Annotated in this window: 100 protein-coding genes (2 of these 100 only partly in view); 70 read left to right on the forward strand and 30 right to left on the reverse strand. The window is 59.3% G+C overall.

Features of this window, described 5'->3' with window-relative positions; translation table 11 throughout:
* Window positions 1–21: the beginning of a DUF3309 family protein gene (locus tag F8N66_RS10265; protein ID WP_170948722.1), read on the reverse strand. The gene continues 138 nt to the left of window position 1, outside the view; 21 of the gene's 159 nt are visible here — the first part of the coding sequence; the start codon lies at window positions 19–21; the stop codon falls past the left edge of the window.
* 280 nt (window positions 22–301) lie between these two features.
* Between F8N66_RS10265 and F8N66_RS10270 the strand changes: the two genes are divergently transcribed.
* From F8N66_RS10270 to csrA, 3 genes are all read left to right on the forward strand, one after another.
* On the forward strand, window positions 302–1,117 hold the full coding sequence (locus F8N66_RS10270) for an SDR family oxidoreductase (protein WP_150770044.1): 816 nt from the start codon (window positions 302–304) through the stop codon (window positions 1,115–1,117).
* Between the two features lie 64 nt (window positions 1,118–1,181).
* Complete coding sequence (locus F8N66_RS10275) at window positions 1,182–1,514, forward strand: YnfA family protein (protein WP_150770045.1); 333 nt, start codon at window positions 1,182–1,184, stop codon at window positions 1,512–1,514.
* A gap of 154 nt (window positions 1,515–1,668) precedes the next feature.
* Entirely contained in the window at window positions 1,669–1,860 is a 192-nt protein-coding gene (csrA, locus tag F8N66_RS10280) for a carbon storage regulator CsrA (protein WP_150770046.1), read from the forward strand.
* Here the strand turns inward: csrA and F8N66_RS10285 are convergent.
* The 4 genes from F8N66_RS10285 to F8N66_RS10300 all read right to left on the reverse strand — a co-directional run bounded on the left by F8N66_RS10285 (window position 1,849) and on the right by F8N66_RS10300 (window position 7,158).
* Entirely contained in the window at window positions 1,849–2,076 is a 228-nt protein-coding gene (locus F8N66_RS10285; protein ID WP_053161819.1) for a YheU family protein, read from the reverse strand. The genes csrA and F8N66_RS10285 overlap by 12 nt on opposite strands.
* 208 nt (window positions 2,077–2,284) lie before the next feature.
* Complete coding sequence (locus F8N66_RS10290) at window positions 2,285–3,475, reverse strand: osmoprotectant NAGGN system M42 family peptidase (RefSeq protein ID WP_150770047.1); 1,191 nt, start codon at window positions 3,473–3,475, stop codon at window positions 2,285–2,287.
* A gap of 155 nt (window positions 3,476–3,630) precedes the next feature.
* Entirely contained in the window at window positions 3,631–5,382 is a 1,752-nt protein-coding gene (ngg, locus tag F8N66_RS10295; protein ID WP_150770048.1) for an N-acetylglutaminylglutamine synthetase, read from the reverse strand.
* A gap of 3 nt (window positions 5,383–5,385) precedes the next feature.
* The gene (locus tag F8N66_RS10300) at window positions 5,386–7,158 is read right to left on the reverse strand and encodes an N-acetylglutaminylglutamine amidotransferase (protein WP_150770049.1); all 1,773 of its coding nucleotides are present in this window, start codon (window positions 7,156–7,158) and stop codon (window positions 5,386–5,388) included.
* Between the two features lie 297 nt (window positions 7,159–7,455).
* Between F8N66_RS10300 and F8N66_RS10305 the strand changes: the two genes are divergently transcribed.
* Complete coding sequence (locus F8N66_RS10305) at window positions 7,456–12,276, forward strand: NEL-type E3 ubiquitin ligase domain-containing protein (RefSeq protein ID WP_150770050.1); 4,821 nt, start codon at window positions 7,456–7,458, stop codon at window positions 12,274–12,276.
* A 6-nt stretch (window positions 12,277–12,282) separates the two neighbouring features.
* Here F8N66_RS10305 and mnmC read toward each other — a convergent pair whose 3' ends face one another.
* Complete coding sequence (gene mnmC, locus F8N66_RS10310) at window positions 12,283–14,265, reverse strand: bifunctional tRNA (5-methylaminomethyl-2-thiouridine)(34)-methyltransferase MnmD/FAD-dependent 5-carboxymethylaminomethyl-2-thiouridine(34) oxidoreductase MnmC (RefSeq protein WP_150770051.1); 1,983 nt, start codon at window positions 14,263–14,265, stop codon at window positions 12,283–12,285.
* 139 nt (window positions 14,266–14,404) lie between these two features.
* Between mnmC and pap the strand changes: the two genes are divergently transcribed.
* Both pap and F8N66_RS10320 read left to right on the forward strand, forming a co-directional pair.
* Window positions 14,405–15,919 (forward strand): polyphosphate:AMP phosphotransferase, encoded by a 1,515-nt coding sequence (gene pap, locus F8N66_RS10315; protein ID WP_150770052.1) that lies wholly within the window; start codon window positions 14,405–14,407, stop codon window positions 15,917–15,919.
* A gap of 102 nt (window positions 15,920–16,021) precedes the next feature.
* Window positions 16,022–17,206: a thiolase family protein gene (locus tag F8N66_RS10320; protein WP_150770053.1), complete on the forward strand. Its 1,185-nt coding sequence runs from the start codon at window positions 16,022–16,024 to the stop codon at window positions 17,204–17,206.
* A 129-nt stretch (window positions 17,207–17,335) separates the two neighbouring features.
* Here the strand turns inward: F8N66_RS10320 and F8N66_RS10325 are convergent, their stop codons facing one another.
* The gene (locus tag F8N66_RS10325; RefSeq protein WP_150770054.1) at window positions 17,336–17,530 is read right to left on the reverse strand and encodes a DUF6316 family protein; all 195 of its coding nucleotides are present in this window, start codon (window positions 17,528–17,530) and stop codon (window positions 17,336–17,338) included.
* A 210-nt stretch (window positions 17,531–17,740) separates the two neighbouring features.
* Here F8N66_RS10325 and F8N66_RS10330 point away from each other — a divergent pair, with 210 nt between their 5' ends.
* On the forward strand, window positions 17,741–18,700 hold the full coding sequence (locus F8N66_RS10330; protein ID WP_150770055.1) for a DMT family transporter: 960 nt from the start codon (window positions 17,741–17,743) through the stop codon (window positions 18,698–18,700).
* Window positions 18,701–18,796: 96 nt separating this feature from the next.
* Here F8N66_RS10330 and F8N66_RS10335 read toward each other — a convergent pair whose 3' ends face one another.
* Window positions 18,797–20,191, reverse strand: a complete 1,395-nt coding sequence (locus F8N66_RS10335; protein WP_150770056.1) for a class II fumarate hydratase — start codon at window positions 20,189–20,191, stop codon at window positions 18,797–18,799.
* A 192-nt stretch (window positions 20,192–20,383) separates the two neighbouring features.
* Here F8N66_RS10335 and F8N66_RS10340 point away from each other — a divergent pair, with 192 nt between their 5' ends.
* From F8N66_RS10340 to F8N66_RS10370, 7 genes are all read left to right on the forward strand, one after another.
* Complete coding sequence (locus tag F8N66_RS10340) at window positions 20,384–20,905, forward strand: DUF2059 domain-containing protein (RefSeq protein ID WP_150770057.1); 522 nt, start codon at window positions 20,384–20,386, stop codon at window positions 20,903–20,905.
* Between the two features lie 12 nt (window positions 20,906–20,917).
* On the forward strand, window positions 20,918–21,214 hold the full coding sequence (locus F8N66_RS10345) for a BolA family protein (RefSeq protein WP_150770058.1): 297 nt from the start codon (window positions 20,918–20,920) through the stop codon (window positions 21,212–21,214).
* 164 nt (window positions 21,215–21,378) lie between these two features.
* Window positions 21,379–22,320 (forward strand): rhodanese-related sulfurtransferase, encoded by a 942-nt coding sequence (locus F8N66_RS10350; RefSeq protein ID WP_150770059.1) that lies wholly within the window; start codon window positions 21,379–21,381, stop codon window positions 22,318–22,320.
* Between the two features lie 3 nt (window positions 22,321–22,323).
* On the forward strand, window positions 22,324–22,962 hold the full coding sequence (locus tag F8N66_RS10355; RefSeq protein ID WP_150770060.1) for a DsbA family protein: 639 nt from the start codon (window positions 22,324–22,326) through the stop codon (window positions 22,960–22,962).
* Window positions 22,955–24,772 carry an ABC transporter ATP-binding protein gene (locus tag F8N66_RS10360; protein ID WP_150770061.1) on the forward strand — a complete coding sequence of 606 codons (1,818 nt, stop codon included), beginning with the start codon at window positions 22,955–22,957 and terminating at the stop codon, window positions 24,770–24,772. Before F8N66_RS10355 ends, F8N66_RS10360 begins: the two co-directional genes overlap by 8 nt.
* A gap of 150 nt (window positions 24,773–24,922) precedes the next feature.
* Window positions 24,923–27,382: an EAL domain-containing protein gene (locus F8N66_RS10365; protein ID WP_150770062.1), complete on the forward strand. Its 2,460-nt coding sequence runs from the start codon at window positions 24,923–24,925 to the stop codon at window positions 27,380–27,382.
* A 78-nt stretch (window positions 27,383–27,460) separates the two neighbouring features.
* Window positions 27,461–28,222: a TenA family transcriptional regulator gene (locus tag F8N66_RS10370; RefSeq protein ID WP_412070726.1), complete on the forward strand. Its 762-nt coding sequence runs from the start codon at window positions 27,461–27,463 to the stop codon at window positions 28,220–28,222.
* A 138-nt stretch (window positions 28,223–28,360) separates the two neighbouring features.
* On the opposite strand, the gene F8N66_RS10380 is transcribed toward F8N66_RS10370, so the two are convergent.
* The 5 genes from F8N66_RS10380 to F8N66_RS10400 all read right to left on the reverse strand — a co-directional run bounded on the left by F8N66_RS10380 (window position 28,361) and on the right by F8N66_RS10400 (window position 33,156).
* Window positions 28,361–29,287, reverse strand: a complete 927-nt coding sequence (locus F8N66_RS10380; protein ID WP_150770064.1) for a GGDEF domain-containing protein — start codon at window positions 29,285–29,287, stop codon at window positions 28,361–28,363.
* Window positions 29,288–29,472: 185 nt separating this feature from the next.
* Window positions 29,473–30,213 (reverse strand): YciK family oxidoreductase, encoded by a 741-nt coding sequence (locus F8N66_RS10385; protein ID WP_015093975.1) that lies wholly within the window; start codon window positions 30,211–30,213, stop codon window positions 29,473–29,475.
* Window positions 30,214–30,387: 174 nt separating this feature from the next.
* Complete coding sequence (gene mupP, locus F8N66_RS10390; RefSeq protein ID WP_150770065.1) at window positions 30,388–31,059, reverse strand: N-acetylmuramic acid 6-phosphate phosphatase MupP; 672 nt, start codon at window positions 31,057–31,059, stop codon at window positions 30,388–30,390.
* A gap of 4 nt (window positions 31,060–31,063) precedes the next feature.
* A complete protein-coding gene (ubiG, locus tag F8N66_RS10395; protein ID WP_007973655.1) occupies window positions 31,064–31,762 on the reverse strand; it encodes a bifunctional 2-polyprenyl-6-hydroxyphenol methylase/3-demethylubiquinol 3-O-methyltransferase UbiG in 699 nt (232 codons plus the stop codon).
* A 62-nt stretch (window positions 31,763–31,824) separates the two neighbouring features.
* Window positions 31,825–33,156, reverse strand: a complete 1,332-nt coding sequence (locus F8N66_RS10400; RefSeq protein ID WP_150770066.1) for a TRZ/ATZ family hydrolase — start codon at window positions 33,154–33,156, stop codon at window positions 31,825–31,827.
* Window positions 33,157–33,264: 108 nt separating this feature from the next.
* Between F8N66_RS10400 and mtnA the strand changes: the two genes are divergently transcribed.
* The 27 genes from mtnA to fabF all read left to right on the forward strand — a co-directional run bounded on the left by mtnA (window position 33,265) and on the right by fabF (window position 64,875).
* Complete coding sequence (mtnA, locus tag F8N66_RS10405) at window positions 33,265–34,341, forward strand: S-methyl-5-thioribose-1-phosphate isomerase (protein ID WP_150770067.1); 1,077 nt, start codon at window positions 33,265–33,267, stop codon at window positions 34,339–34,341.
* Window positions 34,342–34,765: 424 nt separating this feature from the next.
* On the forward strand, window positions 34,766–37,420 hold the full coding sequence (gene gyrA, locus F8N66_RS10410; protein WP_150770068.1) for a DNA gyrase subunit A: 2,655 nt from the start codon (window positions 34,766–34,768) through the stop codon (window positions 37,418–37,420).
* A 215-nt stretch (window positions 37,421–37,635) separates the two neighbouring features.
* Window positions 37,636–38,721, forward strand: coding sequence for a 3-phosphoserine/phosphohydroxythreonine transaminase (serC, locus tag F8N66_RS10415; protein ID WP_150770069.1), 1,086 nt, complete (start codon window positions 37,636–37,638; stop codon window positions 38,719–38,721).
* Window positions 38,721–39,815: a prephenate dehydratase gene (gene pheA, locus F8N66_RS10420; protein ID WP_027620100.1), complete on the forward strand. Its 1,095-nt coding sequence runs from the start codon at window positions 38,721–38,723 to the stop codon at window positions 39,813–39,815. Before serC ends, pheA begins: the two co-directional genes overlap by 1 nt.
* Window positions 39,816–39,827: 12 nt before the next feature.
* Window positions 39,828–40,940: a histidinol-phosphate transaminase gene (gene hisC / locus F8N66_RS10425; protein WP_150770070.1), complete on the forward strand. Its 1,113-nt coding sequence runs from the start codon at window positions 39,828–39,830 to the stop codon at window positions 40,938–40,940.
* 28 nt (window positions 40,941–40,968) lie between these two features.
* The gene (locus F8N66_RS10430) at window positions 40,969–43,176 is read left to right on the forward strand and encodes a bifunctional prephenate dehydrogenase/3-phosphoshikimate 1-carboxyvinyltransferase (protein ID WP_263597735.1); all 2,208 of its coding nucleotides are present in this window, start codon (window positions 40,969–40,971) and stop codon (window positions 43,174–43,176) included.
* The gene (gene cmk, locus F8N66_RS10435; RefSeq protein WP_077047283.1) at window positions 43,173–43,862 is read left to right on the forward strand and encodes a (d)CMP kinase; all 690 of its coding nucleotides are present in this window, start codon (window positions 43,173–43,175) and stop codon (window positions 43,860–43,862) included. Before F8N66_RS10430 ends, cmk begins: the two co-directional genes overlap by 4 nt.
* Before the next feature lie 119 nt (window positions 43,863–43,981).
* Window positions 43,982–45,676 (forward strand): 30S ribosomal protein S1, encoded by a 1,695-nt coding sequence (gene rpsA, locus F8N66_RS10440; RefSeq protein ID WP_047527094.1) that lies wholly within the window; start codon window positions 43,982–43,984, stop codon window positions 45,674–45,676.
* 204 nt (window positions 45,677–45,880) lie between these two features.
* Window positions 45,881–46,159, forward strand: a complete 279-nt coding sequence (locus F8N66_RS10445) for a hypothetical protein (protein WP_150770072.1) — start codon at window positions 45,881–45,883, stop codon at window positions 46,157–46,159.
* A 153-nt stretch (window positions 46,160–46,312) separates the two neighbouring features.
* Window positions 46,313–46,609: an integration host factor subunit beta gene (gene ihfB / locus F8N66_RS10450; protein ID WP_003369729.1), complete on the forward strand. Its 297-nt coding sequence runs from the start codon at window positions 46,313–46,315 to the stop codon at window positions 46,607–46,609.
* A 27-nt stretch (window positions 46,610–46,636) separates the two neighbouring features.
* The gene (locus F8N66_RS10455) at window positions 46,637–46,876 is read left to right on the forward strand and encodes a LapA family protein (RefSeq protein WP_150770073.1); all 240 of its coding nucleotides are present in this window, start codon (window positions 46,637–46,639) and stop codon (window positions 46,874–46,876) included.
* Between the two features lie 224 nt (window positions 46,877–47,100).
* The gene (rfbB, locus tag F8N66_RS10460) at window positions 47,101–48,177 is read left to right on the forward strand and encodes a dTDP-glucose 4,6-dehydratase (RefSeq protein WP_150770074.1); all 1,077 of its coding nucleotides are present in this window, start codon (window positions 47,101–47,103) and stop codon (window positions 48,175–48,177) included.
* A gap of 314 nt (window positions 48,178–48,491) precedes the next feature.
* Window positions 48,492–49,538, forward strand: a complete 1,047-nt coding sequence (locus F8N66_RS10465) for an LPS O-antigen chain length determinant protein WzzB (RefSeq protein ID WP_150770075.1) — start codon at window positions 48,492–48,494, stop codon at window positions 49,536–49,538.
* Between the two features lie 282 nt (window positions 49,539–49,820).
* Window positions 49,821–50,699 carry a glucose-1-phosphate thymidylyltransferase RfbA gene (gene rfbA, locus F8N66_RS10470; RefSeq protein WP_150770076.1) on the forward strand — a complete coding sequence of 293 codons (879 nt, stop codon included), beginning with the start codon at window positions 49,821–49,823 and terminating at the stop codon, window positions 50,697–50,699.
* Window positions 50,700–50,737: 38 nt separating this feature from the next.
* Window positions 50,738–51,298, forward strand: a complete 561-nt coding sequence (locus F8N66_RS10475; protein ID WP_150770077.1) for an acyltransferase — start codon at window positions 50,738–50,740, stop codon at window positions 51,296–51,298.
* Window positions 51,295–52,440, forward strand: coding sequence for a dTDP-4-amino-4,6-dideoxygalactose transaminase (gene rffA, locus F8N66_RS10480; protein WP_150770078.1), 1,146 nt, complete (start codon window positions 51,295–51,297; stop codon window positions 52,438–52,440). The genes F8N66_RS10475 and rffA overlap by 4 nt, the downstream gene beginning before the upstream one ends.
* Complete coding sequence (locus F8N66_RS10485; protein ID WP_150770079.1) at window positions 52,424–53,719, forward strand: O-antigen translocase; 1,296 nt, start codon at window positions 52,424–52,426, stop codon at window positions 53,717–53,719. The genes rffA and F8N66_RS10485 overlap by 17 nt, the downstream gene beginning before the upstream one ends.
* Window positions 53,719–54,627 (forward strand): glycosyltransferase family 2 protein, encoded by a 909-nt coding sequence (locus tag F8N66_RS10490; protein ID WP_150770080.1) that lies wholly within the window; start codon window positions 53,719–53,721, stop codon window positions 54,625–54,627. The genes F8N66_RS10485 and F8N66_RS10490 overlap by 1 nt, the downstream gene beginning before the upstream one ends.
* 39 nt (window positions 54,628–54,666) lie before the next feature.
* Window positions 54,667–55,737 (forward strand): EpsG family protein, encoded by a 1,071-nt coding sequence (locus F8N66_RS10495; RefSeq protein ID WP_150770081.1) that lies wholly within the window; start codon window positions 54,667–54,669, stop codon window positions 55,735–55,737.
* A gap of 11 nt (window positions 55,738–55,748) precedes the next feature.
* Complete coding sequence (locus tag F8N66_RS10500) at window positions 55,749–56,711, forward strand: NAD-dependent epimerase/dehydratase family protein (protein WP_150770082.1); 963 nt, start codon at window positions 55,749–55,751, stop codon at window positions 56,709–56,711.
* A 145-nt stretch (window positions 56,712–56,856) separates the two neighbouring features.
* Entirely contained in the window at window positions 56,857–58,017 is a 1,161-nt protein-coding gene (locus F8N66_RS10505; protein ID WP_150770083.1) for a glycosyltransferase family 4 protein, read from the forward strand.
* Entirely contained in the window at window positions 58,014–58,991 is a 978-nt protein-coding gene (locus tag F8N66_RS10510; protein WP_150770084.1) for a UDP-glucose 4-epimerase family protein, read from the forward strand. The genes F8N66_RS10505 and F8N66_RS10510 overlap by 4 nt, the downstream gene beginning before the upstream one ends.
* Entirely contained in the window at window positions 58,991–60,007 is a 1,017-nt protein-coding gene (locus F8N66_RS10515) for an MraY family glycosyltransferase (protein ID WP_150770085.1), read from the forward strand. The genes F8N66_RS10510 and F8N66_RS10515 overlap by 1 nt, the downstream gene beginning before the upstream one ends.
* A gap of 125 nt (window positions 60,008–60,132) precedes the next feature.
* Window positions 60,133–62,121, forward strand: a complete 1,989-nt coding sequence (locus F8N66_RS10520) for a polysaccharide biosynthesis protein (RefSeq protein ID WP_191622950.1) — start codon at window positions 60,133–60,135, stop codon at window positions 62,119–62,121.
* A gap of 112 nt (window positions 62,122–62,233) precedes the next feature.
* Window positions 62,234–62,569, forward strand: a complete 336-nt coding sequence (locus tag F8N66_RS10525) for a ComEA family DNA-binding protein (protein WP_150770086.1) — start codon at window positions 62,234–62,236, stop codon at window positions 62,567–62,569.
* Between the two features lie 205 nt (window positions 62,570–62,774).
* Entirely contained in the window at window positions 62,775–63,569 is a 795-nt protein-coding gene (locus F8N66_RS10530; protein ID WP_150770087.1) for an SDR family NAD(P)-dependent oxidoreductase, read from the forward strand.
* Between the two features lie 31 nt (window positions 63,570–63,600).
* The gene (gene fabF, locus F8N66_RS10535; RefSeq protein ID WP_150770088.1) at window positions 63,601–64,875 is read left to right on the forward strand and encodes a beta-ketoacyl-ACP synthase II; all 1,275 of its coding nucleotides are present in this window, start codon (window positions 63,601–63,603) and stop codon (window positions 64,873–64,875) included.
* Here the strand turns inward: fabF and F8N66_RS10540 are convergent.
* The 4 genes from F8N66_RS10540 to rfbD form a co-directional block, all read right to left on the reverse strand.
* Window positions 64,872–65,429, reverse strand: a complete 558-nt coding sequence (locus tag F8N66_RS10540; RefSeq protein WP_150770089.1) for a TetR/AcrR family transcriptional regulator — start codon at window positions 65,427–65,429, stop codon at window positions 64,872–64,874. The genes fabF and F8N66_RS10540 overlap by 4 nt on opposite strands.
* 259 nt (window positions 65,430–65,688) lie before the next feature.
* A complete protein-coding gene (locus tag F8N66_RS10545) occupies window positions 65,689–65,856 on the reverse strand; it encodes a DUF2897 family protein (RefSeq protein WP_150770090.1) in 168 nt (55 codons plus the stop codon).
* 227 nt (window positions 65,857–66,083) lie between these two features.
* Window positions 66,084–67,448, reverse strand: a complete 1,365-nt coding sequence (eat, locus tag F8N66_RS10550) for an ethanolamine permease (protein ID WP_150770091.1) — start codon at window positions 67,446–67,448, stop codon at window positions 66,084–66,086.
* Between the two features lie 190 nt (window positions 67,449–67,638).
* Window positions 67,639–68,508: a dTDP-4-dehydrorhamnose reductase gene (rfbD, locus tag F8N66_RS10555; protein WP_150770092.1), complete on the reverse strand. Its 870-nt coding sequence runs from the start codon at window positions 68,506–68,508 to the stop codon at window positions 67,639–67,641.
* Window positions 68,509–68,776: 268 nt separating this feature from the next.
* Between rfbD and kdpF the strand changes: the two genes are divergently transcribed.
* The 6 genes from kdpF to F8N66_RS10585 all read left to right on the forward strand — a co-directional run bounded on the left by kdpF (window position 68,777) and on the right by F8N66_RS10585 (window position 76,867).
* Entirely contained in the window at window positions 68,777–68,866 is a 90-nt protein-coding gene (gene kdpF / locus F8N66_RS10560) for a K(+)-transporting ATPase subunit F (protein WP_007899818.1), read from the forward strand.
* 8 nt (window positions 68,867–68,874) lie between these two features.
* On the forward strand, window positions 68,875–70,569 hold the full coding sequence (kdpA, locus tag F8N66_RS10565) for a potassium-transporting ATPase subunit KdpA (protein WP_150770093.1): 1,695 nt from the start codon (window positions 68,875–68,877) through the stop codon (window positions 70,567–70,569).
* 10 nt (window positions 70,570–70,579) lie between these two features.
* Window positions 70,580–72,646 carry a potassium-transporting ATPase subunit KdpB gene (kdpB, locus tag F8N66_RS10570; RefSeq protein WP_150770094.1) on the forward strand — a complete coding sequence of 689 codons (2,067 nt, stop codon included), beginning with the start codon at window positions 70,580–70,582 and terminating at the stop codon, window positions 72,644–72,646.
* 145 nt (window positions 72,647–72,791) lie between these two features.
* A complete protein-coding gene (gene kdpC, locus F8N66_RS10575) occupies window positions 72,792–73,337 on the forward strand; it encodes a potassium-transporting ATPase subunit KdpC (RefSeq protein ID WP_150770095.1) in 546 nt (181 codons plus the stop codon).
* A 131-nt stretch (window positions 73,338–73,468) separates the two neighbouring features.
* Window positions 73,469–76,120 (forward strand): sensor histidine kinase, encoded by a 2,652-nt coding sequence (locus F8N66_RS10580; protein WP_150770096.1) that lies wholly within the window; start codon window positions 73,469–73,471, stop codon window positions 76,118–76,120.
* Window positions 76,121–76,168: 48 nt separating this feature from the next.
* A complete protein-coding gene (locus F8N66_RS10585) occupies window positions 76,169–76,867 on the forward strand; it encodes a response regulator (protein ID WP_150770097.1) in 699 nt (232 codons plus the stop codon).
* Window positions 76,868–76,981: 114 nt separating this feature from the next.
* Here F8N66_RS10585 and F8N66_RS10590 read toward each other — a convergent pair whose 3' ends face one another.
* The gene (locus tag F8N66_RS10590; RefSeq protein WP_150770098.1) at window positions 76,982–78,022 is read right to left on the reverse strand and encodes a patatin-like phospholipase family protein; all 1,041 of its coding nucleotides are present in this window, start codon (window positions 78,020–78,022) and stop codon (window positions 76,982–76,984) included.
* A gap of 220 nt (window positions 78,023–78,242) precedes the next feature.
* Between F8N66_RS10590 and F8N66_RS10595 the strand changes: the two genes are divergently transcribed.
* The 3 genes from F8N66_RS10595 (at window position 78,243) to F8N66_RS10605 (ending at window position 80,367) form a co-directional block, all read left to right on the forward strand.
* Entirely contained in the window at window positions 78,243–78,521 is a 279-nt protein-coding gene (locus F8N66_RS10595; protein WP_010461623.1) for a hypothetical protein, read from the forward strand.
* Window positions 78,522–78,567: 46 nt separating this feature from the next.
* Window positions 78,568–79,335: a CHAD domain-containing protein gene (locus F8N66_RS10600; protein ID WP_150770099.1), complete on the forward strand. Its 768-nt coding sequence runs from the start codon at window positions 78,568–78,570 to the stop codon at window positions 79,333–79,335.
* Window positions 79,336–79,569: 234 nt separating this feature from the next.
* Window positions 79,570–80,367 carry an acyl-CoA thioesterase gene (locus F8N66_RS10605; RefSeq protein ID WP_150770100.1) on the forward strand — a complete coding sequence of 266 codons (798 nt, stop codon included), beginning with the start codon at window positions 79,570–79,572 and terminating at the stop codon, window positions 80,365–80,367.
* Here F8N66_RS10605 and F8N66_RS10610 read toward each other — a convergent pair whose 3' ends face one another.
* The 3 genes from F8N66_RS10610 to F8N66_RS10625 all read right to left on the reverse strand — a co-directional run bounded on the left by F8N66_RS10610 (window position 80,368) and on the right by F8N66_RS10625 (window position 83,437).
* A complete protein-coding gene (locus F8N66_RS10610) occupies window positions 80,368–80,733 on the reverse strand; it encodes an Mpo1-like protein (protein ID WP_150770101.1) in 366 nt (121 codons plus the stop codon).
* 204 nt (window positions 80,734–80,937) lie between these two features.
* Window positions 80,938–82,419: a methyl-accepting chemotaxis protein gene (locus tag F8N66_RS10615; protein WP_150770102.1), complete on the reverse strand. Its 1,482-nt coding sequence runs from the start codon at window positions 82,417–82,419 to the stop codon at window positions 80,938–80,940.
* A gap of 208 nt (window positions 82,420–82,627) precedes the next feature.
* Window positions 82,628–83,437: a TatD family hydrolase gene (locus tag F8N66_RS10625; protein ID WP_150770104.1), complete on the reverse strand. Its 810-nt coding sequence runs from the start codon at window positions 83,435–83,437 to the stop codon at window positions 82,628–82,630.
* A gap of 247 nt (window positions 83,438–83,684) precedes the next feature.
* On the opposite strand from F8N66_RS10625, the gene F8N66_RS10630 reads away from it, so the two are divergent.
* The 6 genes from F8N66_RS10630 to F8N66_RS10655 all read left to right on the forward strand — a co-directional run bounded on the left by F8N66_RS10630 (window position 83,685) and on the right by F8N66_RS10655 (window position 87,607).
* Window positions 83,685–85,106, forward strand: a complete 1,422-nt coding sequence (locus tag F8N66_RS10630; RefSeq protein ID WP_150770105.1) for a transglycosylase SLT domain-containing protein — start codon at window positions 83,685–83,687, stop codon at window positions 85,104–85,106.
* Between the two features lie 103 nt (window positions 85,107–85,209).
* Entirely contained in the window at window positions 85,210–85,644 is a 435-nt protein-coding gene (locus tag F8N66_RS10635; RefSeq protein WP_150770106.1) for a DoxX family protein, read from the forward strand.
* Between the two features lie 74 nt (window positions 85,645–85,718).
* A complete protein-coding gene (locus F8N66_RS10640; RefSeq protein WP_412070727.1) occupies window positions 85,719–86,186 on the forward strand; it encodes a glycine zipper domain-containing protein in 468 nt (155 codons plus the stop codon).
* Window positions 86,187–86,314: 128 nt separating this feature from the next.
* Complete coding sequence (locus F8N66_RS10645) at window positions 86,315–86,503, forward strand: hypothetical protein (RefSeq protein WP_150770107.1); 189 nt, start codon at window positions 86,315–86,317, stop codon at window positions 86,501–86,503.
* 85 nt (window positions 86,504–86,588) lie between these two features.
* Entirely contained in the window at window positions 86,589–86,768 is a 180-nt protein-coding gene (locus tag F8N66_RS10650; protein WP_150770108.1) for a hypothetical protein, read from the forward strand.
* 143 nt (window positions 86,769–86,911) lie between these two features.
* Window positions 86,912–87,607: an HAD-IA family hydrolase gene (locus F8N66_RS10655; RefSeq protein ID WP_150770109.1), complete on the forward strand. Its 696-nt coding sequence runs from the start codon at window positions 86,912–86,914 to the stop codon at window positions 87,605–87,607.
* Between the two features lie 126 nt (window positions 87,608–87,733).
* On the opposite strand, the gene F8N66_RS10660 is transcribed toward F8N66_RS10655, so the two are convergent.
* A complete protein-coding gene (locus tag F8N66_RS10660; protein ID WP_150770110.1) occupies window positions 87,734–88,480 on the reverse strand; it encodes a 3-oxoacyl-ACP reductase family protein in 747 nt (248 codons plus the stop codon).
* A 125-nt stretch (window positions 88,481–88,605) separates the two neighbouring features.
* Between F8N66_RS10660 and F8N66_RS10665 the strand changes: the two genes are divergently transcribed.
* Window positions 88,606–89,529, forward strand: a complete 924-nt coding sequence (locus F8N66_RS10665) for a LysR family transcriptional regulator (RefSeq protein ID WP_150770111.1) — start codon at window positions 88,606–88,608, stop codon at window positions 89,527–89,529.
* A 107-nt stretch (window positions 89,530–89,636) separates the two neighbouring features.
* Here the strand turns inward: F8N66_RS10665 and F8N66_RS10670 are convergent, their stop codons facing one another.
* The 3 genes from F8N66_RS10670 to F8N66_RS10680 all read right to left on the reverse strand — a co-directional run bounded on the left by F8N66_RS10670 (window position 89,637) and on the right by F8N66_RS10680 (window position 93,267).
* Window positions 89,637–90,365, reverse strand: a complete 729-nt coding sequence (locus F8N66_RS10670) for an aspartate/glutamate racemase family protein (RefSeq protein ID WP_150770112.1) — start codon at window positions 90,363–90,365, stop codon at window positions 89,637–89,639.
* 57 nt (window positions 90,366–90,422) lie between these two features.
* Complete coding sequence (locus tag F8N66_RS10675; protein ID WP_150770113.1) at window positions 90,423–91,961, reverse strand: NCS1 family nucleobase:cation symporter-1; 1,539 nt, start codon at window positions 91,959–91,961, stop codon at window positions 90,423–90,425.
* A 571-nt stretch (window positions 91,962–92,532) separates the two neighbouring features.
* Window positions 92,533–93,267, reverse strand: a complete 735-nt coding sequence (locus F8N66_RS10680) for a phosphoadenylyl-sulfate reductase (RefSeq protein WP_075949106.1) — start codon at window positions 93,265–93,267, stop codon at window positions 92,533–92,535.
* Between the two features lie 163 nt (window positions 93,268–93,430).
* On the opposite strand from F8N66_RS10680, the gene thrH reads away from it, so the two are divergent.
* Window positions 93,431–94,048 carry a bifunctional phosphoserine phosphatase/homoserine phosphotransferase ThrH gene (thrH, locus tag F8N66_RS10685; RefSeq protein ID WP_150770114.1) on the forward strand — a complete coding sequence of 206 codons (618 nt, stop codon included), beginning with the start codon at window positions 93,431–93,433 and terminating at the stop codon, window positions 94,046–94,048.
* 108 nt (window positions 94,049–94,156) lie between these two features.
* On the opposite strand, the gene pabB is transcribed toward thrH, so the two are convergent.
* The 4 genes from pabB to F8N66_RS10705 form a co-directional block, all read right to left on the reverse strand.
* Window positions 94,157–95,500 carry an aminodeoxychorismate synthase component I gene (pabB, locus tag F8N66_RS10690; protein ID WP_150770115.1) on the reverse strand — a complete coding sequence of 448 codons (1,344 nt, stop codon included), beginning with the start codon at window positions 95,498–95,500 and terminating at the stop codon, window positions 94,157–94,159.
* Between the two features lie 191 nt (window positions 95,501–95,691).
* Window positions 95,692–96,678: an alpha-L-glutamate ligase-like protein gene (locus tag F8N66_RS10695; protein WP_150770116.1), complete on the reverse strand. Its 987-nt coding sequence runs from the start codon at window positions 96,676–96,678 to the stop codon at window positions 95,692–95,694.
* A complete protein-coding gene (locus F8N66_RS10700) occupies window positions 96,678–98,213 on the reverse strand; it encodes an inactive transglutaminase family protein (protein ID WP_150770117.1) in 1,536 nt (511 codons plus the stop codon). The genes F8N66_RS10695 and F8N66_RS10700 overlap by 1 nt, the downstream gene beginning before the upstream one ends.
* 5 nt (window positions 98,214–98,218) lie before the next feature.
* A complete protein-coding gene (locus F8N66_RS10705) occupies window positions 98,219–98,755 on the reverse strand; it encodes an ATP-dependent zinc protease (protein ID WP_150770118.1) in 537 nt (178 codons plus the stop codon).
* A 301-nt stretch (window positions 98,756–99,056) separates the two neighbouring features.
* Between F8N66_RS10705 and F8N66_RS10710 the strand changes: the two genes are divergently transcribed.
* The 6 genes from F8N66_RS10710 to prpD all read left to right on the forward strand — a co-directional run bounded on the left by F8N66_RS10710 (window position 99,057) and on the right by prpD (window position 107,661).
* The gene (locus tag F8N66_RS10710) at window positions 99,057–99,773 is read left to right on the forward strand and encodes a GntR family transcriptional regulator (RefSeq protein WP_191622973.1); all 717 of its coding nucleotides are present in this window, start codon (window positions 99,057–99,059) and stop codon (window positions 99,771–99,773) included.
* The gene (gene prpB, locus F8N66_RS10715) at window positions 99,770–100,660 is read left to right on the forward strand and encodes a methylisocitrate lyase (RefSeq protein ID WP_095197279.1); all 891 of its coding nucleotides are present in this window, start codon (window positions 99,770–99,772) and stop codon (window positions 100,658–100,660) included. Before F8N66_RS10710 ends, prpB begins: the two co-directional genes overlap by 4 nt.
* A gap of 160 nt (window positions 100,661–100,820) precedes the next feature.
* Entirely contained in the window at window positions 100,821–101,948 is a 1,128-nt protein-coding gene (gene prpC / locus F8N66_RS10720) for a 2-methylcitrate synthase (RefSeq protein ID WP_150770120.1), read from the forward strand.
* A gap of 206 nt (window positions 101,949–102,154) precedes the next feature.
* Entirely contained in the window at window positions 102,155–104,749 is a 2,595-nt protein-coding gene (gene acnD / locus F8N66_RS10730) for a Fe/S-dependent 2-methylisocitrate dehydratase AcnD (protein WP_150770121.1), read from the forward strand.
* A 57-nt stretch (window positions 104,750–104,806) separates the two neighbouring features.
* Window positions 104,807–105,997, forward strand: coding sequence for a 2-methylaconitate cis-trans isomerase PrpF (gene prpF, locus F8N66_RS10735; RefSeq protein WP_150770122.1), 1,191 nt, complete (start codon window positions 104,807–104,809; stop codon window positions 105,995–105,997).
* Between the two features lie 179 nt (window positions 105,998–106,176).
* Entirely contained in the window at window positions 106,177–107,661 is a 1,485-nt protein-coding gene (prpD, locus tag F8N66_RS10740) for a 2-methylcitrate dehydratase (RefSeq protein ID WP_150770123.1), read from the forward strand.
* A gap of 106 nt (window positions 107,662–107,767) precedes the next feature.
* Here the strand turns inward: prpD and F8N66_RS10745 are convergent, their stop codons facing one another.
* A complete protein-coding gene (locus F8N66_RS10745) occupies window positions 107,768–108,586 on the reverse strand; it encodes a pyruvate, water dikinase regulatory protein (protein ID WP_150770124.1) in 819 nt (272 codons plus the stop codon).
* A 174-nt stretch (window positions 108,587–108,760) separates the two neighbouring features.
* Here F8N66_RS10745 and ppsA point away from each other — a divergent pair, with 174 nt between their 5' ends.
* From ppsA to F8N66_RS10775, 6 genes are all read left to right on the forward strand, one after another.
* Window positions 108,761–111,136 (forward strand): phosphoenolpyruvate synthase, encoded by a 2,376-nt coding sequence (gene ppsA, locus F8N66_RS10750; RefSeq protein WP_150770125.1) that lies wholly within the window; start codon window positions 108,761–108,763, stop codon window positions 111,134–111,136.
* A 194-nt stretch (window positions 111,137–111,330) separates the two neighbouring features.
* On the forward strand, window positions 111,331–112,320 hold the full coding sequence (locus tag F8N66_RS10755) for an alpha/beta fold hydrolase (RefSeq protein ID WP_150770126.1): 990 nt from the start codon (window positions 111,331–111,333) through the stop codon (window positions 112,318–112,320).
* A gap of 137 nt (window positions 112,321–112,457) precedes the next feature.
* Window positions 112,458–112,949 carry a ribonuclease E activity regulator RraA gene (gene rraA / locus F8N66_RS10760; RefSeq protein WP_053157411.1) on the forward strand — a complete coding sequence of 164 codons (492 nt, stop codon included), beginning with the start codon at window positions 112,458–112,460 and terminating at the stop codon, window positions 112,947–112,949.
* Between the two features lie 22 nt (window positions 112,950–112,971).
* Window positions 112,972–113,967, forward strand: coding sequence for a zinc transporter ZntB (locus F8N66_RS10765; RefSeq protein WP_150770127.1), 996 nt, complete (start codon window positions 112,972–112,974; stop codon window positions 113,965–113,967).
* Between the two features lie 63 nt (window positions 113,968–114,030).
* A complete protein-coding gene (locus F8N66_RS10770; protein ID WP_150770128.1) occupies window positions 114,031–114,279 on the forward strand; it encodes a CrfX protein in 249 nt (82 codons plus the stop codon).
* Between the two features lie 2 nt (window positions 114,280–114,281).
* A protein-coding gene (locus F8N66_RS10775) for a mechanosensitive ion channel family protein (protein WP_008048604.1) crosses the window boundary here: on the forward strand, window positions 114,282–115,104 show its 5' portion. The gene runs 2 nt beyond the window's last position; the window shows 823 of its 825 coding nt (coding positions 1–823); the start codon lies at window positions 114,282–114,284; only part of the stop codon is in view: it crosses the right edge, with 1 base visible at window position 115,104.

The raw sequence follows: 115,104 nt of genomic DNA on the forward strand, positions 1-115,104 counted from the left end.
TAGAATTGTGCCCATGTCTATTTCCTTGCTGTAAGAATTCAGGAATGACCTAGTGGTTAATGGTCAGCGGGAATGCAATTAATTCGAGCTGCTTAAAAAATCCGACTGCTGTACAGCGAAGAAAATTCCAAGTTTTTTTAATGTTTTTCGAACACAGGATTATTTCGTTTTCATCGGCGTTAGTTGTGGGCGACGCGCCCTGGGTTTGTTCGGGCCATTCAGCAATCTGATGGAGCGTGGGTCGCGCGGCGTGGTTCGCTACACTCGACGCATCTTCCCCGGAACAACAAGGCTGTTTGCTATGCAAAATCGCATGATGATCACTGGCGCGGGCTCTGGCCTGGGTCGCGAAATCGCGCTGCGCTGGGCGCGTGAAGGCTGGCAACTGGCGTTGTCCGATGTCAGCGAGCCCGGCCTGCAGGAAACCCTTAAGCAGGTGCGCGAAGCCGGTGGCGATGGCTTTATCCAGCGCTGCGACGTGCGCGACTACAGTCAGTTGACCGCTTTTGCCCAAGCGTGCGAAGTGAAGTTCGGCGGCATCGACGTGATCGTCAACAATGCCGGCGTGGCGTCGGGCGGGTTCTTCAGCGAGCTGTCCCTGGAAGACTGGGACTGGCAGATCGCGATCAACCTGATGGGCGTCGTCAAAGGCTGCAAGGCCTTCCTGCCCCTGTTGGAAAAGAGCCAGGGCAAGATCATCAACATCGCGTCCATGGCGGCGCTGATGCAAGGCCCGGCCATGAGCAACTACAACGTGGCGAAGGCGGGCGTGGTCGCGCTGTCCGAAAGCCTGCTGGTCGAACTGGCGCACCAGGAAGTGGGCGTGCATGTGGTGTGCCCGTCGTTCTTCCAGACTAACCTGCTCGATTCATTCCGTGGCCCGACCCCGGCCATGAAAGCCCAGGTCGGCAAGTTGCTGGAAAGCTCGCCGATCAGCGCGGCCGACATTGCCGACTACATCTACCAACAGGTCGCCGCCGGCGAGTTCATGATCCTGCCCCACGAACAGGGCCGCATGGCCTGGGCCCTCAAGCAGAAGAACCCGCAGCTGCTCTACGACGAAATGACCGTCATGGCCGACAAGATGCGCGCCAAGGCCAAACAGACCGCAGGCTGAACTTGCCGGCCAGCGACAGCCTCGCTAGGGTGGCCGCCATCGGTCATCCTCGCGAGACGTTCGCATGCTCAATTATTTATGGTTCTTCCTGGCGGCGCTGTTTGAAATCGCCGGCTGCTTCGCCTTCTGGATGTGGCTGCGCCAGGGCAAAAGCGTCTGGTGGGTGCTGCCGGCGCTACTGAGCCTGACCCTGTTCGCGCTGTTGCTCACGCGCATCGAAGCGACCTACGCCGGTCGCGCCTATGCCGCTTACGGCGGAATCTACATCATCGCCTCGATTGGCTGGCTGGCCGTGGTCGAGCGGATTCGTCCGCTGGGCTCGGACTGGATCGGCGTGGCACTGTGCGTGATCGGCGCGAGCGTCATCCTGTTCGGTCCGCGTTTTTCGGCCTCCTGACGGATCGCTCCTTCCTTCATGCAACCTGTCAGACGTTTCCGTCAGGGGAGTGGGCAAGTGGCTGTCAGTTCGGTCTGGATTACCGCCGTTGCCTTGTAGGCCTGACGTGCGCCGGGCATCTTCAGGGCCTTGGTAACCCTGAAGGACGAAGGCCATGCTTGTACTCAGTCGCGTTGTCGGCGAATTGATTTCCATCGGTGACAACATTTCCATCCGCGTGGTTGCTGTCAACGGAAACACCGTGCGCTTCGGTGTCGAGGCGCCGCACAGCGTCAATGTGCACCGGTCCGAGTTTTATGAACGGATCCGGCACAAACTGCCCAAAAAGAAAAAATCAGTCGAATAGATGCTTGGGGACATCGTGCTTGAGCATCAACTGGCATTGCTCGCTTTCAGGGTCGAAGACGATCAGTGCCTGCCCCTTGGTCAACGCCTGGCGTACCCGCAACACACGGGTTTGCAGCGGCGTGTCATCGCCGTTGTCGGTGCCGTCGCGGGTCACGAAATCCTCGATCAGGCGGGTCAGGGTGTCGACTTCAAGTTGGTCGTGGGGAATGAGCATAGGTACCTCGGCTAAACAGTGGCGCGATGCTACGGCGAATGATCGATGGCGGCTAGCATCTGGAGAAATGTGTTGCCTGATCCGATGCCTTCGCGAGCAAGCCCGCTCCCACAAGATTAGCGTCGATCACGCTATCCCGGATCGCCACCTACCCTGTGGGAGCGGGCTTGCTCGCGAAGGCGTCGGATCAGCCAATGGAATTCCCCGGTCAATTATCGGACCGCTGCCCCACCAGACTGTCCACCGACGGCACCCGGGTATCGCTTTCCATCTGGGTTTCATGCTCGATCTGGTGACTGAACCGGTCCAGCGAACCCTTGGCCGGTTGCGCATCGCTGGCAAACACCGGCGGGCTGAGGATATAGGCCCCGAGCAAGCGGCTGAGGGCCGCGAGGCTGTCGATGTGGGTGCGTTCGTAGCCGTGGGTCGCGTCGCAGCCGAAGGCGAGCAGGGCGGTACGGATGTCATGGCCGGCGGTCACCGCCGAATGGGCATCGCTGAAGTAGTAACGGAACAGGTCGCGACGTACCGGTAATTCGTTGTCGCTGGCGAGCCGCAGCAGATGCCGCGACAGGTGATAGTCATAAGGCCCTCCGGAGTCTTGCATGGCGATGCTCACCGCGTGCTCGCTGGAATGCTGACCGGGGGCGACCGGTGCGATGTCGATGCCGACGAATTCGCTGACGTCCCATGGCAGTGCCGCCGCCGCGCCGCTGCCGGTTTCCTCGGTGATGGTGAATAACGGGTGGCAGTCGATCAGCAGCTCTTCACCGCTGTCGACGATGGCTTTCAACGCCGCCAGCAGCGCCGCGACACCGGCCTTGTCGTCGAGGTGACGGGCGCTGATGTGGCCACTTTCGGTGAATTCCGGCAAGGGGTCGAAGGCAACGAAATCACCGACGCTGATGCCCAGGGAATCGCAATCGGCCCGGGTTGCGCAGTAGGCGTCCAGGCGCAATTCAATGTGATCCCAGCTGATCGGCATTTCATCCACGGCGGTGTTGAAGGCATGCCCGGAGGCCATCAACGGCAAGACGCTGCCGCGGATCACGCCGCTGTCGGTGAACAGGCTCACCCGGCTGCCTTCGGCAAAGCGGCTGGACCAACACCCGACGGGGGCGAGGGTCAGGCGGCCATTGTCCTTGACCGCACGCACCGCTGCGCCAATGGTGTCCAGGTGCGCGGATACGGCGCGATCCGGGCTGTTTTTCTTGCCCTTGAGGGTGGCGCGAATGGTCCCGCGGCGAGTCATCTCGAACGGAATGCCCAGCTCCTCCAGGCGTTCGGCGACGTAGCGCACGATGGTGTCGGTGAAGCCGGTGGGGCTGGGAATGGCGAGCATTTCCAGCAGGACTTTTTGCAGGTAGGTCAGGTCGGGTTCGGGATACTTGATGGTCATGGAAACTCCTGATGGGTTGAGCACATCGATGGTTTCGATGAGGGAAATCGGTGTTGTCTGTCAGGCCGCTTTCGCGAGCAAGCCCGCTCCCACATTCGAACGCAATCCCCTGTGGGAGCGGGCTTTCCCGCGTCGGCGTCAGTCCAGGCGATAGATCATTTGCAGGTCACCGGCTGACTGTGCGGAAACAACAAATCCACAAACCGCTCAGCCGTCGGCTGCGGTTCGTGATTGGCCAGCCCGGCCCGTTCGTTAGCTTCGATAAACACATAGTCGGGTCGGTCAGCGGCGCTCACCATCAGGTCGAGGCCGACCATGGGAATGTCCAGCGCCCGCGCCGCCCGTACTGCCGCATCGACCAGGGTCGGGTGCAGGATCGCGGTGACGTCCTCGAGAATCCCGCCGGTGTGCAGGTTGGCCGTACGCCGCACGAGCAGGCGCTCGCCAGCCGGCAGAATGCTGCGGTAATCGTAACCGGCGGCGTGCAAGGTGCGCTCGGTCTCCGCGTCCAGCGGGATTTTGCTTTCACCGTCGGTGGCCGCCTGTCGCCGGCGGCTCTGGGCTTCGATCAGCGCACTGATCGAGTGCTGGCCATCGCCCACCACCTCGGCCGGTCGGCGAATGGCGGCGGCGACCACTTCAAAACCGATCACCAGAATCCGCAGGTCGAGCCCTTCGTGGAAGCTTTCCAGCAGCACGCGGCTATCGAATGGGCGGGCGGCGTCGATGGCTTGCTGCACCTCTTCGATGCTCTGCAAATCCACGGCCACGCCTTGCCCCTGTTCACCGTCCAGCGGCTTGACCACCACCCGTCGGTGCTCGTCGAGAAAGGCCAGGTTGTCATCGGCGTTGCCCGCCAATTGCTGCGCGGGCAGGTTCAGGCCGGCCGCCTTGAGGGTTTTGTGGGTGAGGCTTTTGTCCTGGCACAAGGTCATGCTGACCGCGCTGGTCAGGTCGCTGAGCGACTCGCGACAGCGCACCCGGCGTCCGCCATGGCTGAGGGTGAACATGCCGGCGTCGGCGTCGTCGACGTGCACATCAATGCCACGGCGCAGCGCCTCTTCAACGATGATCCGCGCATAGGGATTGAACTCGGCTTCGGGCCCGGGGCCGAGGAACAGCGGTTGATTGATGCCGTTCTTGCGTTTGATGGCGAACGTCGAGAGGTTGCGAAAGCCGAGCTTGGCGTAGAGGTTTTTCGCCTGGCGATTATCGTGCAGCACCGACAGGTCGAGGTAACTCAGGCCGCGGCTCATGAAGTGCTCGATCAGATGCCGCACCAGCACTTCGCCGACACCCGGCCGCGAACATTGCGGATCGACCGCCAGGCACCACAGGCTGCTGCCGTTCTCCGGATCGTTGAAGGCCTTGCAGTGATTGAGACCCATCACACTGCCGATGACCGCGCCGCTGTCTTCGTCCTCGGCCAGCCAGTACACCGGCCCACCCAGGTGACGCGGGGTCAGCAAGGTGGCATCGATGGGCAGCATGCCGCGTGCCTGGTACAGCTGGTTGATCGCCAGCCAGTCCGTCTCGCTTTGCGCGCGGCGTATGCGAAAGCCGCGAAACACCCGGGTGGCCTGACGGTAATCGCTGAACCACAGGCGCAGGGTATCGGACGGGTCGAGGAACAACTGGGTCGGCTCCAGCCCCAGCACTTGCTGGGGCGCGGCCACGTACAGCGCAATGTCGCGTTCACCGGGCTGCTCGTTGAGCAGCTCACGGGCCAGGCAGGCAGCGTCGGCGAAGGTGTGACCAATCAGCAATCGGCCCCAGCCGCAATGCACCGCGATGGGGGCCGCGCCCAGTTCACTGCCGTCTTCGGCCAGGCGCGCCTGCAAGCGTTCGTAAGAGGGCGTCTGACCGCGCAGCAAGCGTTGGCTGATGGCCGTAGCGTGAGGTTTCATCAATCAGATTCCTTGTTCACTGAGCCACAGGTTCAGGGCCGCCAGTTGCCACAACTTGGAACCGCGCAACGGGGTCAACTGGCCTTGTGGATCGGTCAGCAAGCGGTCAAGCATGGCCGGGTTGAACAGGCCGCGATCCTGGCTCGGGTCGAGCAGCAATTCGCGCACCCAGTTCAGCGTCTCGCCTTGCAGATGCTTGAGGCCCGGCACCGGGAAGTAGCCTTTCTTGCGGTCGATCACTTCGCTGGGGATCACCAGGCGCGCAGCCTCCTTGAGCACCTGTTTGCCACCGTCCGGCAGCTTGAACTTGCCGGGCACCCGGGCTGACAACTCCACCAGCCGGTAATCGAGAAACGGCGTGCGTGCTTCCAGGCCCCAGGCCATGGTCATGTTGTCGACGCGTTTGACCGGGTCGTCCACCAGCATCACCGTGCTGTCCAGGCGCAACGCTTTGTCCACCGCCGCATCGGCCCCTGGCTGTGCGAAATGCGCTTTGACGAAGTCGCCGGCGGCGTCATTCGCGGTCAGCCATTTCGGCTGCACGGTCGCGGCGTATTCGTCGTAGCTGCGGTCGAAAAACGCCTCGCGGTAGGCCGCGTATGGATCGCTGGCACCGTCCACCTGCGGGTACCAGTGGTAACCGGCGAACAGTTCGTCGGCGCCCTGGCCGCTCTGTACCACTTTGCAGTGCCTGGCCACTTCCCGGGACAACAGGTAGAAGGCGATGCAGTCATGGCTGACCATCGGCTCGCTCATGGCTCGGAATGCGGCGGGCAGCTGTTCGATGATCTCTTTTTCATCGATCCGCAATTGATGGTGCTCGGTGCCGTAATGTCGGGCGATCAAGTCCGAGTATTGGAATTCATCGCCACGCTCGCCGCCGGCATCCTGGAAACCGATGGAGAAGGTCGACAGGTTGTCCACGCCGACTTCGCGCAACAGGCCGACGAGCAGGCTCGAATCGACGCCGCCGGACAGCAGCACACCAACGTCGACCGCCGCGCGCTGACGAATCGCCACCGCGTCACGGGTGCTGTCCAGCACCCGGTCGCGCCAGTCTTCCAGTGTCAGGTTCAACTCGTCGGCATGGGGGCCGTAGGGCAGGGTCCACCAGGTTTGCTGCTCGGTGCTGCCGTCTGCCTCGACGCGCATCCAGGTCGCGGGTGGCAGTTTCTCGATGCCCGCCAGCAAGGTGCGCGGCGCCGGGACCACGGCGTGAAAGTTCAGATAATGGTTGAGCGCTACCGGATCGAGGATCGGGTTGATGTCACCGCCCTTGAGCAGCGCTGGCAGCGAAGAGGCGAAGCGCAGGCGCTGACCGGTGCGCGACAGGTACAGCGGCTTCACGCCGAGACGGTCGCGGGCGATGAACAGGCGCTTGGCATCGCGCTCCCAGATGGCGAACGCGAACATGCCGTTGAGCTTGGGCAGCAGCGCTTCGCCCCAGGCATGAAAGCCCTTGAGCAGCACCTCGGTGTCGCCACCGGAATAGAAGGCGTAACCCAGGTTTTCCAGCTCGGTGCGCAGTTCCGGGTAGTTGTAGATCGCGCCGTTGAAGGCCAGGGACAGACCCAGTTGGTGGTCGATCATAGGCTGTGCCGACTGATTCGACAGGTCCATGATTTTCAGGCGCCGATGGCCCAGGGCAATCGGCCCCTGGCTGTGGAAACCCCAGGCGTCTGGGCCGCGTGGCGCCAAGTGGTGGGTGATTCGTTCAATGGCTGCAAGGTCTGCAGGTTGATCGTCAAAACGTAACTCGCCAGCTAATCCGCACATAAATTCCTTACCGGTTTTTCCGTTGGGGAGGGTCAATCCTTACCGCGCCAAAAACGGCGGGTACTCAGAAACTGACCTGTCACGGTAGTGGGAGTTTTAGATCGATGAGTTATAAGCGGCCGTCGCGGTGCACGCGGCAGACGAGGCACAGGTGTGCATTGCACGGGCGTTAACTATTGATTTGATGCATGGGAATAGTTGTTGGGAGGCGTGCGCATACGACCGGGTATTCGAGTTATTCATTGCCCGAAGCGCTTCATAAACTGAGCGACTCTCAACGCAATAAGGATATTGCTCATGCCCTCTGAAACTTCAAAGACCACCCCCGTGGCGGCGCCATTGACCCCCCAACAGCGACTCGAGGCGGTGTTGGAGCACACCGGCGATCTGGACAAGGCCCAAGTGCTGTTGGCGTCTATTCCAGAATGGTTGGCCACTGACGATCTGACAGTGGTCCAGGCGCTCAAAACTGCTTTCGAGCAGTCTTTTCTTGCCCAGGGCAAGGTCGCCACGGCACTCGAAGCACTCAAGCCGCTGGACGAGTTCTGCAATGAACAGATGACCGCCTTCTTCAACAGCAAATGGACGATCGAGTTTGATGTCGAGCGGGACATGCTGGACATCACCACTAAAAAGTACGCGTCCACAGGGCTTGGCCCGTTGGGCTCCCTGGCACAGGAAACCACCACCTCACGCAGCCTGCTGCACGCTGCCATGGAAAATTTCACCGCAGAAGAAGCGAAGGGTGGCGTACCGCTGGTGGAGGCGGTGATACGCATCGACGGGGAGGTTCAAACCGGGGCGGAAACAACTTTCGCACAGTTCGCGACGCTTTGCCGTGAGCTCGACCTGGGAGCTCGCTATCAACGCCATATCAGCACGGCGCTGGCGTTGCCGGCAAAGCCGATAACAGGAGCGCCTGTCGATAATCGAGCGTCCACCGCTGACATCCGGCGCTTGAAAGTGCTGGATATGCAGGTTGCCCTCCACATCGCCCGCCTCAAGAAAGACATCACCCAACCTGCCTATACGACGTTGCTGAGTGCGCTCGAACAGGATCTTCCTGCGGCGCAAACCAAGGACGCCCTGTTTGATGGCGGCCCGGTGCGTTGGCAAGGCCTGATGATTCATGACGTTTGCATCTGTGGGGTGTTGGTATTCACCAAGGCCTCCATCGATACCGCGCCGAAGGCCAGATGCGTGGTTTACATGCCCAATGAACCGCGGCGCCCGCTGTACGAATATGCCTCGCTGGACGACTTCAAGACCTACCTCACCCTGCATTTGCAAAGCACCAGCTACAGGAAGTCTTTTGTCGAGCAGTACCTGCATGGCCACGACAAATCCGACTTTTTTACCGCGTTTGATAAAGGCAGGACTTTGGGCACACTCACGGCCGCTCCCGCCGACACCTGCATGGCTGACTTTTTCTTCAGTACGTTTGTCAGCAAGACTCAACAAGACGCGCGATTCCTCGCTGTCCCGACCGAACAGGTCGATCAGCAACAACGGGAAAAAGCCGTTCAGCTATTGGAGAGCGGGGGGCTTCTCCTATTGAACGCGGCGGCTTTATTCGTGCCCGTGGTTGGCCAGCTGATGTTGGTGGCGGCCGCGGTCGACATCGTCAGCGAGATTTATGAAGGTGTGGCTGACTGGACACGGGGCGAGCGCACCGAGGCGTTGTCCCATTTGCTGAATGTGGTTGAAAGCCTCGCGCAATTGGCAGCATTCGCAGCGGGTGGAAAAATCATTACAGCCGTCAACAAAAGCATAAAAGAGCAGACGGCGTTCTTCGACGGATTCGAGGCTGTCACTCGTACGGATGGCAAAGCCGGATTATGGAAGCCTGACCTTGAGACATACAAACAGACCACGCCGCTGCCAGCCGATGTTCAAGCCGATTCGCAAGGGATCTACCGCCATGCCGGGCTGGCATCGGTCGTCATGGATGGGGCCGCTTATCGAGTCAGCCGCTCAGCCGAGGGCGCGCCATGGACCCTCAATCATCCCGTGCGAACGGAGGCGTTCCAGCCGGCCGTCGAACGAAACGTGGAGGGAGGCTGGCGGCATGTGTATGAGCACGCGCACGAGTGGCACGACACGGCGTATGCCTTGGGACGCACGAGCCCGCGCCTGAGCGATCTGGGCACGGACCTGGATGGATTGGCCGACATCACGGAGCTGTCGACCGACCAGCTGCACTATCTGCATGAGCGCAACCTCAAGCTGCCGCAGCGGCTGGACGACTGTGTCGAACGGGTGAAAATCGACCGCACCCTCGACGCGATGATCGAGGTCATGGAGTCCGGCGAGTCGGCGAATACGGACTTCATTCAGGAGCAACTGTATACACTGCCCAGGCTCCCCGGCTGGCCGGCGGAACGCTTCATTGAAGTGCGTGACGCGAATGATCGGGTGGTGTCGCGCTTTCCCGAGACAGCTGCGCATAACGATGACATCAACAGCGTGCACGTCAGTCAGACGCAACTGGATTCCGGACAACTGCTCGATACGGTCATCAGCGGCCTCTATCCGACGGAAGTGGAGGCCATGATTGGCCGCACGACCACTGAATCGAAATCGCAGCTGTTGGCAAACAAGATCGGGGCCAGCCTCAAGAGTAATCGCCAGCCACTGCGCGAGTGGCTCTATAAAACCTATGACGGCACCGCCACCGGTGACGTCTCGACGCTGCGTGAACTTGCCCCTGGCCTGCCCACCCGCGTGTGCCAGGAACTGCTGGAGCATGCCTCTGGCAGGGATCGCCTGTTTCTGCGTGACCGCAAGCTCCTTGGCATTGATCTGTCCCGGCAGGTTCGGCAGGCGCAGGCCGCGATCAGGCAGGACCGCGCCCTGACGGGATTGCGCTTCCCTTCATTGGCCAATGCCGACAGCGACAAACTGGCGCTCGGGCTGATGGACCGGGTGCAAGGCTGGGATGAAGGCTATCGACTCGAACTGCGGCAGGGATCGACGACCGGCGCCTTGCTTGACAGTGTGGGGGAAGCCGAAGCGCCGTCACATGGGGTCATCGTCAAGACGAGTTCTGGCTATCAGGTCACCCAAAGGAAGGGCAATGTGTCTTCCACGCTGACGAGCAACTCGCTGCTTCAATCGATCATTGATGCATTGCCGGCCACCCAGCGTACCGGCCTGGGAATCACGGGCGACGACACGCTGGATGTGCCGATGCTACGAGCACGGCTGTCAAGGGCCGCCGCTGGCGATCCGGCGCGTATGGCAAGGGTGTTGCGAGGTGAGCGCAGTGAAACGGCCAAGCATCTGATTTCCTGTGTCCAGGGGGATTCTCCGGCGGCGAGCACGCATTCCAGGGGCTTGATTCGTAAAGTCAGAAAACTCTATCCGCTGTTCACGGATGCCCAGGTCTCGTCTTTTCTCGACGCAGCCGGCAGCACCCGGATGATGCAGGAAAATCGCCTCAAGGAACTGGGGCAACAGTTTAAAAAACTGCGAGCGGTACTGCTGGCCTGGCGTGAGGATGAAGTGCAAATGAAGACCCTGCCGGGCTCACTTAACGATATTCGCGCCAACCGGCGTCAGGTGGCGAATGCCATCGAAAACTGCTGGCGACGGGTACCACCCCCGCACTGGCCACGGGATCAGCCTTTTACAACGTTGAAGTTTGAGCGCAACCCCTCGGGACCCTTGCCGGTGCTGACCGAGCAGGATGTCGCCCACGTGCGCCACCTCTCCATCAAGGACATGGACGCCGGCGACGCGCTGGCGTATTTTCTCAAACCGTTCAAAGGGCTGGTCCGGCTGGAGCTGGACCGTAACCAACTCACGCGCCTGCCCGAGATGTTGTCGCACATGCCTGACCTTGAGCACGTGAGCCTCGATGGTAATCAGATAGCACTGACCGAACACACGTTGCGCAAGCTGGCTGAAATGCGCAATTTGCGCACGCTGGGGCTCAGTGGCAATCGCTTGGGCGCCACGATTGATGTCAGCAAAATGTTTGATCTGCGCTCGCTGTTCCTGAGCGGAACCCACGCAACGGAGCTACCCGTCGGGCTTTCTCGTTTGCCTTATCTGGACATGGTGGACCTGCGAGGTAACGAGATTCGGGAGTTGCCGGACTGGTTGTTCCAGATCCCTCGAAACCTGGCCGAAACCATTAACCTGCGGTACAACCCGGTATCCGCGGCTAGCCGATTGAAGCTGGAAGCGTACCGTGACCTGACGGGCATCGGCATGGGGCTGCTGGACGATAAATCCTATGTGCTCAATGAGCAGAGAGCCCGCGACCTGTGGATGCCCCAACCCGCTGAAGAAACCTATGCCAGTCGTCATCGTGCATGGGTGGCGTTGAAGAACGAACCCGGTTCGGATGGATTCTTTGAGTTGCTGGCGGACCTCGGCAACTCGGCGGATAACCGATTTGTGCGCGAAGACATGACCCGGCGGGTCTGGAGTGTCATTGAGGCGACCGAGACGGATTCGGCGTTGCGCGATCAATTGCTGTCGATGGCCGTGAAAGCCAACTGCGCCGATTCGGCGGCGACGATCTTCAGTAATCTTGAGGTGGCAGTGGACATCGACACCGTGGTTCGTCAGTCCGTCAACGCTCACGATCAGGCCGCTCGACTGTTAAGCCTGGGGCGGCGCCTGTTCCGCCAGGACTCTCTCGCCAGGATTGCCCGTGAACAGGTCGCGGGTGATCCCACGCTGGATCCGGTGGAGGTGGAGCTGGCCTATCGCTCCGGCCTGGCCGACAGGCTCGAACTGGTCGGCCAGCCCCGGCACATGCGTTATGCCTCGCTCGGCGGTGTCACACCCGAACGCCTGAATGCGGCCTACAGCCAGGTCCTCGCCGCAGAGCTCTCCCCCGAACTGTCGACGTACATCAGCAGTCGCTCGTTCTGGATCGATTTTTTGCGCCAGCATCACGGCAAACAGTTCAGCGACCTTGCCGAGCCTTTTCACACGCGGATGGAGACGGCGTTTGAAAACCAGGCGACGCTGGGCGCGACCTATCGCACCCGGGTCGACGATATTGCTGAGGAAATGAAGCAGGCCGAGGCTGCGTTGTTGAAACGTCTGACCGAAGCGGCCATGCGGGCTGACGAATCAAAGACCTGCTTTGCGCTGGATTGAAATGTCTTACCCCTTGCCGCGAATCAATCGACGCAGGGCAAATCGATTCGGATGACAGGCCTCGGCCACGGCTCTGGGCAATGGCAGCGGTTCGTCATCCAGCCAGGCAGCCAGCAACTCACCTGACAGCGGTGCGGTGATCAACCCTCGCGAACCGTGGCCGCTGTTGACATACAAGCCGTCCAGCCAAGGGCAAGGGGTGTCCGGAACCTGCCGGGCATCCTTGCTCAACACGCCGTAGGCGTCGGTGAAAGCCGGAGCGTCAGCCAGCGGTCCGACAATCGGCAGGTAATCCGGGCTGGTACAGCGAAAGGCCGCGCGCCCCTGGAGTGTTTCAGGTTGCAGTTCATCCGCGCCCAGCCGCACGACCAGGTCCGGCGAAATCTCCTCGAGCATGTGCAGATTGCCTGCGTGCTCGGCCGCTGTCGGTGTCAGGTCGTCATTGTTGAAATCAAAGCTGGCGCCCAGGGTGTGTTCACCCATTCGAGCTGGCGCGACATAGCCTTCGGCGCACACCACGGTGCTCAGCGCCTGGCTTTCAGCGGTTTGTGGCAGGCGTGTGATTTGCCCGCGAATGCGTTTGAGGGGCAACTCGCTGCTGTACGTAAAGCGCTTGATCTCGGCGGCTCCGGCCAGCACCACCACGGGCGCATCGGCCAGTAGCCTGTCGCCATCCCACGCTTGCCACCGTCCGTCCTCGCGACGCAGTTCCAGTACATCGTGATGGGTCAGCAGTTGAATGTCCGATTGCGCAGCCTGCCAATGGCACAGGGCCGGCGGGTGTACCCATCCACCTTCGGGGTAAAACAGTCCGCCCGATGGCAGCGCGATGCCGGCGCGAGCCTCGGCGTGCGTTTGATCGAGCGTGTGCAGCAAATGGGCGGGAAACGCTGCCGCCAGTTGCGCCTGGCGTTCGGCTTCCTTGGCATTGAACGCCAGTTGCAAGACGCCGCAATCATCCCAGTCCACACCGCGCTGCAAATGTTCGAGCAGGCGCCGGGTGTAACCGAACCCACTGACGATCAACTGCGATAACGCTGTGCCATGGGCCGACAGCTTCAGATACAGCACACCCTGCGGATTGCCCGAGGCTTCCTGCGCCAGCCCGTCGTGACGCTCCAGCAGGCTGACCTGCCAACCCCGCGCCGCGAGGCTGGCGGCGGTCGCGCAACCGGCCAGGCCGGCACCGATCACCAGGGCGCGGCGTTCACCTGTCAGGGGCGTCGGTCGCGCAAACCAGGGTTTGGCCAGGGCAGGCGGCGCAGTTTCCGCGGGCCAGCCAAGGAACGCGCCCCGCAGGATTTCCCATTTGTGTCCGATACCGGGTGTGCGTTTCATCTTGAAGCCGGCGGCATTCAGCAGGCGCCGGACCCAGCCGGTGCTGGTGAACGTACTGATGGTCGAACCGGGGGCCGCCAGCCGGGCGAGTTCGGCGAACAGCTCGGCGGTCCACATGTCGGGGTTTTTCGCCGGGGCGAATCCGTCGAGGAACCAGGCATCGATCTGCGCGTCCAGTTGCGGCAGCTGCTCCAGGGCATCGCCGATCAACAAGGTCAGGGTCACCCGGCCGTTATCCAGCACCAGGCGCTGGAAGCCTGGGTGAATGGCCACGTATTGCGCCAGCAGTTGATCGGCAAACACCTTGAGTTCCGGCCACAGTGCCAGGGCGCGTTGCAGGTCGGCGGGGCTCAGCGGGTACTTTTCGACGCTGACAAAATGCAGTCGCGCACCGGTAACCGCGTGCTGTTCGAACAACTGCCAGGCACACAGGAAATTCAACCCCGTGCCGAAACCGGTCTCGCCAATCACCAGCCGTCCGCCCGCTGGCAACGCGGCGAAGCGCTCACGCAAGGCGTTCTGTTCAAGGAAGACGTAACGGGTTTCATCCAGGCCGGACAGGTCGGAAAAATACACATCATCGAACACCCGCGAACGCGGGAGGCCTTGGGCGTCCCAGTCGAGCTGGGCGTGGGGCATTACAGGTTTCATGGCGGGCTCGGCAACGGCAAGGCGGCCATTCTAGCCGATCGCTGGCACCGGGACGGCATGCGCGACATCCGCCGGGAATTTCCCCGCCGTTCACCTGCCCAATCCGCTAGTCTTGCTCACATCTGGAAGGGAGCCCTCCATGTTCGAATCCGCCGAAATCGACCACGCCATCGACAAAGACACCTACGACGCCGAAGTGCCGGCCCTGCGCGAAGCCTTGCTCGAAGCGCAGTTCGAACTGCAGCAGCAGAAGCGCTTCCCGGTGATCATCCTGATCAACGGCATCGAAGGCGCGGGCAAGGGCGAGACAGTCAAGCTGCTCAACGAATGGATGGACCCGCGCCTGATCGAGGTCCGTACCTTCGATCAGCAAACCGATGAAGAACTGGCGCGCCCACCGGCGTGGCGCTATTGGCGGATGCTGCCGGCCAAGGGCCGCATGGGGATTTTTTTCGGTAACTGGTACAGCCAGATGCTGCAAGCCAGGGTCCACGGCGAGTTCAAGGACCCAAGGCTGGATCAGGCGATCAACGCCGCCGAACGCCTGGAAAAGATGTTGTGCGACGAAGGTGCGCTGATCTTCAAGTTCTGGTTCCACCTTTCCAAGAAACAAATGAAGGCGCGCCTCAAGGCATTGGCCGACGACCCCCTGCACAGCTGGCGCATCAGCCCGCTGGACTGGCAGCAATCGCAAACCTACGACAAGTTCGTGAAGTACGGCGAACGCGTTCTGCGCCGCACCAGTCGCGACTATGCGCCGTGGCACGTGATCGCCGGGATGGATGCGCATTATCGCAGCCTGGTGGTGGGCAAGATCCTGCTCGAGGGCCTGCAAAACGCGTTGAAGCGACCGAAAATTCACCCGGAAAAAGTCAGCGCCGCCCCCGTATTCCCCAGTGTCGACCAGGTGAACCTGCTCGACAGCCTCGACCTGAGCCTGCGCCTGGACAAGGATGATTACGAAGAGCAATTGATCACCGAGCAGGCACGGTTTTCCGGGCTGATGCGCGACAAGCGCATGCGCCGCCACGCACTGGTGGCGGTGTTCGAAGGCAATGATGCCGCGGGCAAGGGCGGGGCGATCCGTCGGGTGGCGGCGGCACTGGATCCGCGCCAGTACAACATCGTGCCGATTGCCGCACCGTCGGAGGAGGAACGGGCGCAGCCTTATCTGTGGCGTTTCTGGCGACACCTCCCGGCAAGGGGCAAGTTCACCGTGTTCGACCGTTCCTGGTATGGACGGGTGCTGGTTGAACGCATCGAGGGCTTTTGCAGTCCGGCGGACTGGTTGCGCGCCTACAGCGAGATCAACGATTTCGAGGAGCAGGTCAGCGATGCCGGCGTGATCGTGGTCAAGTTCTGGCTGTCCATCGACAAACAGACCCAACTGGAGCGTTTCCAGGCGCGCGAAGAAATCCCCTTCAAACGCTTCAAGATCACCGAAGATGATTGGCGCAACCGCGATAAATGGGATGACTATCGCGCCGCCGTCGGCGACATGGTCGACCGCACCAGCACCGAGATTTCGCCGTGGACCCTGGTGGAGGCCAATGACAAGCGCTGGGCACGGGTCAAAGTCTTGCGCACGATCAACCGTGCGCTGGAAGAGGCGTTTGAAAAGTCCGACAAGCATCAGCGCAAGGGCAAGAATTGAGCCGATGGTTGCGCATACGCGGGGTGAATGATTGTCGCAGTCGGTAAATGGGTGGGCTTATGCTCGGACTCCTCTCAACCGACTACAACAATGAGGTATGCCATGCGTGAAGTGGTGATCGTCGACAGCGTACGGACCGGCCTGGCCAAGTCCTTTCGCGGCAAGTTCAACCAGACCCGTCCGGACGACATGGCCGCGCACTGCGTCAACGCGCTGCTGGCGCGCACCGGCATCGACCCGGCCAGCGTCGAGGACTGCATCGTCGGCGCCGGCTCCAACGAGGGGGCACAGGGCTTCAACATCGGGCGCAACGTCGCCGTGCTGTCGCGCCTGGGCATCGGCACCGCCGGCATGACCCTCAATCGTTTCTGCTCGTCGGGCTTGCAGGCGATCGCCATCGCCGCGAACCAGATCGCCTCGGGGTGCAGCGACATCATCGTCGCCGGTGGCGTCGAGTCGATCAGCCTGACCATGAAAAGCGTCAATACCGATCACCTGATCAACCCGCTGCTCAAGGAGCAGGTGCCGGGTATCTATTTCCCGATGGGGCAGACCGCCGAAATCGTCGCGCGTCGCTACAGCGTGACTCGCGAAGAACAGGACTTGTACGCCCTGCAAAGCCAGCAGCGCACCGCCCAGACCCAGGCTGCCGGGCTGTTCGACGATGAAATCGTACCGATGGCCGTGAAGTACCGCGTCGAAGACAAGGCCACGGGCCAGGTGCAGATCCTCGACGGCCTCGTCGATCGCGATGACTGCAACCGCCCCGATACCACGCTGGAAAGCCTGGCCGGGTTGAAACCGGTGTTCGCCGAAGACGGTTCGGTGACGGCGGGCAACTCTTCGCAGTTGTCCGATGGCGCCTCGATGACCCTGGTGATGAGCCTGGAAAAAGCGCTGGAGCTGGGGCTCAAGCCAAAGGCGTTCTTCCGTGGGTTCACGGTGGCCGGTTGTGAACCGGATGAAATGGGCATCGGCCCGGTGTTCTCGGTGCCCAAACTGCTCAAGGCCAAGGGCTTGCAGATGGCCGACATCGATTTGTGGGAGCTCAACGAAGCGTTCGCCTCGCAGTGCCTGTACGCGCGCAATCGGCTGGAAATCGACAACGACAAATACAACGTCAATGGCGGCTCGATCTCCATCGGTCACCCCTTCGGCATGACCGGTTCGCGTCAGGTAGGGCACATTGTTCGCGAGTTGCAGCGGCGCAACCTGCGCTACGGCATCGTGACCATGTGTGTGGGCGGCGGGATGGGGGCTACAGGGTTGTTTGAAGCGGTGCGCTGACAGTCAAAGTAGTGAGCAGTGTCTGAGATAGTTTTCGCGAGCAAGCCCGCTCCCACATTTTTCCGCATTCCGATGTGAGGGCGGGGTCAAAAGTGGGAGCGGGCTTGCTCGCGAACGCAGCGACCCGGTTTACCTGTTCATGCTCGAACGCTGCATCCGCCCGATATAGGCCTCAATCTCCCGCGCTGCCACCTCGGCACTGACAAACGGCCCCTCCAGGGTGTTTTCCCGCGTGCTGAAATACAGCTCCCCATTCACCCGACACAACCGGTCACTGCGAAAGTGCGTGGCGGGGGCGTTGTCCTGGGCGCGCATGCCGTACATGGCGATCTCCTGCGGGATGTTTCGATAAGTGGATCCAATCAGCTTATGCATGAACCACTTGCGGTGCCTGACTATCGGATCGACGGCATACCGCCAATTTCATGATGCGACCTGCACAGTTTCATTCGCGGCCAGAGGCCAACTGTCCCTGTGTGCCACACGACAGTGCGCCTAGAATGTCGGTTCTTGACACTTGGCTTTGGGGTTCGCATGCACATTTCATCCGGTCGCTGGGTTTACGGTCTGTTCCTGGCCTTGCTGACCGCGCTGCTGTGGGGGATTTTGCCGATCAAGCTCAAACAGGTGTTGCTGGTGATGGACCCCGTCACGGTGACCTGGTTTCGCTTGATGGTGTCCGGTGGCTGCCTGTTCATTTACCTGGCGGCGACCAGACGCCTGCCCAGTCGCAAGGTGCTGGGGCCGCGTGGCGGCTGGCTGGTGTTGATGGCGGTGCTCGGCCTGGTGGGCAACTACGTGCTGTACCTGATGGGCCTGAACCTGCTCAGCCCTGGCACGGCGCAGCTGGTGGTACAGATGGGGCCCATCATGTTGCTGATCGCCAGCGTCTTTGTGTTCAAGGAGCATTTCAGTGTGGGGCAGGGGATTGGCCTGCTGGTGCTGTTGATCGGTTTCGCCCTGTTTTTCAATCAGCGCCTGAGTGAGCTGCTGACCTCGTTGACCGATTACACCGCCGGGGTGCTGCTGGTGCTGTTGGCGTCAACGGTCTGGACCTTTTATGCCCTTGGGCAAAAGCAGTTGCTGACGGTATGGAATTCGTTGCAGGTGATGATGGTGATCTACCTGTTCTGCGGGTTACTGCTCACGCCCTGGGTGCACCCGCTGGAAGCGCTGCAACTGAATCCGTTGCAAGGCTGGCTGCTGCTGGCGTGCTGCATGAACACCCTGATTGCCTATGGTGCCTTTGCCGAGGCCCTGGCCCACTGGGAAGCTTCGCGGGTCAGCGCGACGCTGGCGATCACGCCGTTGGTGACCTTAGGTGCCGTGGCGTTGGCGGCCTGGTGGTGGCCGGAATATGTGCATGCCGAGACCATCAATGGTCTGGGGTATGGCGGGGCGGTGCTGGTGGTGCTGGGGTCGGCGCTGGTGGCGTTGGGGCCGTCGTTGATTGCCGGGTTGAAGGCCCGGAAAGTGCGGATGGCGGCCAGTTAGACCGCGTCATCGTTCTTCGCGAGCAAGCCCGCTCCCACATAGTTCAATGTGGGAGCGGGCTTGCTCGCGAAGACGGATTGTCGGGCGCTACAAATCTCAGCCCTTGGCCCCAGCCTCCAGCATATTCTCCGGCCGCACCCAGGCATCAAACTGCTCATCCGTCAGATACCCCAGCTGCAACGCCGCCGCGCGCAGCGTCAGCCCTTCGCTGTAAGCCTTCTTGGCAATTTCCGCCGACTTGTCATAGCCAATGTGCGGGTTCAACGCCGTCACCAGCATCAACCCCTGTTCCAGGTGTTCAGCCATTTTCCCGGCGTCCGGCTCCAGGCCGGCGATGCAATGCTGCTGGAAGTTGCTGCAGCCATCGCCCAGCAGGCGGATCGATTGCAGCAGGTTGTGGATGATCACCGGTTTGAACACGTTCAGTTGCAGGTGACCCTGGCTGGCGGCGAAACCGATGGCCACGTCGTTGCCCAAGACCTGGCACGCCAGCATCGACAGCGCTTCGCACTGCGTCGGGTTGACCTTGCCGGGCATGATCGAACTGCCCGGTTCGTTGGCCGGCAACTTCACTTCGGCGAAACCGGCACGTGGCCCGGAACCCAGCAGGCGCAGGTCGTTGGCGATTTTCATCAGGGTCACGGCGAGTGTTTTCAGCGCGCCGGACAGCGTGGTCAGCGGCTCATGCCCGGCCAGCGCGGCAAACTTGTTCGGCGCGGTGATGAACGGCAGGCCGGAAAGGGCGGCCAGCTCGGCGGCGATGGCCTCGCCGAAACCGTGGGGCGAATTCAGCCCGGTGCCGACCGCCGTACCGCCCTGGGCCAGTTCGCACACCGCCGGCAGGGCACTGCGGATCGCCCGTTCGGCGTAATCCAGTTGCGCGATGAACGCCGAGATTTCCTGGCCAAAGGTAATCGGTGTCGCGTCCATCATGTGCGTGCGCCCGGTCTTGACCAGCTTCATGTGGCGGGCCGACAGCTCGGCCAGTCCGCCCGACAATTCGCTGATCGCCGGCAGCAGATGCTGCTGCACCGCCTGGGCGGCGGCGATGTGCATGGCGGTGGGGAAGCAGTCGTTGGAACTCTGCGAGCGATTGACGTGATCGTTGGGGTGCACCGGGGACTTGCCGCCGCGCGGGTTGCCGGCCAGTTCATTGGCGCGTCCGGCGATGACTTCGTTGACGTTCATGTTGCTCTGGGTGCCGCTGCCGGTCTGCCAGACCACCAATGGGAACTGGTCGTCATGGTTGCCGTCGAGCACTTCGTCGGCCGCTTGTTCTATCAGCCGGGCGATGTCGGCGGGCAGATCGCCATTGCGGTCGTTGACCCGTGCCGCGGCTTTCTTGATCAGCGCCAGGCCGTGCAGCACTGCCAGCGGCATGCGTTCGGTGCCGATGGCAAAGTTGACCAGCGAGCGTTGCGTCTGAGCGCCCCAGTAGGCTTCTTCCGGGACTTCAACCTGGCCAAGGCTGTCGGTTTCGATACGGCTCATCGGTCACACTCCTGTAGGTCTGATTGCGCAGTTTAGGCCGTGATCGACGGCCGCGGTTCCATCGGTATGGATTCTGACCATTGAACCCCTCTAAATCAGGCGCGACAAGGCTTGGGGTTGAGTGACACACTTTTTTAGGCGCAGAATGGTCGTCCTTGGGGTTTTACCTCGCCTGCTAGAAAAGGAAACTCGATGACTCGTCTTCGTGCCATCTGTACCGCGGTTGCATTGGTTTGTGCCAGCGGCCAGGTCTTTGCCGACACCGCCAGCCACAACGCCAGTGCCGAGGCCTTCCTGACCCTGGCGCATGCTGACAAATTGGGCACGCCGGTGTACATGCAAGTGCAGCAGATGTTCGCCCAGCGCTTCCAGCAAACCAAAGCCCCGGAATCGAAAAAAGCCGTTCTGGAAACCTACCAGGCCAAGGCCAACGCCGCGCTGGACCAGGCCATTGGCTGGAACAAGCTGAAACCGGACATGGTCAAGCTCTACACCACCAACTTCACTGAATCCGAGCTCAAGGACCTGGTTGCGTTCTACCAGTCGCCACTGGGCAAGAAAGTCCTGGAAAAAATGCCGCAGCTGACCCAGCAATCGGCCCAGATGACCCAGGCCAAGCTCGAAAGCGCGGTGCCTGTTGTCAACAAATTGCTGGCTGACATGACCGCCGAGCTGGAGCCGAAAGGCGCCGCACCGGCCAAGAAAAAGCCTTAAGCGGAGTTCGGCATGACCATGCAACAACGCATCGAATCGACGCTGGGCCTGCTGCAGCCCGAGCACCTGCAAGTGCTGGATGAAAGCCACATGCACAGCCGCGGGTTGCAGACCCATTTCAAGGCCGTGGTGGTCAGTCAGCAGTTCGAAGGGCTCAATCGCGTCAAGCGCCACCAGAAAGTCTACGGCACGCTCGGCGAGCTGATGGGCGAATTCCATGCGTTGGCGCTGCATACCTACACGCCGCAGGAATGGGCGCAGATCGACGCGGCTCCGGCTTCGCCGACTTGTGCCGGTGGCGGTCATTAAAAGATCGCAGCCTTCGGCAGCTCCTACAGGAATACGCATTCCCATGTAGGAGCTGCCGCAGGCTGCGATCTTTTTGGTAGAATGCGTAACGCGCCGCTCACCCGGCGCGTTTTTTTTCGCATCCGGTTCACCCTTTGCGAGGGTAGCCACCTGGAGATTTACCCATGACACAACAGATTGTCGTGGCGGCACTGTATAAGTTCGTCACCCTGGAAGATTACGTCGCCCTGCGCGAGCCCCTGCTGCAAGCAATGGTCGACAACGGCATCAAAGGCACGCTGCTGATTGCCGAAGAAGGCATCAACGGCACCGTGTCCGGCAGCCGCGAAGGCATCGACGGGCTGTTGGCCTGGCTCAAGAACGACCCGCGCATGGACGATATCGACCACAAGGAATCGTTCTGCGACGAGCAGCCGTTCTACCGCACCAAGGTCAAGCTCAAGAAAGAAATCGTGACCCTGGGCGTCGAAGGCGTGGACCCGAACAAAAAGGTCGGCACCTACGTTGATCCGCAGGACTGGAACGCGTTGATCAACGATCCCGAAGTGTTGTTGATCGATACCCGCAACGACTACGAAGTGTCGATCGGCACCTTCGAAGGCGCGATCGATCCGAAAACCACCAGTTTTCGCGAATTTCCTGACTATATCAAAGCCAACTTCGATCCGGCCGTGCACAAGAAGGTCGCGATGTTCTGCACCGGCGGCATTCGTTGCGAAAAGGCTTCGAGCTACATGCTCAGCGAAGGCTTCGACGAGGTCTACCACCTCAAGGGCGGCATCCTGAAGTACCTCGAAGAGGTGCCTCAGGAAGAAACCAAGTGGCAGGGCGACTGCTTCGTGTTCGATAACCGTGTGACGGTTCGCCACGACCTGAGCGAAGGCGACTACGATCAATGTCATGCCTGCCGCACACCGGTCAGCGTCGAAGATCGCGCTTCCGAGCATTACGTGGCTGGCGTCAGCTGCCCGCATTGCTGGAACAGCCTGAGCGAGAAAACCCGTCGCAGTGCCATCGACCGGCAAAAGCAGATCGAACTGGCCAAGGCGCGCAACATGCCTCACCCGATCGGCTACAACTATAAGCAAGCATCCTCCGAGGCCTGAACCATGTCCGCATCCCGCCTGCTCTATGTGATGGACCCCATGTGTTCCTGGTGCTGGGGCTTTGCTCCGGTGGCCAATGCATTGGTCGAGCAGGCGGCGGCAGCCGGTGTGGACGTGCACCTGGTGGTGGGCGGTTTGCGCACCGGCAGTGGTTCGGCGCTGGAGCCGTCCACCCGCCGCTACATCCTGGAGCACTGGCAGGCCGTCACCGAGGCCACCGGCCAGCCATTCAAACTGGACGGTGCCTTGCCCGAAGGGTTCGTCTACGACACCGAACCGGCCTGCCGGGCGCTGGTGACGGCACGTGGCCTGGCGCCAGATTGCGCGTGGAAACTGCTCGGGTTGATTCAACATGCGTTTTACGCGCAAGGCCGCGATGTCACCCACGCCAGCGTTCTGGTGGAGTTGGCTGAACAGGCTGGCGTGCCGCGCATTGAATTCGCCGCCGCGTTCGATCGTGCCGATACGCACGCCGCTACCTCGGCCGATTTCACCTGGGTCCAAGACCTGGGTATAGCCGGCTTCCCTACCTTGCTGGCTGAGCGAAATGGGCAATTGGCGCTGCTGACCAATGGCTATCAACCGCTCAGTGTGTTGTCCCCGCTGCTCGGCCGCTGGCTGGAGCGCGCTGCCTGTGCATGACCTGCCTGACGATGCACCCACTGTAAAACGTGTCGACCGCTTGAGCTGGGCGGAAATCCGCCGCCTGGCCCTCCATCACAAGAAATCCCTGTGGATCGCCAATGGCGTGGCCGTGCTGGCCACCCTGTGCAGCGTCCCGATCCCGTTGCTCCTGCCGTTGCTGGTGGACGAAGTGCTGCTGGGGCATGGCGACGCCGCGTTGAAAATCATGAACCTGGCACTGCCCGAGGTCTGGCAAAAAGCCGCCGGGTACATCGGCCTGATGCTGCTGGTGACGCTGGCCCTGCGTTGCGCGGCACTGCTGTTCAACGTGGTGCAGGCGCGGTTGTTCGCCGCGTTGGCCAAGGACATCGTCTACCGCATTCGCATCCGCCTGATCGAGCGACTTAAACGCATCTCCCTCGGTGAATACGAAAGCCTGGGCAGTGGCACCGTGACTACGCACCTGGTCACCGACCTGGATACCCTGGACAAATTCGTCGGCGAAACCCTCAGTCGTTTCCTCGTGGCGATGCTGACACTGGTCGGTACCGCCGGGATCCTGATGTGGATGCACTGGAAGCTGGCGCTGCTGATTCTGTTGTTCAACCCGCTGGTGATCTACGCCACGGTGCAATTGGGCAAGCGGGTCAAGCACCTGAAGAAGCTCGAGAATGACAGCACCTCGCGCTTCACCCAGGCATTGACCGAAACCCTGGACGCGATCCAGGAAGTCCGCGCCGGTAACCGCCAGGGCTTTTTCCTTGGCCGATTGGGCCTGCGCGCCAGGGAAGTGCGCGACTACGCGGTCAGTTCGCAGTGGAAAACCGACGCGTCTAACCGCGCCAGCGGTTTGCTGTTTCAGTTCGGCATCGATATTTTTCGCGCCGCCGCCATGCTCACCGTGCTGTTTTCCGACTTGTCCATTGGCCAGATGCTCGCGGTGTTCAGCTACCTGTGGTTCATGATCGGTCCGGTGGAGCAGCTGCTGAACCTGCAATATGCCTACTACGCCGCGGGCGGTGCGCTGTCGCGAATCAACGAATTGCTGGCCCGCGCCGATGAGCCGGAGTACCCCAACGGCGTCGACCCGTTCAACGGTCGAGAGACGGTGGGTATCGAGGTCCAGGGCTTGAGTTTCGGTTACGGAGACGAGCTGGTGCTCAACCAGATGAACCTGTCCATCGCCCCAGGTGAGAAAGTCGCCATCGTCGGTGCCAGCGGTGGCGGCAAGAGCACGCTGGTGCAACTGCTGCTGGGCTTGTACACACCGCTCGCCGGGACTATCCGCTTCGGTGGCTCGACCCAGCAGGAGATCGGCCTGGAGACCGTGCGGGAAAATGTTGCCGTGGTCCTGCAACACCCGGCGCTGTTCAACGACACGGTGCGCGCCAACCTGACCATGGGCCGCGAACGCAGTGACGAAGCCTGCTGGCAGGCACTGGAAATCGCCCAGTTGCACGCCACGATCCGCGAATTGCCCAATGGCCTGGACAGCATCGTCGGGCGTTCCGGGGTGCGCCTGTCCGGTGGTCAGCGCCAGCGCCTGGCGATTGCGCGGATGGTGCTGGCCGACCCCAAGGTGGTGATCCTCGACGAAGCCACCTCTGCGCTGGACGCGGCGACTGAATATAACCTGCACCAGGCCCTGGCGCGGTTTCTGAGCCACCGCACCACGCTGATCATTGCGCACCGGTTGTCGGCGGTGAAGCAGGCCGACCGCGTGCTGGTGTTCGATGGCGGGCAAATTGCCGAAGACGGCGACCATCAGCAGTTGATCGCCGATGGCGGGTTGTACGCCAAGCTTTACGGGCATTTGCAGCAGCACTGATGGCGGTTAATGTTTGCCTCGGGTTCAGGTCCGGTGCATTGGGCGCTCAGGCTGCAGGTTTCGTACTTGCCGGGATCACGAACGCCCCCTAGTCTAGCTGTAGCGATTTCGTCCGGAAGACGATCAAGCAGTGCTAATGCAAGGGACCACATGAATCAAACGCGGACTCTCGGAACGCCACGGTTGTTGGGCATCGTCTGGCCATTTATTGCCGTCGTGCTGTTCCAGGCCTTGCTCGGTGGCGTCAGCCTTTATGTACTTTCCGCCGTTCGTGGCTACGTTGCCGGCGAAAGCCTGTGGTCCAAGGGCCAGAAAGACGCCATCTATTACCTCAATCTCTACGCCGACAGTGGCGATGAAGGGATTTTCCAGAAATACCAGACCGCCATTGCCGTGCCCCAGGGCGGGCACGAATTGCGTGTGGCGCTGGATCACCAGCCACCCGATATCGAAGCGGCACGCGCGGCGATCCTCAAGGGTGGCAACCATCCCGATGACGTCTCCAGCCTGATCTGGCTGTACCTCAATTTCCGTCATTTCAGCTACCTCGAAAAAGCCATCGACCTCTGGACCGTAGGGGACGCGTACCTGGTCAAGCTTGATGACGTTGCGCAGGACATGTACCAGCACATCACCACCAGCCCGGCATCCGATGTCGATATCCAGCGCTGGAAGGAGCAGATCTTCGCGATCAACGACGAGGTGACACCGGCGGCGAAAGCCTTCAGCGATGCCTTGGGCGAGGGGTCGCGGGTGATTCTTCGTCTGCTGCTGGTGACTAACCTCGCCACCGCCCTGGGTTTGATTGCGCTGGCCCTGATGCGCACCCATAAACTGCTCAAGCAGCGCCATGCCTTTGCCGACGCCCTGCAGCTGGAAAAGGACCGGGCACAGATCACCCTGCAATCGATCGGCGACGGGGTCATCACCACCGATGTGGCGGGCGCCATCGCCTACATGAACCCGGCGGCCGAGGCGATGACCCACTGGAAGGCGGAACAGGCGACCGGCTTGCCCCTGGCGGCGCTGTTCAATCTGTTGGACGAGAATGCGCAGACCGATGGTTTTACCCTGATCGAACGCATTTTGAGTGGCCAGCTCAGCGGTGGCAGCGAGCATTCCAAATTGATCCAGCGCCTGGACGGCAGCACGGTGTCGGTCACACTGGTGGGCGCGCCAATCCGCAATGCCGGCAAGGTCAGCGGCACCGTACTGGTCCTGCACGACATGACCCAGGAACGGCAATACATCGCCAATCTGTCCTGGCAGGCGACCCACGACGCCCTGACCGGCCTGGCCAATCGCCGGGAGTTCGAGTATCGCCTGGAACAGGCGCTGCACAACCTGACGCGGCAGCCGGGGCGCCATGCCTTGATGTTCCTCGATCTGGATCAATTCAAGTTGGTGAACGACACCTGCGGCCATGCGGCGGGTGACGAGTTGCTGCGGCATATCTGCGCATTGCTGCAATCCGGTCTGCGCGAGGGCGATACGCTGGCCCGTCTCGGCGGCGACGAGTTCGGCATTCTGTTGGAGAACTGTGGGCTGGACGCGGCGGAAAAAATTGCCGAAGGACTGCGCCAGACTGTGCAGAACCTGCACTTTGTCTGGAAGGGTCGGCCATTCGTGACAACCGTGAGTATCGGCCTGGTCCATGTGGCGCAGAACCCGACCACCCTCGAAGCCTCATTGCGTGCGGCCGACATGGCCTGCTACATGGCCAAGGAAAAGGGACGCAACCGGGTCCAGGTTTATCATCCGGACGATTCGGAGTTGTCCCTGCGCTTTGGTGAAATGGCCTGGGTGCAGCGCTTGCACATGGCGCTGGAAGAGGACCGCTTCTGCCTGTACGCCCAGGAAATCGCGCCGCTGGGCAGCACTGAGAAGGACGGTGGGCATATCGAAATCCTGTTGCGCCTGCATGATGAAGCCGGCCGCATGATCCTCCCCGACAGTTTTATCCCGGCCGCCGAACGTTATGGATTGATGACCTCCATTGACCGCTGGGTGGTGGAGCACGTTTTCCGGATCATTGCCCAGGGCATGGCCGAAAAGCGCAAAGGCCCCTTGGCGATGTGTGCGATCAATCTGTCAGGCACAACCATTGGAGACGAGGCGTTCCTCGACTTTTTGCGGGAACAGTTTGTTACGTATTCGATTCCACCTGAAATGATTTGTTTTGAAATCACTGAAACCAGCGCAATTTCCAATTTGGGTAGTGCAATTAGATTTATCAATGAGCTCAAAGGCTTAGGTTGTTACTTCTCTTTGGATGACTTTTGCGCCGGTATGTCCTCATTCGCTTATCTGAAACATTTGCCTGTAGACTTCTTGAAGATCGATGGGAGTTTCGTAAAGGATATGCTGGACGACCCGATTAACCGCGCCATGGTCGAAGTGATCAATCACATCGGTCATGTCATGGGTAAACGCACGATTGCCGAGTTTGTCGAGACACCCCAGATCGAGCAGGCATTGCTGGAGATCGGGGTGGATTACGCTCAGGGGTATGTCATAGAACGCCCGCAATTGTTTACCTGCGACAGTTTGCAAAGTCGTCCTGCCAGGCCCCAGCCTTTGTTGTTCAGGGCCCCTGGCACGTTCCGTTGAAGCCTCTTGCCGGTCATTACAATCACAATCAAAAGGAGCTCGACAGTGATCGACACATTCAACCGAACCGGACCCCTCATGGAAGCTGCAAGTTATCCTGCCTGGGCTCAGCGCCTGATCCAGGATTGCAGCGAGAGCAAGCGCCGGGTTGTCGAACACGAACTGTATCAGCGCATGCGTGACAACAAGCTCAGTGCAAAGACCATGCGTCAGTACCTGATCGGTGGCTGGCCGGTGGTCGAACAGTTCGCGTTATACATGGCACAAAACCTCACCAAGACCCGCTTTGCCCGTCATCCGGGTGAAGACATGGCGCGTCGCTGGCTGATGCGCAACATTCGCGTCGAATTGAACCATGCCGATTACTGGGTGCACTGGAGCCGGGCTCACGGTGTCAGCCTGGAGGATCTGCAGGCGCAACAGGTGGCACCGGAGCTTCACGCCTTGAGCCACTGGTGCTGGCACACAAGTTCGGCGGATTCGCTGATCGTGGGCATTGCCGCCACCAACTACGCCATTGAGGGCGCGACCGGAGAATGGTCGGCGCTGGTCTGTTCCAGCGGCGTGTACGCCGCGTCCTTCCCTGAAGAAGATCGCAAGCGCGCAATGAAGTGGCTGAAGATGCATGCGCAGTACGATGATGCGCACCCGTGGGAAGCCCTGGAAATCATCTGCACGCTGGCGGGCCTGAACCCGAGCAAAGCCTTGCAGGGGGAGCTGCGCCAGGCCGTGTGCAAAAGCTACGACTACATGTATCTGTTCCTGGAGCGATGCATGCAAATGGAGCTCGCGGAAAGAGCGCCTGTAGCCCGTGAGCGGTTGGCGCTGGCAGAGAGCTGATTCTGGGTAACACGCAATAAAAAACGGTGGGAGCGGGCTTGCTCGCGAAATCGGTCTTTCAATCAACATCATTGTTGAGTGTCAAACCCCTTTCGCGAGCAAGCCCGCTCCCACATTTGGTTTGCGGTGTTGCTGCATTCAACCCGCCATCGTCAACCGGTTGCGCCCCTCGCGCTTTGCGATGTACAGCGCATTGTCGGCGCGTCGTACCAGGCTCTCGGCCGACTCGCCGGGCAGCAGGGTCGAACAGCCAAGGCTGATGGTCAGTTCGATCGAGCGGTCGTCGGCGATGTATTGCTGCGCTTGCACCGCAAACCGCAACCGCTCACCGACCATCGCGGCGGCTTCACGGGGTGTGCTGGACAGCACGATCAGAAACTCTTCCCCGCCGAAGCGAAACACCATGTCCACGTTGCGCAACTGGTTTTTTATCGAGGCGGCGACCGCTTTGAGCACCTCATCGCCGACGCCGTGCCCGTGCGTGTCGTTGATCGACTTGAAGTGATCGATGTCCAGCATCAACAACGACAGGGGTTGCTGGTGACGACGGGAGACCTCGATCTCCCGCTCCAGCGTCTGGTCCATGGCGATGCGATTGCCGGTGTCCGTGAGCGGATCACGCAGGGCGCTTTGGGTCGCGGCACGATAGAGCAGGGTGTTGCGCATCGGGTAGAGCAGCGCGGCCAGCAGTGACTCGAGATTGCCTTGTTCCTGCTCGCTGAAACGCTGGTTGCGGCGAAACACCAGCTCACCCAGATGCTCGCCTTCATGACTGAGGATGTAGGTGATTGAGTGGTGGCCGCGCTGGCCGAACTCCAGGTGCAGGTCGCTGCTCTTGTGTTCGTAGCTCAAGGCATCGAGCGGTACGAGGCGCTGGATTTCGCGGAAGAACAAACCGAGGATACGTTGTGGCTCAAGACTGGTTTGCAGCTGCATGCTCAGTTGCTGGCGCAATTGCGCAAGGCTGACTGGCCTTTCCAGAACGGGTTGCTGCTGACCAAAGCCCAGGCGTTGCAATTTGGCGCTGTCAAAATCAATTGCGTTGGTCTGGGAAGGTGATTTCATATGGCGTGCGCCCTTGAGCAGTAAGGCTGTCTTACAAGCTGGGTGAGAGCGGCTTTGGGCTGCGCGTCATACTGGTCCGTCAGTCCCGTAGGACATTTCGTACAAGTTTAATCTGCTTTGTATAAGAAAAGGTGGCTCAAGTGCCGCGACGGCAAGTCGGCGCGGCACAAAAGCGACGTACGGCATTATTGGGCGTTGAATGCCTGGCCGTTGATACCGGTGCTGTCCGGACCCATCAGGTACAGGTAGACCGGCATGATCTCCTCGGGCGTGGGATTGTTCAGCGGGTTTTCCCCTGGGTAAGCCTGCGCACGCATGCTGGTACGTGTGGCGCCCGGGTTGATGCTGTTGGAGCGCACGGGCGCGACGGTGTCGACTTCGTCGGCCAGGGTTTGCATCAAGCCCTCGGTGGCAAACTTGGAGACGCCGTAAGCGCCCCAGTACGCGCGCCCCTTGCGCCCGACGCTGCTGGAGGTGAATACCACCGAGGCATCCTGGGACAGCTTGAGCAATGGCAGCAGGGTGCTGGTGAGCATGAACATGGCGTTGACGTTGACTTGCATCACGCGCATGAAGTTCTCGCCGGAGAGCTGCTCGATCGGCGTGCGCGGGCCAATGATCGAGGCATTGTGCAGCAAGCCGTCGAGGTGGCCGAATTCGTTCTCGATCATTGCTGCCAGCTCATCGTATTGATGGGGCAGGGCGGTTTCCAGGTTGAACGGGATCACGGCCGGTTGCGGATGACCGGCCGCTTCGATTTCGTCGTAGACCTGGGTCAGGTTGGCTTCGGTCTTGCCCAGCAGCAACACGGTCGCGCCGTGGGCGGCGTAGGTTTTGGCGGCAGCTGCGCCGATGCCACGGCCGGCGCCTGTGACGAGAATGACCCGGTCCTTGAGCAGTTCGGGGCGGGCGGAGTAATCAAACATAAAAACCTCACAAAACAGAAGACAGATCGCGGCGCGGCCAATCGCGGGCAGGCCCGCTCCCACAGGTTTTGTGGTGGATACAAAAATGTATCAACACCTCGCTCCCTGTGGGAGCGGGCTTGCGCGCGAAGGCGTCAGCATTTACGCCGCATTCCCGGAATCCGAGACCGGATCTCAGCAGCTACAGAGGGCGCTATCCAATACCTTGCGCAACTCCAGCGGATGATCGACCACCACATCCGCGCCCCAATGCCGCGGATTATCATCCGGGTGGATATAGCCGAAGGTCACGGCTGCGGTCCGGGTGCCGGCATCGCGGCCCGATTCGATGTCGCGCAGGTCATCGCCCACGAACAACACGCTGGCGGGGTCCAGGTCGAGCATCTTGCAGGCCAGGATCAATGGCTCCGGGTCCGGCTTGCTGTTCTTCACGTGATCCGGGCAGATCAGCAGTGCCGAGCGCTCGGCCAGGCCCAGTTGCTGCATGATCGGCTCGGCGAAGCGCAATGGCTTGTTGGTGACCACGCCCCAGATCAGGTTGGCCTTCTCGATGTCCGCCAGCAGTTCGCCCATGCCGTCGAACAGTTTGCTGTGGACTGCGCAACCCGCCAGGTAGCGCTCCAGGAATTCCAGGCGCAGTGCCTCGAAACCCGGCGACTCCGGGTCCATGGCGAAGGTCACCGCGACCATCGCCTTGGCGCCGCCGGAGATTTCATCGCGGATGTGTTTGTCATTCATGGGCGGCAAGCCACGGTCGGCACGCATCGCCTGACAGATCGCGATGAAGTCCGGCGCGGTGTCGAGCAGGGTGCCGTCCATGTCGAAAAGAACTGCTCTGATACGCATCGCCTTACTCCTCGCGCAGGGTCTGGATCATGTAGTTGACGTCGACGTCGGCCGCCAGTTTGTAGTGCTTGGTCAGCGGGTTGTAGGTCAGGCCGATGATGTCCTTGACGGTCAGGCCCGCCATGCGACTCCAGGCGCCGAGTTCGGAAGGGCGGATGAATTTCTTGAAATCATGGGTGCCGCGGGGCAACAGTTTCATGATGTATTCGGCGCCCACGATGGCGAACAGGTACGCCTTCGGGTTGCGGTTGATGGTGGAGAAGAATACCTGGCCGCCGGGCTTGACCATGCGGAAGCAGGCGCGGATCACCGAGGAGGGGTCCGGTACGTGCTCGAGCATTTCCAGGCAGGTGACCACGTCGAACTGCTCCGGCATTTCTTCGGCCAGGGCTTCGGCGGTGATCTGCCGGTATTCAACGTTCACCCCGGACTCCAGCTGATGCAGTTGGGCGACCGCCAGCGGTGCCTCCCCCATGTCGATGCCCGTCACGGTGGCGCCGCGCTGGGCCATGGCTTCGCTGAGGATGCCGCCGCCGCAACCGACGTCGAGGACCTTCTTGCCGGCCAGGTTGACGCGCTCGTCAATCCAGTTGACCCGCAGCGGGTTGATATCGTGTAGCGGTTTGAATTCGCTTTCGCGGTCCCACCAGCGATGGGCCAGGGCCTCGAATTTGGCGATTTCGGCGTAGTCAACGTTGCTCATGGTTTAAGTCCTCGAAAAACTTGAAAAATCCTGTTGCCCCGGAGATGAGTCCGAGGGGCTTACTATTCGGTGCGGCCGCTGATGCGCAGGCCCCAGGCCCTGGCGCTGGAGACCAGCTGCTCTTCATCCAGGCGAGTCAGTCGGCGGTCGTCAAGCAGGTGCTTGCCGGCGACCCACAGGTGTTTCACACAGTCCCGGCCGGTGGCATATATAAGCTGGGAAACCGGGTCGTAGACCGGTTGCTGGGCCAGGCCGGAGAGGTCGAAGGCCACGATGTCGGCGGCCTTGCCGATTTCCAGCGAGCCCACCTCGGCCTCGATCCCCAGGGCGCGAGCGCCGTTGAGGGTGGCCATGCGCAGCGCGCGATGGGCATCCAGCGCGGTGGCGGAGCCAGCGACGGCCTTGGCCAGCAGCGCGGCGGTGCGGGTTTCTCCCAGCAGGTCCAGGTCGTTGTTGCTGGCGGCGCCATCGGTACCCACGGCCACATTGACCCCGGCTTGCCACAAACGCTCCACCGGGCAGAAACCGCTGGCGAGCTTCAGGTTCGATTCCGGGCAATGAATGACACTGGTATTGCTTTCTACCAGCAGCGCCAGGTCTTCCTCGCTGATCTGGGTCATGTGCACGGCCTGGAAGCGCGGTCCCAGCAGGCCCAGACGAGCGAGGCGGGCCAGTGGGCGTTCGCCGCGCTGTTCAACCGATTGCTGCACTTCGAAGGCGGTTTCGTGCACGTGCATGTGGATCGAAGCGTCCAGTTCTTCGGCGATCACCCGGATTTTTTCCAGGTTTTCATCGCCCACGGTGTAGGGTGCATGGGGGCCGAAGGTGATTTTGATGCGCTCGTGGTGCTTGAGATCGCCAAACAGCTCTACGCCCTGACGAATGGCTTCGTCCGCCGTGCTGGCGCCGGGGATCGGGAAGTCGAGGATCGGAATGGCGATTTGCGCACGAATGCCGCTGTTGTGTACGCGTTCGCTGGCAACCTTCGGGAAGAAGTACATGTCAGAGAAACAGGTGATGCCGCCTTTGAGCTGCTCGGCGATAGCCAGGTCGGTGCCGTCACGCACAAAATCCTCGTCGACCCATTTGGCTTCGGCGGGCCAGATATGGTTTTCCAGCCAGGTCATCAAGGGCAGGTCATCGGCCAGGCCGCGAAACAGCGTCATCGCCGCATGCCCATGGGCATTGATCAGGCCGGGGCTGAGCAACATGTCCGGCAGTTCGCGGGTTTCGGTTGCGTTAAGCTTCAGGGCGGCGGACCGTGGGCCGATGAAAACGATGCGCCCGTCGCGGATGCCCAGGCCATGATCCTTGAGGACTACACCAGCGGGTTCGACGGGTACCAGCCAGGTCGGCAGCAATAACAGGTCGAGCGCAGCGGCAGTGTTCGGCATCGAGGGTCGGTTCCAGTGCTTTTATAAAGGATGGCGAAGTATACCCGAGCGTCTTCGCGGGGGGATCGCTATAATCGGCGGCTTTTGTTCATGAGTGCGGGGTGTGGGATGCGCGATCGACTGTTGGCTGCGGAGAAGGTGAAGGCCATCGATTGGCGTGATGGTGCCCTGTATCTGCTGGATCAGCGCATTTTGCCGTTCGAGGAAACCTGGATTGCCTACACCAGTGCCGCTGGCGTGGCCGAGGCCATTCGCTCGATGGTAGTGCGTGGCGCGCCGGCGATTGGCATCAGTGCGGCCTATGGCATCGTGCTGGCAGCCCGCGCCAGGATTGCTGAGGGGGGCGATTGGTATGCGGCGCTGGAAGAAGATTTCGCGCTGCTGGCCGACTCCCGTCCCACGGCGGTCAATCTGTTCTGGGCCCTGGGGCGGATGCACGATCGGCTCGATCGCCTGAAAAGTCAGGCGGACCCGCTGGCGGCGCTCGAAGCCGAAGCCATTGCCATTCATGAAAGTGATCGCGAAGCCAACCTGACCATGGCCCAACTGGGGGTCGACCTGATCCGCAAGCATCAGGGCAATGCCCAGGCGATCCTCACTCACTGCAATACCGGCGCACTGGCCACTGGTGGCTTCGGCACGGCGCTGGGGGTGATTCGCGGTGCCTTCATCGAGGGCATGGTCGAGCGTGTCTATGCCGACGAAACCCGTCCATGGTTGCAGGGTTCGCGGCTTACCGCCTGGGAGCTGGCCAACGAAGGCATCCCGGTGACCCTCAATGCCGACTCCGCCGCCGCTCACATTATGAAAACCAAGGGCATCACCTGGGTGATCGTGGGCGCGGACCGGATTACCGCCAATGGCGATGTGGCGAACAAGATCGGCACCTATCAACTGGCCGTCAACGCGATGCACCACGGCGTGCGTTTCATGGTGGTGGCGCCGAGTTCGACCATCGACATGCACCTGGCCAGTGGCGATGACATCCCGATTGAAGAGCGCGACGGTCGCGAGCTGCTGGAAGTCGGTGGCAAGCGGGTCGGGGCTGAGGTCGATGCGTTCAACCCGGTGTTTGACGTGACGCCTGCGGATTTGATCGATGCCATCGTTACCGAAAAAGGCATCGTCGAGCGCCCGGATACGGCGAAGATGGCGCAGTTGATGTGCCGTAAGCGTCTGCATTGACGCTTTGTTGCGTCTGAAAAATCGCCTTCGCGAGCAAGCTCGCTCCCACATTGGACCGAGTGCACCCATCCAATGTGGGAGCGGGCTTGCTCGCGAAGGGGGCCTAAAGTCAACAAACAGCCGTCATCCGACCCCAAAAACTGCATTCAACACGGCTCTAAGCCTCTCTGGTCCCCTTCAAGCCTGCCACCAGTCAACTAACTACACTCCATGCGCATCAGGGGGATAGGTGCGTGGCGGCTCTTGTGATAACATCCGGCGGTTTCCAGGGTTGTCCGATGGGGCGACCTTTACTGCGCAGATCCATGGCATAACTCGTTGATTTGTCGTAAGTCGGTGCATGGCACTCAGCCTGCAGCGGCGAGCTTCGTTCGTCCCATATGGATGTGACGGAGTTTCACCAGAAAAAGGAATCAGGCTTCTCATGGGCGAACTGGCCAAAGAAATCCTCCCGGTCAATATCGAAGACGAGCTGAAGCAGTCCTACCTCGACTACGCGATGAGCGTAATTGTCGGTCGGGCACTGCCGGATGCGCGCGATGGCTTGAAGCCCGTGCACCGGCGTGTGCTGTTCGCGATGAGCGAGCTGGGTAACGACTTCAACAAGCCGTACAAGAAATCTGCCCGTGTTGTCGGTGACGTGATCGGTAAGTATCACCCGCACGGTGATACCGCGGTGTACGACACCATCGTTCGGATGGCGCAGCCATTCTCGCTGCGCTACCTGCTGGTCGACGGTCAGGGCAACTTCGGTTCGGTGGACGGCGACAACGCCGCGGCCATGCGATACACCGAAGTGCGCATGACCAAGCTGGCGCACGAGCTGCTGGCTGACCTGCACAAGGAAACCGTGGACTGGGTGCCGAACTACGACGGCACCGAAATGATCCCGGCGGTCATGCCGACCCGTATTCCCAACCTGTTGGTCAACGGCTCCAGCGGTATCGCCGTGGGCATGGCGACCAACATCCCGCCGCACAACCTCGGTGAAGTCATCGACGGTTGCCTGGCGCTCATCGACAACCCCGAGCTGACCGTCGACGAGCTGATGCAATACATCCCCGGTCCGGACTTCCCGACCGCCGCGATCATCAACGGTCGCGCCGGCATCATCGAAGCCTACCGCACCGGTCGCGGCCGCATTTACATGCGCGCCCGCTCGACGATCGAAGACATCGACAAGGTCGGTGGCCGCCAGCAGATCGTCATCACCGAACTCCCTTACCAGCTGAACAAGGCCCGTCTGATCGAGAAGATCGCCGAGCTGGTCAAGGAGAAGAAACTCGAAGGCATCACCGAGCTGCGCGACGAGTCCGACAAGGACGGTATGCGCGTCGTGATCGAGCTGCGTCGCGGCGAAGTGCCTGAGGTCATCCTCAACAACCTCTACGCCCAGACCCAGCTGCAAGCGGTGTTCGGTATCAACATCGTCGCGCTGATCGACGGCCGTCCGCGGATCCTGAACCTCAAGGACCTGCTGGAAGCCTTCGTTCGTCACCGCCGCGAAGTCGTGACCCGTCGTACCGTGTTCGAACTGCGCAAGGCGCGCGAGCGCGGTCACATCCTGGAAGGCCAGGCCGTCGCCCTGTCGAACATCGACCCGGTCATCGCCCTGATCAAGGCCTCGCCAACCCCGTCGGAAGCCAAGGAAGCGCTGGTCAGCACTCCGTGGGAATCCTCTGCGGTGGTTGCGATGGTCGAGCGCGCCGGTGCTGACTCTTGCCGTCCAGAGACCCTGGACCCGCAATACGGCCTGCGTGAAGGCAAGTACTTCCTGTCGCCAGAGCAGGCGCAAGCCATTCTGGAACTGCGTCTGCACCGCCTGACCGGCCTGGAACACGAAAAGCTGCTGGCCGAGTATCAAGAGATCCTCAACCAGATCGGCGAGCTGATCCGCATCCTCAACAGCGCCACGCGCCTGATGGAAGTGATCCGCGAAGAGCTGGAAGTGATCCGTGCCGAATACGGCGACGTGCGCCGCACCGAGATCCTCGATGCCCGTCTCGACCTGACCCTGGGTGACATGATCCCGGAAGAAGAGCGCGTCGTGACCATTTCCCACGGTGGCTATGCCAAGACCCAGCCGCTGGCTGCGTACCAGGCCCAGCGTCGTGGCGGTAAAGGCAAGTCAGCGACCGGCGTCAAGGATGAGGACTACATCGCTCACCTGCTGGTTGCCAACAGCCACACCACGCTGCTGCTGTTCTCCAGCAAGGGCAAGGTGTACTGGCTGAAAACCTACGAAATCCCTGAAGCATCGCGCGCGGCCCGTGGTCGTCCGCTGGTCAACCTGCTGCCGCTGGATGACGGTGAATACATCACCACCATGCTGCCGGTCGAGGAATACACCGAAGGTCACTACATCTTCATGGCCACCGCCAACGGCACCGTGAAGAAGACCCCGCTGGAATCCTTCAGCCGTCAACGCAGCGTTGGTCTGATCGCGCTGGAGCTGGACGAAGGCGACGTGCTGATTTCGGCTGCCATCACCGATGGCGAGCGTGAAGTCATGCTGTTCTCCGATGGCGGCAAGGTCACGCGCTTCAAGGAATCCGACGTTCGCGCCATGGGCCGTACCGCCCGCGGTGTTCGCGGCATGCGTCTGCCGGAAGGCCAGAAGCTGATTTCCATGCTGATCCCGGAAGAAGGCAGCCAGATCCTCACCGCGTCCGAGCGTGGCTATGGCAAGCGTACGGCGATCACCGAGTTCCCTGAGTACAAGCGTGGCGGTCAGGGCGTAATCGCCATGGTCAGCAACGAGCGTAACGGCCGTCTGGTCGGCGCGGTCCAGGTGCTCGACGGTGAGGAAATCATGCTGATTTCCGACCAGGGCACCCTGGTTCGTACCCGCGTCGACGAAGTCTCCAGCCTGGGTCGTAACACCCAGGGCGTGACCCTGATCAAACTGGCCAAGGATGAAACCCTGGTCGGCCTTGAGCGGGTCCAGGAGCCGTCGGAAGTCGAGGGTGAGGACTTTGAAGGTGAAGAGGGTGCGGTGTTCGAGGGCGAAGTCGTGATCGACGACGCCGCAGAAGACCAGCAACTCGACGCCGCCGCTGACGAAGAACCACAAGAGTAAGTGGACACGAGGGGGCGGATGAAAATTCGCCCCCTTGTTGTTTGTCCTCCGGAAACTGTGGAATTGTTTTTTTGGTAGGAGCTGTCGAGTGAAGCGAGGCTGCGATCTCTTGATCTGGCCTTTGCTTCTTCTTCAGCACTAAAAGATCGCAGCCTCGCTTCGCTCGACAGCTCCTACAGATTGATAGCGTGATACCACCAAGAGCGAGATTGGATGTGAGCAAGAGAGCCTATAACTTCTGCGCCGGTCCTGCGGCGCTTCCCGAAGCTGTCCTGCAGCGCGCCCAGGGTGAACTCCTTGACTGGCACGGCAAGGGCCTGTCGGTCATGGAAATGAGCCATCGCAGTGATGAGTTCGTGTCCATTGCGACCAAGGCCGAGCAGGATCTGCGTGATCTGCTGAATATCCCCTCGAACTACAAAGTACTGTTCCTGCAAGGTGGCGCCAGCCAGCAGTTTGCCCAGATTCCGCTGAACCTGTTGCCGGAAAACGGCACCGCCGACTATATCGACACCGGTATCTGGTCGCAGAAAGCCATCGAGGAGGCCTCGCGTTACGGCCACGTCAATGTCGCCGCGACTGCGAAGCCTTATGACTATTTCGCCATCCCTGGCCAGAACGAATGGAAGCTGTCCAAGGACGCTGCCTACGTTCACTACGCGCCGAACGAAACCATCGGCGGCCTGGAGTTCCAGTGGATTCCGCAAACCGGTGACGTACCGCTGGTGGCCGACATGTCCTCGGACATTCTCTCGCGTCCGGTGGATGTCTCGCGCTTCGGCATGATCTACGCCGGCGCCCAGAAAAACATCGGCCCGAGCGGCATCGTGGTGAACATCGTTCGTGAAGACCTGCTGGGTCGCGCCCGTTCCCTGTGCCCGACCATGCTCGACTACAAGGTCGCGGCCGATAACGGCTCGATGTACAACACCCCGCCAACCCTGGCCTGGTACCTGTCCGGCCTGGTGTTCGAGTGGCTCAAGGAGCAGGGCGGCGTCGAAGCCATCGGCAAGCTCAATGAAGTGAAGCAGCGCACTTTGTATGAGTTCATCGACGCCAGCGGCCTCTACAGCAACCCGATCAACAAGTCGGACCGCTCGTGGATGAACGTGCCGTTCCGCCTCGCGGACGACCGCCTGGACAAGCCGTTCCTGGCCGGCGCCGAAGAGCGCAGCCTGCTGAACCTCAAGGGCCACCGTTCCGTGGGTGGCATGCGCGCCTCCATTTATAACGCCGTCGACATCAACGCGATCAACGCGCTGGTGGCCTACATGGCAGAGTTCGAGAAGGAACACGGCTAATGTCTGAGCAAGAACTCAAGGCACTGCGCGTTCGCATTGACGCTCTGGACACCAAGGTCCTGGAGCTGATCAGTGAGCGTGCGCGCTGCGCCCAGGAAGTCGCGCGGGTAAAGATGGCCTCGCTGGCCGAAGGCGAAGTGCCGGTGTTCTATCGTCCCGAGCGTGAAGCTCAGGTGCTCAAGCGTGTCATGGAGCGCAACCAGGGGCCGCTGGGCAACGAAGAGATGGCGCGGCTGTTCCGCGAAATCATGTCGTCGTGCCTGGCACTGGAGCAGCCGCTGAAAGTGGCTTATCTCGGTCCTGAGGGTACGTTTACCCAGGCTGCGGCCATGAAACACTTCGGTCACGCCGTGATCAGCAAGCCGATGGCAGCGATTGACGAAGTGTTCCGCGAAGTGGCGGCCGGTGCGGTGAACTTTGGCGTGGTCCCGGTGGAAAACTCCACTGAAGGCGCGGTCAACCACACTCTCGACAGCTTCCTCGAACACGACATGGTGATCTGTGGCGAAGTCGAGTTGCGCATCCACCATCACCTGTTGGTCGGTGAAAACACCAAGACCGACAGCATCAGTCGCATCTACTCCCACGCCCAGTCCCTGGCCCAGTGCCGCAAGTGGCTGGATGCGCATTACCCGAATGTCGAGCGCGTGGCGGTGTCCAGCAACGCCGAAGCCGCCAAGCGGGTCAAGGGCGAGTGGAACTCGGCGGCGATTGCCGGCGACATGGCGGCCGGCCTGTACGGCTTGACCCGTCTGGCCGAGAAAATCGAGGACCGTCCGGACAACTCCACGCGGTTCCTCATGATCGGCAACCAGGAAGTGCCGCCGACCGGCGACGACAAGACCTCGATCATCGTTTCGATGAGCAACAAGCCGGGCGCGCTTCACGAGTTGCTGGTGCCGTTCCACGACAATGGCATCGACCTCACGCGTATCGAGACTCGTCCGTCGCGCAGCGGTAAATGGACCTACGTGTTCTTCATCGATTTTGTCGGCCACCACCGCGATCCGCTGGTAAAAGGTGTGCTGGAAAAGATCAGTCAGGAAGCAGTAGCACTCAAAGTGCTGGGTTCCTACCCGAAAGCAGTTCTCTAAGGGCGGTAGCAAATGAGTGGCAATTTCCTCGCTCTGGCACAGCCGGGCGTGCAACAACTTTCGCCTTACGTTCCGGGCAAACCCGTGGACGAACTGGCGCGCGAGCTGAATATCGATCCGGCCAGTATCGTCAAACTGGCAAGTAACGAAAATCCGCTCGGCGCCAGTCCCAAGGCGCTGGCGGCCATCCGTGAAGAGCTGGCAGAGCTGACCCGCTATCCGGACGGCAACGGTTTTGCGCTCAAGACCCTGTTGGCCGAACAGTGCCGTGTCGAGCTGAATCAGGTGACGTTGGGCAATGGCTCCAATGACATTCTGGAACTGGTAGCGCGCGCCTATCTGGCGCCGGGCCTCAATGCGGTGTTCAGCGAGCACGCGTTTGCGGTCTACCCGATCGTGACTCAGGCGGTAGGTGCCCAGGCCAAGGTGATTCCGGCCAAGGCGTGGGGCCACGATCTGCCGGCCATGCTGGCGGCCATCGACGCCAATACCCGCGTGGTATTCATCGCCAACCCGAACAACCCGACCGGTACCTGGTTCGATACCGAGGCGCTGGACGAATTCCTGCAGGATGTTCCCGAGCATGTGCTGGTGGTGCTGGACGAGGCGTACATCGAGTACGCCGAAGGCAGCGACTTGCCGGACGGCCTGGACTTCCTCGCGGCTTACCCGAACCTGCTGGTTTCGCGCACCTTTTCCAAGGCCTATGGCCTGGCGGCGTTGCGGGTCGGTTACGGCTTGTCCACCGCAGTGGTCGCCGATGTGCTAAACCGCGTGCGTCAGCCCTTTAACGTCAACAGCCTGGCCCTTGCCGCCGCCTGCGCCGCGTTGCAGGACGCCGAGTACCTGGCTGAAAGCCGTCGCCTGAACGAAGCCGGCATGCAGCAGCTGGAAGCGGGTTTCCGTGAGCTGGGGCTGAGCTGGATTCCTTCCAAAGGCAACTTCATCTGCGTTGATGTCGGACGTGAAGCGGCGCCGGTCTTCCAGGGGTTGTTGCGCGAAGGCGTGATCGTGCGTCCGGTGGCCAACTATGGCTTGCCGAACCACTTGCGCATCACCATCGGTCTGCCGGCTGAAAACAGTCGCTTCCTTGAGGCGCTGACCAAGGTCCTGGCTCGTGGTTGATGTCACTGCACTGCAATCTGCTGAACCTATGATCGGGCGCCTGGTGGTGGTCGGTCTGGGATTGATCGGTGGTTCGTTTGCCAAGGGATTGCGTGAAAGTGGCCTTTGCCGCGAAGTGGTGGGGGTCGACCTGGACCCGCAGTCACGCAAACTGGCGGTCGAGCTGGGCGTGGTTGATCGCTGTGAAGATGACCTGGATGCCGCATGCCAGGGCGCGGACGTGATTCAACTGGCCGTGCCGATCCTCGCCATGGAAAAACTGCTCGCCCGACTGGCGGGCATGGATCTGGGTGAGGCGATTCTGACCGACGTCGGCAGTGCCAAGGGCAACGTCGTGCGCGCCGCTACCGAAGCGTTCGGCGGTATGCCGGCTCGCTTCGTACCGGGCCACCCGATTGCCGGGTCCGAGCAGAGCGGGGTTGAAGCCTCCAATGCCGAGTTGTTCCGTCGCCATAAAGTGATTCTGACGCCGCTGGATCAGACCGATTCGGCAGCACTTGCAGTGGTCGACCGCTTGTGGCGCGAATTGGGTGCAGATGTCGAGCACATGCAGGTCGAGCGTCATGACGAAGTATTGGCTGCAACCAGCCATTTGCCGCACCTGCTGGCGTTCGGTTTGGTCGATTCACTGGCCAAGCGCAATGAAAACCTTGAGATCTTCCGCTACGCTGCGGGCGGTTTCCGCGATTTCACAAGAATCGCCGGAAGCGACCCGGTGATGTGGCATGACATCTTCCTCGCCAACCGCGAAGCTGTCCTGCGCACACTCGATACATTTCGCAGCGACCTCGACGCCTTGCGCGACGCGGTCGATGCAGGGGATGGGCACCAATTGTTGGGCGTTTTCACTCGCGCCCGGGTTGCCCGCGAGCATTTCAGTAAAATCCTGGCCCGCAGGGCCTATGTGGACGCTATGAATTCCAACGATCTGATTTTCCTGGCTCAACCTGGTGGCCGCCTGTCCGGTCGGATTCGCGTACCGGGTGACAAATCGATTTCCCACCGTTCGATCATGCTTGGCTCCCTCGCCGAGGGCGTCACTGAAGTGGAAGGTTTCCTTGAGGGCGAAGACGCCCTGGCAACGCTTCAGGCTTTCCGTGACATGGGCGTCGTCATCGAAGGGCCACACCACGGCCGCGTCACCATTCACGGCGTCGGCCTGCATGGCTTGAAGCCTGCGCCGGGTCCGATCTACCTGGGTAACTCGGGCACTTCGATGCGTCTGCTGTCCGGCCTGCTGGCCGCGCAGAGCTTCGACAGCACCTTGACCGGCGACGCTTCGCTGTCCAAGCGTCCGATGAATCGCGTAGCCAACCCGCTGCGTGAAATGGGTGCCGTGATCGAGACGGCCGCCGAGGGCCGTCCACCGATGATCATTCGTGGCGGGAACAAGCTCAAGGGTCTGACCTACACCATGCCGATGGCCAGTGCCCAGGTGAAGTCCTGCCTGCTGCTGGCGGGTCTGTACGCGGAAGGCAAGACCACCGTGACCGAGCCGGCCCCAACCCGTGACCACACCGAGCGCATGCTGCGCGGTTTCGGTTACCCGGTCAGCGTCAATGGCGCGACGGCGTCGGTCGAATCCGGCAGCAAGCTGACCGCAACCCATATCGAAGTGCCGGGCGATATCTCGTCCTCGGCGTTCTTCCTGGTAGCCGCCTCGATCGCCGAAGGCTCGGAGCTGGTGCTCGAGCACGTCGGTATCAACCCGACCCGTACCGGGGTAATCGACATCCTGCGCCTGATGGGCGCTGACATCACCCTGGAAAACCAGCGTGAAGTCGGTGGCGAGCCCGTGGCTGACCTGCGCGTGCGTGCAGCTAAACTCAAAGGTATCGAGATTCCCGAAGAGCTGGTTCCGTTGGCCATCGACGAATTTCCGGTGCTGTTCGTCGCCGCTGCCTGTGCTGAAGGGCGAACCGTGCTGCGTGGCGCTGAGGAGTTGCGCGTCAAGGAGTCGGACCGTATCCAGGTCATGGCTGATGGCTTGCTGGCCTTGGGCGTCAAATGTGAACCGACGCCGGACGGCATCATTATCGATGGTGGCCTGATCGGTGGTGGCGAAGTGCACGGTCACGGCGATCACCGCATTTCCATGGCGTTCAGCGTTGCTTCGCTGCGTGCCACTGCGCCGATCCGCATCCATGATTGCGCCAACGTTGCGACGTCGTTCCCCAACTTCCTCGCGCTGTGCGCGCAGGTTGGCATCCGCGTTGCCCAAGAGGCTCAGTCGTGAAAAACATTGCACCGGTCATCACCATTGATGGGCCAAGCGGCTCCGGAAAAGGCACTGTTGCCGGGATTCTGGCCAAACGCCTGGGCTGGAACCTGCTGGATTCCGGTGCGCTTTACCGTTTGCTGGCTTTTGCCGCGCACAACCATGGTGTCGACCTCACCAATGAAGAGCTGCTGAAAAAACTGGCCGCTCATCTGGATGTGCAATTCATAGCGGCGACCGACGGTCAGCTGCAGCGCATCATTCTCGAAGGTGACGAAGTCAGCGACGTCATCCGCACGGAAAGTGTCGGCTCCGGAGCCTCCCAGGTGGCTGCGCTGCCCGCTGTACGCGAGGCGCTGTTGCAACGGCAACGTGCTTTTCAGGAAGCGCCAGGCCTGGTGGCCGATGGTCGCGACATGGGCACGGTGGTTTTTCCGGATGCGCCGCTGAAGATTTTCCTCACGGCGAGTGCCGAGGAGCGGGCACGCCGTCGATACTTGCAGTTGAAGGGCAAAGTCGATGGTGTTAGTCTGTCGAGTCTGCTAGATGAGATACGTGCACGCGATGAGCGTGACACCCAGCGAGCGGTAGCCCCGCTCAAGCCGGCGGCTGACGCCATACAGCTGGATTCCACGGAATTGTCCATCGATCAGGTGCTGGAACGCATCATGAGCGAGATCGCCATTCGCGATATCGCCGGGTGACCAAGAGGGCCGCAGGGGACCAGTCATAGTCCTGTGGCGCTTCTTTTAAATGAAACTAACCCACATCGTCTGGGATGTGGAGATGGGCGTATTCTTCGCCCTCATCAACAGGAATTAAAATGAGCGAAAGCTTTGCGGAACTCTTTGAAGAAAGCCTAAAGACCCTGAACCTTCAGGCAGGCTCCATCATCACCGGTGTTATCGTTGATATCGATTACCAAGCTCGCTGGGTAACCGTTCACGCTGGCCTGAAGTCCGAAGCACTGATCCCGCTGGAGCAGTTCTACAACGACGCTGGCGAACTGAACATCAACGTCGGTGACGAAGTTCACGTTGCTCTGGACTCGGTTGAAGACGGTTTCGGTGAAACCAAGCTGTCCCGTGAAAAAGCCAAGCGCGCTGAATGCTGGATCGTTCTGGAAGCAGCCTTCGCAGCCGAAGAAGTGGTCAAGGGCGTTATCAACGGTAAGGTTAAAGGCGGCTTCACTGTCGACGTTAACGGCATCCGTGCGTTCCTGCCAGGTTCTCTGGTTGACGTCCGTCCAGTGCGCGACACCACGCACCTGGAAGGCAAAGAGCTGGAATTCAAGGTCATCAAGCTCGACCAGAAACGCAACAACGTTGTCGTTTCCCGTCGCAGCGTCCTCGAAGCCGAGAACTCCGCCGAGCGTGAAGCTCTGCTGGAATCCCTGCAGGAAGGCCAGCAAGTCAAAGGTATCGTCAAAAACCTCACCGATTACGGCGCATTCGTCGATCTGGGTGGCGTCGATGGCCTGCTGCACATTACCGACATGGCTTGGAAGCGTATCAAGCATCCTTCCGAAATCGTCAACGTTGGCGACGAGATCGATGTCAAGGTTCTGAAGTACGATCGCGAGCGCAATCGTGTTTCCCTGGGCCTGAAGCAACTGGGCGAAGATCCATGGGTTGCTATCAAAGCCCGTTACCCAGAAAGCACTCGCGTTACCGCTCGTGTAACCAACCTGACCGACTACGGCTGCTTCGCTGAGCTGGAAGAAGGCGTTGAAGGTCTGGTACACGTTTCCGAAATGGACTGGACCAACAAGAACATCCACCCTTCGAAAGTCGTACAAGTCGGCGACGAAGTGGAAGTTATGGTTCTGGACATCGACGAAGAGCGTCGTCGTATCTCCCTGGGCATCAAGCAGTGCAAATCTAACCCTTGGGAAGATTTCTCTGGCCAGTTCAACAAGGGCGATAAAATCTCCGGCACCATCAAGTCGATCACCGATTTCGGTATCTTCATTGGTCTGGACGGCGGTATCGACGGTCTCGTTCACCTGTCCGACATCTCCTGGAACGAAGTGGGCGAAGAAGCCGTTCGCCGCTTCAAGAAGGGCGACGAGCTGGACACCGTTATCCTGTCGGTTGACCCAGAGCGCGAGCGCATCTCCCTGGGTATCAAGCAACTGGAAAGCGATCCGTTCTCCGAGTACGTTCAAGAGAACGACAAAGGCGCCATCGTTAAAGGCATCGTGAAGGAAGTTGACGCTAAAGGCGCCATCATCACTCTGGCCGACGATATCGAAGCGACTCTGAAAGCCTCCGAAATCAGCCGTGACCGCGTTGAAGACGCGCGTAACGTTCTGAAAGAAGGCGAAGAAGTAGAAGCCAAGATCATCAGCGTTGACCGCAAGAGCCGTGTAATCCAGCTCTCGATCAAGTCGAAAGACGTTGAAGACGAGAAAGAAGCCATCCAGAGCCTGCGCGACAAGCCAGTAGCTACGGATGCTCCAGTAGCCACCACCCTGGGTGACCTGCTGCGTGCTGCACAAGCGGAAAAACAGAACTAAGTTCTGACTTTCTGTAAAAAAGGGCGACTTCGGTCGCCCTTTTTTGTGCCCGGATTTTGGAGGATTGCAAAGGATTGTTTAATGGGTGAAACAAATTCCGGTCGACTGAGGTCTCTTTCTTTAACAGGATCAATTGTTTAAATGCAGCTAGTCTTAGCCTGAAGCGAACAGTGTCCCGGCACATTGCCTGGCATAAGGAAGTGAATGAACAAGCTCATTGTTGCAATAGCAGTCGTTGCGCTGTCGGGCTGTACAACCAATGCCAGGACACATGCCGTGCGCGGGGTCAGCGGTATTGAAATCGATTGTTCAGGCTTGGGTTCTGGCTGGGAAAAATGCCGCAAACGGGCAGACAGGGAGTGCAAGGCTTCGGGCTACAAGGTTGTCGCAAGGTCTGATGACGCCAGGGAAGAGGATGAATTCCCCTTTGGATTCAATCCGGCGGGCTACCTGACGCGCACGATGCTGGTTATCTGCAGGTGACCAGAGGAGCGGGCTGGCTGCGATTGAATGTGGTGGGATTGACTGCTTCGTTGTTTGGCAGAGCATGTCGTAACTCGGACTGTTCAAATCCTTCCGGGCATGCTAAAACCTTTGAAGCGATTTTCCTAGCTGCTTGAAAAAGAAGGGAAAAATATGACGAAGTCGGAGTTGATCGAACGAATTGTCACCCATCAAGGGCTGCTCTCATCAAAGGATGTGGAGCTGGCCATCAAGACCATGCTTGAGCAAATGTCACAATGCCTGGCCACCGGTGATCGCATCGAGATCCGTGGCTTCGGCAGCTTCTCCCTGCACTACCGCGCACCGCGGGTTGGTCGTAATCCGAAAACCGGTCAGTCTGTCAGCCTTGACGGCAAGTTCGTCCCGCATTTCAAGCCGGGCAAGGAATTGCGTGATCGTGTGAACGAGGATGAGGAGGAAGGTCTTTGACTGCCGCCACTCTTCAAGGAGCCACTGATGCGTAACCTGAAGCGTGTTTTACTCGCGGTATTCGTTCTGTTGCTAGTTCTGGCGATCCTGGCCTTCGTTCTTGAAAACCAGCAATCGGTCAGTTTGCTGTTTCTTGGTTGGGCGGGGCCGCAGCTGCCAATATCACTGATCATGGTCCTCGCGCTGTTGATTGGAATGGTGATAGGGCCAGTCTTGTCCTGGTTGTTGGGGCGTTCCTATAGGGTTTCGCGTAAGCGCATGATTTGATGCGACTAGCTGCAAGTCTCTGTGCGATCAGCAGCTGATTTATATCCATTAGTAAATCCGTCATTAAGCTGTAAAATGTCGTATTCGACTCGTGACGGGATGTTCCTGTTTCGGTTCAAATTGCTCCTGTCTGAGGTCTCGGCAGACTTGATGCCTTATCGCACTCATGGATTGGACAGTGCTCGTTTGGCGGCTCTGTCAGCAGCTAAAGGGTATGTTTTCGCGTGAAAATTCTAGTTACCGGGGGCGCCGGGTTCATCGGGTCGGCCGTCATCCGCCATATCATTTCCAACACTTCCGACTCCGTCGTCAATGTCGACAAGCTGACCTATGCTGGCAACCTTGAGTCATTGGCCAGTGTTAGTCAAAATTCGCGTTATGTATTTGAGCGCGTGGACATTTGTGACCGTGAGCAGATCGATCGTGTGCTGCTCGAACATCAACCGGATGCCATCATGCACCTGGCGGCAGAGTCCCACGTTGACCGCTCGATCTCTGGTCCATCCGAGTTCATACAAACCAACATCATAGGCACCTACACGTTGTTGGAAGCCGCGCGTCAATATTGGCTTGCGCTGGATGACGTGCGCAAAGCTGATTTCCGCTTTCACCACATATCGACTGATGAAGTTTATGGTGACCTCGATGGGCCGGATGAGCTCTTCACGGAAACCACTCCGTATCAGCCAAGTTCTCCATACTCTGCCAGCAAGGCCAGTTCCGATCATTTGGTTCGCGCATGGACCCGGACTTACGGCTTGCCCACACTTATCACCAACTGCTCGAACAACTACGGCCCTTGTCACTTCCCTGAGAAGCTTATTCCATTAGTCATTCTCAATGCACTGGAAGGAAAACCGCTGCCTGTTTACGGTAAAGGCAATCAGGTCCGTGACTGGCTGTATGTCGAAGATCATGCCCGCGCGCTGTATAAAGTCGTAACTAAGGGAGTTGTCGGCGAGACGTACAACATTGGTGGTCATAACGAAAAGCAAAACATCGAAGTGGTTCATGCTCTATGCGCGCTACTTGATGAGCTGCGACCAGACTCCGCCCATCGTCCGCATTCAAGCCTGATTACCTACGTACAGGACCGCCCGGGTCATGACCAGCGTTATGCCATTGATGCGAGCAAGATCCAGCGGGAATTGGGGTGGGCGCCCGAAGAAACGTTCGAGAGCGGAATCCGGAAGACAGTCGAATGGTATCTCAGTAATAGCGACTGGGTTGCACATGTGAAAAACGGCACATACCTGCAGTGGATCGACGACAACTACGCGAATCGTTCGGACCAGGCATGACAATCCTTCATTGCGGAAAAAACGGCCAGGTGGGTCGGAGGTTACAGCGTCTCCTCGCGTCACTCAGTGTGTTGATCGCGCCGGGTCGTCATGCCCCTGTAATAGGTCTGGCGGTTTGTCCGCCCAGGGTGTGCTGCGCGCGAAAATCCTCCAGATCAACTCGTATGCCATCGTCTATGCTGCAGCTAATACCGCCGTCGATAAGATCGCATCAGAGAGTAATCGTCGGGTATTGATGGCGCCAAGCTTCCCAAGAAGTTAAAAAATTCTTTGATGGCGAGAGTCATTATTTATCATTTGAAGGGTTTCAGAATATGCAGGTTGATTCGAATAAAGCTGAGGTCATTGATGGCCTCGATTTGCATGCGCTGATAATCGCGCTTTGGCGACAAAAGATTATTATTTTATGTGCTGCGTTGTTTGGAGCGGTTGTTGCTACGGCCTACGCGTTTCTCTCTGAACCTATCTATGAAGCTAAAGCATTTATTTCGCCGCCTACTCAAAATGATGTCGAGAGCCTGAACTACGGTAGAACCATCAAGAACAAATTACCTCACTTGACGGTTAAAGATGTTTATACGGTTTTTCTTAAGAATTTGCAGGGTGAATCACTCCGCCGTGAATTTTTTGATCATACCTACCTGCCGGCATTGGGTTTGAGTGAGGATCCAAAAGGTTTGATTTATGAAAAGCTGTCGAAGGACTTAACAATTTCCATCGTCGGGAAAGAGGCCGGAGACCGCTACGCCGTTGTCGCGCAAAATGGTAACTCCGAATTGGCGGCAAAATGGGTGACTCAATACCTTGATCGGGCGAACGAGCTTGCCGTCCAGGAGATTAATAAGAATATCTCCAGCGAGTTTGAGGTTTATGCGCAAAACCTGCATCAGGAAATTGTTTCGCTGCGTGAAGTGGGAGACAAGACTCGTGAGGACAAGTTGGCGAAGCTTCAAGAAGCGTTGATAGTTGCTCAAGCCATTGGCCTGGAAAAGCCAATGATCATCGGTGGCAATGCGACATCCTCGCTCAGTATCACCGGTAGTATGGATGGTGATCTTATGTATATGCGCGGAGCAAAAGCGCTCGAAGCCGAAATCGAGAACCTGAAAAGCAGAAAATCTGACGATCCGTTTATCAATAAACTACGTAACGTTGAAACTGAGTACGGGTTTTATAGAAAACTTTCCGAGAACTTCAGGCAGGTCAAGGCATTCAGGATGGATGGTGCTGTAGAAGAGTCTGGCTCGCCAGTCAAGCCCAAAAAAGCGCTGGTCATTCTAGGTGGGTTGGTGCTTGGGTTGATGCTGGGTATCGTTGCTGCATTCATTCGGAACTCATTTTTTGTAAGTGGGCGTAAGTAGCAGCGTTCAACGCATTGATGGGTCTTGAAAAATCTTCAAAGGTGGTATTAAACGAGCAGGAAAACCGATAGGTAGTGACTATCGGTTTTTTTGTTTTGTGTGCGTGATCTCTATATTTGCCATTCAACGGCAGCATGCTAAAGTTTTGGCAATAAATTGTGTGGTGCTTTAATTCGTGTTTTCGGGTGTAAAAAAACAAACAGATGTACAATTGTGCTGGTTAGTCACTTGTTGTGTATCAATGTTGGTGAAGAGCCTAGGATCAGGCGTTGAGGAAAAAGTATGAAAGGCATCATTCTGGCGGGTGGTTCGGGAACTCGTTTGTATCCGCTGACGAAAGGCGTATCCAAGCAATTGCTTCCGATTTACGACAAACCGATGGTTTTCTATCCCCTTTCCGTACTCATGCTCGCTGGCATACGGGATATTCTCATTATTACGACGCCTGAAGACCTGGCCGGATTCCAGCGTCTGCTTGCGGATGGTAGCCAGTTTGGCGTGAAGTTGAGCTACGCAGTTCAGGAAAGCCCTGACGGTCTGGCGCAGGCTTTCCTTATTGGCGAAGAATTCATTGGCAAGGACTCTGTCTGTTTAGTACTTGGCGATAATATTTTTTACGGCCAAGGTTTTTCGCTAATGCTCCAGGAGGCATCAAATCGAAAGCAGGGTGCTACGGTATTTGGCTATCAGGTTAAGGATCCTGAACGATTTGGCGTGGTTCAATTCAATGATGAGCGCAAAGCGATATCAATTGAAGAGAAACCAATCAAGCCAAAATCGAACTTTGCGGTCACCGGGCTGTATTTTTATGATAATGATGTGGTTGAGATCGCTAAGCAGGTAAAACCATCTGCTCGTGGCGAATTAGAGATAACATCTATTAATCAGGCATATCTGGACCGTGGAGATTTGCATGTTGAACTTCTCGGGCGTGGGTTTGCCTGGTTGGATACTGGAACACACGAAAGTCTCTTGGAAGCGTCCCATTTCGTCGAAACTATAGAGAAGCGCCAAGGTTATAAAATTGCCTGTCTGGAAGAAATTGCCTACAACAAAGGCTGGTTGAGCGCTGAAGCGCTTACCAAGACGGGTAACGAACTTAAAAAAAATAGCTATGGCCAATACCTGCTCAGTCTGGTTGAAGAGCTGGATGGTAAGTAATAATTCAAGTTTGGAGCTTATTGCTAAGTAGGTGGTCTATGGCGTATTTGAGCGCAAAACAGTTGAACGAGCTTGGCTTCAAGAAGCTTGGTAAAGATGTGAAGATCAGCGATAAGGCAAGTATTTATAATCCGGAATTGATTGAGCTCGGTGATTGCACCCGCATAGATGATTTTTGCGTGGTATCAGGGCGTATCACATTTGGTAATTATAATCATATTACCCCCATGTGCTTGATCGCAGGTGGTGAGCCTGGTATTGAATTTGCGGATTTTTGCACGCTGGCCTATGGCGTTAAAGTATTTGCACAGTCGGATGATTACAGCGGCGCGACGCTCACTAATTCCCTTATTCCCAAAAAATATAAAGATGAAAAGTTTGAAAAGGTCACGCTTGAACGGCATGTAATAGTCGGGGCGGGATCTACGATAATGCCAGGCATCACGATTAAAGAGGGATGCTCGGTGGGCGCCATGGCGCTAGTGACTAAAAGTACTGAACCCTGGGGAGTTTATGTGGGCGTTCCTGCGGTGCGTGTCAAGGACCGCAAGCAAGATCTCCTGGCTCTGGAAAAACAGTTTTTGGATGAACTAAAATGACGATTCCATTCAATAAGCCACCTTATACTGGAAATGAAGACCAGTATGTGATCTCTGCCATGCGAGGCGGTAAAATGTCAGGTGATGGAGAATATACTCTTCGTTGCCAGCGCTGGTTCGAACAAAAACTGCAGTGCAGGAAGGCGCTGTTGACACCTTCATGTACTCAAGCGCTTGAAATGGCAGCGTTATTGATTGACATCCAGCCGGGCGATGAAGTGATTATGCCTAGCTATACTTTTGTCAGTACAGCTAATGCATTTGTGTTGCGTGGCGCGAAAATAGTATTTGTCGATATCCGTCCGGATACCATGAATATTGATGAGTCACTGATCGAAGCAGCGATAACGGATAAAACGAAAGCTATTGTACCTGTGCATTACGCTGGCATCGCATGTGAAATGGATGAAATTATGGCCGTCGCAAATAAGCATGGTCTTTTTGTCGTTGAGGATGCAGCCCAAGGAATGATGTCAACCTATAAAGGTAAGGCATTGGGTACTATTGGTCATCTGGCTGCGTACAGTTTTCATGAGACAAAGAACTATACAAGTGGTGGCGAGGGCGGATTATTACTTATCAATGACGAACAATTTGTTGTTCGCGCAGAAATTATCAGGGAAAAAGGAACTAATCGTAGTTTGTTTTTTCGTGGGATGATTGACAAATATACCTGGGTCGATGTCGGAAGTAGTTATTTGCCAGGTGAGCTTCAAGCGGCTTACCTTTTTGGCCAGCTCGAAAAAGCAGATGAGATTAACCAGGCGCGAAGAGATATTTGGAATTGCTACCGACTGGGATTGCAAGAGTTATCTGATACAGGACGTATTCAGCTTCCCGACATTCCTGAGGGATGTGTGGGCAATGCACACATGTTTTATATCAAGGTAAGGAATATTGAAGTTCGCACGAAAATTATAAGCAACCTGAAGGAACAGGGTATCGGTGCGGTTTTTCATTACGTTCCGCTGCACTCGGCGCCTGCGGGGTTACGACTGGGGCGTTTCAATGGTGAGGATGTCTATACGACTGTTGAGAGCGAACGTCTTATTCGGTTACCTGTTTGGTATGGGATGCAAGAATCAGAGGTAAAGTCAGTGGTTGCTGCAGTCATCGGTGCGGTTAATGCAACTTGCCAATAAGATTGTTGCCGGAAGTGTAGATAACAGGCGTGCGCTGATCAGCGCCGCTTTAACCACTGTCGCCCAGCTCTCAAAAATAGCGGTTGGGTTCGCGTTCATCAAATTAATAGCGGTGTACCTCGGGGCAGGAGGTATGGGGCAGCTTGGTCATTTCATGAGTGCAGTGACCATTCTATCCCTGCTCGCGGGCGGTGGTATAGTCAATGGGTTGATCAAGTATGTCGCTCAATTCAAAAGACAACCGAAAAAGCTATTGGCCACGATTGCTGTATCGAAATCTTATTCTTTGATATTTTGCACGGTTGTTGGTGTTTTGGGCTGCGCTTTTTCCACATTACTTTCTGATTATATTTTCAAGACGCCGGACTATAATTGGGTTGTCATATTTCTTTCCGTGGCGCAGTTCGGGTTTGCTTTTACCAACCTGGTCACTGGTGTAGCAAATGGCTTGAGGGATACCAAAACCTACGCAGTTATTCAGATTGCAGGTAATGTGCTTGTGCTTCCCGTCAGTTGGATACTCATTCAGAGTTTTCATCTGGTCGGCGCAGCCATATCGATGATTCTGTTTTTTCTCCTTTATTCCGTACCTGCAATGTACTTCTACCGTAAATCTCTATTTTTCAGGTTGCCAATAGGGTTTAAATACGAGAGAGCCGGGTTCGAACGATTCATGGCTTATACATTGATGGCTACAGTCGGTGCGATTAGCGTGCCACTGGTTGAAATCATCATTCGTGAGCAAATAATAGAGCACGTGGGATTTGTAGCAGCTGGTATATGGCAGGCCTCAATTAAATTATCAAGCGCATACATGGGTTTTTTCACCATTTTCCTCGCTGTGTATTTCATGCCCATGGTCGCGGAAAAGGTTAAAGTTGCAGAAATTACTCCTTTGGTTTCGAAGTTTATCAAGCTTGTGATGGCGATTTTTCTTTTGGGGGCATCTGTTTTTTATCTTCTCAGGCAATATCTTATTCCACTACTGCTGTCTGCTGAGTTCGTCGACCTTGATGGATTGATTAAATATCAGTTGCTGGCGGATTTTTTCCGTGTCACTACATATGTAATAAGTTTTATAGTTGTTGCCAAGGCGGCGCTCAAAATCTATTTGTTCAGTGAAATCACCCAAGGCTTGGTTTTTTGTATATTGAGTCTATGTTTTTTGAATTCTGGGTTAGGTGTCGAGGGCGTTTTTGTTGCTAACTTGATGATGAATATTGTCTATTTTGTTGCTTCAATTTTTGGTTTTATGATCTACAGAAGGAGAAATGTGTGATGTTGTCCGGTAGTGTGGTTGTGTCCTGTTATAATCAGGAAGATTACATAGTTGAATGTTTGGATAGCATCCTCGATCAGCAAGTTAATTTTGAGTGTGAGATCATTGTTTCCGACGATTGTTCCACCGACCGTACGCAAGAGCTGATTCGCACGTATTCCGCTAAGCATCCAGGTAGACTAAAGCCTCTATTGAGAGATAAAAATGTTGGAGCAGCTCTAAACTATCATGGCGTTCATAAGATGGCGTCCGGGGATATTGTTTTCCATTTTGATGGTGATGACGTAATGCTTCCCGGGAAGCTTCAGCAACAGTATGACATTTTTATAAGCAACCCGGATGTGAATGTTGTTTTTCATAAAGCTGTCTACTTTTCGGATGATGGATCGTACGCTTCAGAAACTCAGTATCCCGGAGGGCCAAGGGGGGGGGTATCCTTTATTTCTCTACAAGAAATGGCACGTTGGGGAGCCATCGCTGTTCACAGTTCCTATGCTTATCGGCGCAACTCCAGGAAAGCAGTAATTGAACGGGAATTTATGGAGTGGTTTTTCGTCATTGACTCCTTACTCCCGGGAAGCAAAGCAGCTTATATAAATACGGCATTAGTAAAATACAGATGTAATCCGGCGGCAGGCTCATATCTTTCCACAACGAAAGGAAAAATCAAGAGTTATACAATTTTCTTTGACGACTTATACGGATATTTCCATTCGTTACCAGCGCTCAGAACAGATCTATACTCTAATTTTCTTGTGACATTTTTGGCGATGGCGAAGTCTACTCATAAATGCACGGCCAAAAGCCTAATGTTTTTAATGCGAAATATATATTATTTTCGTCTCAAAAAATTCATCGATGCTGTGAGTGTTCGAAAGCGTGTAGGACCAGAAAGTAAGGTACGTTGAAATCATGCGTTGTAACCTGGAGTGGAACGAGGCGATAGAATGACCGGTTTGGATCTTTATGGCACAGCATTATATGCGGTCAGTGCTTTTTTGTTTCTATTCGCAGGCGTAAAGGTTCTGGTGCCAGATCGTCGGGCTGTGCTTGCCTATAGAGCGCTTGAAATTTTCGTTGTTTTTGTCACTATTGTAATAGTTTCGGACTATGTGGCTAATAGGCCATTTGATATGGAAGGTGATACCGCAGTTTATGTCAATTTTTTCAATGACTTGAACTCGGGGTTAGAAAATCCTTTTGAAACGTTTGAACCAGGTTTTATCGCACTGGTCAGGTTATTCGGCTACTTAGGTCTTGATTGTCGAAATTTTTTCTACTTGATTACGTTCATGTTTTTATGGTCGTACTATCTATTGAGTAAAGCGGTTTTTGGTCGCCAGTCCGTTTGGTCGTTGTTTGTCTTCGGATTGCTTCTGTTTTACCCGTTCTTCTTTTCGTTGACCGCTAATATTATTCGACAAGGTTTTTCGTTGTGTTTTATTAATTTCGCCTTGCTTTTTGTCGCTAAGGGATACCGTTATCGCGGGGGTGTTTTCAGTATTCTCGCAACGTTGTTTCATAAGTCGTCTATTGTCTATTTTCCATTCTTTCTCTTCAGAAAGAGAATTTCTCATGTCAGCGTGTATGTCGTGCTGGGTTTATGGGGCGTTGTTTCTGTTGCTTCTTATCTGAAATTGTTCGAACTGCTGGTTGTCATATTGTTTGAATTTTTGTCTGGTTATGGCTTGGTTGTGAATTACAGCGATGTGGAAAAAATTGATTATGTGACCGGGTTTCGATGGGATTTCTGGGCGTTTTCATCATTTGCTGTTTTTTTATTGGTGGCGATCAAGCTGTTAGGACAAGGCCATAAAAAAGAAGTCTATGTGTTTTATGTCAGTGCGTTCCTGGCCTGCCTGCATATTGCAATGTTTGATGTGGCCTACAATGACCGGTTTGGAATTTACTCCTGGATTTTCTATCCGTTGGAACTGGGGTATCTCATTCGAGCTGTCGGCGCCAATATTGCGGCTGGTAAACAACTCAAAGATATGCAAACCCAAGTTATCGTATAAAAGGGCTCAGTATGCGGGTATTACTAACAGGCGCCAAAGGTTTTATTGGGAGCAAACTGCTCCTGTGTCTTTGTGCAGCGGGCCATGAAGTCAGGGTGGTAACACGAAGCTCCTTCGAACATGACTCCAGTGGCGTCGAGGTGGTGCATGCTGATTTAACGAGTGCTGAAACGGATTTCGATAGTTTGGTTTCGGGCTGCCACGTTATTTTCAATTGTGCAGGGGAGATCCGTAACGAGACGGCCATGCACGATCTTCATGTGCAGGCGACAGAACGCTTGGTTGAAGCTGCGAACCGCGCGGCAAGCAAAGATATCCCGATCCACTTTGTTCAACTTAGCAGTGTTGGTGCGTACGGGCCTGCCCGAGGTATCGTCCGGGTCGTTAACGAAGCTACTGTGGAAAACCCGCAAGGCACCTATGAGGAAACAAAAACGCTTGGTGACTCGTTGGTTATGAAGAACAGGAGCAATCTGTTCTATAGCTACTCAGTTTTGAGACCCTCCAATGTGTTTGGGCAAAGCATGACGAACAATTCGCTTCGTCAATTGGGCCGGATCGTTAACAAGGGGTTGTTTTTTTACATAGGCTCTGCGAAGAAAGATGCGATAGCTACTTATATTCACGTTGACGATGTGGTCTCCGCATTGATGCTTTGCGGCTTCGATCAACGAGCCAAAGGGGGAATTTTCAATCTTTCCAACGACTGTGCGCTTGCGGATTTGATTGATGGAATAGCGGATGCGTTGAGCGTTCGGCGTCCGCGATCGAGTGTTCCAGAAGCTCCAATGCGCGCTTTGGTCAGCATCGCTAACCGTTTTTTGCGCTTGCCTGTAACGCAGGCGCGTATCGATGCACTCGTATCCAGGACTAGCTATCCTTCGGCCAAAATGCAAGAAACCTTTGGTTTTGTCCCTGAGAAAGATGTGCCGGGGACGATTGCGGAGCTGTTTGTGGATAAGCGGATGCCGTGATGAAGCCAGTAGCATTTGTGTTCTGCCGGTAGGTGTTAGACAATGTCAGCGATTTCTTTTGTGTATGTTGCAGGTTGTGGACTCTGGAGTTAAGCGCTCTAAATAGAGCGTTCGTCGCCGCCAAGGCATAAGAGGGATAATTTCATTGCAGGTCAATAATTTAAAAGTTGCTCGAGTGTCAACAGTTCCATTCTTTGTACTGACTCAGTTGAGAGCTCAGATTGAAGCTCTGGGTGCTTCGGGAATGTCCGTTACTGTGATTGCCAGTAACGACGAGATGAGTGACGAACTCGCAGAGAACAAAAAATTGACTTATCTGCCAGTGAATATCGAGCGAGAAATTAACCCGGTCAAGGATTTTCTCAGTCTTATTACATTGGCTCGTGTATTCAAAAAAAACAAATTTGACATTGTTCACTCCACTACACCCAAGGCCGGATTGCTATGTGCGGTGGCCGGTTTGTTTTCAGGCACCAGGATCCGGTTGCATACGTTTACCGGGCAGCCCTGGGTCACTATGAAGGGAATCAAGCGTTCGATTTTAAAGTCGTGCGATAAGGTTATCGGCTCACTTAATACTCATTGTTATGCAGATAGTCATAGTCAAAGGGACTTTCTCGTCTCAAATGGTATCATCAAGGCTGATAAAATATCAGTTTTGGGCGCGGGTTCGCTGGCTGGTATTAATCTTGATCGATTTGATCCCGCTCGTTATAGTCCGGAAGTTTTGAGTTCTTTGCGGGATAATCTAAATATTCCCGAGTCTGGCAAAATTGTATTATTTGTCGGAAGAATTACACCTGATAAGGGTATTAAAGAGCTTGTTACGGCATTCAGTGCGGCTGTTGACAAGAGCGGTGATGTCTATCTCGTCTTTGTTGGGCCATTTGAGTCGGCTGGAGAAGATATTCTCAATGATGTTACCGATGCCAAGGTACGCAACAATATAAAGGTTGTCGGTTATTCCGAAGAGCCAGAGAAGTACATGGCGGTCGCTGATGTGTTGTGTTTGCCTAGTTATCGTGAAGGGTTCGGTACCGTAGTGATTGAAGCGGCCGCTATGGGCACGCCAACTATTGGGACTGATATATATGGACTTTCTGACGCGATACTGGACGGCGAAACCGGGATATTGGTACCCGTCAAGGATTCTGTCGCACTTGAAAAAGCCATAGTCTCTACTTTAGCAAATGCGCCACTGTTGTCATCGCTGGGTGCCGCAGCCCGCAAAAGGGCTATCACTGATTTTAGCTCCAGTGCATGCTCTGAGTTGTTGATCAACGAGTACAGGAGGTTTTTTAATTGACTACCGACCAAGCTCCAGTCCTTAAGCGCGTCGTGGTCACGGGTGCCAGTGGATTTGTCGGCGGCGCATTGATCAATACTTTGGCTGAGCATCGCCATTATTTGCCCGTACCTGTTGCTCGTTCAAATAGCAATCTCGATATGGCGAATGCGTTCCGGATTTCGGAATTATCATCTTCTACCAATTGGGGTCATATTCTGAAGGATGCCTCAGTAGTCATCCACGCCGCAGCACGTGTACATGTGATGAAGGAGGTTGCTTCCGATGCATTAGCCGAATTCAGAAAGGTAAATGTCGAGGGTACTATCAATCTCGCACGTCAGGCAGCGGATGCTGGGGTGAAACGCTTCGTCTTTATCAGTTCGATCAAGGTGAACGGTGAGAGCACCGCGCTCGGTCATCCCTTTACCGCTGAAGATGCACCGGCTCCGTCGGATCCCTACGGTATTTCCAAGCATGAAGCTGAAGAAGCATTGAGACTATTGTCTGTAGAGACTGGAATGGAAGTGGTCATCATTCGTCCTACACTGATTTATGGTCCGGGCGTCAAAGCCAATTTCCGAAACATGATGGCTTGGCTATACAAGGGTATTCCTTTACCTTTTGGCTCCGTTGGTAACAAACGAAGCCTGGTTTCACTCGATAATCTTGTCAGTTTGATTATGGTTTGTCTTGAGCATCCAAGCGCCGCCGGTCAGACCTTTCTGGTCAGTGATGGGGCTGATTTGTCTACCACCGAGTTGTTGGAGCTTACTGCAAAGGCCCTTGGGGTAAAGAGCCGACTACTTCCTGTACCTGGACAATGGATGGCGTTTTGCGCGAATGCACTAGGTCGTCGTTCCATATCGCAACGGTTGTTCGGATCACTACAGGTCGATATAAAAAAAACTCAGACTCTTCTTGGCTGGCACCCAACAGTAACAGTAGAAGAAGCCTTGAATAGAACCGCACAAGACTTTCTGGCGCATCATTGATGAAAAATTTATATTGGGTATTACCCTTGGTGTTCATCGGCGCGCTCATAGGCACCGCTGTGTTGCGCCGATATGCACTTACCAATAGTTTAATAGACGTGCCTAATGCTCGAAGTTCCCACGTAATACCAACCCCTCGCGGAGGGGGTGTGGCGATTGTGCTTTCCTACATTGTCGGGGCGCTATTTCTTGCCCTGACTGACCAGCTTCAATGGTCCCTGACCTGGGCTGTCGTTGTGCCTGGCGGTCTGGTAGCGCTAATCGGTTTTCTCGACGATCATGGGCACATCGCCGCACGTTGGCGCTTGTTAGGTCACTTTATCGCCGCAATCGCCGGGATGATCCTGTTTGGCGGGTTACCCGCGATTCACATGTTCGGGATGTCGATCGATTTTGGATGGGCGGCTTACTTGTTGGGTAGCTTTTACCTGGTCTGGTTATTGAATCTTTACAACTTTATGGACGGAATCGACGGCTTGGCGAGTATGGAGGCGATATTTGTTTGCCTCGGCGGTGCGCTTTTGTATGTCATTTCCGGAAACATCAGTTTCATGTGGGGGCCGATAGCGCTGGCTCTTGCCGTAGCAGGTTTTCTGTACTGGAATTTCCCCCCGGCGCGTATTTTTATGGGAGACGCTGGTAGTGGATTTCTTGGACTCACGCTGGGCTTCCTGTCGCTTCAGGCAGCATGGGTCAGCCCTCACTTGCTGTGGGGATGGTTGATTCTCCTTGGCGTGTTCATCGTCGACGCGACCTGTACGCTTTTTGTCCGCCTGATGAGAGGCGACAAGGTCTACGAGGCTCATCGCAGTCACGCTTATCAGCACGCCTCGCGGCGCTTTGGCGGACATTTGCCTATTACCTTGTCCGTGACCGGGATAAATGTAGTTTGGCTATTGCCAATTGGCATTTTGGTAGCGCTGGGCAAAGTCGATGGTTTTATCGGTTTATTGATAGCTTACTCATTGTTGATTGTGTTGGCCCTGCGCTTTAAAGCGGGTCAGCGCGAGAGGTGAGCGAGATGTCTGCTTTTGCTCGATGTTCAACTCGTGCAGGAGCGGAGCCGTCCTTTGAAGTTGTTTGAGATAAATGCGATTGAGCTTTAAGCTTGTCGCCTGCTTTTTTAGAAAGGGATATTGAAATGCTTCGCCAATGGCTACTGCAGCTTCCTCGGCGGCAAAAAAGGCTGATGCAAGTTGCGACCGATGTTTTGCTGGTCTGGGCCGCGCTTTGGTTGGCATTCGTGGTTCGTTTAGGGATTGATGAGGTCATAAACCCACTCACCGCTCACACTTGGCTATTCCTGTGTGCCCCCATTGTTGCGATTCCACTGTTTATCCGGTTTGGCTTGTATCGCGCGGTTCTACGCTACTTCGGTAACGATGCACTGATCGAAATCGTCAAAGCGGTAAGCCTCTCGTCCCTCATCCTCGGCCTCGTAGTCTATTTGTACAGCAATCATCAGACGGTCGTTCCCCGTTCAATCATTTTCAACTACTGGTGGCTCAGTCTGCTGATGATTGGTGGGTTGCGGCTGGCGATGCGTCAGTATTTCCTCGGCGATTGGTTCACCGCTGCCCAGCACGTTCCGTTCACAAACAGGGATAACGGACTGCCTAAGGTTGCCGTGTATGGTGCCGGGGCGGCCGGTAACCAGCTTGTTGCGGCACTTCGAATCGGGCGTGTTATGCGTCCCGTCGCCTTCATCGACGACGATGGCAGTATTGCCGACAGGGTCATTTCAGGCTTGCAGGTTTACAAACCCAAGCATATCCAGCAAATGATTGATGCGACGGGGGCCCAGGAAATTCTGCTGGCCATCCCCTCGGCCGATCGGGGAAGACGCCGGGAGATTCTCGGGTTTCTTGAAGGTTTTCCGCTACATGTTCGTAGTGTCCCCGGGTTTATGGACTTGGCCAGTGGCCGTGTGAAAGTCGACGATATCCAGGAAGTGGATATTGCGGATCTGCTGGGCCGCGACGCCGTGCCAGCACAGGGTGACCTGCTTGATCACTGCATCAAGGGGCAGGTTGTCCTGGTGACGGGAGCCGGCGGTTCGATCGGTTCTGAGCTGTGCCGGCAGATCCTTGCGCTTCGACCCACAACTCTGCTGCTGTTCGAGCATGGTGAGTTCAACCTCTACAGCATTTTGTCCGAGCTCGAACAACGAATTGCCCGCGAATCCTTGCCGGTGAAATTGCTGCCGATCCTCGGCTCCGTGCGCAATCAGGACAAGCTGCTGGATGTGATGAAGACGTGGCATGTCGACACGGTTTATCACGCAGCGGCTTACAAGCACGTGCCGATGGTTGAGCACAACATTGCCGAAGGTGTGCTCAACAATGTCATTGGTACCTTGAATACTGCTCAAGCCGCATTACAGGCCAATGTTGCCAATTTCGTGCTGATTTCCACGGACAAGGCCGTAAGGCCAACCAATGTGATGGGCAGTACCAAACGCCTGGCCGAGATGACGCTCCAGGCACTGAGTCGGGAATTGGCCCCCGTTATGTTCGGCGATACATCGAATGTTTCTCGAGTCAATAAAACCCGGTTCACCATGGTGCGTTTCGGTAACGTGCTGGGTTCTTCGGGATCGGTCATACCCTTGTTCCACAAACAGATCCAGCTAGGTGGTCCGCTCACGGTCACTCATCCGAAGATCACGCGCTATTTCATGACCATTCCTGAAGCGGCGCAACTCGTGATTCAGGCTGGCTCAATGGGTCAGGGCGGGGATGTTTTTGTCCTCGACATGGGCGAACCGGTGAAGATCGTGGAACTGGCGGAGAAGATGATTCATCTCTCAGGCCTTAGTGTGCGTTCGGAGAAGAATCCCCATGGGGATATCGCCATTCAATTCACTGGCCTTCGGCCGGGGGAAAAACTATACGAAGAGCTGTTGATCGGCGATAACGTCGCGGCCACGCCGCACCCCATGATCATGACGGCTACCGAAGACTACCTTTCCTGGGATGTTCTCAAGGCCAAATTGACCGAGTTGCTCGCGGCCGTGGACCAGGACGACTACACCCGCGTCCGTCAACTCCTGCGCGACACCGTCAGCGGCTATACCCCCGACGGCGAGATCGTCGACTGGATCTACCAGCAACGTCGCCTCGAACCCTGATTGTTTCATATTCGGTAACGGACACATTTTTGACAGGCTCCGGACATCGCCTAAGTTTGGGAGGCAGCTTTGGAAAAGCTGCTTCCTCAATCGATGTCATGGAGCTTCAACTATGCGTACTGGCTTTTTTTACTCTTTGGTTTTTGCCTTTCTCACGACTGTCTCAATGGCCGCTCACGCGGCTCCTGTGGTCAAGCCAGAGGCTGGCAACGCACCCTTGATGCAAGAAGTTTCTCCCAAGTCCCAAAACGGCAAGATCGATCTCAACGTGGCTGATGTACCCACTTTGCTGCGTGAGCTGTCCGGTGTAGGCGAGGCGAAGGCCAATGCGATTGTTGCGTATCGTGATATGAACGGACCGTTTGCATCGGTGGACGAACTGCTGGAAGTGAAGGGGATCGGCAAAGCGATTCTGGATCGCAACCGTGAGAAGCTGGAAGTGAACTAAGCTGATTATTCAACGCCAAGGGGCCGGTCATTGACCGGCCTTTTTTCATTCCGGCGCACGTATCGGTGATCGCCATCTGTCGCCGGGCTGAAAATTATGCCTATCATATGCAGATTAGATTATGCCTATAATAAATCAGGTTTCCTTACGGCGCCTTGAATCCAGGCGCTTGGCATTTCCTTGAGCATCCCACAGGAGCACTGTCATGAATTTTGCCCAGTCCCAAGGTACGGCCCTCGTCACCGGTGCTTCTTCCGGTATTGGGGCGATTTATGCGCAACGCCTGGCGTCGCGTGGTTTTGATCTGTTGTTGGTTGCTCGTGATCAGCAGCGGCTGGATGAGGCCGCAGGCAAGTTGCGCGCTGAGTTTGGCGTTCAGGTCGAGGTGCTGAAGGCGGACCTGACGCAAAAGGATGATGTGCTCAAGCTTGAGCAACGGTTGCGCAGTGATTCGAGTATCAGCTTGCTGCTGAACAACGCCGGCGTTGCGGCGGATGGCTTGTTGGCCAATGCCGATACCGATCAGCTCGAAAAAATGATTCAGTTGAACGTCACGGCGGTCACACGTTTGGCATCGGCGGCAGCGGCGAGTTTTGCCAAGGCGGGACGCGGAACGATCATCAACATTGCATCGGTGGTGGCGTTGTTCCCCGAGCGCTTCAACGCCACCTATAGCGCCAGCAAGGCTTATGTGTTGAGCCTGACCCAATCATTGAATGCCGAACTCGATGGCACCGGAGTGAAGGTCCAGGCTGTCTTGCCAGGCGTGACACGTACCGAAATCTGGGAGCGCTCGGGTATAGACGCCTCACAGATTCCGGCCGAGATGGTCATGGAGGCGGGTGAGATGGTCGACGCGGCGCTATCGGGTCTGGACCAGGGCGAGTTGGTCACCATTCCGTCGCTGCCGGAGGCGGCCGACTGGGATGCCTTCGTCGCGGCACGTCACGTACTGGCCCCCAACCTGTCCAAAAGCAAAGCCGCCGCGCGTTACAAATAATGCGTGAAGGATCTGCACGAGGTATTGCGGTATGAGTGATCGTCGAGTGGTTGTAACGGGCATGGGCCTGGTTTCTCCTTTGGGAAGCGGTGTGGAAGTGGTGTGGAAGCGTCTGTTGGCCGGACGTTCCGGGTTGCGCAATTTGCCGGAAGAAGTGGTTGCCGATTTGCCGGCCAAAGTCGGTGGTGCGGTACCGACCCTGGTGGATGATGCCGAGGCGGGGTTCGACCCGGACCGTGCAACGCCACCTAAAGAACAGAAGAAGATGGACCGCTTCATTCTGTTCGCCATGGAAGCGGCGCGTCAGGCGCTGGAGCAGGCCGGTTGGCAAGCACAGACCGCCGATAGCCAGGAGCGCACGGCCACTATTATCGGTTCCGGCGTGGGTGGTTTCGGTGCGATTGCCGATGCGGTGCGCACCACGGACAGCCGCGGGCCACGGCGCTTGTCGTCTTTCACCATCCCTTCGTTTCTGGTCAATCTGGCAGCCGGGCATGTGTCGATCCAGCACGGATTCAAAGGTCCGCTGGGCGCACCCGTGACGGCGTGTGCCGCCGGGGTTCAGGCGATTGGCGACGCGGCGCGGCTGATTCGTTCCGGCGAAGCGGATATCGCGGTCTGTGGCGGCGCGGAGGCGGCGATCGATCGGGTCAGCCTCGCCGGGTTTGCTGCCGCTCGTGCATTGTCCAGTGCGTACAACGACAGCCCGGGGCTTGCTTCACGTCCGTTCGACAGGGGGCGTGATGGTTTTGTCATGGGCGAAGGTGCCGGTCTGTTGGTGATCGAATCCCTGGAACATGCCTTGGCCCGTGGCGCCACGCCACTGGCGGAACTGGTCGGTTACGGCACCAGCGCTGATGCCTATCACCTGACCGCAGGACCCGAGGACGGCAGCGGTGCACGCCGGGCGATGTCGCTGGCGTTGGCTCAGGCGGGAGTAGCCCCGGAGCAGGTCCAGCACCTGAATGCCCACGCCACCTCGACACCCGTTGGCGATCTTGGAGAACTGGCGGCGATCAAGGCCTTGTTCGGTGCGAAAAACGGCATCGCGGTGACGTCCACCAAGTCAGCGACCGGTCATTTGCTCGGTGCGGCAGGCGGGCTCGAAGCGATCTTTACGCTGTTGGCGATCCGCGATCAGGTCGTACCGGCGACGCTCAACTTCGAGAATCCCGATCCTGCGGCCGAAGGCGTGGACATCGTCCATGGTCAGGCCAGGCCGATGGTCATCGAGTACGCGTTGTCCAATGGCTTCGGGTTCGGCGGGGTCAATGCCAGCGTGCTGTTCAAGCGCTGGCAGGGTTAGTCCCGGGAGTGCTTGAGATGTTTGCGCGCGACGTCGAGGATCCGTTGGGCGAACTCGACGTCGGCGACGCTGCGCGATAACAGCAGGGCCCCGACCAGTGCTGCCATGATGACAATGCTGCGCTCATCAGTGTTTTCACCTTCAAGGGTGCTCTCGATCTGGTCGAGTCGGGCCTTGAGCACAACGTCGCTGGTCGGGCTCGGTTGTCCACGCAAACCCAGCTCCGAAGAAATGGTCAGCAATGGGCAACCCTCGTGGGGCGAAGTCTTGTGCCATTCAGACAGGTAGGTATCGATGAAGGCTTCGAGGGGGTGATCCTCGGCGAAGATTTGCGCACACAATCCGTCCACCTGGTCGCCGGCGGCCTGTAGCGCTTTTTCCACCAATTCGTCCTTGGACTTGAAGTGCGAATAAAAGCCACCGTGAGTCAAGCCCAGCGCTTTCATCAGGGGTTGCAAACCGGTCGCGCCGATACCGTCACGGCGAAAGCGCTCTGAAGCTTCCTTGATGATGCGTTGGTGAGTCTGGGCTTTATGGTCCTGCGAATAACGCATCTGATATCTCCACATCAATGCGCCATATTAACCAATGAAAATTAAATGGTGACTGTACTTCTACTTCTAAAAAGCATGCAGATGCGTCGATCTGGTCTGAAAGCCTGCAAGTACTGGCACGAATAGTGACTACGAAGTTGCTGACAATTGCTGAACTGACCTGGCGCAAGTAAGAGCAAAGAGATCGCAGCCTTCGGCAGCTCCTACAAGGATTATGCGTTTCCCTGAGGGCGCTGCTGAAGATCTGCGATCTTTTGAACTAGCGGTCCTGCGCATCCTTGGCGTCCGCTTCCGCATTGCGCTCCGCCACGCGTCGGCGTTGTTCATCGGTCAGATCGACCTTGGTGGCGGTGTCACGCAACATCATCAAGCCGCCAACGATCGAGCCGATGGCGACGATTAGAATCAACCAGGCATACCAGGGCATAGGGTTCTCCTTGAAGGCAGGCCGATTGGCGGGTTTCGCCAATCGATCGTGCTTACCACTATTGAGTGATGTGTTTTCGCAGTGGTTCCATTCTATGCCTGTTCCGCTCAATACCCCATGAAGTGCGCACCCTCTTATAGGAGCTGCCGCAGGCTGCAATCGTTTGATCTTCAAAAATCAAGACCAAGAGATCGCAGCCTGCGGCAGTTCCTACGGGAGATAGCGTTTTAAAGCCCGGTCAACATCGCATCCGCCGGTGCGTCGGCACGCAGTTGTGCGGTGAGTACGAAGTACACGAAACCCACGACCATGAAGCCGAGGAAGATCAGCCCGATCAGCGTGTTGAACCAGGCCATGGCGACCAGGCACACCACCGCCAGCACCAATGCAATGAAGGGCACCAGCGGATAGCAGGGCGCGCGGAAGGTGCGTTCAAGGTTCGGTTCGGTTTTACGCAGTTTGAACAGGCTGAGCATGCTCATGATGTACATCACGATTGCACCGAACACGGCCATGGTGATCATCGCGGCGGTCAGCGTCATGCCGCCGAGATTGATCAGGCCGTCGCTGTAGATCGCGGCGATGCCGATCACGCCGCCGGCGATGATCGCCCGGTGCGGCGTCTGGAAACGCGACAGTTTGGCCAGGGACGCCGGCAGGTAGCCGGCACGGGCGAGGGCGAAGAACTGCCGCGAGTAGCCGAGAATGATTCCGTGGAAACTCGCCACCAAACCGAACAGACCGATCCACACCAGCATGTGCAACCAGCCCGAGCTTTCGCCGACCACGGTTTTCATCGCCTGCGGCAGCGGGTCGTTGATGTTCGCCAGGGCGCGCCAGTCGCCGACGCCACCGGCAAAGAACATCACCCCCATTGCCAGCAGCACCAGCGTCAGGATGCCGCTGATGTAGGCCTTGGGAATCGTGCGTTTCGGGTCCTTGGCTTCTTCGGCGGCCATGGCCGCGCCCTCGATGGCGAGGAAGAACCAGATCGCAAAGGGAATCGCCGCAAACATCCCGGCAATTGCCGGTGCGCCGAACACATCCGAGCCGGCCCAGCCATTGAGGGCGAAATTGCTGAAGCTGAAGGCCGGTGCAACCACCCCCATGAACACCAGCAGCTCTGCCACCGCCAGCACGCAGACCACCAGTTCGAAGGTCGCCGCCAGCTTCACACCGAGGATGTTCAGGCCCATGAACAGGATATAGGCGCCCACCGCGGCGTGTTTCGGGTCGAGGGCGGGAAACTGTACGTTGAGGTAGGCGCCGATCGCCAGGGCAATGGCCGGTGGCGCAAAGACGAACTCAATCAGCGTCGCCAGCCCGGCGATCAGTCCACCCTTCTCGCCGAAGGCGCGGCGACTGTAGGCAAAAGGGCCGCCGGCATGGGGAATGGCGGTGGTCAGCTCGGTGAAACTGAAGATGAAACAGGTGTACATGGTGGCGACCATAAAGGAGGTCACCAGAAAGCCCAGCGTCCCGGCCACGCCCCAGCCATAACTCCAGCCGAAATACTCCCCGGAAATCACCAGCCCGACCGCAATACCCCACAGATGCAGCGTGCCCAGCGTGGGTTTGAGTTGTGTGTTCATGCGCTTGCTCCCTGAACGGTTTGTAAAGCTCGGGGAGGGCGATTGCAGTGGGCGTGCCATTTTGCAGTTGCGGGTCGTAAAGCACGAAAAGCTGTCGTATCGGGGATGTTTGCCCGTGGATGTGGGCAACAGGTGCGCCAGTTCTGGGCGTTATCGTCTGTTATGCCGTCTACGCGAGCAGGTTTCGATCTCAAGCTTGCCGGGCAAGGCATTCGCGCAAGGCGCTTTTCCAGTCAGGTTGCCCCACGCCCCAGTCACGCAGCAGGCGGCGGCAATCCAGGCGTGAGTTGAGCGGTCTGGTGGCCGGGGTCGGATACTCGCTCGACGGGATGGGCAGCAAGGTTGCGCAAGGCTTGCCCTGTTGTCTCAGGGCATCGCCAATCGCCTGGGCGAAGCCAAACCAGGAGGTTTCACCCTGGGCGGTCAAGTGATAGGTACCCCAGGCCGCCACATCCCCCGACTGCCAGCGCTCGATCAAGGCCAGCGTGCTGTTGGCGAGAGTGCCTGCCCAGGTGGGCGCCCCGATCTGGTCGGCGACAACGCGTAGTTCGGGTTTCTCTTGCAGCAGGCGCTGCATGGTCAGCAGAAAATTGCGGCCATGATTGGAGTAGACCCAACTGGTGCGCAGGATCAGGTGCTGGCCTTGTACATCGGTAATGGCCCGTTCGCCCGCCAGCTTGCTCTTGCCGTAGACACCGAGCGGATTGGGGGTGTCATCTTCGTTGTAAGGCGCGGTCTTGGTGCCGTCGAACACGTAGTCGGTGGAGTAGTGAATCAGCGGGATACCGAGTGCCAGCGCCTCTTCGGCCAAAATACACGGGGCCACCGCGTTGACGGCAAAGGCTGTTTCAGGCTCGCTTTCAGCCAGATCGACGGCGGTGTAGGCCGCGGTATTGATGATCAGGTCAGGACGGAGGTGTCGAACCTGTTGGCGAATCTGCGCGGGTTGCGTCAAGTCGAGCTGATCGCGACCGCAAACAATCAGTTTGCCGAGCAGACCCAGGCGATGCTGCAACTCACAGGAAACCTGGCCATGCTGGCCGGTGATGAGGATACGCATGATGGCCAGCCTTTTTCAGTCAGTCGCTAACGCGAATGGTCATAGCTTGTCGGCAGCAAGGGTAGGGTGCAATGAATTATTGGCCTACTTTTGGTTTTGGGGGTAATCGCGGCGACGCGGCCCGCCCAGACAGCGCTGTAACCCCGGCGTAAACCCACTCTTTACGCTTTCTTTATGCCCCGCCACACCCCTCGCTCTCGTTCCTTTACAGCCTCCCTGTCGACAATAACGCCACAAGCGGCAATACGCCGTAACACGGAGAACTTCCATGAGCGTTCTGGACGGGGTGTCACTGCTGTTGGCAGTGGGGCTGTTCATTTATCTGTTGGTTGCGCTGTTGCGCGCGGACCGGAACTAGGAGCGGCTATGCACAGTTATGACTATTGGCTGATCCTCGCGTTTTTCGCGGTGGTATTGGTCCCGGCGCCGTTTCTCGGGCGCTTCTACTACAAGGTCATGGAAGGCCAGCGCACCTGGCTGACGCCGGTCCTCGGGCCGGTGGAGCGTGGATGTTACCGGTTGGCCGGGGTCGATCCCCAGGCCGAACAGAGCTGGCAGAAGTACGCACTGGCGTTGCTGGCGTTCAACCTGGCGGGTTTCCTGCTGCTGTTCGCGATCCTGTTGTTCCAAGACCATCTGCCGCTCAACCCGCAGAATCTGCCAGGCCAGGAGTGGACGCTGGCGTTCAACACCGCCATCAGTTTCATGACCAACACCAACTGGCAGGCCTACAGCGGCGAAGCGTCCCTGAGCTATCTGAGCCAGATGGTCGGCCTCACCGTGCAGAACTTCGTCAGCGCTGCCACCGGCCTCGCTGTGCTGGTTGCTCTGTGTCGCGGCATCGGGCGCAAATCCACCCAGTCGCTGGGCAATTTCTGGGTCGACATGACCCGCGCCACCCTCTACGGCCTGCTGCCGCTGTGCCTGTTGCTGGCGCTGTACCTGGTGTGGCAGGGCGTGCCGCAGACCTTCGCGCAATACGTGAATGCGCTGACCATGCAGGGCGTCGATCAGGTGATTCCGCTGGGCCCGGCCGCCAGCCAGATCGCGATCAAGCAACTGGGCACCAACGGCGGTGGCTTCTTCGGCGTCAACTCGGCGCATCCGTTCGAGAACCCGACAGCCTGGTCCAACCTGTTCGAAATGGCGTCGATCATCCTGATTCCCGTCGCGCTGGTCTTCACCTTCGGCCACTACGTGAAGGACCTGCGCCAGAGCCGCGCCATCATCGCCTGCATGCTGGCGCTGTTCCTGATCGGCGGTGCCACTTCGTTGTGGGCCGAATATCAACCGAACCCGAGCCTGAACAACGTCGCCGTCGAACAGACCGCGCCGCTGGAAGGCAAGGAAGCGCGTTTCGGCACCACGGCCACGGTGTTGTGGTCGGTGACCACCACGGCCGCCTCGAACGGTTCGGTCAACGGCATGCACGACAGCCTCAACCCGCTCAGCGGCATGGTGGCGCTGGTCAACATGATGGTCGGCGAAGTGATCTTCGGCGGCGTCGGCGCCGGGCTCTACGGCATGTTGCTCAACGTGCTGATCGCGGTGTTCCTCGCCGGCCTGATGATTGGCCGCACGCCGGAATACCTCGGCAAGAAACTGCAGGCCAGGGAAGTGCAATTGCTGGTGGTGACCTTGCTGGTGATGCCGGTGGGCGTACTGGTGCTCGGTGCGATTGCCGCCAGCCTGCCAGGGCCGGTGGCCTCGGTCAGCAACCCCGGCCCCCACGGTTTCAGTCAGTTGCTCTACGCCTACACCTCGGCCAGTGCCAACAACGGCTCCGCGTTCGGTGGTTTCAGCGCCAACACGCCGTTCCACAACCTGATGCTGGGCCTGGGCATGTTGATCGGTCGTTTCGGCTACATCCTCCCGGTGCTGGCTTTGGCGGGCAGCCTGGCGATGAAGAAAACCGCGCCGATCGGCCAGAACAGCTTCCCGACCCATGGCCCGCTGTTTGTGACGCTGCTGACCGTGACCATTTTGCTGGTGGGTGGTTTGACCTTCTTGCCGACGCTGGCACTGGGTCCGATTGCTGAACACTTGAGCATGGGCTTCTAAGGAATCCATCATGAATATGCATGTTCCCGCTTCAAAACCTGCGTCGCCTGCCAAGTCGGCCGAAGCGCCGAAAACCGCGATTTCGGCCCTCTGGCGCCCGGCGCTGGTGCAAGCCTTCGTCAAGCTCGACCCTCGGCAGTTGCAGCGTGCGCCAGTGATGCTGGTGGTCGAACTGACTGCCATCCTGACCACCGTCCTCTGCTTCGTCCCGGACACCGCCGTACCCACCTTCGTCGCCGCGCAAATCGCGGTATGGCTGTGGTTTACCGTGCTGTTCGCCAACTTTGCCGAGGCCCTGGCCGAAGGTCGCGGCAAGGCCCGCGCCGACAGTCTCAAGGCCGGCAGCGAGGGCTTGAGCGCCCGCCGCAAAACCAGTAACGGCACCTTTCAGGTGATGCCGGCCGCCAGCCTGCGCAAGGGTGATGTGGTGCGCGTCGAAGCCGGGGAAATGATCCCCGGTGACGGCGAAGTGATCGAAGGCATCGCCGCGGTCAACGAAGCGGCGATCACCGGTGAATCGGCGCCGGTGATTCGTGAGTCCGGGGGCGACCGTTCGGCCGTCACCGGTAATACCCGGCTGGTGTCCGACTGGCTGCTGGTGAAGATCACCGCCAACCCCGGCGAGTCGACGCTGGACCGCATGATCGCCCTGGTCGAAGGCGCCAAACGGCAGAAAACCCCCAACGAAGTGGCGCTCGACATCCTGCTGATCGGCCTGACCCTGATCTTCCTGCTGGTGGTGGTCACGCTGCAACCGTTCGCCCACTTCGCTAACGGCAGCCTGCCGCTGGTGTTCCTGGTGGCGTTATTGGTCACGCTGATCCCGACCACCATTGGCGGTCTGCTGTCGGCCATCGGTATCGCCGGGATGGATCGCCTGGTACGCCTGAATGTGATCGCCAAGTCCGGCCGCGCCGTGGAAGCGGCGGGGGACGTGCACGTCCTGCTGCTGGACAAGACCGGCACCATCACCTTCGGTAACCGTCGTTGCGCCGCCGTGGTACCGGCGCCGGGCGTGACGGCCAGGGAGCTGGCCGAGGGCGCCTTGCTGGCCTCGCTGGCCGATGACACGGCGGAAGGTAAATCCGTCGTCGAGTACCTGCGGGGCACTCAACCGCAACCCGAGCCGGCCCCCGAGTTGCTGACCGCCGTACCGTTCAGCGCCGAAACCCGGTTATCCGGTGTCGACTACCAGGGCCGCGTGTACCGCAAGGGCGCGGTGGATTCGCTGCTGGCTTTCGTGGACATCAAGCGTGCCGATCTGGCCGCGCCGCTGTCCCGGGAAATCGACAAGATCGCCCAGAGTGGCGGCACGCCGTTGCTGGTGTGCGCCGACGGCAAACTGCTGGGCGCGATCCACCTCAAGGACGTGGTCAAGCCCGGCATCCGCGAGCGTTTCGCCGAGCTGCGCAAACTGGGGATCCGCACGGTCATGGTGACCGGCGACAACCCGCTGACCGCCGCGGCGATTGCCGCCGAAGCCGGTGTGGATGACGTGTTGGCCGAGGCCACGCCGGAGAAAAAACTGGCGCGCATTCGTCATGAGCAAAACGACGGTCGCCTGGTCGCCATGTGCGGCGACGGCGCCAACGACGCCCCGGCCCTGGCCCAGGCGGACGTCGGCATGGCGATGAACGATGGCACCCAGGCGGCGCGCGAGGCGGCCAACATGGTCGACCTCGACAGCGACCCGACCAAGCTGCTGGACGTGGTGCAGATCGGCAAGGAATTGCTGGTGACCCGCGGCGCGCTGACCACGTTTTCCATCGCCAACGACGTGGCCAAGTACTTCGCGATCCTGCCGGCGTTGTTTGCCTCGATCTACCCGCAACTCGGCGTGCTGAACATCATGCACCTGAGTAGCCCGCAGAGCGCGATTCTCTCGGCGATCGTGTTCAACGCCTTGATCATCGTCGTGCTGATTCCGCTGGCGCTGCGCGGTGTACGGGTGCAGGCCGCGAGCGCGGCAGCGTTGCTGCGCCGCAACCTGCTGATCTATGGGCTGGGCGGGATCCTGGTGCCGTTCGTGGGCATCAAGGCGATCGACATGCTGTTGACGGCGTTGCACCTGGTTTAAACGACCCCCACCCCTGTAGGAGCGAGCTCTGCTCGCGATGGTGGATAACGATAACGCGCCCTCCCTGACTGAACGCGGCGCTTTCAATTGCATCGCGAGCAGGGCTCGCTCCTACAGGTCAATTAGAGAATTCGAGGATTTTGAAATGCCCACAATGATACGTCCGGCCTTGAGCCTGCTGGTCCTGATGACGCTGATCACCGGCGTCGCCTATCCCCTGGTCGTCACCGGCGTGGCCCAGGTCGCGTTCCCGGACCAGGCCAATGGCAGTCTGGTGCGCGATGCCGACGGCAAGGTCCGTGGCTCGTCGCTGATCGCCCAGGATTTCGTCGGCGACGCCTGGTTCCACCCACGGCCATCGGCCGGTGCCTTTGCCACCGTGTCGAGCGGCGCCAGCAACCTGTCGCCGAGCAACCCGGCGCTGGCCACGCGCGTGATCGACGACGCCAACAAACTGCTGGTGCCAGGGCAAGGACCGGTGCCGCTGGCCATGGTCACCACCTCCGGCAGCGGCCTCGATCCACACTTGCCACCGGCCGCGATTGCCTATCAACTGGCGCGTGTCGCCGCAGCGCGCAACCTGCCGGTGGCGACCCTGCAAAACCTGCTGGAGGCGCACATCGAGCAACCGTTGGTGGGGCCGCCGGTGGTGAATGTGCTGGCGCTGAACATGGCGCTTGAGACGTTGTAGAACAGTGGCGCCGCCTTCGCGAGCAAGCCCGCTCCCACAGGGAAATGCATTTCAAATGTGGGAGCGGGCTTGCTCGCGAATGACGGCAGAACAGTCACTACGTGAATATCTGAAAAAAGAGATCCCCGAACATGAGCGACTCCGGCCGCGCCGACGCGCTGTTAGCAGACCTGCCCCGTGATGGCCGTGGCCGGCTCAAGGTTTTTCTCGGCGCCGCGCCCGGCGTCGGCAAGACCTACGCCATGCTCCAGGCAGCCCATACCCAGCTTCGCCAAGGCGTGAAACTCATCGCCGGCGTCGTGGAAACCCACGGCCGCGCCGAGACCGAGGCCTTGCTCGGCGGCTTGCCGCAGCTACCGCTGGTGCGCTCGGAATACCGTGGCGTGACCCTCGAGGAAATGGACCTCGACGGTGTCCTCGCCGCCAAACCGAAACTGGTGCTGGTGGACGAACTGGCCCACACCAACGCCCCAGGCAGCCGTCACGCCAAACGCTGGCAAGACATCCAGGAATTGCTCGCGGCCGGCATCGACGTGTACACCACCGTCAACGTCCAGCACCTGGAAAGTCTCAACGATCAGGTGCGCGGCATCACCGGCGTGCAGGTCCGCGAAACCCTGCCGGACTGGGTGCTGCAAGAAGCCTACGAATTGATGTTGATCGACTTGCCCCCCCGCGAGTTGCTGGAGCGTCTGCGTGATGGAAAGGTCTATGTGCCGGAGCAGGCGCGGGCGGCCATCGATGCCTATTTCTCCCAGACCAACCTCACCGCCTTGCGTGAGCTGGCGATGCAAACCGCGGCGGCGCAGGTCGATAACGATCTGGCCCAGGGTTATCGTCAGCTCGGCCAGGCCGCACCGGCGGTGCGCGGTCGCTTGCTGGTCGGTGTCGATGGCGATGCCCAGGCCGAGCGTCTGGTGCGTCACGCCAGCCGCGTCGCCCAGCGCCGGCATCTGCCCTGGAGCCTGGTGCATGTGGACAACGGCAGCGTGCGCGACGAGCAGTCGCGCCTGCGCTTGCAAAGCGCCCAGCAACTGGCCGAGCGCCTGGGCGGCGAAGTGGTGCTGCTGCGGGCCGGCGAGGTGGCGAAAACCTTGATCCAGCATGCCGCCGAACGCCGTGCCAGCCTGGTGCTGGTCGGGCAGTCCCGGCAGCGACTGCGCCGCCGACTGTTCGGTGGCGGCTTGGCGGCGCGGTTGTTGCGCCATGCGCGGGGGCTGGAAATCAACGTCATCGACAGCGATCACGAACAGGACCCGCCACGCCAACGCCCGCAGCAGACGCTGGTGTGGTTCGACTATGCGCTGGCGCTGGTCGCGACGCTGCTGGCCAGTGCCCTGGCCTGGGCCGTGGCGAGCGTCTTGCCCTTGCCGAACATCTCTTTGGTATTCCTCGCGGCGGTGCTGCTGGTGGCGGTGCGCAGCAGCCTCGGCCCGGCGCTGGCCTGTGCCGCGCTGTCGTTTCTAACCTACGATTTTCTGTTCATTCCGCCGAATTTTTCCTTCAGCATCCAGCGCGAGGAAGACGTGCTGACCTTGCTGTTCTTCCTGCTGATGGCAGCGCTCACCGGCAACCTCGCGGCGCGCCAGCGCCGGCAATTGCAGGCGCTGCGCGACACCCAGGAGGAAACCAGCGAACTGCTCGACCTGTCGCGCAAACTGACCGCCGCCACTGACCGCCAGGCCGTGATCAATGCCGCCGCCCATCACCTTGAGGGCTGGAGCGACCTTCAGCTGTGCCTGCTCAATCGCGATGGCCAGAGCGGCTGGACAGTCGAAACCGGCGGTCCGCTGGCATTCACCGAAGCCGAACGCGCGGCCGCCGATTGGGCCTGGCAACACGATCAACCGGCGGGCGCGGGCACCGGCACCCTGCCGTTCGGGCGTTGGTGGTGGTGGCCGTTGTCGGTAGAGGACGGTCCGCTGGCGATGCTGGGCGTGTGTGCGAAAGAAGGCCAGACCTTGAGCGGTCAGCGTCGGCGTCTGTTGACTGCGTTGAGCCAGCCACTGGCCCAGGCGTTGGCCCGGGCGCAATTGGTCGATGACCTGGAAGCGGCGCGGCTGCATGGCGAAACCGAGCAGTTGCGCAGTGCGTTGCTGGCTTCGGTGTCCCACGATTTGCGCACGCCGCTGACCTCCATGCGCGGCAGCATCGACAGCCTGCTGGCCCTCGGCGAAGCGATCCCGCTGGAGGATCGCCGCGAACTGCTCGAAGGCACCCGTGATGAAGCCGAGCGCCTGGACCGCTACATCCAGAACCTGCTGGACATGACCCGCCTCGGTCACGGCGCGCTGAAGCTGGCGCGGGACTGGGTATCGCCGGCGGACATCGTCGGTAGCGCGCTCAATCGCCTGCGCGCGGTGCTGGCGCCGTTGCAGGTCAGTACCGCAGTACCGGCGGAACTGCCGCTGCTGTTCGTCCACGCCGCGCTGATCGAGCAGGCGCTGGTCAATGTGCTGGAAAACGCCGCGCGCTTTTCGCCGCCCCACGGGCGCCTGCAACTGAGTGCGGGGGCTGATGACACGGAGCTGTTTTTCGCGGTGAGCGACGAAGGGCCGGGGATTCCGGAAGCGGAGCGGGCGAAGATTTTCGACATGTTCTACACCGCCGCGCGCGGTGATCGCGGCGGGCAGGGCACCGGGCTGGGGCTGGCGATCTGTCAGGGCATGGTCGGCGCCCATGGCGGGCGGATCAGCGTTGCCGACGGTATCGAGGGGCGCGGCACTTGCATCACCTTGCACCTGCCATTGCAGGCTCAGCCAGGGTACGACGGTGATGCCTGATCGTGCTTGCGGTACTCTTTTGCCCATTCTCTTTCCTGATGTGAATCCATGAGCCAGACCGCGACCATCCTGGTCATCGACGACGAACCGCAGATCCGTAAATTCCTGCGCATCAGCCTCGCTTCCCAGGGCTACAAAGTGCTGGAGGCCGGCACCGGCAGCGAAGGGCTGGCCCAGGCCGCGCTGAACAAACCGGACCTGCTGGTGCTCGACCTCGGGTTGCCGGACATGGACGGCCAACAGGTCCTGCGCGAGTTTCGCGAGTGGTCGACGGTGCCGGTGCTGGTGCTCTCGGTGCGTGCCGGCGAAGGGCAGAAGGTGGAAGCGCTGGACGGTGGCGCCAATGACTACGTGACCAAACCGTTCGGTATCCAGGAGTTCCTGGCGCGGATTCGCGCGTTGTTGCGCCAGGCGCCAGCGGGCGAGGCGCAGCAAGCGGCCCTGGTCTTCGGGCCGTTGACGGTGGACCTGGCGTATCGCCGGGTGCTGCTCGACGGCAGCGAAGTGGCGCTGACCCGCAAGGAATATGCGGTGCTGGCGCAACTGGCGCGGCATCCGGGACGGGTCATCACCCAGCAGCAATTGCTCAAGGACATCTGGGGCCCGACCCACACCGAAGACAGCCACTACCTGCGGATCGTGGTCGGGCATTTGCGCCAGAAACTGGCGGATGATCCGACGCGACCACGGTTTATCGTGACCGAGGCGGGGGTGGGGTATCGGTTGTTGAGTGAGGGTGGTCTTTAGTTGGGTGTTGTTTGATCAGATGCCTTCGCGAGCAAGCCCGCTCCCACCTTTGAACGCGTTCCAATGTGGGAGCGGGCTTGCTCGCGAAGAGGGCCTCACATTCGGCGGGGAATCTCAGGCATCCCGCTCGTTCTCATACCGATCCAGCGTATCGCGCGCAATCTCCCGTCCCAGGGCGATCAACTCCGGCGCCTTGTAGAACTCGAAAAACCGGCACACCCGCTTCGGCACGTTGATCAGGATGTCCGGTGGATACCCGGCAATCTTGTACTGCGCCAGCGAGGTCTGCATCACCTCGAAACTCTGGTTGATCAGGTCCAGCAAGGACGCCGGCCCGACGTTGTCGATGATGAACGAGCCGGTGGCGGATTTCGGCGCGCCGTCGCGTTCCGGGGCGGCTGCCGGTTGCTGGGCTTCGGGTTCGGCGGACTCCACCCAGGGGTTGATCTCCGCCGCCTCAGCCAGCAACGCTTCCTTTTCCAGTCGCAGCAGTTGTTCCGCCTGGGTGCGCCGGAACGGCATTTTTGAGCCGAGCGAATTGATCAAGTTGTTGAAGCGCGACTTGAACGCGGCGGGGCGCTGGATCACCGGCAGTTGATAGTGACGCTGGTTGGTGGAGTTGAGATTGACCGCGATGATCAGGTCGCAATGGCTCGACACCACCGGCACGATCGGCAGCGGGTTGAGAATGCCGCCGTCCACCAGCATGCGATTGCCCTGCATCACCGGGGTAAACAGGCTGGGAATCGCCGCCGAGGCACGCATGGCCTGGTGCAGGCAACCTTCCTGGAACCAGATTTCCTGCTGGTTGGTCAGGTCGGTGGCCACCGCCGTGTAGGGAATGCGCAGGTCTTCGATGTTGATCTCGCCGACGATCTTGCGGATCTGCCCGAACACCTTTTCCCCGCGAATCGCGCCCAGGCGAAAACTGACGTCCACCAGGCGCAACACGTCGAGGTAATCCAGGCTTTCGATCCAGTCGCGATATTCATCCAGTTTGCCGGCGGCGTAGATCCCGCCGACCACCGCTCCCATGGAGCACCCGGCGATGCAGGCGATGTCGTAGCCGCGCCGTTCGATTTCCTGGATGACGCCAATATGGGCATAACCCCGGGCTCCACCCGAGCCCAACACCAGTGCGACACGCTTTTTCATGAATCGCCCTCGTATGAATGGTTCAACAATGCACCCATCGAGGGTCGCGCTTCAATCGTCCAGGTCGCTCAGTGAAGTGAGTGCGTCGTTTTATCAACATGTTATGGCGGCACTTGATTATTCTCGCCAGCGCGATAGCTTGCGCAGGCGATGGACGGCACTTTTCCCGCGCCGGACCGTCCTACCTGCATGACTGTTTCCTATCGTTGAGGTGTAAGTGATGAAAGCCTGGATCTGTGTGCCATTGATTGCCCTGGCACTCGCCGGTTGTGCCGGTAAAACCGCGTATCGCGACAGTTGCGGCAGCGGCCTCGACGCGGCGTGGCATGAACTGGACCTGGCCAAGGCCGAGGGTTTCGCCGGCACCGTCAGCTACTCCAAGGCCCTGTCGCTGTTGACCGCGGCCAAGACCCAGCAGCAATTCGAAGGCTTCGAGGGCTGCACCAAAAAAGCCGAGAAGGCACGTTTTTATATTCGTGAGTCGCGCGCGGGCCGTTGAGGCATGATGTAAGGCAATTTGGGGCGTGCGATTCAGGGAGAAATCAATGTCTGCCTTGGTTGATCGGTTGGTGGCCCATGTCCTGGGCCTGGAAGTTCGTTTGCTGGCCTGTCAGGCACGCTTGAGTGCCCGCACCGATCCGGAGGCCTTGCACGACCTGCGTACCACGGTGCGCCGGTTGCGCAGCCTGCTCCGGCCGCTGCGCGGCTTGCCCGGCGTGGAACAGCTGGAAACGGCGGCCTCCGGCGTCGGCGAGCTGACCACGCCGCTGCGTGATCGTGAAGTGCTGGCGGCGTATCTGCTCCAGCACGGCCAACTCGACGCCGCGCAACGGCGCATGGCGCAGATGGCCCAAGCCTATCTGGCCGTGGCGACCAGTACCGAACTTGCGCAGTTGCTGCTGATCCTCGACGCCTTTCCGCGCTTTTTACGGGCGGCCCAGCGTCAAGGGTTGCTCAAGGGCCTGGGCAAGCACATCGAAAAGCGCCTGGCCAAACAGTGGAAGAAACTCGACCAAGCCCTGCACGATCCCGCCCATGACCGTCATCGTTTGCGCTTGCTGATCAAGCGTGTGCGCTATGGCATCGAAGCCTATCCCGAGCTGGACCGTTTGCCGAAAGCGGCGGTGCCCAGGCTGAAATCGGCCCAGGGCGCCTTGGGCGACTGGCACGATTGCTGGCAATGGCTGGCCAGGGCCGAAGTGGAAGCGGATCTGCAGCCCTGTGTCGGCGTCTGGAAAACCACCATGGCCGAGGCTGAACAACGCGCCGACCGAGTCCTCGACAAACTCGACAAGGCCTGCTTCAAATCCTGAGAACACCACAGATCAAAAATGTGGGAGCGGGCTTGCTCGCGAAGGCGGTGTGCCAGCCAACATCATTATCGACTGACACGCCCTCTTCGCGAGCAAGCCCGCTCCCACAGGGTTTTGTGTTTGGCATGAATACAGTGCGGCTCATCTGTCAGTGCATTTGGCCGGAATACGCCCTGTACAGCCTCCGACGGCTGGTTAACATCCCTTCAATCTTTTTCTGTCCCAGAGGTTTCCATGCGCTTTTCTGATCTGCTCGACGCCGTGCGCCGCCAGCCGCTGGAGCTGTCTATCCCGGCGGGATGGGCGCAAGGGCGCGCCAGCTTCGGTGGCCTGGTGGCTGCCTTGCAGTACGAGGCCATGCGCGCGAAAGTGCCGGCGGATCGTCCGGTGCGCTCGCTGGCGATCACCTTCGTTGGCCCGGTCGAACCGGAAGTGCCGGTCAGTTTCGAGGTCGATGTGCTGCGCGAAGGCAAGGCGGTCAGCCAGGTGCTCGGCCGGGCTGTGCAGAAGGGCCAGGTGGTGACCTTGATCCAGGGCAGTTTCGGCGCCTCGCGCCCTTCGGAAGTCGCGGTGAGGGCGGAACCGGTTCCCGAGATGAAACATTGGGACGACTGCCATGAACTGCCCTTCATCGAAGGCGTGATCCCGGAGTTCATGCGGCACCTGTCAATGCGCTGGAGTGTCGGCGGGTTGCCATTCTCCGGCAACACATCGCGGCAGATGGGCGGCTGGGTGCGCTTGCGGGGCGATGTGAAGGAAGAGGCGATCAGCGAGGCGCACATCCTGGCGCTGGTGGACGCCTGGCCACCGGCCGTGATGCCGTATCTGAAAAAACCGGCCATGGGCAGCACGCTGACCTGGACCATCGAATTCGTTCAGCCATTGCTCGAACTGAGCACCCTGGACTGGTGCAAATACCTCGTCGAAACCGAGCACGCCGCCGACGGCTATGGCCACGCAGCCGCCAAGCTGTGGGACGAGGAAGGCCGGCTGATCGCCATGAGCCGGCAAACGGTGACCGTCTTTGCCTGATCAATGACGACGGTGGCGCTCACGCCAGGCGCGCCACCAGCCACCACTGAGGAAAAATCGCGGAAAGGTCAGGAACTGCTCGACCAGCAGGCGCGATACCGCATCCTTGCGATCACTGAACGGCTCGGAGGCTTGCGCCTCCATGCTGTGACCGTGACGTTGCAAACCCAGCGCGGCAATCACGCCGATGACACCGATGGCAAAGTTCGCCAGATTCAGGCCGAACACCCCGGAAACAATCAGCAGAAACGCCACGATAAACAGCGGCACGGCAATCAGGTGCAGCACCAGATTGGTCGGGTGCTGATGATTGTTCGGGTAGGCACGCCATTGCCAGGCGGGGAGGTTGGGGTGACGTTTGCCCATGATGCTGATCCTCGAATCCATGTTGAACACATGCTTGAAGAATAGGCCTGGACAATGCGGGCGGCGAATCGAGGTTGGCTATCGCAGCGATAGGGGTCATGTTCGGCGTTGATGTTGATTGAGCCGACGTCTTCGCGAGCAAGCCCGCTCCCACAGTTGGAATGCATTCCAGCTGTGGGAGCGGGCTTGCTCGCGCAGAGGCCCTTACAGCTTGAGCTGCCCGATGGCCTTGCTCAATTCCCCTGCCAACACCGCCAACTCATGGCTGGTGGTCGCCGATCCGACGGTCTGCCGCACCGTGTTCTCGGTCACATCGCGAATGCTCACCACTGCCCGGTTCATTTCCTCCGCCACCTGGCTCTGCTGCTCGGCCGCCACCGCGATCTGGGTATTGCTTTCGCGCATCTGCGCCACCGCCCCGGTGATCTGCGCCAGCGCCGCGCCGGCCTCTTGCGCCTGTTGCACGCAGTCGTCGGCCTTGAACGAGCTCTCCTGCATGAAGTCCACCGCGTCCCGGGTTCCGGCCTGCAACGCCGAGACCATCACAGTGATTTCGTCGGTGGAGGCCTGCACACGCTTGGCCAGGTTGCGCACCTCATCGGCGACCACCGCAAACCCGCGCCCCATTTCACCGGCCCGCGCCGCTTCAATCGCCGCGTTCAGCGCCAGCAGATTGGTCTGTTCGGCGATGCTGTGGATCACATTGACCACGCCATTGATCTTCTGGCTGTCCTCGGCCAGGCGCTGAATCATCTCGGCGGTCTGCTGCACCCCGGTGGACAACCCGGCAATCGACCGCTGTACACGCAACACTACGTCCTGCCCGCTGCCCGCCAGGCTATCGGCCGATTGCGAAAGGTCGCGGGTGGCGCCGGCGTGCTGGGCGATGTGGTAGACGGTGGCGGTCATTTCATTGATCGCCGTGGCGGCCTGATCGGTTTCGCTTTGCTGGCCCAGCATGCCGTGGCGCACTTCATTCATGCTCGACGCCAGCCGCGCGGCGCCGTCATCCAGTTGGCGGGCGGTGCTGGCGACGGTGTTGACCACCCGTTGATAGCCCGCCTGCATGGCGTTGAAGGCGTTGGCCATCTGCCCGACTTCATCGTTGCCCGCCAGGGGCACGCGGGCCGAGAGGTCACCGGTTTTCTCGACGTGCAGCATGACGTCTTTCAAGGTGTTGAGCTGGCTGAGCAGGAAGCGGATCAACAACTGCGAGGCGCCGAGCATCGCCAGCATCAGGATGAGTACCGCGACCGCGTAGTTGACGAAGCGCTCGCCGAACACCTGGCTCAGGCTCGGGCCATGGGCAATCACGGCGATCCGTTGACCGTCCGCGCGGCTGAAGACCTCGGCGCCGATGAGCAGGTTGTCGCCAAAAAACGGCAGGTCGTTGAGTTCGACCCAGCCGTTGGCGCCGCCCGGTCCTGTCAGGGGTTGCCCATTGAGCAGGGGCGGCTGTCCAGGATTGAACGTCAGCAGGTTCTCGGCCTTGGGCAAAGGCTGTCCCGCGGGCCAGGCCTGAAGCAAACGCGCCTGGGCCTGGGCCGATGCCTGTGCGGCGTGGTGGCGGGCCTGTTGTTCGAGCTGCACGGCATACAGCACCAGCAGCAGCGTGGTGACGAAGGCGACGGCATTCACCGCCCAGAATTTGTACTTCAGCGAGATATTGCTAAGCCAGGCACCCATGGAGGTCTTCTCTGATAGCGGAAACAGTTTTGGCAAGGTGCCATTATTGTGCCGCTATTCAGGTGTTCGGGCGTTGATATGGGTCAATGAGCGAACACATTCCAAATGTGGGAGCGGGCTTGCTCGCGAATGCGGTTTAACATTCACCGTCGAAGTTGGCTGACACGACGCCTTCGCGAGCAAGCCCGCTCCCACATGGGATCTGTGTTTACTCGGGAAGAGTGGGCAACCCGTAAAACGCCCGCGCACAGGCCGTGGTGTGCGCCGCCAGGTCGTCCTCGGACTCCCCGCGATGCAAGGCCACCTCGCGCAACACTTCAGTCAGGTACGCCGGTTCGTTACGCCCATTCTTCGGCTTGGGCCGCAGGCTGCGCGGCAGCAGGTACGGCGCATCGCTTTCGAGCATCAGGCGCCCGCGCTTGATCTCTTTCACCAGCGGATGCAGATGGGTGCCCCGGCGCTCGTCGCAGATCCAGCCCGTAATGCCGATGTGCAAGTCCATGTCCAGGTAGCTGAACAACGCCTTTTTTTCCCCGGTGAAGCAATGCACCACGGCGGCCGGCAGTTGATCGCGGTAGTCGCGCAGGATCTCCAGCAGACGCTGACTGGCATCGCGCTCATGCAGGAACACCGGCATCTGCAACTCGACCGCCAGCGCCAGATGTTCTTCGAGGACTTTTTCCTGTTGCGGGCGCGGCGAGAAGTCGCGGTTGAAATCCAGGCCGCATTCACCCACGGCAACGACGCTTGATTCCTTCAGCAGACCGCGCAGCTGTCGGGCGCTGTCGGCGTTCCAGTCGCTGGCCGCGTGGGGGTGGATGCCGGCGGTGGCGAACAGCCGTTGCCCGCTTTCATCCAGTTGTCGACACAGTTCCAGCGCCTGCTCGCTGCTCTCGACATGGGTGCCGGTGAGCACCAGCTGGCAGACCCCGGCGGCATAGGCGCGGTCGAGTACCGCCTGGTGTTTGTCGGCAAAACTGGGGTTGGTCAGGTTGACGCCGATATCGATGAGTTGCATGGTGCTACCTCGGACCCAAGGCCGGAAAGCATATCAGAGCTGTAGATTTAGAAGAAAAACCAAGAACTACAACGAGTTATAGCTGTCTTCTGAGCCGCGCCCCTGGGCTGCGTGCGGGGCAGGATGGTCAAGGTGCCATCACTGTGCCAGTCTTTCGCACTTTTTCAGCGCTCCAGGCGCTGTGTTTCAGTCATTTGGATGGCATGAAAAAACTCATGTGGTCGCCCGAATTCTTTCCGGAGAGTGGATGATTCGTCCCTCGGTTTTGCTACTGCTGTGTTGTTCGTTGCTGCTGCCGATGTCGGCGGTTGCACGCCTGCCCGGGCCCCTGCAAGCCGTACCGGCGGCCAAGGTGCGCGACCTGACGGAGATCCGCAGCAGTCGAGTGCTGCGCGTGCTGGTCAATCAGAGCCGCAACAGCTCCGGCGAAGTCCAGGGCCAGGCCATCGGTGTCGAATACCACCGTTTGCGCGCCTTCGAGCAATACCTCAACGGCCACGCCCGTGACGGTCAGGAAATCACCCTCAAGATCATCCCCAAGGCCAAGGATCAGCTGCTCGGCGCGTTGCAGCGCGGGGAGGGCGACCTGGTGGCCCCCGGCGAATTGCTCGACCTGCGAGCGGGCTACGCGGTCAGCACCAGCGAGCCGATTGCCAGCAACATCCCGCTGGTGCTGGTGGGGATCAAGGGCGAACGCCGCTACACCCGCCTCGAACAACTCTCGGGCAAGACCCTGGCCCTGCCCACGGGGAGCGCCGCCGGGGATGCCGTCAGCCAGATCAATCAGAAACTCGCCCTGCACAAACTGCCGCCGATCAATATCGAGTGGGTCGACCCGAGCCTGGCGGTCGAGGACGTGCTGGAGATGGTCCAGGGCGGGATTTTTCACCTGACCATCGTCGAACAGCCGATTGCCGAACGCTGGGGCAAGATCCTGCCGAAACTGCGTTTCGACAAGCAGGTGCTGATCAGTGAGCCGGGCGAGGAATATTGGTTTGTCCGCCGTGATGCGTCGATGCTGCGCGCCAGCATCGATCGCTTCCTCACCGGCTACAAAAAACCATCGGACCAGGACGCGGCTTTCCTGCGGATCTATCGGCGCCTTTATCAAGTGCACTATCCCTTGGCCAAGGCCGACCGCCAGCGTCTGGAAAAGCTGCGGCCGGTGCTGCAGAAACACGCGGATGCCCAGGGCATGGACTGGCTGAACCTGGCGGCGCTGGCATTCAAGGAGTCGGCCCTGCAACCCAAGGCGCGCAGCGGTGGCGCTCCGACCGGCCTGATGCAGATCACGCCGGCGGCGGCGCAACGCGTGGGGGTCAACAATATTCAGGAACTCGATGCCAATGTGCAGGCCGGGGCCAAATACCTGGCGATGATCCGTCGCAAGTTTTTCGCCAGCCCCAAGCTCAATGAGCGCGAGCGCATGGCGTTTGTGCTGGCGGCCTACAACATCGGGCCGGAACGGGTTCAGGGGATGCGCGCCGAGGCGCGGCGGCGGGGCTTGAACCCCAACCAGTGGTTTTTCCAGGTCGAGCGTATCGCCATGGAGCAGGTGGGAATGGGACCTGTCAGCTATGTTAATAGCGTGAACAAGTACTACCTGGCGTTCGATCGGGAGCGGGAGTCGTTGGAGCCCCAAGGGCAGAAGGTCGCCCTTCGCAAATGATCGAATAATCTGAAGTGTTATAGCGATTATTTCGGCTTTTAATATTATGTTTACTGATTAGTATGGCGACCAACCAACACACACTCACAATGGATGACACAGCATGAGCACACTGATCAACAAGGTTCTGTTTACCCGCGCTGGCTACGGCCTGACTGTTCTGCGAATTTTCGTCGGCATCATCTTCGCTGCCCACGGCTCGCAGAAACTCTTCGGGGCATTCGGTGGCTACGGCCTGGCCGGCACCGCGCAGTACATGGAAAGCATCGGCCTGGCACCGGGCTACCTGATGGCGACGCTGGCGGGCGGTACCGAGTTCTTCGCCGGCCTGGCATTGATCATTGGCCTGCTGGTTCGCCCGGCGGCCCTGGGCCTGACCTTCCTTTCCCTGGTGGCAATCTTTTCGGTGCACATCAGTAACGGTCTGTTCATGGCCAACAACGGTTATGAATTCGCCCTGGCCTTGCTCGGTGGCAGCATCGCGGTACTGATCGAAGGCGCTGGCAAACTGTCCGCCGACCGTGCCATCGCGGGTTGATCGACAGGTTTGGCGAACGTTTCCCTGCACGCGGCCTCAAAGCTTCAAACCCCTTGAAGAATGCGAGGCACGCCATGACAGCGAAAACCAAAGGCAAGGACGTTAAACGTCACCGGGCATCACCCTTCGTACTGCCTGCCTTGATTTTCGGGCTCCTGCTCACCCCGCTGGCGATGGCCGCCGGTGACGGCACCGCCGCCGTCGGCGGAGGGCTCGGCGGAGCACTGGGCAACGTGGTCGGCGGGCAAATGGGCGGCAGTACCGGCGCTGCGATTGGCGCCGGTGTCGGTGGCGCGGCGGGTAGCGCGGTCGGCGCGCCCAAGGGCAGCCGAACCGAAGCGGCGTTGGGCGGTGGCTTGGGCTCGGCGGGCGGTTCGGTGATCGGCAATAGCCTCGGCGGGTCCACCGGTTCGACCATTGGCGCGGGTCTTGGCGGCGCGGCGGGTGGTGCGGTCGGCAACAACCTGGGCACTGACAATGGCAACTCCCATTCCGGTGGCGGCCACAAACACAAGCACAAACACCGCAACAAACATCGCTGAGTCGGCACCGCCGACAGCACAAACCCGGCCACGCGCCGGGTTTTTCGTTTTCGTCTGTCGGACGCCGGAACGTTTGATCGCAGGGCGTCTCGAACTTCATACACCCCTGAAAAAGTGCGAGGCATGCCATGACGCCGGAAACCGAAGGCAAAGAACAAAAAGGCCCCAGCGGCCTGCCGTTTATCAACGATCCGGGCAATGAAGATCCGGGGTCGTTGATGGATGACGCGACGGTGCCGCTCAACGATTCGGACGATGCCGGTGACGTCGGCAATCTCGAGTTTGAAGATGAGGATGAAGACGCAGAGGACGACTGACCGATTGTCCGCCGGATCGAACGCGTGGATCGCGCCTGCCTCGAAATGACAGGGCCTGCCCTTCAGGCTCGCTGAGAGGTGATGTATGAACGCTGATCCGAAAGATACCGACACCGATGAAACCCCGGAGTATCCGCTGCCTTCACCGACCGATCCCTTGAGCCGCGATCAGCGGCCATCGGAGGATGATGCCGGGGTTGAACAGGTTCCCAATGAAGATGCCAAGCGCACGGATGTTGAGGCAACTCCCCAGGATCCGAGTTGATTGTGGTTATTGGAGAGGAGCCCTGGATTTTGCCCGTTGCTCTCTGCCAGCCGCGCTCGCTATGCTGCTGAAACCTTTAATCCATCATCGGGCCGGCCGTACTCGAACCGCCCGGGATGCCATTGAAAAACGGATCAGAAGCGATGAATGCAGCGCTGAAAGCGTACGGCCCGATCAAGGCCGTGATTTTCGATATGGACGGTTTGCTGCTGGACACCGAGGGCATCTACACCGAAGTCACGTCCATCATTGCCGGGCGCTATGGGCGCACCTTCGACTGGAGCATCAAGCAGAACATCATCGGTCGTGGCGCCGGTGACCTGGCGCGGTACGTGGTCGAGGCACTGGACTTGCCGATCAGCGCCGAAGAGTTCCTGGTAATCCGCGAACCGTTGATGCGCGAGCGTTTTCCTACAGCACAAGCGATGCCTGGCGCACAGCAATTGGTGCGGCATCTGAAGGCCAATAACATTCCCATCGCGGTAGGCACCAGTTCATCCAGCGCGTCGTTCGGCCAGAAAACCACCCTGCATCGGGACTGGTTCGCGCTGTTCGACACCATCGTCACGGCGGATGACCCGGAAGTCGGCGCGGCCAAGCCGGCACCGGATATCTTCCTGACCGCGGCACGACGCCTGGGTGTCGCGCCGCAGGATTGCCTGGTGTTCGAGGATTCGCCCTTTGGTGTCACGGCGGCGAAAGCGGCGGGGATGACGGCGATTGCGATTCCGGATGCGGCGATGGCGGATGAGAAGTACGCACATGCCGATGGGATTCTTCGGACGCTCAAGGCGTTTAAGCCGAGTGCGTTTGGATTGCCAGCGCTAGCGTGGGCCTGACACAAAACCAACTGTAGGAGCGAGCCTGCTCGCGATGAGGGATTGTCAGTCAACACTGATGTTGTTTGACATACCGCTATCGCGAGCAGGCTCGCTCCTACAGGGATTGCGTTTGGCTGACCGGTATCAGGCGCCAAAACCGCCGTCGATGGTCAGGCTCGCGCCGGTGATGTAGCCGGCTTCGGGACTGACGAGGTAGGCGACGAAACTGGCGATCTCTTCGGCTTTACCGTAACGCCCCACGGCCATCAGCGGGATCAGGCTGTCGGCGAAGTCGCCGTCGGCCGGGTTCATGTCGGTGTCGACCGGGCCAGGCTGCACATTGTTGATGGTGATGCCCTTAGGCCCGAGATCCCGCGCCAGGCCCTTGGTCAGGCCGACCAGCGCCGACTTGCTCATGGCGTACGGGCCGCCACCGGCGAAGGGCATGCGATCGGCGTTGGTACTGCCGATGTTGATGATGCGGCCGCCCTCGGTCATGTGGCGGGCGGCGGCCTGGGTGGCGATGAACACGCTGCGTACGTTGATGGCCAGGGTCTGGTCGAAATCTTCCAGTTTGAAATCTTCCAGCGGTGCGACGGCCAGCACACCGGCGTTATTGACCAGGATGTCCAGTCGACCAAAGCGCTCAACCGTCGCGTCCACAGCGTTGCGGATCGCCTCGGCGTCGGCGCTGTCCGCCTTGATGGCCAGGGCTTTGCCGCCGTTGGCGATGAGGCTGTTCTGCAGTTCCTCGGCCTTGGCCGTGGAACTGACGTAGGTAAAGGCGACCGTTGCGCCTTCAGCGGCCAGGCGTTTGACGATGGCAGCGCCGATGCCGCGGGAACCGCCCTGGATCAAAGCCACTTTGCCGCTGAGGTTCTGAGTAGTCATATCGATCTCCAAAGTCCCGAGGCAGGATGTCCCGGTTGACGGAGCCTAGTATCGATTGCCGATTACACGTCGTGTAGACCGTCTTTGCGATAGTCTGTGTAAACCAGAAGTTTATAGTGAAGCCCATGGAAACCTTCAGCAGTATCGAATGCTTTGTCCGTAGCGCCGAGGTCGGCAGCTTCGCCGAAGCCGCGCGGCGCTTGAGCCTGACGCCGGCGGCGGTGGGCAAGAGCGTTGCCAAACTGGAAGCGCGGCTTGGCGTTCGCCTGTTCCAGCGCAGTACCCGCAGCCTGACGCTGACCGAGGCCGGCCAGCTGTTTCTGAGTGAAGTGAGCGGCAGTTTGCACACCATCCAGAATGCGGTGGCCAACCTCGCCAGCGCCGGTGGGCGCCCGGCGGGGACGTTGAAGGTCAGCATGGGCACGGTGTTCGGTCGCCTGTACATCGTGCCGCTGCTCGGCGAGTTCTTGCGGCGCTTTCCGGCGATCAATCCCGACTGGCATTTCGATAACCGTCAGGTTGACCTGATCGGCCAGGGCTTCGACGCCGCCATCGGTGGCGGCTTCGAACTGCCACAGGGCGTGGTGGCGCGCAAGCTTACGCCGGCCCATCGCGTGCTGGTGGCTTCAGCCGACTATCTGGCTGCGCGTGAGACCATCGTCGAGCCTGACGATCTCAAGCATCACGATGGCATCCTCATTCGCTCGCCGCAGACCGGCCGTGTGCGCTCCTGGCAATTGACCAGTCGCAGCCGGCAACACAGCCCGTTGATCCTGAAAGCGCGGATGACCATGAGCGATTCGGAAGCGGCCTGCGCCACGGCGACCCAGGGCCTGGGCATTGCGCTGGTGAGCATGCCGTTCGCGTCGGGTTATCTGGAGGCGGGGACGTTGCAGCGGGTGTTGCCGGACTGGTATGTCGATGATGGCAACATTTCCATCTATTACGCCGAGCACAAGTTGTTGCCGGGCAAGACCCGGGCGTTTGTCGATTTCATTATTGAGCAGTTTGCGGAGCGGGGGTTGGGGCAGAGGTTCAGTGCCATTTGAGGCTGGCTTGAGACTGCTTTCGCGAGCAAGCCCGCTCCCACAGGGGATTTGTGAACGGCACAAATCCAGTGTGGGAGCGGGCTTGCTCGCGAATGGGGCGACGCGGTCTATCGGGCAAACCGCCCCGGCCAGCCAATGATGTTCTTCGGCCGCGGCGTCGCATAAGTCCGCACCTTGGAGGTCGACAACCCCAACCGCACCAACGATTCGGCAATGGTCACCGCCGCCGTCACGCCATCCACCACCGGCACGCCGGTACGCCGGCGAATCTGCTCGTCCAGCCCGGCCATGCCGCCGCAGCCCAGGCAAATCACCTCGGCCTTGTCCTGGGTCACCGCCAGCTCGGCCTGGTGCACGATGGCCTCGAGCGCCCGTTGCGGTTCGTGCTCCAGTTCCAGCACCGCCAAACCACTGGCTCGCACCGAGGCGCATCTGTCCCAGAGCCCGGACAGTTTCAGGCGATCTTCGATCAGCGGCACAGTGCGGTCGAGGGTAGTGACCACCGAATAGGCATGGCCGAGGAACATCGCGGTGCTGGCGGCGGCATCGGTGATGTCCACCACCGGCACATTGAGCAGTTCCTGCAGGCCTTCGCGGCCGTGTTCGCCGTAACCGGCCTGGATCACCGCGTCGAAGGGCTGGTCGTAGGACATCACCCGATCCATCACCGCGATGGCGGCCAGGTAACTTTCGAAATTGCCTTCGACCGAGTCGGCGCCGAAGTGCGGCGTCAGGCCGATGATTTCCGTGCCGGGGGCAGCAACGGCCTGCGCCGAACGGGCGATGGCCTGGGTGATGGATTCAGTGGTGTTGACGTTGACCACGAGAATGCGCATGGGAAGTCCTTATAGCGAGGTAGTTCGGCGGCCCGACGCTGCCGGGCCGCGATGGAGTCAGTGGCTGACGTTGTCGACGGCGATGGTTTCACCGCTGACGTCGGCATAGTGGGGTTGGCGCTTGGCGATGATCAGGTAGAGCATCCCGGCAATGCCGGCGCCAATCAGCCAGGAGAACGGCGATACCAGATGGAAGCCGGGCACCAGCGCCAGGACGATGGCGATCAGGGCGGCGGGAATGAACGCCGCCACGGCGCGCAGATTGACCCCGCGGCTGTAGTAATAGGCACCGTCCGGGTCTTCGCTGTACAACTGCGGCACGTTGACCTGGCCTTTTCGTACCAGCCAGTAGTCGACCATGATCACGCCATACAACGGGCCGAGCAGGGCGCCGAGGCCGGAGAGGAAGTACACGATCACCAGCGGGCTGTTGTAGAGGTTCCACGGCAGGATCAGCACGGCGATGGTCGCGCTGATCAGGCCGGCGCGGCGGAAGGTCAGGTACTTGGGTGCGAGGTTGCTGAGCACGAAGGCCGGGGCGACGAAATTGGCCATGATGTTCACCGCCACGGTGACGATCAGGAACGCCAGGCAACCGAGCACCAGGAAGAAGGTGTTGGGGATCGAGGCGATAATTTCCGTAGGACTTTCAATAATGTGGCCATTGATCTGGAATTGCGCGCCGCACAGCAGGACGGTGATCGCCGCGAACACCAGGATGTTGACCGGCAGGCCCCAGAAATTGCCGACCTTGATGGTCTTGCGGCACGGCGAGGATCGGGCGAAATCGCAGAAGTTAAGGATCAGCGTGCCGTAGATCGCCAGCCACAATGCGCCGCCGGCAAAGATGTTGCGCCACATCTCAGCGCCGGTCAGCGGCTCGCGAATCGACCAGGCGATGGTCGCGTTGGCCTGGAAGTACATCCACCCGGCGAGCGCGGCGACGGTCAGCAGGATCACCGGCCCGGCGAACGCTTCGTAGCGGCGCACCATCTCCATGCCGTAGGCGAGGATCACCAGTTGCACGAACCAGATCGCCACGAAACACACCCAGCCCAGGGTCGACAGACCGAGGATCGAGTTGTGGTCATAGTCGGCGAATCCGGGATGGACCGCAGTCAGCAGGACCCGAAAGACCACCGAGGCCAGGTACGTCTGAATCCCGAACCAGGCGATGGCGATGACGGCACGAATCAGTGCAGGAATCTGCGCGCCGTGGATGCCGAAACTGATGCGGCTGATAACCGGAAACGGCACACCGGTCTTCTGTCCCATGTAGCCGGACAAATTCATGAAGCAATACACCAGCGCCGCGCCGATCCCCAGTGACAGCAGAATCTGCCAGCCACCCAGGCCCAGGGCGTACAGGCCAATGGCGAACGAGTAGTTGGCAATGTTGTGAACGTCGTTGGTCCACAGGGCGAAGATGCTGTATTTGCCCCAGCGTCGGCCTTCGGCCTTGGTCGGCGCCAGGTCCTTGTTGTGCAGGCGGGGGCTGAGGACCACGGGGCATTGCAGGGGTTGATCACCGGTGGTGTGAGTGGGAGAGGAGGGCAGATCCAGCGCAATGTTGTTATTGGAGAGGCTTGTACGCATTCCGGCAGGCTCCTGATGCTCGACGCCGCGGTGACTGTGCTTGAGCGTGGGCTCGGCAATCTTCGTCGCGGGTGGCGAATATCATTGGTTACGGGGCATCTGCAGCCTGTACGGGATAGGGCGCTTCAGGCTTGCGGATCTAAAGTGTTTTTATGTTTTGAGGTGATTGTATACAAAACATGTATGCACTAAAGCGAGATCTGTGCCAGTCCTGGATCTATGGAATTTGCGGCTGATTTCGTTTTGTTATCAACGGGCGTTAAACCGCTGAAAAGCGGGCGTTATAACTTGACCGATCGAGCAGGTATTTATTTTGCGGGCGAATTTTCAGAAGGGCCTGGCGCAGCTGGTGTGGCAGGGGAATGTAACTTTTTGGGGCGGGGAAACAAAAAGTGCACACACAAATGGCACTGATGGTGACAGTCGTGTGTACACATTTATGGGGTTGTGCAGATCAAATGTGGGAGCGGGCTTGCTCGTGAAAGCGCTGTGTCAGTCGATACATTTGTTGACTGATCCACCGCATTCGCGAGCAAGCCCGCTCCCACAGGGCATATCGCAAGGCTCTGGATCAGGCCTTGCTGATGATGTTCCCCGCGTGCAACCCGCATTCTTTCTGCGTGGCTTCTTCCCACCACCAGCGGCCTTCACGCTCGTGCTGGTTCGGCAGAACCGGGCGGGTGCAGGGTTCGCAGCCGATGCTGATGAAACCGCGCTCATGCAGGCTGTTGTACGGCAGCTCCAGCATGCGGATGTAACCCCAGATCTCTTCGCTGGTCATCTGCGCCAGCGGGTTGAACTTGTACAGGGTGCGTTCCGGGGTGGAGAACGCGGTGTCGATCTCCATCACCGCCACGGCGCTGCGGGTACCGGGGCTTTGGTCGCGACGCTGGCCAGTGGCCCAGGCCTTTACGCCGGACAGTTTGCGGCGCAACGGCTCGATCTTGCGGATGCCGCAGCATTCGCCATGGCCGTCCTTGTAGAAACTGAACAGGCCCTTTTCCTTCACGAACGGTTCAAGTTTCGTGTAGTCCGGCGACACCAGTTCGATGTCGATCTTGTAGTGCTCGCGCACCTGATCGATGAAACGGTAGGTCTCGGGATGCAGGCGACCGGTGTCGAGGCTGAACACTTTGACGTTCTTGTTCAGCTTCCAGGCCATGTCCACCAGCACCACGTCCTCGGCGCCGCTGAAAGAGATCCACAGTTCATCGCCGAACTCGGCGAACGCGAGTTTGAGGATGTCCTGGGCGGATTTGTTGGCATAGGTCGTGGCGAGTTCCACGACGTCGAACGTTGGGCTCATCAGGGCGGCTTCCTACAGGTCGGTGGCGCTGGGCGCTCTATATGGCGCCAATCTTAACAAAAAGCTGCACCGGCCGGGGCGTCCTCTGCGTTGCGCGGTGGGGGTGGAGTCGCTAGAGTTCGGGCTCGCTCGACTCAATAAACAATACCAATGGGAGTGTCTTGTGGAAATTGCCTGTCTGGATCTTGAAGGTGTGCTGGTCCCGGAAATCTGGATCGCGTTTGCCGAAAAAACCGGGATCGAATCCCTCAGGGCCACCACCCGGGACATCCCCGACTACGACGTGTTGATGAAGCAGCGCCTGCGGATTCTCGACGAACACGGGCTGAAACTTGCCGATATCCAGGAAGTGATCGCCACGCTCAAGCCGCTGGACGGCGCCATCGAGTTCGTCGACTGGCTGCGCGAGCGCTTCCAGGTGGTGATTCTCTCGGACACCTTCTACGAGTTCTCCCAGCCGCTGATGCGTCAGCTGGGCTTCCCGACCTTGCTGTGCCATCGTCTGATTACCGACGATACCGGGCGGGTAACGGGCTATCAGTTGCGTCAGAAAGATCCCAAGCGTCAGTCGGTGCTGGCGTTAAAGAGCCTCTACTACCGGGTGATCGCGGCAGGGGATTCCTACAACGACACCACGATGCTGGGCGAGGCGGATGCGGGGATTCTGTTCCACGCGCCCGACAACGTGATTCGCGAGTTCCCGCAGTTCCCGGCGGTGCATACGTTTGAGGCGTTGAAGCAGGAATTCATCAAGGCTTCCAACCGTACCTTGAGCCTGTAAACCCGATCCTTGTAGGAGCTGCCGCAGGCTGCGATCTTTTGATCTTGAACATCAAAAGATCGCAGCCTCGTTGCACTCGACAGCTCCTACAGGGGGCAAGTTCGGCGGTTACAGGAGCTGCAATGTATCGAGCAGCACCTTCACCTTGGTGATCGATTCCTGATACTCGGCCTGCCACTGCGAGTCCGCAACGATTCCGCCGCCGCCCCAGCAACACACCTGCCCGTCCTTGACCAGCAAGCTGCGAATGGCGATGGAGCTGTCCATCTCGCCGCGCACGTCCAGGTACAACAACGAACCGCAATACAGCCCGCGTCGGGTCGGCTCCAGTTCGTCGATGATCTGCATCGCGCGAATCTTCGGTGCGCCGGTGATCGAGCCCCCCGGGAAACTGCCCGCGATCAGGTCCAGCGCATCGCGATCATCCGCCAGTTCACCGGTCACGCTGCTCACCAGATGATGCACGTTGGGGTAGCTTTCCAGGCTGAACAATTCCGGGACACTGACCGAACCGGTGCGGCAGGTGCGGCCGAGGTCGTTGCGCAGCAGGTCGACGATCATCAGGTTTTCCGCGCGATCCTTGGGGCTGGCCAGCAGTTCGGCGGCGTTGGCGGCATCTTCGGCGGGGGTCAGGCCGCGAGGGCGCGTGCCTTTGATCGGGCGGGTTTCTACATGACGCTCACTGACTTTGACAAAGCGCTCCGGTGACAGGCTCAGCACGGCGCCCCCGTCGGGCAGGCTCTGGAAGCCGGAAAACGGCGTCGGGCACGCCAGCCGCAAGGCGCAATACGCGGCCCAGGGATCACCCTGGCACGGCGCGCGGAAACGCTGGGCGAAATTGACCTGATAGCAGTCACCGGCCTGGATGTATTGCTGAATGCGCTCGATCGCCTGTTGGTACTGATCAGCGCTCAGATCGGCCTGCATGGGCGCTTGCAGCTTGAACGGCGCCAGCGCTTGAGCGGCGGGCCGGCTGAACAGCTGGATCAGGCGCTGGCGCTCGGTGTCGGCCAGCGTCGGGTGAAACACCAGTTGGCTGGTGGCCTGGTGGTGATCGTTGATCAGCGCCCAGTCGTACAGACCGAATCGCGCATCCGGCAGTTGCAGATCGTCCAGGGCCTGGCTTGGCAGGTGTTCCAGGTGGCGACCGAAGTCGTAGCTCAGGTAGCCGATCAAGCCGCCAACGAATGGCAATTCATACGGTGCCGGCAGGGAGGCTTCGCCAAGTTTCGTCAGGTTATCGCGCAGGCGTTGCAGGAAATCGCCACCGCTTTCGTCAGGCGCCACCGTCAGTTCTGCCAGCGGCCAGGCACTGAGCAGGTCAAACCGCCCGCGCCCGGCGCTGGGGCGGCCACTGTCGAGCAGCACGGCACCGGGGGCATGGCGAATGGCCGCGAAGTAGTCGGCGGGGTTGGGGCGATAGGGTAGCGGGTGTACGGAACAGGTCAGCATGGGCGGGTTGGATCAGCCATCGAGGCGGGGTGGGGATTGTAGTCCCCTGCGGGATTTGGTCCTAGAGGGGATTGATGTCCTGTAGGAGCGAGCCTGCTCGCGAAAAACGCCGGAACAGCGCGGGCATTCAGACTACCCGCGTAATCGTTGGCGACCATCGCGAGCAGGCTCGCTCCTACAGGGGAAGGGTATCAGCCTTCAACCGGCGGAATATGCCCGAACATCTCTTGCACAAACGCCACCCGTTCCTCGACGGTTTCGCTCTCACCGCGTGCCTTCAACGCTTCCAGCCGTGCCTCGACCGCATGGGTGCGCAGGGTCAGGCCGCAATCGTTGGCAATCTGGATATTCAGGCCCGGCCGGGCATTGAGCTCAAGGATCAGCGGGCCTTTTTCCTGGTCGAGCACCATGTCGACACCGATGTAACCCAGGCCGCACAGCTCATAGCAACCGGCGGCGAGTTTCATGAAGCCGTCCCAGTAGGGCAGTTGCACGCCGTCCACTGCGTTGGTGGTGTCCGGGTGTTTGGTGATGATGTTGTTCAGCCAGGTGCCGCGCAGGGTCAGGCCGGTCGCCAGGTCCACACCGACGCCGATGGCGCCCTGGTGCAGGTTGGCCTTGCCGCCGGACTGGCGGGTCGGCAAGCGCAGCATGGCCATGACCGGATAACCCATCAGCACGATGATGCGGATGTCCGGCACGCCTTCGTAGCTGATGCTCTTGAAGATCTGGTCCGGGATCACCCGGTATTCGATCAGCGCCCGGTCGCGATGCCCGCCGAGGGAATACAGGCCGGTGAGGATGCTGGAGATGTGATGCTCAAGCTCTTCGTGGGCAATGATCTTGCCCGACACCGTGCGATAGCGCCCCTCGAAACGGTCGGCAACCACAATGATGCCGTCGCCGCCAGCGCCTTGGGCAGGCTTGATCACAAAGTCAGTGCGGCCATTGATGATCTCGCCGAGCTTGTCGATTTCCTTCTCGGTGGAGATCACGCCATACAGTTCCGGCACATGGATGCCGGCCTTGATCGCGCGTTCCTTGGTGATGATCTTGTCATCGACAATCGGGTACAGGCTGCGCTTGTTGTACTTGAGCACGTAGTCCGCGTTGCGCCGATTGATGCCCATGATGCCCCGGGCTTCCAGGGCCTTCCAGGTCTTCCAGAAGCCGAACATCAAGCGTCAGCCTTTTTCAGGAAGGCCTTGAAACGCACCAGTTCGGTCAGGCGGTAACCGCGATAACGCCCCATCGCCAGCATGAAGCCCACCAGGATCAGCAGGATCGCCGGGAAGGTGAACACGAAATACACCAGTTCCGGCACGCTCATGATCAGGTGCGAAAGGGACGCGGCGAACAGCGTGCCGATCGCCACTTTCATCGCATGGCTGGCGCCACGTTCTTCCCAGGTGATCGACAGGCGTTCGATGGTCATGGTCAGGATCACCATCGGGAACAGCGCCACCGACAAGCCACGCTCCAGGCCAAGCTTGTGGCTGAACAGGCTGATGGCCGCGATCAGCACCACCACGAAGGTCAGCACCACCGACAGCCTGGGCAGCATTTGCAGCTTCAGGTGTTCAAGGTAGGAGCGCAGCGACAGGCCCAGGGCCGTGATGATCGTGAACAGCACGATGCCAAAGCCCAGCTGGGTTTCGCGGAAGGCCAGGGCGATCAGCACCGGGGTGAAGGTGCCGAGGGTCTGCAGGCCGATCAGGTTGCGCAGGATCAGGATCACCAGCACGCCGATCGGGATCATCACCATGATCATGAAGGTCTGCTGGGTTTGCAGCGGCAAGCCGTAGAGCGAGTATTCGAGGAAATTGGCGTCGGTGTTTTCGTCGGTCAGCTTGGCCAGGCGAATGGCGTTCATTTCGCTGTTGTTCATGCTGAAAGTGACGGTGGCTTTCTTGCCGCCATCGACGGTGATCAGGTTCTCATCGCCGGTCCACCACAGCAGGCGGTCGGTCGGCAGGCCCTGTTCACCGGTTTCCGGGTTGAAGTACAGCCAGTCGGTGCCGTTGAAACTGCGCAGCCAGAGTTCCGGGGTTTGCGGTTGATCGGCCACCAGGCGAATGGTGTGGACCTTTTCCACCGGCACGTGGGCGATGGACAGCACCAGTTCGACGATCCGGGCCTTTTGCGCGGTGGACGGATCGCCCGCCAGCAGCAGCTTCACGTTGTCATCGTTGACATTGTTGACACGCTTGATCGCTTCGCCGACGAAGGTCTCGACGTCGGCCGAGTGTTGGCGGATCGGCGCGAGCAGCGCTTCGGCGGCGATTTTTTCCGGGCCTTCGACGGCGATGCTGTCGCGGAAGGTCGGGCCCTTGATCTTGGATTTCTCGGCGCTGTAGCGCTTGGTCAGCACCAGGCGGTAGTAAAGGGTCTGGTTGCCCTTGGCCCGACGTGCCGACCAGGTGACCTTGCGGTTGCCGTCGACCCGGTTGACCGCCACGCCGTAGTTATTGGAGATGAAGCTCTCGTTGAGGCTGACGTAGTCGCGGCTCAGCGGCGGCACGAACATCTGGATCTTGACCGGGTCCTTGGCACTGGCGACGAACTCGACCTTGGCGTCGATGTTCCACAAGTCGTCGGTGGCGTCTTCGGTCACGGGAATGCCCAGCACGAAGATCTGATAGGCCGTGACTGAAATGCCCAGCACCACCAGGATGGCGATCAGCATTTTCAGATGAAGGGTAAGAGAGCGCATTGGAATTACTCTGCGGTATGAGCGTCGGTGGCGCAGGCGGGTTTGCCGGCAGCGTATTTAAGACTGGGGTCGACCAGCGCATCGAAGCGTTTGAGCGCTTCGGAGCCGATCAGGAGCGGGTATTGGAACGCGCTGCGGTCGGTCAGGTTCACTTCGATGCTGCGTAAAGCCGAGCCCATGCAGATATCCAGCTCGATCACCGGGCGGGCGGTGTACTTCTTGCCTTCTTCCGGGTCGTAGTCGCCGGCCCGGCGCTTGATCTTGCTGACACGGGCCAGCGGTCGTTCAATCGGGTGCGAATGGGCGGCGTCGATGGCCAGGTAGAAGCGTACCCAGGATTCACCATTGCGTTTGAAACGCTTGATGTCGCGGGCGCTCAGGGAGGCGGTTTTCGCCCCGGTGTCGAGTTTGGCCGCCACCTCAAGGTCGATGCCGCCCAGGGATGCGTACTCGTTGAGGCCATACACAGTCTTTTCCCCCGCCGCGGCGACACCTGGCAGACAAAGAAAACAAAGGAAAGCAGGGAAGGGCTTGAGTCTCATAAATCCTGGTGCGCAGCGGTCCGTATTTCGATTCAAGACCCTGGCATTGCTGCGCAAGCTCCTCGTATGCCTATCAGCTATTTATGACAGACAGTGCAGATGTGACAAACAAATGCGGGCGGCATTCTAGCACGGTGGTTTTGTGGCGCCAGCGCTGACCGGCGCCTATAAACAGAGGGTCCGCTTCGTTATGGTGCGAGTGGTTATTAGACGATTGTCGACAATACCTAATTATCCTTTGACTATGCTGCGTGTTTTCGCTAGTTTTTGCGGCATTGGCTTTCAAGGTGTCGACAATATGCTGGACCAACTCGATCCGCCGCTCATCCTCCAGGACGATACGGAAACACTTTCCGAGAACGTGTTCCGACGCATCCAGGCCGCCATCGTCAAAGGCGAGATCGCCCCCGGCAGCAAGATTTCCGAGCCCGAGCTGGCCCGCACCTATGGCATCAGCCGCGGGCCGCTGCGCGAGGCGATCCATCGCCTGGAAGGCCAGCGTCTGTTGGTGCGCGTGCCACACGTCGGCGCGCGGGTGGTTTCCCTGAGCCACGCCGAGCTGCTGGAACTCTACGAGATCCGCGAATCCCTTGAAGGCATGGCCTGTCGCCTGGCCGCCGAGCGCATGAGTGTCGAAGAGATCGACGAGCTGCGCCGCGTCCTCGAAACCCACGAACGCGACGAGGCGTTTCAGGCAGGGCGGGGCTATTACCAGCAGGAGGGCGATTTCGACTTCCATTACCGAATCATCCAGGGCAGCGGCAACCGAACCCTGACGCAGATGCTCTGCGGCGAGCTCTATCAACTGGTGCGCATGTACCGCATCCAGTTTTCCACCACGCCCAACCGCCCTCACCAGGCCTTTGCCGAGCACCACCGAATTCTCGATGCCATCGCCGACCGTGACGGTGAACTGGCCGAGTTGTTGATGCGCCGTCACATCGGCGCTTCCAAACGCAACATTGCCCGTCACTACCAGGACGGCGCTAACCCGACAGCCAAACGAGGTGAGTCATGAGTTCGAACAAGAGCACTCCAGGCCAGCGTTTCCGCGATGCGGTCGCCAGCGAGCATCCATTGCAAGTGGTCGGGGCGATCAACGCCAACCACGCGCTGCTGGCCAAGCGTGCCGGTTTCAAGGCGATTTACCTCTCCGGTGGCGGGGTGGCCGCTGGCTCCCTCGGCGTTCCGGACCTGGGCATCACCGGCCTGGATGACGTGCTGACTGACGTACGCCGCATCACCGACGTCTGCGACCTGCCGCTGCTGGTGGACGTGGACACCGGTTTCGGTTCCTCGGCGTTCAACGTCGCCCGCACCGTCAAGTCGATGATCAAGTTCGGCGCGGCGGCGATTCACATCGAAGACCAGGTCGGCGCCAAGCGTTGCGGTCACCGCCCTAACAAGGAAATCGTCTCGCAGCAGGAAATGGTCGACCGCATCAAGGCCGCCGTCGATGCCCGTACCGATGACAGCTTCGTGATCATGGCCCGTACCGACGCCCTGGCCGTTGAAGGCCTGGAGTCCGCCCTGGATCGCGCCGCCGCGTGCATCGAAGCCGGCGCCGACATGGTGTTCCCGGAAGCCATCACTGAACTGGAAATGTACAAGCTGTTCGCCAGCCGTGTGAAAGCGCCGATCCTGGCCAACATCACCGAATTCGGCGCCACGCCGCTGTACACCACCGAGCAGCTCGCCGCCGCCGACGTATCGCTGGTGCTCTACCCGCTGTCGGCGTTCCGTGCGATGAACAAGGCTGCGGAAAACGTCTACACCGCGATCCGTCGCGACGGCACGCAGCAGAACGTCATCGACACCATGCAGACGCGCATGGAGCTTTACGATCGCATCGACTACCACACCTTCGAGCAGAAGCTCGATGCGTTGTTTGCCGCGAAAAAATGAAGATCAAAAGATCGCAGCCTGCGGCAGCTCCTACAGTGTCCGTGACTCTCTGTAGGAGCTGTCGAGTAAAACGAGGCTGCGATCTTTTCGGGATCCCTCAAATAACCTGATGAATCACAATTTGCCGATTCCCTAACAAATTCAAAAACTGGAGACAGCAATGGCCGAAGCAAAAGTACTCAGTGGCGCCGGGCTCCGTGGCCAGGTGGCCGGGCAAACCGCACTGTCCACCGTGGGCCAGTCGGGCGCGGGGCTGACTTATCGCGGCTATGACGTTCGCGAACTGGCGGCTGACGCACAATTCGAAGAAGTCGCTTACCTGCTGCTGTACGGCGAACTGCCGAGCAAAACCCAGCTGGCGGCCTACATCAGCAAACTGGGCAAGCTGCGCGACCTGCCGCAAGCCTTGAAAGAAGTGCTGGAGCGCATCCCTGCCGACGCCCACCCGATGGACGTGATGCGCACCGGTTGCTCGTTCCTGGGCAACCTGGAGCCGGAGAAAGACTTCTCCGAGCAACACGACAAGACCGACCGCCTGCTGGCTGCGTTCCCGGCGATCATGACCTACTGGTATCGCTTCAGCCACGACGGCAAGCGTATCAATTGCGTCAGCGACGAGCCTTCCATCGGTGGTCACTTCCTGCACCTGCTGCACGGCGAGAAGCCGAGCGAGTTGCACGTCAAGGTGATGAACGTTTCGCTGATCCTCTACGCGGAGCACGAATTCAACGCCTCGACCTTCACTGCCCGCGTTTGCGCCTCGACCCTGTCCGACCTGTTCTCCTGCATCACCGCGGCCATCGGCTCGCTGCGCGGCCCACTGCACGGCGGTGCCAACGAGGCGGCGATGGAAATGATCGAGCGCTTCGGCTCGCCTGAAGAGGCGATCAAGGGCACCCTCGGCATGCTTGAGCGCAAGGACAAGATCATGGGCTTCGGCCACGCGATCTATAAGGACAACGATCCACGCAACGAGGTGATCAAGGGCTGGTCGAAAAAACTGGCTGACGAAGTGGGCGACACGGTGTTGTTCCCGGTCTCCGAAGCCATCGACAAGACCATGTGGGAGCAGAAGAAACTGTTCCCGAACGCCGACTTCTACCATGCTTCGGCGTACCACTTCATGGGCATTCCGACCAAGTTGTTCACACCGATTTTTGTCTGCTCGCGCCTGACCGGCTGGGCCGCCCACGTGTACGAACAACGCGCCAACAACCGCATCATCCGCCCGAGCGCCGAGTACGTCGGCGTTGAACAGCGCAAGTTCGTGCCAATCGAACAACGCTGAATGGTGGAGGCAACCGCGCTGGTTACTGAGTGAACCGGTGACCCATGTGGGAGCGGGCTTGCTCGCGAAGACGGACTGACATTGGTTATCGATGTCGACTGATACACCGCTTTCGCGAGCAAGCCCGCTCCCACATTTGACCGGGTGCACTTCACGTCCGGCGCCAGGCCCCACCCATTGTACCTACCGTGACCGAGTCCAGACCGATGAACACAGAATTCCGTAAACCGCTGCCCGGCAGCTCCCTGGATTACTACGACGTCCGCGCGGCAGTCGAGGCCATCCAGCCCGGCGCCTACGACACCCTGCCGTACACCTCCCGCGTGCTGGCGGAAAATCTGGTGCGTCGCTGCGACCCGGCCACGCTCACCGAATCCCTGAAGCAATTCATCGAACGCAAGCGCGACCTCGATTTCCCGTGGTTCCCGGCCCGCGTGGTCTGCCACGACATCCTCGGCCAGACCGCCCTTGTGGACCTCGCCGGCCTGCGTGACGCCATCGCCCTGCAAGGCGGTGACCCGGCGCAAGTGAACCCGGTGGTGCCGACGCAACTGATCGTCGACCACTCCCTGGCCGTCGAGCGTGGCGGCTTCGATCCCGAGGCGTTCGAGAAGAACCGCGCCATCGAAGACCGTCGCAACGAAGACCGTTTCCACTTCATCAACTGGACCAAGAAGGCGTTCAAGAACGTCGACGTGATCCCGCCGGGCAACGGCATCATGCACCAGATCAACCTGGAGAAAATGTCTCCGGTGATCCAGGTGCGTGAGGGTGTTGCGTTCCCGGACACCTGCGTCGGCACCGACAGCCACACCCCGCACGTCGATGCGCTGGGCGTGATCGCCATCGGCGTCGGTGGACTGGAAGCCGAGAGCGTGATGCTCGGTCGCGCATCGTGGATGCGTTTGCCGGAAAGCGTCGGTGTCGAACTGACCGGCAAGCTGCAACCGGGCATCACCGCCACCGACATGGTGCTGGCGCTGACCGAGTTCCTGCGCAAGCAAAAAGTGGTGGGTGCCTGGCTGGAGTTCTTCGGCGAAGGCGCCGCCGCGCTGACCCTGGGCGACCGCGCGACCATTTCCAACATGGCTCCGGAATACGGTGCCACCGCGGCGATGTTCTACATCGACCAGCAGACCATCGACTACCTTAAGCTGACCGGCCGTGAAGACGAGCAGGTGCAGTTGGTCGAGAACTACGCCAAGACCACGGGCCTGTGGGCCGACAGCTTGAAGGGCGCGCAGTACGAGCGCGGCCTGACGTTCGATCTGTCCTCGGTGGTGCGCAACATGGCCGGCCCGAGCAACCCGCACGCCCGTGTGGCGGTGTCGGATCTGGCGGCCAAGGGCATTTCCGGCCAGTGGGACGATGTGCCCGGCCAGATGCCGGACGGCGCGGTGATCATCGCCGCCATCACCAGCTGCACCAACACCAGCAACCCGCGCAACGTGATCGCCGCCGGCCTGCTGGCGCGCAACGCCAACAAGCTGGGCCTGACCCGCAAGCCATGGGTCAAGTCGTCCCTGGCGCCGGGTTCGAAAACCGTGGCCCTGTACCTGGACGAAGCCGGCCTGACCGATGAGCTGGAACAGCTCGGTTTCGGTGTGGTGGCGTTCGCCTGCACCACCTGCAACGGCATGTCCGGTGCACTGGACCCGGTGATCCAGCAGGAAATCATCGACCGTGACCTGTACGCCACTGCCGTATTGTCCGGCAACCGTAACTTCGACGGCCGGATTCACCCGTACGCCAAGCAAGCGTTCCTCGCTTCGCCGCCGCTGGTGGTCGCCTATGCCATCGCCGGCACCATCCGTTTCGACATCGAGAAAGATGTGCTGGGCGTGGTCGATGGCAAGGAAATCCGCCTGAAAGACATCTGGCCAAGCGATGAAGAAATCGACGCCGTGGTGAAAGCCTCGGTCAAGCCTGAGCAGTTCCGCCAGGTCTACATCCCGATGTTCGCCATCCACGAAGACACCGGCCCGAAAGTCACGCCGCTGTACGACTGGCGCGAGATGAGCACCTACATTCGCCGTCCGCCGTACTGGGAAGGGGCGCTGGCCGGCGCGCGTCCGCTCAAGGGCATGCGTCCGCTGGCGGTGCTGCCGGACAACATCACCACCGATCACCTGTCGCCGTCGAACGCGATCATGCTGGACAGCGCCGCCGGCGAATACCTGGCGAAAATGGGCCTGCCGGAAGAGGACTTCAACTCTTACGCGACTCACCGTGGTGATCACCTGACTGCGCAGCGCGCGACCTTCGCCAACCCGAAACTGTTCAACGAAATGGTCGTGGAAAACGGCAAGGTCAAGCAGGGCTCGCTGGCTCGCGTCGAGCCGGAAGGCCAGGTCATGCGCATGTGGGAAGCCATCGAAACCTACATGGATCGCAAGCAGCCACTGATCATCATCGCCGGCGCCGACTACGGCCAGGGCTCGTCCCGCGACTGGGCGGCGAAAGGTGTGCGCCTGGCGGGTGTGGAAGCGATTGCCGCCGAAGGTTTCGAGCGCATTCACCGCACCAACCTGGTGGGCATGGGCGTGTTGCCGCTGGAGTTCAAGCCGGGCACCAACCGCCACACCCTGGCTATCGACGGCACCGAAACCTACGACGTAGTGGGCGATCGCACGCCACGTGCCGAGCTGACACTGGTGATCCATCGCAAGAACGGCGAGCGCGTCGAGGTGCCGGTGACCTGCCGTCTCGACACCGCCGAAGAAGTGTCGATCTACGAAGCGGGCGGCGTGTTGCAACGCTTCGCCCAGGACTTCCTCGAAGAATCGGCGGTTGCCGTTTAACACAAGCAGTACAGACACGGGGCTTTTGAGTCCCGTGTCTGTTTTGAAGGAGCACTCATGTCTCACGCACCTCAGATAAAGATTCCTGCCACTTACATGCGCGGCGGCACCAGCAAAGGCGTGTTCTTCAGCCTCAAGGACCTGCCCGAAGCGGCACAGGTTCCAGGCCCGGCCCGCGACGCATTGTTGCTGCGCGTGATCGGCAGCCCCGACCCCTACGACAAGCAAATCGACGGCATGGGCGGCGCGACCTCCAGCACCAGCAAAACCGTGATCCTGTCGAAAAGCATCAAGGCCGATCACGACGTCGATTACCTGTTCGGTCAGGTCTCCATCGACAAGCCTTTTGTCGACTGGAGCGGCAACTGCGGCAACCTCTCGGCGGCGGTCGGTTCGTTCGCCGTGAGCAATGGCCTGGTGGACGCCAGCCGCATTCCGCACAACGGCGTGGCCGTGGTGCGCGTGTGGCAGGCCAACATCGGCAAGACCATCATCGCCCATGTGCCGATTACCAATGGTGAAGTGCAGGAAACCGGCGATTTCGAACTCGATGGCGTGACCTTTCCGGCCGCTGAAGTACAAATCGAATTTCTTGATCCTGCTGCGGACGAAGAGGGCGGTGGTGGTTCGATGTTCCCCACCGGCAATGTGGTCGATGACCTGGAAGTGCCGGGCGTCGGGACCTTCAAGGCCACGATGATCAATGCCGGCATCCCGACGATTTTCGTCAATGCCGAGGACATCGGTTACAAGGGCACCGAGTTGCAGGGCGCGATCAACGGTGACCCGAAAGCGCTGCTGATGTTCGAAACCATTCGTGCCTACGGCGCACTGCGCATGGGCCTGATTGCCAACGTCGACGAAGCAGCCAAGCGCCAACACACGCCGAAAGTCGCGTTCGTGGCCAGGCCGGCGGACTACGTGTCATCCAGTGGCAAAGCGGTTGCGGCAGGCGATGTCGACCTGCTGGTGCGCGCGCTGTCCATGGGCAAGCTGCACCACGCGATGATGGGCACCGCAGCGGTGGCGATCGGTACGGCGGCGGCGATTTCCGGCACCCTGGTTAACCTCGCGGCGGGCGGTGTCGAGCGCAACGCGGTGCGTTTCGGTCATCCGTCCGGGACCTTGCGCGTCGGCGCCGAGGCCAGCCAGGTCAACGGCGAATGGACCGTGAACAAAGCCATCATGAGCCGCAGCGCGCGGGTATTGATGGAAGGTTTCGTCCGTGTGCCGGGCGATTCTTTCTAAACGGTACACCCCCTGTAGGAGCTGCCGCAGGCTGCGATCTTTTGATCTTGAAAATCCAAAGATCGCAGCCTGCGGCAGCTCCTACAGGGGATCGTATTTCAAAATAAGAAAGCAGTGATCCGCCGAGATCGACTTGAACCGAGGTCCCATCAACGAACCACTTGCCGAGTGAATCGAACATGAGCGCCAACGTTGACCTGAACAATCGCCCGGACTACGACCAGGTCCTGCAGGACATTGCCGATTACGTCCTCAATTTCAAGATCGAATCCAGAGAAGCCCTGGACACCGCCCGCCATTGCCTGATGGACACCTTGGGCTGCGGCCTGCTGGCGCTGCGTTTTCCCGAATGCACCAAGCACCTGGGACCTGTCGTCGAGGGCACCGTCGTGCCGTTCGGCGCCCGCGTGCCGGGGACTTCGTTTCGGCTCGACCCGGTCAAGGCGGCCTGGGACATTGGCTGCCTCGTGCGCTGGCTCGACTACAACGACACCTGGCTCGCGGCGGAATGGGGCCATCCCTCGGATAACCTCGGCGGCATCCTTGCGGTGGCCGACCATCTGTCACAAAAACGCCTGGGCAATGGCGACGCACCGCTGACCGTGCGTGCGGTGCTGGAAGCGATGATCATGGCCCACGAAATCCAGGGTGTGATTGCCCTGGAAAACTCGTTCAACCGTGTCGGCCTCGACCACGTCATTCTGGTGAAAGTCGCCTCGGCCGCCGTCACCGCCAAACTCATGGGCGCCCACCGCGAGCAGTTGCTGTCGGCGTTGTCCCACGCGTTCGCCGATGGCCAGGCGTTGCGCACCTACCGTCACGCGCCGAATGCCGGATCGCGCAAATCCTGGGCGGCGGGCGATGCCTCAAGCCGCGGGGTGCGCCTGGCGGATATCGCGATGCGGGGCGAGATGGGCATTCCCGGCGTCTTGAGTGCCAAACAGTGGGGCTTTTACGACGTGTTGTTCAGCCATGCCAACATCGACCTGGGACTTAAGCCCGAAGACAAGCGCAGCTTCAGTTTCTCCCGCCCGTATGGCAGTTACGTGATGGAGAACGTGCTGTTCAAGATCAGTTTTCCAGCCGAGTTCCATGCACAAACCGCCTGCGAAGCGGCGGTAACCCTGCACCCGCAGGTCCGTAATCGGTTGCACGAAATCGACAGGATCGTCATCACCACTCACGAATCGGCGATCCGCATCATTTCCAAGGTTGGCCCGCTGGCCAATGCCGCCGACCGCGATCACTGCCTCCAGTACATGACCGCCGTGCCGTTGGCCTTCGGCACGCTGGTGGCCGAGCACTACGAGGATGACTTCCACAAGGCGCATCCGATCATCGATGTACTGCGCGACAAAATGGTCATCGTCGAAGACCCGCGTTTCACCCGTGAATACCTGGAGGCCGACAAGCGTTCCATCGCCAATGCGATCCAGGTGTTTTTCAAGGATGGGTCCAGCACCGGGAACGTGGTGGTGGAATACCCGATCGGTCATCGCCGGCGCCGTGCAGAGGGCATTCCGTTGCTGGAGGACAAGTTCAAGGCGAACCTGCTGACACGATTCACCGGACAGCGAAGCGAGGAGATATTGGCGTTGTGCAAGGACCAGGCGCAGCTTGAGGCGACGCCGGTGAACCGGTTTGTGGATAGGTTTGTGATTTAGAAGACCGGGTAATCGTTCTTCGCGAGCAAGCCCGCTCCCACATTTGAGCGCATTCCAATGTGGGAGCGGGCTTGCTCGCGAAGGCGGCGTGTCAGGCGCTGCAAATTTACTTGAACCGCCGCTCGACGCCTTTCTCCACCAGGATCTTCGCGGAGATTTCTTCAACGGAAAAATGCGTGGAGTTGATGTTCGGAATGTTCTCGCGACGGAACAGGTTTTCCACCTCGCGCACTTCGAATTCGCACTGCGCGTAGCTCGAATAGCGGCTGTTGGGCTTGCGCTCGTTGCGGATCGCGGTCAGGCGGTCCGGGTCGATGGTCAGGCCGAACAGCTTGTGCTGGTGGGCGCGCAGGGCGTTGGGCAGTTGCAGGCGTTCCATGTCGTCTTCGGTCAGCGGGTAGTTGGCCGCGCGAATGCCGAATTGCATGGCCATGTACAGGCAGGTAGGCGTCTTGCCGCAGCGCGACACGCCCACCAGGATCAGGTCGGCCTTGTCGTAATAGTGCGTGCGGGCGCCGTCGTCGTTGTCGAGGGCGAAGTTCACCGCCTCGATCCGCTCCATGTAATTGGAGTTGGTACCGATGGAGTGGGATTTGCCCACGGTATAGGAAGAATGCTCGGTCAGTTCCTGTTCGAGAGGCGCCAGGAAGGTCGAGAAAATGTCGATCATGAAACCATTGGAAGTCGCGAGGATCTCACGGATGTCCTGGTTGACGATGGTGTCGAAGATGATCGGCCGGAAGCCGTCGGTTTCGGCGGCTTTGTTGATTTGTTGTACCATGGCCCGCGCTTTATCCACGCTGTCGATGTACGGCCGTGTGAATTTGGCGAAGGTAATGTTTTCGAACTGCGCCAGGAGGCTTTGACCCAGGGTTTCGGCGGTAATGCCGGTGCCATCGGAGATAAAGAAAGCAGATCGTTTCATTTGCACCTTGGGCCTTAAGCTAGTGACGAATCTTGGATATGATAGGCGGGATTTGCTGGTCGCCAATGGCCCGCATTCTCACTTATTTTCCAGGTCCAGGCCATACAGCTGGCAAACGCTCCCCCGAGCAGCCGGTGTCTGAGCTTTTCCAACACAGTTAGTGGAGAGATCACCTTGGTAGAGTACGTAGTTTCCCTCGATAAGCTCGGCAAACACGATGTTGAGCATGTGGGGGGCAAGAACGCATCCCTGGGCGAGATGATCAGCAACCTGGCAGGTGCCGGTGTATCGGTGCCCGGTGGCTTCGCCACGACCGCTCAGGCTTATCGCGACTTCCTGGAACTGAGCGGCTTGAATCAGCAGATTCACGAGGCCCTCGATGCCCTGGACGTCGACGACGTGAATGCCCTGGCCAAGACCGGCGCCCAGATCCGTCAATGGATCATGGAAGCCGAGTTCCCTGAAAAACTGAATGCCGAGATCCGCACCGCGTTCGCCGCGCTGTCGGCCGGCAACCCTGACGTGGCCGTGGCCGTGCGCTCTTCCGCTACCGCCGAAGATTTGCCGGACGCCTCCTTCGCCGGCCAGCAGGAAACCTTCCTGAACATCCGTGGTGTCGAAAACGTCATTCGCGCCGCCAAAGAGGTGTTCGCCTCCCTTTTCAACGATCGCGCGATTTCCTATCGCGTGCACCAGGGCTTCGACCACAAGCTGGTCGCCCTGTCGGCCGGCGTACAGCGCATGGTCCGCTCCGAAACCGGCACCGCCGGCGTGATGTTCACCCTCGATACCGAATCGGGTTTCCGTGACGTGGTGTTCATCACAGGCGCCTACGGCCTGGGTGAAACCGTCGTACAAGGCGCGGTGAACCCGGACGAATTCTATGTCCACAAGGGCACGCTGGCCGCCGGTCGCCCGGCGATCCTGCGCCGCAACCTGGGCAGCAAGGCCATCAAGATGATCTACGGCGACGAGGCCAAGGCCGGTCGTTCGGTCAAGACCGTCGATGTCGACAAGGCCGATCGCGCGCGTTTCTGCCTGACCGACGCCGAAGTCAGCGAGCTGGCCAAGCAGGCGATGATCATCGAGAAGCACTACCAGTGCCCGATGGACATCGAATGGGCCAAGGACGGTGACGACGGCAAGCTGTACATCGTGCAGGCCCGTCCGGAAACCGTGAAGAGCCGCACCCAGGCCAACGTGATGGAACGTTACCTGTTGAAGGAAACCGGCACCGTGCTGGTGGAAGGCCGTGCCATCGGCCAGCGCATCGGCGCCGGCAAGGTCCGCATCATCAAGGACGTGTCCGAGATGGACAAGGTCCAGCCAGGCGACGTACTGGTCTCCGACATGACCGACCCGGACTGGGAACCGGTCATGAAGCGCGCCAGCGCCATCGTCACCAACCGTGGCGGCCGTACCTGCCACGCGGCGATCATCGCGCGTGAGCTGGGTATCCCGGCGGTCGTCGGTTGCGGCAACGCCACCCAGCTGTTGAAAGACGGCCAGGGCGTGACCGTTTCCTGCGCTGAAGGCGACACCGGCTTTATCTTCGAAGGTGAACTGGGCTTCGACATCAAGAAGAACTCCGTGGACGCCATGCCGGAGCTGCCGTTCAAGATCATGATGAACGTCGGCAACCCGGACCGTGCCTTTGACTTCGCACAGCTGCCGAACGCCGGTGTGGGCCTGGCCCGCCTGGAGTTCATCATCAACCGCATGATCGGCGTGCACCCCAAGGCGCTGCTGAACTACGACGGCCTGCCACAGGACATCAAGGACAGCGTCGACAAGCGCATCGCCGGCTACGACGATCCGGTCGGTTTCTACGTCGAGAAACTGGTCGAGGGCATCAGCACCCTGGCCGCGGCGTTTTATCCGAAAAAGGTCATCGTGCGTCTGTCGGACTTCAAGTCCAACGAATACGCCAACCTGATTGGCGGCAAGCTCTACGAGCCGGAAGAAGAAAACCCGATGCTGGGCTTCCGTGGCGCCTCGCGTTACATCAGCGAATCGTTCCGCGACTGCTTCGAGCTTGAATGCCGCGCCCTCAAGCGCGTGCGTAACGAGATGGGCCTGACCAACGTTGAAATCATGGTGCCGTTCGTCCGTACCCTGGGCGAAGCGAGCCAGGTGGTGGACCTGTTGGCCGAAAACGGCCTGGCCCGTGGCGAAAACGGCCTGCGCGTCATCATGATGTGCGAGCTGCCGTCCAACGCGATCCTGGCTGAAGAGTTCCTCGAATTCTTCGACGGTTTCTCCATCGGTTCCAACGACCTGACCCAGCTGACCCTGGGCCTGGACCGCGACTCCGGGATCATCGCGCACCTGTTCGACGAGCGTAACCCGGCGGTCAAGAAGCTGCTGGCCAACGCCATTGCCGCCTGCAACAAGGCCGGCAAGTACATCGGCATTTGCGGTCAGGGCCCATCGGATCACCCGGACCTGGCCAAATGGCTGATGGAGCAGGGCATCGAAAGCGTTTCGTTGAACCCTGATTCTGTACTGGAAACCTGGTTCTTCCTGGCTGAGGGTCAGGCTTCGGCTTGATGGTGTGAGCGGGTCGCTCTCTCTGTAGGAGCGAGCCTGCTCGCGATGGACGTCAACGATAATGCGTTTATCCTGGATAAACGCGGTGTCCTGAAGTTCTTCGCGAGCAGGCTCGCTCCTACAGTAAGCGGCCCCTTTTGAGATTCAAGTAGGGCGGGCTCCTCTGGATGCCGCCCTTTTTTGTGCAAGAGACTATGCAAAGCAGCAGCAACCTATTTCCTGTCGCCCTGATCAGCGCCGAGCGGCGCGGTGATCTGAGCGAAGATGTCTATCGTTTGAAACCCGCCAACAGCCCTGACGCGACTGTCGAGCTGGCGGTGACGCGCCTGGGCATGGCCGACGAGCCAGCGGTGCGGGGCGTGCCGGTGATCCTGTTGCACGGCAGCTTTTCCAATCGACGTTTCTGGTTTTCGCCCAAGGGCCTGGGCCTGGGGGCTTACCTGGCGCGCCTGGGATTCGATGTGTGGATTGCGGAAATGCGCGGTCACGGCTTGTCCCAGCGCAACCAGAACTACCGCAAGAACCGCGTCGCCGATTATGCGCGATACGACCTGCCGGCCATTGGCGCCTTCGTGCGCGAGCAAAGCGGCCAGGTCCCGCACTGGATCGGTCATTCGCTGGGCGGCATTACCCTGGCGGCGGCGTTGGGTGGTGAGTACATCGGTGAACCCGTGGTCGCGTCCGCGGCGTTTTTCGGCACGCAAGTCAGCCGCACCTACTGGCCGCTGAAGATTCCGCCGGTCGAGTGGGGCGGGCGTTTCATCCTCAAGCGTTTTGCCCAGTTGTCCGGATCGCGACTCAAGCGCGGGCCGGAGGACGAGCCGATTGGCCTGGCCCTGGAAAGCATGCGCTGGTATGGCCTGTTCGGACGCTTTGGCGATGCCGACAAGGATTGGTGGGCGGGATTGGCCGAGATCAGGATGCCGGTGCTGGCGGTGAGCGCCGTGGGTGATCATCAGGACCCGGCCTGGGCCTGTCGCAAGTTGTTCGATCAGGTGGGTTCCGAGCACAAGCAATTTATCAACCTGGGGCGTGAGCAGGGCTTTGGCGATAATTTCGGCCATGTGGAAATGCTGGTCAGCAAAACCGCCCAGGCCGAAGTCTGGCCTTTGGTGGCCCGCTGGCTGGCGGATCAGCAGACGCCTCTTTTGGGTGGGCAGGCGGATTTGACCGCGGCCATCTAAGCTGGACGCTCTATCAGGGGCATTTCGCTCTGGTCGGCTTGCGGCTAAGATATGACGCGTTGAGCTGTTCTGGTCATTTTCGATGATTGAATCATCATTGATGTTCGTGCCGTCTTCTTCCTTACAGGAGTTTCTCGATGAACCATTACCTTACGCCTGACCTGTGCGACGCTTACCCGGAGCTGGTGCAGGTGCTGGAACCGATGTTCAGCAATTTCGGCGGCCGTGATTCCTTCGGCGGCGAAATCGTGACCATCAAGTGCTTCGAAGACAACTCGCTGGTCAAGGAACAGGTCGAACTCAAGGGCAACGGCAAGGTGCTGGTGGTCGATGGCGGTGGTTCCCTGCGCCGTGCGCTGCTGGGCGACATGCTGGCGGAGAAGGCGGCGAAAAACGGCTGGGAAGGGCTGGTGATCTACGGTTGCATCCGTGACGTCGACGTCATCGCACAGACCGACCTGGGCGTTCAGGCGCTGGCCAGCCATCCGATGAAAACCGACAAGCGCGGTATCGGCGACCTGAACGTCGCCGTGACGTTCGCCGGAGTGACCTTTCATCCAGGCCAGTACATTTATGCGGACAACAACGGCGTGATCATCTCGCCGAGCCCGCTAAAAATGCCTGAGTAGGATTTTGACCCAAGGAATGCGGATGTTCGAGGAACAAAACGCGCAGTGGGGGCTGGTACATGCCCTGGTGCTGGACGGTAAAGGCGGTGCGCGTTCGATAGCCCGGACTGAACTCGATGACTTGCAGCTGCAGGCCCATGAAAGCCTGTGGCTGCACTGGGATCGCAGTCACCCGCAAACCCAGACCTGGCTGCGTAAGTCCAGTGGCCTGAGTGAATTCAGCTGCGACTTGCTACTTGAAGAAAACACCCGTCCGCGTCTTCTACAGCTTTCCGACAGCGAGCTGCTGCTATTTTTGCGTGGGGTAAACCTGAATCCGGGTGCCGAGCCCGAAGACATGGTGTCGGTACGGATCTTCGGCTCTGCGCAGCGGGTGATTTCCCTGCGTTTGCGTCCATTGCGCGCCACCGAAGAATTGTTGGTGCAACTGGAAGCCGGCAAGGGACCGAAAACCGCCTCTGAACTCATCCTTTATATGGCGCAGTACCTCACCAACAAGGTGCAGGATCTGGTCAGCTGCCTCTCGGAAGTGGTCGATGAGGAAGAGGAAAAGCTGGATGCCGACGAACGGTATACACCCGAGCATGGCGAGGTTTTGCAGATCCGTCGCCGGGCCGCTGCGTTGAAGCGCTTTCTTGCTCCGCAGCGGGACATCTTCGGTCAGCTGACGCGCATCAAATTGCCCTGGTTCGTCGAGGACGATGGCGATTACTGGAACGAATTGAACAACAGCCTGACCCGCTATCTCGAGGAGCTGGAATTGACCCGGGAGCGCGTGGGGCTGGTCCTGGAGGCTGAAGACCGACGCTTGAGCGTGCGTATGAATCGCACGATGTATCGCTTCGGGATCATCACCGGGATCTTTTTGCCGATGAGTTTTCTGACCGGTCTTTTGGGGATCAATGTCGGGGGAATTCCATTTTCCGAAAGCCCTTATGGCTTCATCGTCGCCTGCCTGCTGATGGTCTCGGTGGCGCTCGGGCAGTGGTGGTTGTTCCGACGTTTGCGCTGGGTTTGAACGTGAACCATGTGACCCGACCAAATTTGACCGCGTCTTTCACAGACATCACGAGAGGTGCGTATGCACGATCCGTTTGAACAGTCTTTGCGTGACATGCTCAAGGCATCACCGTCCACCCGGGACGACGATGCGTGCCTTGGCCGTGTACTGAAAACCGCCAACCGCCAGGTCGGCGCCGGCGATCTGTTCAGCCTGCTGGGCCGCTGGCTGCCCGCGCTGATGATCGCCCTGAATAATGGATCGGCCCATGTGGCGCCGGTGTCCCGTCTTCGTAAACCTACCGCTCGCGCTGCTGATAAGGCTGATTGAATATGGAACTTGATCTCTGGACACAGAGCCTCGTCACTGCAATGACTGCGTTATGGACCAAGGTTGCGAACTTCATTCCGAACCTGTTTGGCGCACTGGTTGTGCTGCTGCTGGGTTTCGTCGTGGCCAAACTGCTGGACACCTTGTTGTCCAAGCTGCTCGCCAAGCTGGGCCTCGATCGCCTGATGGGCGGTACCGGCCTGACCAAATTGCTGTCACGGGCGGGCCTTCAAGTCCCGATCTCGACGCTGATCGGCAAGATCGTCTATTGGTTCGTTCTGCTGATTTTCCTGGTTTCTGCCGCAGAATCCCTTGGACTTGAGCGAGTTTCAGCTACGCTGGATATGCTTGCGCTGTATTTGCCGAAAGTATTCGGCGCCGCGCTGGTGTTGCTGGTGGGTGTCTTGCTCGCGCAGCTGGCCAATGGCCTGGTGCGCGGCGCGGCAGAAGGCGTAGGCCTGGACTACGCTTCCGGCCTGGGGCGAATTGCCCAGGGCCTGGTGATCATCATCAGTATCTCGGTTGCGATCAGCCAGTTGGAGGTCAAGACTGACCTGCTCAACCATGTGATCGTGATTGTTTTGATTACCGTTGGTCTGGCCGTTGCGCTGGCCATGGGCTTGGGAAGCCGGGAAATTGCCGGTCAGATTCTTGCGGGAATCTATGTGCGTGAGTTGTACCAGGTTGGGCAACAAGTGCGTGTTGGCGAGGTCGAAGGGCAGATCGAAGAGATCGGCACGGTTAAAACCACATTGCTGACCGATGAGGGTGAGCTAGTCTCTCTTTCCAATCGGATCCTCCTTGAGCAGCATGTGAGTAGCCGCT

The sequence above is a fragment of the Pseudomonas fluorescens genome (assembly GCF_902498195.1).
Classification (GTDB): Bacteria; Pseudomonadota; Gammaproteobacteria; order Pseudomonadales; family Pseudomonadaceae; genus Aquipseudomonas; species Aquipseudomonas fluorescens_BU.

Excerpts from the sequence above, each read along its gene's own strand:
- F8N66_RS10270 (WP_150770044.1), top strand. The coding sequence starts at position 302 with ATGCAAAATCGCATGATGATCACTGGCGCGGGCTCTGGCCTGGGTCGC.
- F8N66_RS10275 (WP_150770045.1), top strand. The coding sequence starts at position 1,182 with ATGCTCAATTATTTATGGTTCTTCCTGGCGGCGCTGTTTGAAATCGCC.
- csrA (WP_150770046.1), top strand. The coding sequence starts at position 1,669 with ATGCTTGTACTCAGTCGCGTTGTCGGCGAATTGATTTCCATCGGTGAC.
- F8N66_RS10285 (WP_053161819.1), bottom strand. The coding sequence starts at position 2,076 with ATGCTCATTCCCCACGACCAACTTGAAGTCGACACCCTGACCCGCCTG.
- F8N66_RS10290 (WP_150770047.1), bottom strand. The coding sequence starts at position 3,475 with ATGACCATCAAGTATCCCGAACCCGACCTGACCTACCTGCAAAAAGTC.
- ngg (WP_150770048.1), bottom strand. The coding sequence starts at position 5,382 with ATGAAACCTCACGCTACGGCCATCAGCCAACGCTTGCTGCGCGGTCAG.
- F8N66_RS10300 (WP_150770049.1), bottom strand. The coding sequence starts at position 7,158 with ATGTGCGGATTAGCTGGCGAGTTACGTTTTGACGATCAACCTGCAGAC.
- F8N66_RS10305 (WP_150770050.1), top strand. The coding sequence starts at position 7,456 with ATGCCCTCTGAAACTTCAAAGACCACCCCCGTGGCGGCGCCATTGACC.
- mnmC (WP_150770051.1), bottom strand. The coding sequence starts at position 14,265 with ATGAAACCTGTAATGCCCCACGCCCAGCTCGACTGGGACGCCCAAGGC.
- pap (WP_150770052.1), top strand. The coding sequence starts at position 14,405 with ATGTTCGAATCCGCCGAAATCGACCACGCCATCGACAAAGACACCTAC.
- F8N66_RS10320 (WP_150770053.1), top strand. The coding sequence starts at position 16,022 with ATGCGTGAAGTGGTGATCGTCGACAGCGTACGGACCGGCCTGGCCAAG.
- F8N66_RS10325 (WP_150770054.1), bottom strand. The coding sequence starts at position 17,530 with ATGTACGGCATGCGCGCCCAGGACAACGCCCCCGCCACGCACTTTCGC.
- F8N66_RS10330 (WP_150770055.1), top strand. The coding sequence starts at position 17,741 with ATGCACATTTCATCCGGTCGCTGGGTTTACGGTCTGTTCCTGGCCTTG.
- F8N66_RS10335 (WP_150770056.1), bottom strand. The coding sequence starts at position 20,191 with ATGAGCCGTATCGAAACCGACAGCCTTGGCCAGGTTGAAGTCCCGGAA.
- F8N66_RS10340 (WP_150770057.1), top strand. The coding sequence starts at position 20,384 with ATGACTCGTCTTCGTGCCATCTGTACCGCGGTTGCATTGGTTTGTGCC.
- F8N66_RS10345 (WP_150770058.1), top strand. The coding sequence starts at position 20,918 with ATGACCATGCAACAACGCATCGAATCGACGCTGGGCCTGCTGCAGCCC.
- F8N66_RS10350 (WP_150770059.1), top strand. The coding sequence starts at position 21,379 with ATGACACAACAGATTGTCGTGGCGGCACTGTATAAGTTCGTCACCCTG.
- F8N66_RS10355 (WP_150770060.1), top strand. The coding sequence starts at position 22,324 with ATGTCCGCATCCCGCCTGCTCTATGTGATGGACCCCATGTGTTCCTGG.
- F8N66_RS10365 (WP_150770062.1), top strand. The coding sequence starts at position 24,923 with ATGAATCAAACGCGGACTCTCGGAACGCCACGGTTGTTGGGCATCGTC.
- F8N66_RS10370 (WP_412070726.1), top strand. The coding sequence starts at position 27,461 with ATGGAAGCTGCAAGTTATCCTGCCTGGGCTCAGCGCCTGATCCAGGAT.
- F8N66_RS10380 (WP_150770064.1), bottom strand. The coding sequence starts at position 29,287 with ATGAAATCACCTTCCCAGACCAACGCAATTGATTTTGACAGCGCCAAA.
- F8N66_RS10385 (WP_015093975.1), bottom strand. The coding sequence starts at position 30,213 with ATGTTTGATTACTCCGCCCGCCCCGAACTGCTCAAGGACCGGGTCATT.
- mupP (WP_150770065.1), bottom strand. The coding sequence starts at position 31,059 with ATGCGTATCAGAGCAGTTCTTTTCGACATGGACGGCACCCTGCTCGAC.
- ubiG (WP_007973655.1), bottom strand. The coding sequence starts at position 31,762 with ATGAGCAACGTTGACTACGCCGAAATCGCCAAATTCGAGGCCCTGGCC.
- F8N66_RS10400 (WP_150770066.1), bottom strand. The coding sequence starts at position 33,156 with ATGCCGAACACTGCCGCTGCGCTCGACCTGTTATTGCTGCCGACCTGG.
- mtnA (WP_150770067.1), top strand. The coding sequence starts at position 33,265 with ATGCGCGATCGACTGTTGGCTGCGGAGAAGGTGAAGGCCATCGATTGG.
- gyrA (WP_150770068.1), top strand. The coding sequence starts at position 34,766 with ATGGGCGAACTGGCCAAAGAAATCCTCCCGGTCAATATCGAAGACGAG.
- pheA (WP_027620100.1), top strand. The coding sequence starts at position 38,721 with ATGTCTGAGCAAGAACTCAAGGCACTGCGCGTTCGCATTGACGCTCTG.
- hisC (WP_150770070.1), top strand. The coding sequence starts at position 39,828 with ATGAGTGGCAATTTCCTCGCTCTGGCACAGCCGGGCGTGCAACAACTT.
- F8N66_RS10430 (WP_263597735.1), top strand. The coding sequence starts at position 40,969 with ATGATCGGGCGCCTGGTGGTGGTCGGTCTGGGATTGATCGGTGGTTCG.
- rpsA (WP_047527094.1), top strand. The coding sequence starts at position 43,982 with ATGAGCGAAAGCTTTGCGGAACTCTTTGAAGAAAGCCTAAAGACCCTG.
- F8N66_RS10445 (WP_150770072.1), top strand. The coding sequence starts at position 45,881 with ATGAACAAGCTCATTGTTGCAATAGCAGTCGTTGCGCTGTCGGGCTGT.
- ihfB (WP_003369729.1), top strand. The coding sequence starts at position 46,313 with ATGACGAAGTCGGAGTTGATCGAACGAATTGTCACCCATCAAGGGCTG.
- F8N66_RS10455 (WP_150770073.1), top strand. The coding sequence starts at position 46,637 with ATGCGTAACCTGAAGCGTGTTTTACTCGCGGTATTCGTTCTGTTGCTA.
- F8N66_RS10465 (WP_150770075.1), top strand. The coding sequence starts at position 48,492 with ATGCAGGTTGATTCGAATAAAGCTGAGGTCATTGATGGCCTCGATTTG.
- rfbA (WP_150770076.1), top strand. The coding sequence starts at position 49,821 with ATGAAAGGCATCATTCTGGCGGGTGGTTCGGGAACTCGTTTGTATCCG.
- F8N66_RS10475 (WP_150770077.1), top strand. The coding sequence starts at position 50,738 with ATGGCGTATTTGAGCGCAAAACAGTTGAACGAGCTTGGCTTCAAGAAG.
- rffA (WP_150770078.1), top strand. The coding sequence starts at position 51,295 with ATGACGATTCCATTCAATAAGCCACCTTATACTGGAAATGAAGACCAG.
- F8N66_RS10485 (WP_150770079.1), top strand. The coding sequence starts at position 52,424 with ATGCAACTTGCCAATAAGATTGTTGCCGGAAGTGTAGATAACAGGCGT.
- F8N66_RS10490 (WP_150770080.1), top strand. The coding sequence starts at position 53,719 with ATGTTGTCCGGTAGTGTGGTTGTGTCCTGTTATAATCAGGAAGATTAC.
- F8N66_RS10495 (WP_150770081.1), top strand. The coding sequence starts at position 54,667 with ATGACCGGTTTGGATCTTTATGGCACAGCATTATATGCGGTCAGTGCT.
- F8N66_RS10500 (WP_150770082.1), top strand. The coding sequence starts at position 55,749 with ATGCGGGTATTACTAACAGGCGCCAAAGGTTTTATTGGGAGCAAACTG.
- F8N66_RS10515 (WP_150770085.1), top strand. The coding sequence starts at position 58,991 with ATGAAAAATTTATATTGGGTATTACCCTTGGTGTTCATCGGCGCGCTC.
- F8N66_RS10520 (WP_191622950.1), top strand. The coding sequence starts at position 60,133 with ATGCTTCGCCAATGGCTACTGCAGCTTCCTCGGCGGCAAAAAAGGCTG.
- F8N66_RS10525 (WP_150770086.1), top strand. The coding sequence starts at position 62,234 with ATGCGTACTGGCTTTTTTTACTCTTTGGTTTTTGCCTTTCTCACGACT.
- F8N66_RS10530 (WP_150770087.1), top strand. The coding sequence starts at position 62,775 with ATGAATTTTGCCCAGTCCCAAGGTACGGCCCTCGTCACCGGTGCTTCT.
- fabF (WP_150770088.1), top strand. The coding sequence starts at position 63,601 with ATGAGTGATCGTCGAGTGGTTGTAACGGGCATGGGCCTGGTTTCTCCT.
- F8N66_RS10540 (WP_150770089.1), bottom strand. The coding sequence starts at position 65,429 with ATGCGTTATTCGCAGGACCATAAAGCCCAGACTCACCAACGCATCATC.
- F8N66_RS10545 (WP_150770090.1), bottom strand. The coding sequence starts at position 65,856 with ATGCCCTGGTATGCCTGGTTGATTCTAATCGTCGCCATCGGCTCGATC.
- eat (WP_150770091.1), bottom strand. The coding sequence starts at position 67,448 with ATGAACACACAACTCAAACCCACGCTGGGCACGCTGCATCTGTGGGGT.
- rfbD (WP_150770092.1), bottom strand. The coding sequence starts at position 68,508 with ATGCGTATCCTCATCACCGGCCAGCATGGCCAGGTTTCCTGTGAGTTG.
- kdpF (WP_007899818.1), top strand. The coding sequence starts at position 68,777 with ATGAGCGTTCTGGACGGGGTGTCACTGCTGTTGGCAGTGGGGCTGTTC.
- kdpA (WP_150770093.1), top strand. The coding sequence starts at position 68,875 with ATGCACAGTTATGACTATTGGCTGATCCTCGCGTTTTTCGCGGTGGTA.
- kdpB (WP_150770094.1), top strand. The coding sequence starts at position 70,580 with ATGAATATGCATGTTCCCGCTTCAAAACCTGCGTCGCCTGCCAAGTCG.
- kdpC (WP_150770095.1), top strand. The coding sequence starts at position 72,792 with ATGCCCACAATGATACGTCCGGCCTTGAGCCTGCTGGTCCTGATGACG.
- F8N66_RS10580 (WP_150770096.1), top strand. The coding sequence starts at position 73,469 with ATGAGCGACTCCGGCCGCGCCGACGCGCTGTTAGCAGACCTGCCCCGT.
- F8N66_RS10585 (WP_150770097.1), top strand. The coding sequence starts at position 76,169 with ATGAGCCAGACCGCGACCATCCTGGTCATCGACGACGAACCGCAGATC.
- F8N66_RS10590 (WP_150770098.1), bottom strand. The coding sequence starts at position 78,022 with ATGAAAAAGCGTGTCGCACTGGTGTTGGGCTCGGGTGGAGCCCGGGGT.
- F8N66_RS10595 (WP_010461623.1), top strand. The coding sequence starts at position 78,243 with ATGAAAGCCTGGATCTGTGTGCCATTGATTGCCCTGGCACTCGCCGGT.
- F8N66_RS10600 (WP_150770099.1), top strand. The coding sequence starts at position 78,568 with ATGTCTGCCTTGGTTGATCGGTTGGTGGCCCATGTCCTGGGCCTGGAA.
- F8N66_RS10605 (WP_150770100.1), top strand. The coding sequence starts at position 79,570 with ATGCGCTTTTCTGATCTGCTCGACGCCGTGCGCCGCCAGCCGCTGGAG.
- F8N66_RS10610 (WP_150770101.1), bottom strand. The coding sequence starts at position 80,733 with ATGGGCAAACGTCACCCCAACCTCCCCGCCTGGCAATGGCGTGCCTAC.
- F8N66_RS10615 (WP_150770102.1), bottom strand. The coding sequence starts at position 82,419 with ATGGGTGCCTGGCTTAGCAATATCTCGCTGAAGTACAAATTCTGGGCG.
- F8N66_RS10625 (WP_150770104.1), bottom strand. The coding sequence starts at position 83,437 with ATGCAACTCATCGATATCGGCGTCAACCTGACCAACCCCAGTTTTGCC.
- F8N66_RS10630 (WP_150770105.1), top strand. The coding sequence starts at position 83,685 with ATGATTCGTCCCTCGGTTTTGCTACTGCTGTGTTGTTCGTTGCTGCTG.
- F8N66_RS10635 (WP_150770106.1), top strand. The coding sequence starts at position 85,210 with ATGAGCACACTGATCAACAAGGTTCTGTTTACCCGCGCTGGCTACGGC.
- F8N66_RS10640 (WP_412070727.1), top strand. The coding sequence starts at position 85,719 with ATGACAGCGAAAACCAAAGGCAAGGACGTTAAACGTCACCGGGCATCA.
- F8N66_RS10645 (WP_150770107.1), top strand. The coding sequence starts at position 86,315 with ATGACGCCGGAAACCGAAGGCAAAGAACAAAAAGGCCCCAGCGGCCTG.
- F8N66_RS10650 (WP_150770108.1), top strand. The coding sequence starts at position 86,589 with ATGAACGCTGATCCGAAAGATACCGACACCGATGAAACCCCGGAGTAT.
- F8N66_RS10655 (WP_150770109.1), top strand. The coding sequence starts at position 86,912 with ATGAATGCAGCGCTGAAAGCGTACGGCCCGATCAAGGCCGTGATTTTC.
- F8N66_RS10660 (WP_150770110.1), bottom strand. The coding sequence starts at position 88,480 with ATGACTACTCAGAACCTCAGCGGCAAAGTGGCTTTGATCCAGGGCGGT.
- F8N66_RS10665 (WP_150770111.1), top strand. The coding sequence starts at position 88,606 with ATGGAAACCTTCAGCAGTATCGAATGCTTTGTCCGTAGCGCCGAGGTC.
- F8N66_RS10670 (WP_150770112.1), bottom strand. The coding sequence starts at position 90,365 with ATGCGCATTCTCGTGGTCAACGTCAACACCACTGAATCCATCACCCAG.
- F8N66_RS10675 (WP_150770113.1), bottom strand. The coding sequence starts at position 91,961 with ATGCGTACAAGCCTCTCCAATAACAACATTGCGCTGGATCTGCCCTCC.
- F8N66_RS10680 (WP_075949106.1), bottom strand. The coding sequence starts at position 93,267 with ATGAGCCCAACGTTCGACGTCGTGGAACTCGCCACGACCTATGCCAAC.
- pabB (WP_150770115.1), bottom strand. The coding sequence starts at position 95,500 with ATGCTGACCTGTTCCGTACACCCGCTACCCTATCGCCCCAACCCCGCC.
- F8N66_RS10695 (WP_150770116.1), bottom strand. The coding sequence starts at position 96,678 with ATGTTCGGCTTCTGGAAGACCTGGAAGGCCCTGGAAGCCCGGGGCATC.
- F8N66_RS10700 (WP_150770117.1), bottom strand. The coding sequence starts at position 98,213 with ATGCGCTCTCTTACCCTTCATCTGAAAATGCTGATCGCCATCCTGGTG.
- F8N66_RS10705 (WP_150770118.1), bottom strand. The coding sequence starts at position 98,755 with ATGAGACTCAAGCCCTTCCCTGCTTTCCTTTGTTTTCTTTGTCTGCCA.
- prpB (WP_095197279.1), top strand. The coding sequence starts at position 99,770 with ATGAGTTCGAACAAGAGCACTCCAGGCCAGCGTTTCCGCGATGCGGTC.
- prpC (WP_150770120.1), top strand. The coding sequence starts at position 100,821 with ATGGCCGAAGCAAAAGTACTCAGTGGCGCCGGGCTCCGTGGCCAGGTG.
- acnD (WP_150770121.1), top strand. The coding sequence starts at position 102,155 with ATGAACACAGAATTCCGTAAACCGCTGCCCGGCAGCTCCCTGGATTAC.
- prpF (WP_150770122.1), top strand. The coding sequence starts at position 104,807 with ATGTCTCACGCACCTCAGATAAAGATTCCTGCCACTTACATGCGCGGC.
- prpD (WP_150770123.1), top strand. The coding sequence starts at position 106,177 with ATGAGCGCCAACGTTGACCTGAACAATCGCCCGGACTACGACCAGGTC.
- F8N66_RS10745 (WP_150770124.1), bottom strand. The coding sequence starts at position 108,586 with ATGAAACGATCTGCTTTCTTTATCTCCGATGGCACCGGCATTACCGCC.
- F8N66_RS10755 (WP_150770126.1), top strand. The coding sequence starts at position 111,331 with ATGCAAAGCAGCAGCAACCTATTTCCTGTCGCCCTGATCAGCGCCGAG.
- rraA (WP_053157411.1), top strand. The coding sequence starts at position 112,458 with ATGAACCATTACCTTACGCCTGACCTGTGCGACGCTTACCCGGAGCTG.
- F8N66_RS10765 (WP_150770127.1), top strand. The coding sequence starts at position 112,972 with ATGTTCGAGGAACAAAACGCGCAGTGGGGGCTGGTACATGCCCTGGTG.
- F8N66_RS10770 (WP_150770128.1), top strand. The coding sequence starts at position 114,031 with ATGCACGATCCGTTTGAACAGTCTTTGCGTGACATGCTCAAGGCATCA.